The sequence below is a fragment of the Methylorubrum suomiense genome (assembly GCF_022179765.1).
GTDB classification, from domain to species: Bacteria; Pseudomonadota; Alphaproteobacteria; order Rhizobiales; family Beijerinckiaceae; genus Methylobacterium; species Methylobacterium suomiense.
Window position 1 is genome coordinate 1 of record NZ_BPRE01000008.1, and the last position, 113,804, is coordinate 113,804.

Consider the following 113,804-nt stretch of genomic DNA (forward strand, 5'->3'; position numbering starts at 1 on the left):
CGGGTTTGTGGACGGCGCTGCTGGGCGTCGAGCGGGTGGGCCGGACGGACGGCTTCTTCGAGCGCGGCGGGCATTCCCTCCTCGCCGCAAAGCTCGTCGCGCGCATTCGCGCCGAACTCGGGCGGGATCTTCCCCTGCGGGCGGTGTTCGAGGCGCCCGGTCTGGCGGCCCTCGCGGTCCGTATCGAGGCCGCACCCGCCGTGGCGGCCCAAACGAATATGGCCGTACCGCGCGCGCCCCGCGACCGGGCCGTTCCGGCCACCGACATGCAGGCCGGGCTGTGGCACTGGCAGCGGCGCCATCCGGACAGCAGCGCCTGGACCATCTTCGGGGCGCTGCGCCTGTCGGGCCCCCTCGACACCGACGCGTTGCGGGCGAGCTTCGACCACATCGTCGCTCGACACGAGGCCCTGCGCACCACGTTCCGGGCTGGCGCGGCGGGGCTGGAACTCGTGGTGCATCCCTCCGCGCCGATCCGGATCGAGCGCCTCGACCTGACGGATCGCCCCCGCAGCGAGATCGAGACGGCGGCCCTCGGCTTCGCGCAGAACCAAGCGGAACGTCCCTTCGACATGGCGGTGGATCTGCCGATCCGTGTCGGCCTCGTGCGGCTCGGCCGTCAGGACCACGTGCTCACCCTCGCGGTCCATCACGCGGCGGGCGACGGGCGCTCGATGGCGTTGCTTCTCGACGAGCTCGGCGCCGGCTACCGGGCCTTCGCGGGCGGATCCGAGCCCGATCTACCTCAGCCGGCCCGGCAGGCGACCGATTACGCCGCTTGGCGTCGGGCGCAGGATCGGACTCCCGCCGCGGAGGCCCGGCTCGCCGAGACCCTGGAGCGCCTGTCCGGCTCATGGAGGCCCGATCCGGTCCAGACCGACCGACCCCGCAGGCCCGATCTCGGCGCGCGCGGCGCTCGAATTCGCTTCGAGATCCCCGGAGCGGCGGTTTTGCGCCTCGCGGCGAACGCCGGGGCCTTGAACGCCACCCTGCCGATGGCCGCGATGGCCGCCCTCGGTATCGCCCTGCGCCGCCGCAGCGACCGCGATGCCATGAGCCTCGGCATCCTGGTCACCGACCGCGGCCCGTCGGAGCTGGAGACGGTGATGGGCTGCCTCGTCGCCACCGATCTCACTGTGCTCGAGATCGATCCAGCGCAGCCGTTCGCACGGATTCTCACCGCCGTGCGCGACGAGCGGCTGGCCGCTCAGGCCGCCGGGCCGGTTCCCTACGCCCGCCTCCTCGACGCTCTCGCCCGCCGGTATCGCCTGAGCCACGCGGCGGCGCCGTTCCAAGTCCTGTTCAGCTACCTCCGGGTCGAGCCCGAGAGCGCCGACCTGCTGGCAGGCCTGCGGGCGAGGGACTTTCCGGTCGCCGATACCGACGAGAGCTTCGAACTCGAATTCGACTTCAAGGAGCGGGCCGACGGGGGGCTCGCCGTCTCCATAGGCTACCTCACCGACCTGTTCGACTCCGCGACCGTCGAGGCACTGGCGCAGGACCTTTCCGGTGTGCTGGAGGCCGCCGCCCGCGACCCGGATCGCCCCGCCGCACGGCTCTGGCCGCCCCCGGCCCTGCCCGATGAAGCGGCCTGACTGGCCCAAGACCCTCACGGGCGGCGCCGGACGCCCCGGACAGCACAACGGAACGAGCGGGATGCGCATGACCCACAAGGAGAAAGATCTGATCGGCATTGGCTTCGGCCCGGCCAATCTCGCCCTGGCCGTGGCCCTCGCCGAGATGCCCGGCGCGAAACGGCTCGATTGGGGGTTCGTCGAGCGCCAGGACGGGTTCCACTGGCACCGCGACATGCAGATCGAGGGGAGCACCGTCCAGATCTCGTTCCTCAAGGATCTGGCGACCCTGCGCGATCCGACGAGCCCGTTCACCTTCGTGAATTACCTGCATCACAAGGGCCGGCTCGAGAGCTTCATCAACCTGAAGCAGGACGCGCCGACGCGGGAGGAATTCACCGACTATTTCCGTTGGGCCGCCGCCGCCTTCACGGATCGGGTGAGCTACGGCGAGACCGTCGAGGCAGTGGAGCCGGTGGCGCGCAACGGCACCGTGTCGCGCCTGCGGGTTCTGACCCGCGACGCGTCGGGCGCACGCATCGAGCGCCTGACCCGCGACCTGGTGGTGGCCGTGGGCGGGCGGCCGCGCATCCCCGCCCTGTTCGAGGGGCTGGGAGAGGATCGGATCATCCACACCTCGTCCTATCTCTCGCGCCGCGACGACCGGATCGCCGGGCAGGGGCCCGTGCGGGTGGCCGTGATCGGGGGCGGGCAGAGCGCGGCGGAGGTGTTCTACGACGTCACCCAGCGCTTCCCCGAAGCGGCGGCGACGCTGATCCTGCGGGACCACGCCTTGCGCCCGGCCGACGACAGCCCCTTCGTCAACGAGGTGTTCGACGCCGCTTTCGTCGATGCGGTGCATGCCATGGAGGCGGAGGCGCGTCGCGATCTCATCGCCTCCATGCGCAACACCAATTACGCGGTGGTGAACCACGACCTGATCGAGCGCATCTACGCGCTGCTCTATCGCCAGCGGGTCGCGGACACCGAGCGGCATCGGGTGCTGGCCGGGCGCAGCATCGAGGCTGTCCATGAGCGGAACGGGCTCATCCTCGACCTGCGGGACAGCGTGACCGGCGCGGTCGCCAGCGAAGGCTTCGACCTCGCGATTCTGGCGACCGGCTACCGTCATGACAGCCACGAGCGACTCCTGGCGGGCTTGGCGGCAGATCTGGGAGGATTCGAAGTCGATCGGTTCTATCGGCTCAAAACACCGACCTCCTACACGACGCGAATCTATCTCCAGGGCTGCAACGAACGGAGCCACGGGCTGTCCGATACGCTGCTCTCGATTCTCCCCCTCCGCGCGGCCGAGATCGTCGGCGACCTCCTATCCGGCCAAACGGGTCGGGCATTGGCCCCGACGGGCTGATCCGGCATTGCTACTCTGAGGCGAGTTCTTGCAAGCCCCGCAGCGTGAGATGGTTTTCTCGAGGCTGTCACCGCTGGGGCACAGACGATAGCCCTCGATTGATGATTAACACTATTTATGCCGTGATCGACTACAATAGAATGGTTCTTAAAATCGTTCTAGTATTTAATCGATGCGTTGCATAACACTAGTCAAGCGTATAGCAGACTAGGATATTGGACGATGCGTGCTGCCGGGGGGGTATTGATGGGGATGGCGGGTAGATTCCGAATGTCGGCGCTGACGGCCGGATCGGCGGCAATGCTCGGTGCGATCGGCCTCGTGACGCCCCACGATGCCTTCGCCCAGGAAACGACGCGGCTGGACGAAATCTCTGTTCAGGGCGACGGTCTCGTCCGTGGTCCGACGCGCAACGGAGCGCCCAGCCGCGCCGTCGTCTCGGTGTCCGGCGATCCCGAGGCGGGCGGTAAGGGGCCGGTCGAGGGCTTCGTCGCCAAGACCAGCACCGCCGGCACCAAGACCGCCGCGCCGATCATCGAGACGCCCCAATCGATCACGGTGATCGGGCGCGACCGCATCGAGACGCTGCAATCGACCAGCGCGAGCGAAGTGTTCCAGTATACGCCGGGCATCAACGCCGACACGTATGGCAGCAACTCGCGGTCGGATAGCTACATTACCATTCGCGGGTTGCCGGCGAATTTTTTCCAAGACAACCTGCGACTTCCCTTGACCCGGCCTTATAGCGGTTACCGCGTCGATCCCTTTATGACCGAGCGGATCGAAGTGCTGCGCGGCCCCTCATCGGTCCTCTACGGTCAGGGCGGTCCCGGCGGTACGATCAACTACGTCTCGAAACGTCCGACCCCGGTGCCCTTCGCCCTGGTCGACATGCAGGTTGGCAATTTCGAGCAGCCGCGCATCGGCCTTGATTTTGGTGGAGCGCTGAACAACGACGGCACGCTGAGCTACCGAGTGGTCGGCCTCGGCCAGAACAGCCAGCTCAACGGCGGTAATCCCTTTACGGGTCAGCGCATCGCGCTTGCGCCGTCTCTTGCCTGGAAGCCCGATGCGCAGACCTCGTTCATCGTGTTCGGATCGTTCCTTCAAGATGACACGCATATCGACAGTGACTTCTATCCTGCGCGCGGTACCGTGCTGCCGAACCCGAACGGGCGCATCTCACGCAACCGATGGACCGGCAATTTAAACTTCGACAAACAGATCCGCACACAATATGCGATCGGCTACGAATTTGAGCACCGCTTCAACGATCATTTCGCATTCCGTCAAAACCTGCGATACGCGACCGTTGCTACAAGCATCAATACAGTATACGGCGCGGGTATCCCGGCCTTTAACGAGGATGATACTGCAGCGCAAAGAATCGTCGCTCAGCGAAGCATGAATCGGTACGCCATCGGCGGCAATATCGGCGCAAATGCTTTCACGGTCGATAACCAGCTTCAGGCAGATTTCATTCTCGGGCCAACTAAGCACACCGTGTTGATGGGGGTCGATTATCTCAATCAGTACAGCTACGATAAGCAAACTTTCGCCGATGGCGGGTCTTTTGATCTATACAGTGGGATTGGCCAGCCAATCAATGGCCAGCTAAATCTGTATCAAGATCAGCGGCAAACCGTTTCACAGGTTGGCGCTTATTTTCAAGATCAAATTAAATTCTTTGATAAGCTCGTTTTAACGGGTGGCTTCCGATACGATGCTGCTACCAGCAACTTCAAAAATCCGCTTACAGAAGGAGTTGCTGGCGTATCAGACGACACTGCCTTGTCTCCAAGGATCGGCGCCGTCTATCTCTTCGATAACGGATTAGCGCCCTATATCAGCTATTCCGAATCGTTCTCCGTCAATCCCGGCGCGGGCCGACTCGCGCGCCTTGGTGGAGGTGTGGGTGAGGCTACGGGCCCGTTCCGCCCCAGCTTCGGCAAGCAGGAAGAGGTCGGCATCCGCTATCAGCCCCCAGGCTTGCCGATCCTGTTGAGTGCCGCCGCTTTCGATATCACGCAGACCAACGTCATCACGTCATTCGGAATCACTGCCTATGCGCAGGATCTGCGCTCACGTGGCTACGAGATGGAAGCACTCGTCGAGTTCGGTAACGGTTTCCGGATGATCGGCTCGTACACGCTCCAAGATGTGCGCGTCATCGGAAGCCTCGACTCACCGTCGGATGTTGGCTTGCGTCCGACGGCTGTGCCGGATCGCGTCGGCTCGATCTGGGGCGATTACACTTTCCTGACCGGTGATCTGCGCGGTCTGCGCATCGGCGCAGGCCTGCGCTATACCGGCGCTTCTTACGGGGGCATCGATGTAACCGATCCGAACAATCCCCTGATTGTCCGCTCGCCGGAATTCTTCCTCGTCGATGCGGGTGTTTCTTACGCTTACGAGAACTGGCGGTTCTCACTCAACGTCCGCAATCTCGCCGACAGAAAGTATGTCTCGACCTGTAGCGACCCGACGGCCTGCTTCTATGGTCAGGAACGGAAGATCATCGTCGGAGCTCGTTACACGTGGTGAGCCTTCAGGACGAAACGGTCGTACCCTTCGCCCTTGTCCTCCCGGACGGGCGGCGGGTCGTCGCCGAACTCGATGACGAGAGCGCCCGCGTGATCGTGGAGGGGGGTGGCACGCTCACCCTCGCCCGGTCAGAGCCGCACATCCTCAGGGCTGTGGACGGCTTCGAGGTGGCGATGCCGGTGGAGGCGTTGCTGCCCCTGCTGGCCCATCTCTTCGCCCGGCGCCCAAAGATCGAGGTCGCGCAGTTGACCCTGCCGGCCTCCGAGGACTGGGTCCGCGAAGCGATCCGGGGCGGCATCGTCCAGCTCGCGGAGCTGGGGGAGGGCGGCCTGCGGCTCACCGCTCACCGCGGCGCGTTCTGGCAGCATCCGGGGCTGTGGCTGAAGGGCCGTGCCAGCGGCCAGACACCGCTCGCCTACGCGATGAGCGGCGACAAGCGTCACCCCAAGCGTCCGCCGAAGCCGGTCGGCGAGGTCTATCGGCGGCACATGCCCCGCTTCAAGGCGGATTTCTCGATCCGCGCCATCGATATCGAGGGGGATCTCGCGACCTTCAATCACTGGATGAACCTCGACAGCGTGGCCGAGTTCTGGAACGAGCGCGGCGATCTCGACCAGCACCGGGCCTATCTCAAGACCGTCGAGGCCGATCCGCACATGATCAGCTTCGTCGGCTGCTTCGACGACGCGCCGTTCGCCTATTTCGAGATGTACTGGGCGAAGGAAGACCGGGTCTCGCCGTTCTTCGACGTGCAGGATTACGACCGCGGCCTGCATCTTCTCGTCGGCGATTCTCGGCATCAGGGGCCGGGCAAGGTCGAGGCGTGGTTCCGGGCCGTGCTGCACTACATGTTCCTCGACGATCCCCGAACGCAGCGGGTGATCGGCGACCCGCGCATCGATCACGTGCGCTGGATCGAGTACATGCAGAAGCAGGGCTTCGTCCGGCTCAAGGAGTTCGACCTGCCGCACAAGCGCTCGGAGCTGATCTTCATCGAGCGCGAGACCTTCTTCGGCCCGCCCCATTCCGGGCCGGCTTGACCGGGCGGGGGCGCGCTCGCGAGAAGTCCGGCGCGGATTGCGTTGCGACTCCACAAGTCTGTTGCACATCCGCGCTGCGTACGGGTTGCGTGAGGCCCCGTTCCTCCCCTTGATACAGAGGCGTGTCGATCCGTCGGCAGGCCAATGAGATGTTTGGGAGGAGTTTGGATGGGTTTGTCACCCCTGTCGCGTCGCGCGCTCGTCGTCGGCGGATTGATCGCCGCGGCCCTGCCGTTCGGCGCGCGCGCCCAGGCGCCGGCTTATCCGACGCGGCCCATCACGCTCGTCGTCCCCTTCGCGGCCGGCGGCTCGACCGACGTGGTCGGTCGGCTGGTGGCGCAGAAGATGTCGGACATCCTCGGCCAGCAGGTCGTGGTCGAGAACGTCGTCGGCGCGGGCGGCAATGTCGGTGCGGCGCGCGTGGCGAAGGCCGAGCCCGACGGCTACACCATCCTGATGGGCACGGTGGCGACCCATGCGCTCAACCCGCTGATCCTGAAGCGCAAGCCCTACGACCCGGTTACCGATTTCAGTCCCGTGGCCCTGCTCGCGGTCGTGCCCAACGTGCTCGTCGTCAACCCGAACCTGCCGGCCAAGAACGTGCAGGAGTTGATCGCGCTGTTGAAGGCCGATCCGAGCAAGTACAACTATGCGTCCTCCGGCGTCGGCACGCCGCTCCATCTGTCGGGCGAGCTGTTCAAGAGCCTGGCGGGCGTGCAGATGCAGCACATCCCTTATCGCGGCTCCGGTCCGGCCCTGAACGACGTGGTGGCTGGTCAGGTGCCGATCCAGTTCGACAATCTTCCGTCGGCGTCGGAGTTCATCAAGTCCGGGAGCCTGCGGGCGCTCGCCGTGACGACGAAGGAGCGCGCACCCTCCTTCCCCGATGTCCCGACCATCGCGGAATCCGGCCTGCCGGCTTACGAGACCTACACGTGGAACGCGCTGTTCGCGCCGCCCAAGACGCCGAAGCCCATCATCGACGCCCTCAACGCCGCCGCCGTCAAGGCCCTGGCCGATTCGGGGCTGGCCGAGCGGATGAAGGGTTTCAGCGCCAAGCTCACCCCCTCGACCCCCGAGGCCCTGGCCGAACACGTGAAGTCCGAGATCGCCAAGTGGACGCCGGTGGTCAAGGAAGCCGGCATCCAGGCCGACTGATCCGCCTCGCCAGTCGACGGACTGGACCTGTTCGTCGACTGGCGCGGCACGGCAACCATCCGGCCAGGCCCGCGGTGGATGGCGGGCCGCCGCCACGATTTCGAGCACGACGCGCCCCGCGTGCCGTGCCAGAACGACAAAAAGGGCCGCCCCCGACGGCGGCATGATCATCTGGAGGAAACGGGAATGGACGCGCCCCTCGACGGGACGTCGTCGCGCCGCGGCGCGGTGCGGGCACCGCAGAGCCTAGTCGCCGGTCTCGGCCTGATCGGACTCGGAGTGTTCGGCGTCTGGGCGTCGAGCGATCTCGATTACGGCTCGCTCCGCGCCATCGGCCCCGGCCTGATGCCGTTCTGGCTGTCCATCGGCGTCGGGATCTGCGGATTGGCGTTGGCCATTGCCGGCTTCACCCATGATGGTGCGCCGCTGCAATCCTTCAGCGTCCGCGGACCCGTCGTCATCACCCTGGCGGTTCTCGCCTTCGCCATCACGATCCGGCCGTTCGTGCTGGGCGGCATCACGACCCCCGGCCTCGGCCTCATCGTCGCCGGACCGCTCGCCATCGTCATCGCGGGTTATGCCGGCACCGAGGCGCGCTTCCTCGAATTGCTCACCCTGGCGCTGTTCCTGACCGCGGGCTGCATGCTGCTGTTCGGTGATCTGCTGAATCTGCCGATCCCGATCTTTCCCACCGCCGTCGTCCAGGCGATGACCGGTGTGCTGCCGGCCCGCACCCTGCTGCGGATCGCGGCGGGCGTCATGGCGCTGGCCGGGCTCGGCCTTCTCCTCGTGCAGCGCCGCTCGGGCCGGCGCGAACCCGTCGATGTGGCGCGCCACTCCCTGACGACCTGACCCCTCGAAGATCTGACTCGGAGCGGCCCCCTTGCCGGACCTTCTCGCAAATCTCGGCCTCGGCTTCTCGGTCGCCCTCGGCCTTCAGAACATCGCCCTGTGCTTCCTCGGCTGCCTCGTCGGCACCCTGATCGGGGTGCTTCCCGGCGTCGGGCCGATCGCCACCATCGCGATGCTGCTGCCGATCACCTTCGGCCTCGATCCCGTCGGCGCGCTGATCATGCTCGCCGGCATCTATTACGGTGCGCAGTACGGCGGTTCGACCACCGCGATCCTCGTCAACATTCCCGGCGAGGCGACCTCGGTGGTCACGACGCTCGACGGCCACCAGATGGCCCGTCAGGGCCGGGCCGGCATCGCGCTGGGCACCGCGGCGATCGCCTCGTTCTTCGCCGGCACGGTCGCGACCGTTCTGATCGCCGCGCTCGGCGCGCCGCTGACCAAGCTCGCCCTGATCTTCGGCCCGGCCGAATATTTCGCCCTCATGGTGATGGGGCTGGCCTTCGCGGTGGTCCTCGCCCACGGCTCGGTCCTGAAGGCGGTGGCGATGATCCTCGTCGGCGTGCTGTTCGCCGCCGTCGGCACGGATCTGGAAACCGGCCAGGAACGGATGACGTTCGGGTTCTCCTTCCTCACCGACGGCGTCGATTTCTCGGTGCTGGCGATGGGCCTGTTCGGCATCGCCGAGATCCTGCGCAATCTCGACCAGACCGAGACCCGCGACGTGGTGCGCGAGCGCATCGGCCGGCTCCTGCCGGGACTGGCCGACATCAAGCAGGCGGCGCCCGCGACATTGCGCGGCACCGCCATCGGCGCGATCCTCGGCATTCTGCCGGGCAACGGCGCCGTGCTCGGTCCGTTTGCCGCCTACACGATTGAGAAGAAGATCGCGAAGGATCCGCGCCGGTTCGGGCGCGGTGCCATCGAGGGCGTGGCGGGGCCGGAAAGCGCCAACAACGCGGGCGCGCAGACCGCCTTCATCCCGCTGCTGACGCTGGGCATCCCGCCGAACGCCGTGATGGCCCTGATGGTCGGCGCCATGACGATCCACGGCATCGTGCCGGGGCCCGGCGTGATGACCAAGAACCCCAACCTGTTCTGGGGCATGATCGCCTCGATGTGGATCGGCAACCTGATGCTGCTGATCATCAACCTGCCCCTCGTGGGGGTCTGGGTGCGCCTGCTGAAGGTGCCCTACCGGCTGATGTTCCCTGCGATCCTGATGTTCTGCTCGGTGGGCATCTATTCCATCAATTCGCTGCCGACCGACGTGATGCTGATCGGGTTCTTCGGCCTGATGGGATACCTGCTGATCAAGTTCGGCTTCGAGCCGGCGCCTTTGCTTCTCGGCTTCGTGCTGGGCAAGCTCATGGAGGAGTACCTGCGACGCTCGCTCACGCTCTCGCGCGGCGATCCGATGGTGTTCCTGGAGCGCCCGGTCAGCGCGGTGTTGTTCATCATCGCCTTCGCGATCCTCGCTGCGGCTCTGCTGCCATCGTTGCGAAAAGGTCGTGACGAAGTCTTCACCGAGGCCTGACCTCCGGGATTAAACCGGCGACGGATTTCGTTTGCAAAAGCGCGTTCTAGCGCGTGAGTTTCGAAAAAAACATTGGGCCTGCGGCGAGCGCGGCAGGTCCATCAAGATCAAGCAGGGGGGAACACCGTGAAGAAGGCTCTCGCGTTCGGGTTTCTGGCAGCCCTGACGGCCGTGACCGCCCGCGCCGATACCTATCCGCAGCGGCCGATCACCATGGTGGTGCCGTTCGCCGCCGGCGGACCGACCGACATCGTCGCCCGCATCGTCGCCGAGCCGATGTCGAAGGCCCTCGGCCAGCAAGTGGTGATCGAGAACGTCACCGGCGCCGGCGGCACCACGGGCATCACCCGCGCCTCGCAGGCCGCCCCCGACGGCTACACCATCATGATGGGCCACATGGGCACGCACGGCGCCGCCCCGGCCCTGTTCAAGGGATTGAAATACGATCCGGCGACGAGCTTCGACCCGATCGGCATGGCCGCAGGCACGCCCATCGTCATCGTCGCCAAGAAGGCGATGGCCGCGCCCGATCTGAAGAGCTTCGTCGAGGCGGTGAAGACGGGCGGCGCCTCGATCAACCAGGCGCATGCGGGCGTGGGCTCCGTCTCCCACTCGACCGGCGTGCTGTTCGACTCCCTGATCGGCGCGAAGCCGACACTCGTGGTCTATCGCGGCACCGGTCCGGCCCTGAACGACCTGATGGCCGGGCAGGTCGATTTCATGACCGACCAGATCGTCAACGTCGCGACGCAGATCACCGGCGGCACCATCAAGGCCTACGCCGTCGCCACGCCGGAGCGGAACCCGAGCCTGCCCGATGTGCCGACCACCAAGGAGGCGGGTCTGCCGGGCTATGAGGTCAGCGCCTGGAACGCGGTGTTCGCCCCGAAGGGCCTGCCGGAGGACGTGCGCAAGAAGCTCGTCGCCGCCCTCGACGCGGCGCTGAAGGATCCGAACGCGAAGAAGCGGATCCTCGAACTCGGCGGCACGGTGCCGAAGGACGGGGAGGCCGGCCCGGCGGCCCTGCAGAAGCTCGTCGAGAGCGAGGTCGCCCGCTGGACCCCGGTGCTGCGCAACGCGGTCGACGCCAATCCGTAAGCGGTCGGGAGCGGGCTCCGACCGATGGAGCCCGTCTCACCGATGCCGACAGCGGGGTGGGCCGTCGCCGGCCAGCGAGTTCGGCACCACCCGGCCGCCCGACGCCTCGCAGGCGTCGCGAAACGGCTTGTCCGGGCGGTGGAATCCCCAGATCGCGATCATGGGAGCGACCATCAGGAACACGGTCGCGCCCATGAGGAAGGCCGGTAGCCAGCCGGGAACGCGTCGCGGCGGTTCGGGCCGGATCGGCGTCGGCGGGGCCAGGAAGGCCAGGAGGAGCAATCCGTCGAGGGCGCTCATCGGTCGTTCCTCAGCCGCGGAAGGCGGCGTCTTCGACAAGTCTCTATAGTCCGGCGGAGAGGGCGGCGCATCAACCGGAGGCCTCTGCCGCGACTTGCCGCAGAGAACCGGCGGAATGCAAAGGACTGGACGGTCCCGCAGCCCGGTTCGAAACGCGGGGTAGCGGCCCTTCCCGAAAGCGTGATGCGCCCGCCGTCGGGCGCTCGGTTAAACTCGTCCTAACCGGTCGGTGCGATTGTTCCCGCATTCATGGTCGGGTCCGACGCACACGGCCCTTCCGCCGGGTGCGCCTTGAAGGGCGCTGAATCGGTATGGTCGCTCATCCGCCGAACGAGTCCGAACGGCTCGCCGCCCTGCATGCGTTGCGCATTCTTGGAACCGAGGCGGAGCCACATTTCGACGCGGTCTGCCGCACGGCCTCCACCCTGTTCGCGGTCCCGATCGCCACCGTCGCCCTGCTCGACGCGGACGATCTCTGGTTCAAGGCGAAGTGCGGGATCGAGGCGGTGGGGGCACCCCGGACGGTCGCCTTCTGCGCCCATGCCGTCCTGTCCGACGAGATCTTCGTCATCGAGGACACGCTGGCCGATCCGCTCTTCGCCGACAATCCGCTGGTCACGGGTGAGCCGGGCGTTCGCTTCTACGCGGGTGCGCCACTGATCCTGCGGGCCGGTCTTCGGGTCGGCACCCTGTGCCTGATGGACCGGCGCCCGCGTTCCTTCTCGCAGGAGGCGCGCACGCAATTGCGGGATCTGGCGACCGTCGTGGTGGCGCATCTGCGCCTCTACGAGGATCAGGCCGACCAGAACGCCGCGATTCTTGGCCAACTCGCCGAGGGCGTGATCGTCACCGACGCCGCCGGCGGCATTACCTTCGTCAACGAGGCCGCGGCGGCGATCCACGGTATCGCCCGCCTCGATGTCGAGCCCGAGCATTACAGCGACACCTATCATCTCTTCACCGAGGACGGCCGCCCGCATCCGCCCCTCGAACTTCCGCTTGCCCGCGCGGTGGCCGGCGAGGAAGTCGCCGATGCGCGCTGGCGCATTCACCGCCCCGACGGCTCGCGCGTCCTGGCGATCGGCACCGCGCGCGCCCTGCGCAACGGCGACGGGCGCCAAGTCGGCGCCGTGCTGACGCTGCGCGACGACACGGCCCGCGAATCCGCCGAGCGGGCGTTGCGCGAACTCAACGCGACCCTGGCGGAGCGCGTCACCGAGCGCACGGCGGAACTGGAGGCGGCCCGCATTCAGGCCGAGGCGGCGAGCCGGGCGAAATCCGAATTCCTGGCGTCCATGAGCCACGAGATCCGCACGCCACTCAACGGCATGCTCGGCTATACCGATCTCCTCCTCGAAGATCCGTCCCTCGGGCCCGGCGCGCGCCTGTACGCCGAACGCGTTCGTTCGGCCGGCTCTGCCCTGCTGACCATCGTCGACGATATCCTGGACTTCTCGCGGGTCGAGGCGGGACAGATTGAACTGACTCCCGAACCCTTCGCCCTCGCCCCGCTCGCCGATGAGGCCGCCGCGATCGTTCGCGCCAGCGCGGAACAGAAGGGCCTGACCCTTACCGTCACGCTCGGTCCGAACCTGCCGGCTTCGGTCGTCGGCGACCGCGATCGATTGCGGCAGGTACTGCTCAACCTCCTCAACAACGCCGTAAAGTTCACGCGCCGCGGCGGCGTGACCCTCGCATTGACGGTCCCCAGGGAAGGCCGGGTGTGTTTCGCGGTCCAGGATACCGGCATCGGTATTCCCGTCAGCAAGCAGCATCTGCTGTTCGAGCGGTTCAGCCAGATCGACGGCACGATCCGCCGGGAGTTCGGCGGCACCGGGCTCGGTCTCGCCATCTCGCGACAGCTGGTGGAGTTGATGGGCGGCACCATCGGCCTGACGAGCGAGCCGGAGATCGGCTCGACCTTCCGATGTGAGGTCCCGCTTCCCGCCATCGTCATGGCGGCCCCCTCCGTGGTGCCTGCGGCGGAGCCATCCCGCTCCCGCAGCTGCCGCGTGCTTCTGGTCGAGGACGTGTTCCTGAACCAGGAACTGGGACGTGCCGTTCTGACGCTCGGCGGTCACAGCGTCGATGTCGCTGCCAGCGGCGCCGAGGCGATCCGGGCGGTAGCCGAGGGCCAATACGATCTGGTGCTGATGGATATCCAGATGCCCGGCATGGACGGGATGACCGCCACCCGCTGCATCCGCGCGATGGGCGGGCCCGCCGCCGCGGTGCCGATCATCGCCATGACGGCCAACGTGCTGCCGCATCAGATGTCGGACTATCTGGCCGCCGGAATGCAGGGGCATATCGGTAAGCCGTTCAAGCGCGACGCGCTTCTGGCCACCGTCGAGCGTTGGGCGAGTCGCCGCGGCGAGACCGCATCGGCCCGCTGCGCCTGAATTCGCTTCGCAGGGCAGCGTCCAGCCATCGGGCCAACCCGATGCGGCCCATTCTGGATTCAGGTTCGGCCGAGCGCGCGTGCGCCGAGAGCGGCGGCGGCGGCCCGGTTGGTGACGCCGAGGGTGCGCAGAAGAGCGGCGACATGGACCTTCACGGTCCCTTCGCCGAGGGCGAGGATGCGGGCGATCTCCTTGTTCGAGCGCCCATCGACGATCTGTTCGAGCACGTCCCGCTGGCGCCGGGTCAGGGAGGTGAGGGATACATCGCCCGCCTCCTTGCCCCCGCGCGCCGAGTGGGCGGGCACGGGCAGGTCGGCGAGGAACGGCGGCACGTAGATCGCGCCGTTGAGGATGATCTCCAGGGCGCTCACGACCTCCGGCGGCGACAGGGTCTTGGGAACGTAGCCGTGGCTTCCGGCGGCGAGCGCCGTGAGGATGTCGTCGCGGTCGGTCGAGCCGGACAGGATCGCGGCCTTTACCGTGGGAAAGCACTCGCGCACCGCGCTCAAGGAGGCGGCGCCGGCCATGCCCGGCATCCGCAGATCGAACAGAGCGAGACTTGCTTCCGGCGTCTCGGCCAAAGCCGCCAGGGCCTCGTCGAGGGATCCCGTCTCCACCACCCGCGCGAAGCCGAGCCGGCGCACGAGCAGTGTCGTCAGGGCAAGGCGGAAGAACGCATCGTCATCGGCCACGACGGCGACCGGCCCGTCGGTCGGGGAGGGCTGCTTTGTCGGGGTGAAGGGGCTGGACATCCTGTTCGAGACTTCATGCGGTCGGAGCGGCGCGGCTCAACTTCGAAAAGGTTGGCTGCGCCTGTGCGGTCGAAAGCCTCCGCATCCTTCGCCGCGGCTCCTTTACACTATCCCGAACCGATCGTTCCCGTTCCGCCGTGCCGGTCGCGGGAATGTGCTGCGGCGAACCCGACCGAGATCAGACCTTTGCCGTAAAGCGCGCCGAACACCCGCTGTAAAGCTGAACGAGCTCTCGGCCAGCCTGTGCCCCCATCACGAAAGCTGCCGTGGAGAGACCGTCGGCGAGAAGTCCGCTCGGTGCCGTCACCGTCACCCGCGAGAGCGCGGTGGGCGACAGGCCGGTGGCGGGATCGAAGATGTGATGATCGCGCCGGTCCGGCGAGAAGATCGTGGCGTCGTCGCCGGAGGTGGCCGCGAAGCCGGTGAAGGGCGCGATGACGTCGGACATCGCGTCGGCGCCGTGGGCGGCGAGGCCGAGTCGCCAGGGCGAGCCGTCGGCATGGGCGCCGCTGGCGCCGAACTCGCCGGTATCCACGAAGGCATCGGCGATGCCATGAGCCTTAAGCGCCGCCATCACCTGATCGGCGGCAAATCCCTGGATCAGGCCGTTGAGCGTCACGCCCATCCCGGGCCGGTCGAAGTGGATGCCGGTCTCTTCCACCCGGACATGCCGCCAGCCGACCCGCGCCACCGCCTCCGCACGGGCTGACGGTCCCGGACGCTCGCCCTTCGCGGTCGCCTCGGACCAGAGCGTCCAGAGCGGCTGCACCGTCGGGTCAAAGGCGCCACCACTTCGCTCCGCCAAGGTCAGGGCGAAGCGCAGCATATCGAGGAGCAGCGGATCGGGCGTGGCGAGCGTGCCGTCGCGGTTTAGGCGTGAGAGGGCACTCTCGGGTCGGAAGAGGCTGCCCGCCGCCTCCACCGCCCGGATCGCCGAGAAGGCGTCTCGGAAGGCCGGCTCGAAGCGATCGGAACCGTCCGCCACCAATGTGAGCGAGACCGTGGTGCCGAAGGCGAGCCCGGCGCGCGTGGCGGCACGGCGTCCGCGTTCCTCCGCCAGGGCTCGGAACGCCGCCGGTCCGGCGGCGAGGGCGGCCAGGGCGCCGAAGCCGCCGAGCAGCACGCGCCGCCGTTCGGCAACGGGGCGCAGTCGGGGGGAGGGGGGGCTCATTCGGCGGCCACCGGCTGAAGAACGGCGCGCTTGCCCCGCTTGGCGGCCAGCACCTGGGGCACGCATTGCGTGGGATCGTGGATGATCGTCACGCAGTCCATGCACTGGAAGCACTCGGGATAATCGATTCGACCCGAGGGTGCGATGGCGCCGTAGCGGCAGCGCACCTTGCACAGCTGGCACGGCGAGCCGCATTCCGCGCGGCGGGGGATCCAATCGAGGAGGCGCAGGCGCCCGGCCACGGCGAGACTCGCGCCGAGGGGACAGAGATAGCGGCAGAACCCCTTGTAGACGAAGAGGTTGAGGACAATCAGCCCGAGCGCGTAGAGCACGAAGGGGAGCGAGCGCACGAAGTATAGGGTGATCGAGGTCTTGAACGGCTCGATCTCGGAGAGGCTGTCGGCGAGTGGCGAGCCGAGGATGGCGGCGCCGAGGATCGCGGCGAGGCCCACATATTTCACTTGGCGCAACGCGCGGTCGAGGCGCGGCGGCACGGTGATCTGGCGGATGCGCAAGGGACGGGCGAGCCAGGCGGCAAATTCCTGCAACGCGCCGAACGGACAGAGCCAGCCACAGAAGGTGCCCCGGCCCCAGATGACCAGGGTCACGAGCACGAAGGCCCAGATCAGGAGCGAAGGCGGATCGTAGAGCAGGAAGCCGAAATCGCCGGTATGGAAGGCGGCCCGCGCCGCGCCGACAAGGGTGACGATCGAGAGCTGGGCCTGGGCGTACCAGCCGATGAAGCCGAGGGTGAAGGCGAGGAAGCCGAGGCGAAACAGCGAGAAGGCCTGCGGGCGCGCCACCAGGGCTTCCTGGCGAGAGAGAACGGGCACGAGCAGGGCAAGGGCGGCGGCGATGATCCCGAGTTCGACACCGCGGGCGCGCCAGGAATCGATCCAGCTCGGCCCGGCATCCGGCACTTCGCGGGTGAACAAATCGGGCGGCAGGCGATACTCCGTCGCGATTTCGCGGGCGACCTTCTCGGGGAAGATCTGACCGCGCTCGCGGGTGACTTTCACGGAGAGCGACCACGGAGCGGACGGATCGAAACCGGCCGCGTCGCCGATCTTCAGGATGGTCCAGGGACCGGCCGGGAGATCGGGGGCGAGGTCGCGCCGCTCCCAGGCGGCGTCGCGGGCATTCACAGTCAGGCCGCCCTGTTGCAGCGTGAGCCGATCCGGCACCGAGCCAAGTACGAAATCCTCCGGCAACGGGCTCCAGCGGCCCGAGCTCACCACCATCACCGCGTGGCCGCCCGGACCGATCTCGCGCATCAGCCGGGCATAGGCTGCCTCCCCGAGAATCGTGCGGCCGATGGTGGGGACGTTGAGATAGGCGATCGCCAAGTCGGCGAAGGCCTCGTCCGCCGGGCCGGGATCGGGATCGCTTAAACCGGTACCGGCGAAGGCCGCATCGACCTCGGCGGGGGTGACGCGCCAGCGCTTGAGCCAGCCGCGCCGTTCCAACTCGGCGAGCGTCAGGGGTTCGAAATCGGGCTTGGCCTCGACCCGCAGGCCGCTATTGACCGCGCCGAAGCCGAGCTTCTCCCGCGCGACGGCGAGGGAGGCGGTGAGCATCGTCTCGTTGATCACGCGGGTCGAGGCGGTCGCCATTGAGATGCCGTCGACGGTGGTGGCGGGCGCCGCTCCGGCGGCCCGCGCGTTCGGCCGTCCGACCCGGATCGGCTGACGCGCGGACAGCCCGACATATTGCTCGACGAAGGCGAAGAGCGGTTCCGAGCCGAGGCCTTCGAGAAAGACCGGTTCGTGATGGGTGATCACCTTCGCATCGCGAAAGGTGCCATCCGGCGCGAGGGCGATCAGCAGGTTCGGGGCCGTACCGCCGAAACCGGGGATCCGGGCGAAATCGATCGACTCGAAGGCGTAGGCAATAACCTCGTAGGAGCCCGCTTCCTGCTTGAGGATCGGCCAGACTGGGATGCGGTCGTCGCGCTCTCCGACGACGAGGGGGGGCGGAAAGTTCTTCTCCATGCCGGCGCGGCCGAGGGTGCCGGCCTGGGCAGGGAGCAGCCACAGCAACGCCGCGACGATGCCGGCCAGGAACCGCCACAGGGTCGCCCACGCGGCATCCCTGCTTCCGCGAAGGGATAAGGGGTTCACTCGGCCGCTCCCGCAGAGCGGGCATTCGCCACCGGCCGCACCGCGGCGCCCCATGGGTAGCGCCCGACCTTGATGCTGCGGATGGCCTTCAGGCTGCCGGTATCGATCACCGTCACGTCGCCGGAGACGCCGTTCGTGCTCACCAGACGCTCACCGCCGGGCAGCACCGCGACGTGCCAGACCCGGCGGCCGACGAGGATATACGCCTTCACCTTGAAGCTCTCGGTATCGATCACGGCCACCCGGTCCGAAGGGCCGAGGGCGACGAAGGCAGTTCGTCCATCCTCCGACAGCGCGATGCCGACGGGTTGGATGCGGTCGCCGGAGATGCCCTTGATCTCGAAACCGATGGTCTCGATCACCTGGCGGCTCGCCACGTCGATCACCGCAACCGTGCCGCCGATCTCGGACGAGACCCAGAGCCTCTTGCCGTCCCGGGTGAACTCGGCGTGGCGCGGGCGCTGGCCGACCGGCGTGGCGTCGATCGCCTGCAGTGATCCGGTATCGATCCAGTGGACCATGTTGGTGGTCTCGGAGGTCGTGACCGCGAGCTTGCCGTCGGGGCTCACCGCCATGCCTTCGGGCTCGATGCCGACATCGATCTGCGCCAGCACCTTGCGGGCATCGGCATCGACCACCGTCGTCGTCGCGTTGTTCTCGTTGGCGATGAACAGGGTCTTGCCGTCTGGAGCCAGCGAGAACTGCTCCGGATCCTCGCCCGAGGGCAGATCGTGCAAGAGCTTGCCCGTATCCGGATCCAACACCTGCACCGCGTCGGAATCGCTGGCACAGAGGAAGAGGCGCTTGCCGTCCTTCGAGAAGGTCAGCCCGCGCGGCCGCCGTCCCACGGGAAAGGTGCGCGTCACCTCCCAGGTAGCGGAATCGATCACCGAAACGGTGTTGTCGCGCTCGTTCGAGACGTAGACTTCGTGAGCCTGCGCGCCGAGCGGCATCAACAGGGCGGCGCCGACGCAGTATCGAAGAAGACTCATCCATTGCCTCCGAAGGCGCGACAGGCGCTCTCGGGCTCGTCGAGACCGAGAGTGTCGAGTTCGGTGCGCCGGTGCAGGAATCCCTCGACCGGGGCGGCGGCGACCACGGCGCCGGGCCAGAGCACGAAGACCGGCTGGCGCAACTGGCCGTTCCAGGGCCGGAAGCTCAGCGCCCGGCCCTTGAAGCCGCCGACCTCGAACTTCTTGGACAGGAGCAGCTCGCGGATCGCGGTCGCGTCGCTCGATTTGAGCTGCGTCGCGGCCTCGGTCACCGCGTGGACCGCCATCCAGCCGGCCCAGTCGATCGGGCCCATCGGCCGGCCGGCGAGCTTGGTGAAGCGCTCCTGCAATTGCACGGCGGCCCAGGCCTCGACCGGGCGGCCCCAGGCGGTCGGTGTCAGTCCCTGGGTGCCGATGACGGGCCGGGGCGAAGCGGTGTTGTAGACGAGGTTGGCGCCGAACTCGCCGCGCTCGTCGGCCACGGCGACCACGTCATGCTCCGGGCCGCGGGTGATGACGGCGAATTCCTTGAGGGCCGAGTCGCGCAGATCGGCCCCGCGGGCGTCGAAACTCGCCTCGGCGACGATCCGCGCGCCGAACTTCTTGGCGCTCTTGCGCAGAGCGTCGGCGTAGAGGGTGTCGTCGGCACCGGGGCCCGAGACTAGCAGGATGCGGCCCCAGCGCTTGTAGAGGAGCAACTGCGCCAGCGCGTCGGTCAGCATGTCCCGCGACGGAAGCACGTGCAGGAGCCGGGCGCGGCAATCCCGGTCGCGCAGCCGCGTATCCGGCGCGCCGATATTGAGCGTGACCGCGTCCCGCGTCTCGGGCGCGTCGGCGATGGTCAGAAGGTCGTCGGCCGGAGCGTTGACGACGACGAAGCGCAAGGGGCCGCTCTCGCGGGCCAGGGCGGCCAGCGCCGCGGGCAGATCGGCGCCCGGCTCGACCACCGTCGATTTCAGGGCAAAGGCCAATTTGACGAAGCGGCCGGTGGCATTGCCGTCGCGCAGGCCGAGTTCGGCGCCGCTGAGCCCCTCGTCGTCGGGGATCGGCGGTTCGTTGTTGAGGGGAGTCGGTCGCTCGACCCGGCGCTCGATGTAGTGAATCGTCAGCGGCGGCGCGGCGGGAGGGGCGGCAGCGGGCTCCGCCCGCGTCGCGGCGGCGGCGAGGACGATGCCGGCCGCCAGCAGGGCCCGCAGCGCGTGCCGGGCACGCCCGCTCAAAGCCCTTTGGCCGCTCTCGGCGAGATCGGCACGTCTCGGCATCCTGTCCCGAACGGTTCCACCCTGGATTTTGGGGCAAGCATAGGCGCGGCCGAGTCCCCGCCGATATTGGACCAAGGTCGCAGCCCGAGCGTGTGCGACGCGTCGTACCAAAGCACAATGGGGCGGTTCCGGCCCGCTTGCTACCGTGACGGACAATCGAGGAGTGCGGATCATGGTCCCGCTCGTCGGACACGAGCCGTTCCCCGTGGGCCCTGTGCCGCGGGGCGGCCAGGGAGCGAGACGGATATGACGACACGGATTCGGCTGGCGGGCGGGTTCCTGCTCGGCCTCGTGCTCGCGGGCGGCGCCTTCGCCCACGGCGACGTGCAGCCTCAGCCGGTCAACACCGACGGGCTCGACCCCCTCGGCACCGAGTGGAAGGAGGAGAATCCCTATCGCGGCAACGCCAAGGCGGTGGCGATCGGGGATTCCGGCTTCAATCAGAACTGCGCCCGCTGCCACGGCCTGCAGATGATCTCCGGCGGCCTCGCCCCGGACCTTCGCTACCTGCCGACCGGCAAGGAGGGCGACGAATACTTCGTCGAGCGGATGAAGCACGGCGCCGTCGTCAACGGCGTGACCAAGATGCCGGCCTTCGATGGCGTTCTCTCCCAGGAAGCCATGTGGGCGATCCGCACCTACATCGAAGCCAAGCACGAAGAGTAGTCGTGTCGCATCCCTTCACCCGGCGCGGTGCGCTGACGGCACTGGCGGGTCTCGCGGCGCTGGCCGCGCGACCCGCCTTCGCTCGACCCTTCGATGAGGTGAACGCGGACGGCACCCTACGGGTCGCGCTCTACGGTGAGAACGCGCCGTTCTCGGAGATGCGCGACGGCAAGCCCGTCGGCATCGATGTGGATCTCGCGCAGGCCCTTGCGCAGGCCCTGAAGCTCAAGCTCGATCTGCGGCTGGTCGATGCCGGCGAGAATGTCGACGGCGATTTCCGCCTGAACCTCTGGAAGGGCGATCTGGCCGGCTCGCCGCTGGCCGACCTGATGCTGCACGTGCCGAACGACAAGCTGCTCGGCATCCGCAACGAGCAGGTCTTCCTCGTTCGTCCCTATTTCGAGCAGCGCCTCGCCTTCGCCTGGGCGAGGGACAAGATGGAGGGGCTCTCGAGCTTTCCCGATATCGAGGAGAACCAGATCGCGGTGGAAGGTGCCAGCGCCTCCGACCTCCAGATCCTGATGGCCGAGAACGGGCGCTACCGGAACAACCTCAAGCATTTCCGCAATTTTGAGGAGGCGGCCAAGGCCTTCCTGGCCGGCGAGACCGCTATCCTGGCCGGCACGCGGCCCGCGATCGAGGCGGCTCTGTTCGAGGCCAAGGTCGGGCCGGACCGCTTCCCCGTGGTCGAGATCGCGCTCGGCGGTCTCGTGAAGACGAATTGGGAACTCGGCGGGGCCGTACGATCCGATTCCCGCGACCTCGGCTACGCCGTTGGGGAAGTCCTCGGTGCCATGTCGGAGGACGGGCGGCTCAAGGCGATTTGTGCGCGCTACGGCGTGACCTATACGCCTCCGAAAGGCTTCTGAGCCGACAGCGATCACCCTGACGGCGTGATGCGGAACCGGTGCCGCCTGCTCGATGAGGCAGGACTGCGGTGTTTCGACACGCTGTCACGAAGTAAGCCTCGGATCGCGCCCCCGCGTGGTCCGAGGCTTTTTCGTATCCGGTCCCAGTCGTTCGACTGTAGACGGCTGCAGATCTTCTTCGTCAAAATCGATTTGCTGCAATGCAGCATTCTTATCTTGGACTTATGGCCAATAACCAGGCCGCCGCCCGGTGGCTAGCTTGCGATCGAGGGATGCCGCTTCAACGACCGCGACTCGATAAGGTCCGTCGGCAGCCCGCTCAAGATCAGGAGGGATGTTCCGATGAAGGTGCGTGACCGGTTCCTCGCAGCCGTAGGGGCGGCGGCGCTCCTCGCGGGCGCTTCCCAGGCCCTCGCGGCGCCCGAGGCCAAGAGCGAGACCAAGACCGAGAAATCCGCCAGCAGCGGCGGTGTGAGCAACGAGGCGATCCTCAACGACGCCAAGACCACCGACGACGTCGTCACCTACGGCCTCGGCACCCAGGCTCAGCGCTACTCGCCGCTCAAGGCCATCAACAAGGAGACGATCCAGGGCCTCGTCCCGGCCTATTCGTTCTCCTTCGGTGGTGAGAAGCAGCGCGGCCAGGAGAGCCAGGCGCTCATCAAGGACGGCGTGATCTACGTCACCGGCTCGTACTCGCGCATGTACGCCGTCGATTCCCGCACCGGCGAGAAGCTGTGGGAATACAACGCCCGTCTGCCTGAGGGCATTCTGCCCTGCTGCGACGTGGTGAACCGCGGCGCCGCGCTCTACAAGGACAAGGTCTATTTCGGCACGCTCGACGCCAAGCTCGTCGCCCTCGACGCCAAGACCGGCAAGGTGGTGTGGCGTAAGGACATCGACGACTTCAAGGCCGGCTACAGCTACACCGCTGCCCCGCTGATCGTGAACGGCAAGATCATCACCGGCGTGTCGGGCGGCGAGTTCGGTATCGTCGGCCGGGTCGAGGCCCGCGACGCCGAGACCGGCGAGGTCATCTGGAAGCGCCCCGTCATCGAGGGCCATATGGGCGAGCTGAACGGCAAGCCCTCCACGATGACCGGCAAGGTCAACGAGACCTGGCCGGGCGACATGTGGAAGTATGGCGGCGGCGCCACCTGGCTGGGCGGCACCTACGACCCCGAGACCAACCTCCTGTATTTCGGCACCGGCAACCCCGGCCCGTGGAACTCGGCCCTGCGCCCCGGCGACAACAAGTGGTCGGCCTCGCGCATCGCCCTCAACCCCGACAACGGCGAGATCGTCTGGGGCTTCCAGACCACGCCGCATGACGGCTGGGACTTCGACGGCGTGAACGAGTTCGTGCCGTTCGACCTCCAGAAGGACGGCAAGACCGTCAAGGCCGGCGCCACCGCCGACCGCAACGGCTTCTTCTACGTCCTCGACCGCACCAACGGGAAGTTCATCTCGGCCTCGCCGTTCGTCGAAAAGATCAACTGGGCCAAGGGCATCGATAAGGACGGTCGTCCGATCTACGACGACGCGTTCCGCCCCGGCGACCCGTCGAAGTCCGAGGATGGCAAGAAGGGCAAGTCCGTGTTCGCGGTGCCGAGCTTCCTCGGCGGCAAGAACTGGATGCCGATCGGCTACAGCCCCGACACCAAGCTGTTCTACGTCCCGTCCAACGAGTGGGGCATGGACATCTGGAACGAGCCGGTGAACTACAAGAAGGGCGCCGCCTATCTCGGCGCCGGCTTCACCATCAAGCCGGTCTTCGACGACCATATCGGTTCGCTGAAGGCGATCGACCCGGCGACCGGCAAGGTGGTCTGGAACTACAAGAACAAGGCTCCGCTCTGGGGCGGCGTGCTCACCACCGGCGGCAACCTCGTCTTCACCGGCACGCCGGAGGGCTTCCTGAAGGCCTTCGACGCCAAGACCGGCGAAGAGGTCTGGAAGTTCCAGGTCGGCACCGGCGTGGTCTCCTCGCCGATCACCTGGGAGCAGGACGGCGAGCAGTGGATCGGCGTCGCGGCCGGTTGGGGCGGTGCGGTTCCGCTCTGGGGCGGCGAGGTGGCCAAGTCCACCGCGGGCATCAACCAGGGCGGCAGCTTCTGGGCCTTCAAGCTGCCGAAGAAGATGGCGGCGCGCTGATCGCCGGCCGGGCCGGCCCTCTCGGGGGCCGGCTTTCGGTTCGGTTTCGGCCCATCGTCGAAAAGAAAGCCCCGGAGCGGTTGGCCGCTCCGGGGCTTTCTCGTTCAGACCGTCTTGGCGGAAGGACGAGCGTCGATCCCTTGCGACCAGGCGATCGATCCGGCCCTGGAGCGTCGTGCCGGATATCGGATCCGGCACGACGCTCTCGGTTCTTATGCTGCATCGGCCCGAAAGCCGGCCCCACCTTTCGGGTCGAGGCGCTAGGCCCTCGCCTCACCATCGCGGGAACGTTCCCATCCGGCAAAGGCACGCGCACGCGCCTCGTAGGCGATCCGCAGAAGACTGTGAGGCTGGCCCTTGGCCTCCGGGCAACGGTCGAGGGTGGGATCATCGACACGCCGGTCGAGCAGCCGGGCTGCCTCCGTCCGCCATGTCGCATCGGCCGCAGCGAACAGGATCTGCGCACTGGCCGGGCAATTCTGGTACACGGCACCGTATCTCTTCGATGAGCGCCCCTTAAAAAGGGTTAATCTCCCCCAGTATCTGATGCAATGGCCACCATTGAAGCAGGCTCATCACGTCTCTCGTGTGCTGCTTCATTGATGCTCCGCCGTAGCGTAATCGTCCCATGCCGAGAGGCTTTTGGATATAAAATTAAACGCATCTGGCCGTGTTGATGATCCGATCCTCTGCACGATGTAACAACGTTGCAGGCCTATTCATGGCATAATGTCAAAGATCCTTTTCAAAATCGGCATGCGTCAAAAACCAGGTGGTTTAGGAGTGCCGGGAAAATTCTCCCGGTGATAGTGAACAATCAAAAAGCATCTCACGTTGATGGGTTGTTGCTCCGTATCGGCGGAACAGCAACCGATGTGAGACTCCTCCGGCAGCGGTTCTTCGGACTCTCCATCCGGGCTCCGGGCGTTGCCAATGCGTTTTTTCGTGCTGACCTTCAACTGTTTCTCGCAAGACTTTATTTCTACGCTGTAGCGATCCAATCGGGCGGCTTGGAATGATTTTGGCGGGCGTCATTCTGAATTAGGAGCGGATGGCTCAAGCATGCCCCATCCCCAAGTCTTGCGGGACATGGCCCTCTTCGTCGAAGTGGCCAAAAGGCGAAGTTTTAGCCAAGCCGCACTCGTTCTGGGGATGCCGGTCTCCTCGCTGTCGCGGCGCATCACCGTGTTCGAGACGGCCATCGGCTTGCGTCTGCTCGATCGCACGACGCGGCGGCTGACGCTGACCACCTATGGCGAGGCCTATTTCGCCCAGGCCATGCGCCTCGTCGATGAGGCGCAGCAGGCTTACGACGACATCATGGCGGAGGCGAAGGGGCCGAGCGGCCTTCTCCGGATCGCCGTGCCGTCCGACCTCTGGGTGCAGCAACATCTCGCCAGCATCATCTCCGATTTTGCCAACGGCAACGAACATGTCCGCTTGCAGGTCGGGCTGGGATACGGGCCTGTCGACCTGATGGAGGAGCGCTACGACCTGGCCATCGCGGTCGAGACACCCCGCGAGACCTCGTTGATCGTGCGCAAGGTGGTGGAGTTGGAGAACGGCGTCTTCGGAGCCCCCAGCTACCTGGAAGATTGGGGCCGCCCGATGCGGCCGCACGACCTCACCGAGCACAACGTTCTCGTCCCAGGGCCGCCGACGAACTGGGCGTTCACCCGAGGGGATCAGACGGGCTCCGTCACGGTGTCCGGTCAGATCGCCTGCAATTCCCCGAGCTTGATGCGCTCCTTCGCTCTGGCCGGGCATGGGCTGTTCTCGGCAAGCCTCGCATGCGTCGAGTCCGATCTCGCCAACGGGGTCCTCGAGCAGGTCATGACGGATTGGACGCTTCGACCGACGCCGGTCTACATCGTGACGACGTCACGGTTGCTTCCGGCCAAAGTGCGCAGCTTCATCGAGTTCGCGGTCAAGCGTCTCACCGGCTCCTCCGAGGCCGAAGAAATGCCGAGGCGTGAGGCGGCTCGGTAGGCGCGGCTCCCGGCGCGAGCCGGTACGAGGCGTCACGGGTCCGAAGGCACCGCGATCGCGCGTGACCGCCTGTCGCTGAAGGGACCGGGCGGTCATCGTCACGCTGCGCGTCAACGGAAGTTGCGCGCCTGCACCCGCAGCGCCCGCTGGCTGGCCCCACGCACCGGCTCCGGCGGGGTGGGCTGGTGTTCCTGGCCGATCCGATCGAGCAGGCCGGACCGGTCGGCGAGATCGCTGGCGATCAGGTGGACGACCTCACCGACCCGCTGGACCCGGCCACGGCAGGCCATCAACCGGGCGGCGAGCACGATCCGGCGGCAGCGTTCGAACAGGTCCGGCCGCACGATCAGGTTGGCGATGCCGGTCTCGTCTTCCAGCGTCAGGAACATCGTGCCCTTGGCCGAGCCGGGTCGCTGGCGCATCAGCACGAGGCCGGCGACCGTGAGGCGGAACCCGTCTCGGGCGTGATCGAGCCGGTTGCAGGGCCGGTCGCCGAGGGCGGTCAACTCGGTCCGCAGGAAGCTCAGCGGATGCGCTCTCAGGCTGAGGCCCTTGGAGCGGTAATCGGCGACGACCTCGCCGCCCGCGCTCATCGGTGCCAGCATCACCTGAGGCTCCGCGATCACGGGCTCGGCGGTGCCGGTCTCCGCGCGCAGGGCGGCGAAGAGTGGCAATGGAGCCGGGACAAGGGCGCGCACCGCCCAGGCGGCCTCGCGCCGGCCGAGGCCGAGGGAGCGGAACGCGTCCGCCCGCACGAGGCAGGCGAGGGTGGCGGTGGGCAATCCGCTCCGCTCCGCCACTTCGGCGAGGGTGCCGAAGCGCTGTCCGCCGCGTGCCTCGACGAGCCGCGCGCCGTCGCGTTCGGGCAGGCCGCTCACGAGGCGCAGACCCAGCCGCACCGCGCGCCGCTCGGTGCCGGGACCGTCCCGCTCCAGGGTGCAGTCCCAGGCCGAGGCATTCACATCGACCGGCCGGATCGCGACGCCGTGGGCGCGGGCATCGCGGACGATCTGGGCGGGGGCGTAGAAGCCCATCGGCTGCGCGTTGAGCAGCGCCGCACAGAACACGTCCGGGTGATGGCACTTCAGGTAGGACGAGGCGTAGGCCAACAGCGCGAAGGAGGCGGCGTGGCTCTCCGGGAAGCCGTAGGAGCCGAAGCCTTCGAGCTGGCGGAAGGTCCGCTCGGCGTAGTCGCGGGCATAGCCGTTGGCCACCATCCCCTCGATCAGCCGCGCCTGGAAGCGGTGGACGCCCCCCGTCATCTTGAAGGTCGCCATCGAGCGGCGCAGTTCGTCGGCCTCGGCCGCCGAGAACCCCGCTCCGACCATGGCGACCTGCATCGCCTGCTCCTGGAACAGCGGTACGCCGAGCGTCTTGCCGAGAACCGCCTTCAGTTCGGGGGTCGGATAGCTGACGGCCTCGTGGCCCTCGCGTCGGCGCAAATAGGGATGGACCATGTCACCCTGGATCGGGCCGGGACGCACCAGGGCCACCTCGATGACGAGGTCGTAGAATTGTCTCGGCTTCATGCGCGGCAGCATCGCCATCTGCGCGCGGCTCTCGATCTGGAAGACGCCGACCGTGTCGGCCCGCCGGATCATCGCGTAGGTGGCGGGATCGTCCTGCGGGATCGTGGCGAGGTCGAGGGAAATCTCCTTGGCGGTCTTCAGGAGATCGAAGGCGCGGCGCAAGCAGCCGAGCATGCCGAGGCCCAGGACATCGACCTTCATGAACTTAAGGGCGTCGATGTCGTCCTTGTCCCACTCGATGACCTGCCGGTTCTCCATCGCGGCGGGCTCGACCGGCACCAATTCGTCGAGGCGGTCGAGGGTCAGGACGAAGCCGCCGGGATGCTGCGAGAGATGGCGCGGCGTGCCCATCAGCTCGCGGGCGATGTCGAGGGTCAGGCGCAGGCGCCGGTCGCCCGGATCGAGGCCGAGCGCCTGCAATTCCCGTTCTCCCGCTCCCTCGCCGCCCCAGGGCCAGGTCAGGCGGTTGAGGGCGCCAGTCACCTCTTCCGGCAGGCCCAGGACTTTGCCGACCTCGCGCAAAGCCCCGCGGGCGCGGAAACGGCTGACGACCGCCGTGAGCGCGGCGCGGTGGCGGCCATAGGTGGCGAAGATCCACTGGATCACCTCCTCGCGCCGCTCATGCTCGAAATCGACATCGATGTCGGGCGGCTCGCGCCGAGCCTCCGAGACGAAGCGCTCGAACAGCAGATTCTGCTGGACCGGATCGATGGAGGTGATCCCGAGACAGTAGCAGACCGCCGAATTGGCCGCCGAGCCGCGCCCCTGACAGAGGATCTGCCGGGACTGGGCGAAGGCGACGATCGACTCGACGGTGAGGAAGTAGGGGGCGTAGCCGAGCCGATCGATCAGTCCGAGTTCGTGGCGCAACAGCCGCGTCACGGCCGCCGGAACTCCCTCCGGCCAGCGCCGCCCGGCACCGGCCCAGGTCAGGGATTCCAGCCGCTCCTGCGCGGATCGGCCATCCGGCCCGATCTCCGTCGGGTATTCGTAGCTGAGCTCATCCAGGGAGAAGCGACAGGCCTCGGCGATCTCTCCGGCGCGGGCGAGCGCCTCGGGAAAACGGGCGAAGAGGCGCGCCGTCTCCTGGGGCGCCTTGAGGAAGCGGTCGGCGTGCCGTTCCTTGAGGAAGCCCGCCCGCTCGATCGTGACCCCGCGCCGGATACAGGTCGCCACGTCCTGAAGCCGCCGCCGCCCGGCGACATGGTAGAGGATGTCGCCGGTGACGACGACGGGCATGCGCGCCTGCCGGGCCGCCGCGGCCAGGGCGTCGAGCCGCGCCGCGTCGTTGGGGCGGAAGCGGCGGGTGAGGGCGCAGGAGGCGCGCCCGCCGAATAGGTCCTTGAGCCGCGCGAGGTCTTGCGCCAGGCCCGGGCCCGGCGACTCGGCGAGGAGGATCGCAAAGAGCCCTCCTTGAAGTCCCCCTCGCAGCCCTCTTTGCGGTTCCCCCTGCCACTCTTCGAGGTCGCGCCAGGTCAGGACGCAGCGGCCCTTGCCGCCCCGCGTCTTGCCGAGGCTGAGCAACCGGCACAGCCGTCCGTAGGCCGCCCGGTCGGCGGGATAGACGAGGAGCGGGGGCGCATCCTCAAGATCGATCCGGCAGCCGACGACGAGGCGCACGCCCGTCGCCCGCGCCGCTTGATGGGCCCGCACCATGCCGGCGAGGGAGCCGTGATCGGTGATGCCCAGGGCCGGGATCCCCAGCAGGGCGGCGGCGGCGAAGAGTTCCTCCGGGCTCGACGCCCCCCGCAGGAACGAGAAATGGGTCGTGACCTGAAGCTCGGGAATGCTCACGCTTCGCCGAGCCCGTGCAGCCACCAGCGTCCGTTCGCCTCCATCGGCCCGTCGCGAAACAGCCAGAAGCGCTCGCCCGCCTCCGTCTCGACCCGGTAATAGTCGCGCATCCGCTCCGCCTCGCCGTCGGCGATCCACCATTCTCCGAGGATGCGCTCCGGACCGTCGGCTCGGGTGATCTTGTGGCGGGCGCCGCGCCAGACGAAGAACAGGGGCGGCGCGTCGGGTATCTCGGCCATCGCCGCCACGGGCTCCGGCGCGGCGAGCAGGCGGGCGGGCCGGGGCAGGTCGGCGGGCCAGAGAGCGCCGAGCGGTGCGGCCAGGGCCGGTACCCGCCGGACCGCGCGTTCGGGCCAGTCGCTCTCGACCGGGGCCAACCGGTAGATCCGCTCCGCGCCGAGGCGGAGGCGGAGCGTGTCGACGAGGGCCGCGAGGTCCACGGCCTCCGGTTCGCCCCCGAGGACGGCGCCGCTGAGCTGCCGCTCGGCCAGCGCCTCCACCCGCGAGGCCGTCAGCGTCATCTCCTCGATGCCGAAGCCGGGATCGATCTGCGGCAGGCGCTCCGTGAGGAGCCGAGCGAGGTGGGCCGCGTCGCGGCTCGGCCGTGCGGTGCCGATCCGGATCGCCTGATCGAGGCGGTCGATCCGGCGGAACACGAGGTCGAGGCGTCGGGCGCCGAGGCCCATCCGCTCCAGATCGGGCACGATCCGGGTACAGAGATCCCCGACCACCCGCCCCAGCACCTCCGGGCTGCCGACAGGGTCGGGAAAGCGGAGGGCGGCCCGCGGCGCTTCGGGCGCGGCCAGGATCGCGAGGGGCTCCGGCTCGGCCCCGGTCGCCCGGTCGAGCCGCAGCAGCGGCTCCGGGCCGAACCGCCGGCGCAGGGGCGCACGGGGCGCGGCCATGAGCCCGCCGATCCGCAGGATGCCGACCTCGGCGAGCGCCGCCACGATCTCCGGCGGCAGGCGCAGGGCCGCGACGGGCAGATCCAACAGGGCAACGGAGGTTCCGCCGGGCGGCACGATCCCGCCCGGCCCGAACCGGGCGACCGCCCAGGCAGCGCCGGGCGTGTCGGCGAGGGCGAGGCAGGCGGACATCCCCGTCCGCTCCAGACGCGCGGCGAGATCGGCGAGCAGATTCGCCTCGCCCCCCTGCAGATGGGCTGCACCCGCGACGTCGATCAGGATGCCGTCGGGCGGATCGAGGGCGACAAGAGGGGCGTAGCGCAGGCACCAGATCCCCAGCCGCACCAGCCCCGCCGCGTCGGCCTCCGGCTCGGCGGGGACGAGGCGCAGGCCCGGCACCATCGCCATGGCTTGAGCGGCGGCCATGCCGGGCCTCAAGCCATGGCGACGGGCGGTCGCGTCGATCCCGGCCAACACCCGCCGAGGGCCATCCTGCCGCACCGTCGCCAGGGGCTCATCGACCGCCGGCGCGTCGCAGGGCGGGGCGCTCCGGCGCAGCCTGTCGGTCGGCCAGGACGGTAGGCACAGCGAGACGACCCTGCGCATCGCAGGCCTCCACGATCCATGAGCCCGGTGCGCCGCCGCGGCAGCGCTGCAGATCGAGCCGCCAACGCGGGCGGCCCATATGTCGATCTCCCCCGGAGCCGGAGGGAGCAGGGCTCACCCGCCATCGGGTGCGGGCGGCGGAGGGTTCGGGCTCCGCCGACTCGCCCGCGCAGACCCGGTGCAGCACCAGGGCGGTGACGCCCGAGCCTTCCGCGGCGAGCTGCAGGCGGCGGGAGGGGGTGAGGGCCATGCGGGTCAACTCGCCGACGACGCCGGCCAGCCCTCGGTGGCGCAGGCCCTCCTCCATGGCCGGCAGCACCTCCGTATCCCGCCACGTCTCGCAATAGACCACCCGGTCGGGATGGAGCCCGACGCGGGCGAGAGCCGGGGCGAACAGGTCGCGGCTGTGCAGGCACCACAGAACCGGCCCGTCGAGCCGGGCCAGGATGCCGCCCGCGAACAGCACCGCGGAAGCGGCGTAGCGTCCCCGCGGCCCACCCTCGTGGATCTGATGGAGGGCGCCGAGCGCGAGGCCGCCCCCCGGCAAAGCCCGGTCGAGGGTTCCGGCTCCGAACGGCAGCACGGAATCCGTCGTCCGAGCCTCCAAGGCGGGCTCGGTGAGCCGCCGCAGCTCGGCCAGGACGTTCTTCGCGGGAGCCGGCGGGTCGGAGGAGCGGGGAGGGGGCATGGACCGGGGCTGCGGAAGGAGCTGTGTTCAGAACAAACAGTGAACACAGCGCAGCCGTTCTCCGTCAACCGTCCCGCCGCGATGCTCCCTGTTGAAAATGCGGATTTTATTCCGGCCGCAGGCTTGACCTTTGTCGCCAGTCTTCCGACTCGCCCGAAGCCCTGCGCGCGGCGCGGGCAATCGACGCATGCACCCATCAAATACGCATGTGGGCGGAGTGCAGGTGCAACAAATCTGCCTGCTGTTGCCGTTGAATGACAGATCTTCGCGCGCGTCGATCTATCGTAACGTGGTGCCGGAGATCCGGTCGGGGGAGTCTAACTGTGCGGGGACGGTCCCGCGCCTCCGTTCGGGCTCACAACTGTGCCAGGGCCATGAGTGACGCACGACCCACGGGCCCCAAGCCCGTCATTCTCGTCGTCGAGGATGAGCCCGACGAGCGCTTCCTCGCGGCCGAACTCCTAGAGGAGAAGGGCTTCGAGGTGATCGAGGCCGAGACGGCCGAGCGCGCGCTCGAGATCCTGCGCCAGCGTGGCGACAGGATCGACGTGGTGTTCTCCGATGTGCGCACGCCGGGCACGATCGGCGGTTTCGAACTCGCCCGGATCATCGGCGTGACCTGGCCGCGCATCCGCATGCTGCTGACCTCGGGCGACGCGGGCGATCAGCCGAGCGACCTGCGCGTCACCGCGACCTTCATGCCGAAGCCCTGGCGCGCGCCCGAGATCCTGACCTGGCTGGAGGAGGCCGCGGGCCTGCGCGAACGGTCGGGTGAGGCGTAGTCACCTCGGAATCATCCCTGCCGCGTTCGCTCGTCCGCCCTCCCGCTGGCGGGCTGACGCGGTCACACCGAGACGGGCAGGGCCGCCTGGTCGCCCACGCCGAAGACGCGCTTGTAGCGGGCGACCTCCGCGGCCGGTCCCTGCGCCTTGGTCGGATTGTCGGAGAGCTTCACGGTCGGGCGCCCCTCAACTGAGGCGACCTTGCACACCACCGAAATCGGATCGAGCCGCCCCTCCGGCACCAGACCGCGGAAATCGTTGGTGAGCCGCGTGCCCCAGCCGTAACCGATCCGCATCCGGCCGTGGAAATGGGCGTGGATGCGCTCGATCTCGTCGATATCGAGCCCGTCCGAGAAGATCGCGAGCTTCTCGCGCGGGTCGCAGCCCCTGTCGCGCCAGAAGGCCAGGGCTTCCTCGCCCCCTTCGATCGGATCCTTCGAATCGATCCGGATGCCGGTCCAGGCGGTGAGCCAGTCGGGGGCGTGCTTCAGAAAGCCGGACGTCCCGTAGGTGTCGGGCAGGACGACGAGCAGATTGCCCTCATAGTCCTGCTGCCAGTCCGCCAGAACGGCATAGGGCGACTGCGCCAGTGCGTCGTCGTCGTCGCCGGCGAGGGCCGCGTAGACCATGGGCAATTCGTGGGCGTTGGTGCCGACCGCTTCGACCTCCCGCCTTTGGGCGATCAGACAGTTCGAGGTGCCGAGGAAGCGTTGATCGCCCAGGCCCTCGTTCATGGCCTGGACGCACCAATCCTGCCACAGGAAGCCGTGGCGCCGCCGGGTGCCGAAATCGGCGATGGACAGGTCGGGCAGGCGCTTCAACCGCTCGATCTTCTCCCAGACGCGGGTCATGGCGCGGGCATAGAGCACTTGCAGCTCGAACCGGCCGAGATCGCGAAGGACCGCCCGCGAGCGCATCTCATTGAGGATCGCGAGCGCGGGCACCTCCCACATCGTGGTCTCGACCCAGGGGCCGTGGAAGGTCAGGGCCACCTGGCCGTCCCGCAATTCCAGTTCGTATTCGGGCAGCCGGAAATCCTCGAACCACGCCATGAATTCCGAGGAGAGGATCTGGCGCTTGCCGTAGAAGGTGTTGCCGCGCAGCCAGGTGGATTCGCCGCGGCTCAGACGCAGGGTGCGGGCATGGTCGAGCTGCTCGCGCAGGGCGCCGAGATCGATCTCCTCGGCGACGCGCACCCGCACGGACCGGTTCTGGATCGCGAAGCTCGTCCGCACGTCACGGTGACGGCGGAAGATCATCTGCGCCATCATAAGCTTGTAAAAGTCCGTGTCGAGCAGCGAGCGGACGATCGGATCGATGCGGAAATTGTGATTATAGACCCGCGTCGCGAGGTCGAGCATGGATCTTGGCCGTCTTCTGTCTGATTCGATCAGTCAAGCTTGGGTCGGATCGGGGGGGCGATCAACGGCCGAGCCCACATTGCCGGCATTCCGGCGCCGCGCGCTGCCGGGGCCCGAACCGCACGGTCTCTCAAACGCGAACGCCCCCGCCGTAAGGCGGAGGCGTGCGATGCGTCGATCACCCGATCGAAGAGATCAGGCGAGGTTGACCTTCTTAGTCTCGGTCTTCGGGCTCTCGCCGGTAAGCGTCGCCTTCACGTAGCCGTAGAGGTGGACCATGGTCGAGGACGGGCTGTCCCAATACTCGCCCTGTTCCGGATGGATGCGGATCAGGCCGACCTCGGGATCGTCCTTGCCGTTGGGGAACCACGTCTTGAGGCTCTCCTTCCACTTCTCGTCGATCAGCGCCTGGTCGCGGATCACCTCGGCCTTGCCGGCGATCGAGACGTAGGTCTGGCTCGACGGATCCGAGTAGGCGAGGTTGACCTGATTGTCCCGGCCGATCTCGGCCGTCTTGGGCGAGTGCAGCTTGGTGAAGAACCAGATGTCGCCGTTCTCGTCGATGTCGTTGTTCCACATCGGGCGGCTGTTCAACGTCCCGTCCTGATCGGCTGTGGTCAGCATCGCGACCTTGACGTCCTTGGTCAGCTCGAAGAGCTTCTTCGCGCCCTCGTGGTCGCGATGGTTGCCCTGGTGCATGGGTGGCCTTCTCCAACTCAGACAATAGGATGCGCTTCGAGACGGCGCGGGCGTCGCGCGGTCCCGGCGATTGCCTCGACAACGAGCGAGGCCGGTGTTGGTTCAGGCTTTGCGGGAGATGCCGAGGAGGCTTGCGCCACGCTCACGCATCGCGCCCGCCTCGGCGGCGAGGGCGACTTCCCCTGCGATCGGGTCCGAGCCCGGGCGGCGGACCGGCGGGCAGGGTGTCTCGTTTGGCGCTGAGGAAACACCCAATCGGGGGGATGAGGGCAGGGCGCCGGTCGTCTTCGGGCTGGTGTTTCAGAATTGCGCGGTTAGATGGACGGACGGTTACGACAAACCGCCGCCCGATGGAGCATCGAATCTTGGCCATCACCCGCGACGACGTGCTCAGTGCGCTCTCGACCGTCGCGGTCGATGACGGCGCCACCACCCTTCCCGGTTCCGGCCGCCTCTCTCAGGTGGTGATCGATGGCGGCAACCGGGTGATGTTCTCGATCTCGATCGATCCGAGCGAGGCCGAACGGTTCGAGCCGGTCCGCCGCGAGGCGGAGGGGCGGGTCCTCGCCATTCCCGGCGTATCGAGCGTGCTGGCGAGCCTCACCTCCGAGCGCGGCCCCAACACCCCCGGCCCCGGCGCACCCCGTTCGCCCGGCCCCGCCCCGGTGCCGCCGCGTCAGGGCAATTCCCTGCCGGGCGTGCGCCACATCGTGGCGGTGGCTTCGGGCAAGGGCGGGGTCGGCAAGTCCACCACCGCCTGCAACCTCGCGCTCGCCCTGCGGGCCCAGGGGCTCAAGGTCGGTCTGCTCGATGCCGACATCTACGGCCCCTCCGTGCCGAAGCTTCTGGGCCTGTCGGGCAAGCCGCGGGTAATCGAGGGGCGGGTGCTCGAACCGATGCAGGCCTTCGGTCTCAAGGCGATGTCGATCGGCTTCCTGATCGAGCCGGAATCGGCGATGATCTGGCGCGGGCCGATGGTGCAATCGGCCATCACCCAGATGTTGCGGGATGTGGCTTGGGGCGATCTCGACATCCTGGTGGTCGACATGCCGCCGGGCACCGGCGACGCACAGCTCACCATGGCCCAGGCAACGCCCCTGTCCGGCGCCGTGATCGTCTCGACGCCGCAGGATCTCGCCCTGATCGACGCGCGGCGCGGCGTGACGATGTTCCGCAAGGTGTCGGTACCGATCCTCGGCGTGATCGAGAACATGGCGACCTTCATCTGCCCGCATTGCGGCACGGCCTCCGCGATCTTCGGTCATGGCGGTGCCCGTCAGGAAGCGGAGCGCCTGGAGGTGCCGTTCCTCGGCGAGATCCCGCTCACCATGGCGATCCGCGAGACCTCCGATGCCGGACGTCCCGTCGTCGCGACCGATCCGGACGGGCCGCAGGCGAAGATCTACCGCGCCATCGCGGACAAGCTCTGGGCCGGCCTCAACGGCGCGCCCGCCGGCCGCGCGGCGCCCAAGATCGTCATCGAGTGATCGAAGCGTGACCTACGTCCTCGGGCTGATCCTCGCGGGCGGCCTGTCGCGGCGCATGGGCGGGGGCGACAAGCCGTTGAGAGTGCTGGCCGGCCGCACCCTGCTGGAGCGCGTGGCCGAGCGGTTGGGGCCGCAATGCCCCGGGGGCCTCGCCCTCAGCGCCAACGGTGATCCGGAACGGTTCCGCCACGCCTATGCCGGCCCGGTCCTGCCCGACACCGTTCCGGACAATCCCGGGCCCCTCGCCGGCATCCTCGCCGGACTCGATGCCGCGGCGGCGATGGGGCGGACCCATGTCGTCAGCGTACCCGGCGACGCGCCGTTCCTGCCGCTCGACTTCGTGGCGCGCCTGATCCGTGCCGGCGAACGGCCGATCGCCCTCGCGGCTTCGGGAGAGCGGCGGCACTTCACCAGCGCACTCTGGCCGGTGCGCTTGCGCAACGATCTGCGGGCTTGGTTGGTGTCGGGCGAGCGGCGCGTCGGCGGCTTCATCGACCGCCACGGGGCGGATGTGGTCTCCTGGCCGGTCGAGCCGGTCGACCCGTTCCTGAACCTCAATGCGCCGGACGATCTGGCGGCGGCGGAGCGGTTTCTGGGCACGCAGTCGTGACCGACCGGTCAAACCGGGGACGGAGGCCGGTCCGCTGTTGTGCGGAAGGCTCGCACTTCATATTTAAGTAACTGAAACGACGGCCTTTAGACCGGTCGATCGCTCCTATCCCACACCCTCATCCTGAGGTGCTGCGCAGCAGCCTCGAAGGAGGGCTCCAGGGAGCACTGAGAGTTCTGGAGCCCTCTTTCGAGGCTGAGCTGACGCTCAGCGCCTCAGGATGAGGGCGCGGGTGGGATGCGCGGACACCGGGTACGACGGGCCAGGGCATTGCCCCCGCCCGCTGGCCACTGAACGAGAACTGAGAGAGCGACGTTGGCAGACGACAACGATCCGACCGGCGCGGGCGCGCCGCCCCCGGCCACCGACATCAAGCCCGTCTCCATCACCGACGAGATGCGCCGATCCTATCTCGATTACGCCATGAGCGTGATCGTGAGCCGGGCCTTGCCGGACGCGCGCGACGGCCTGAAGCCGGTGCATCGGCGCATCCTCTACTCGGCCTTCGAATCCGGGCACCTGCCGGAGCGCAAATACGTCAAGTCGGCCCGCATCGTCGGCGACGTGATCGGTCTCTACCATCCGCACGGCGACCAATCGATCTACGATGCGCTGGTGCGCATGGCGCAGGATTTCTCCATGCGCCTCATGCTCATCGACGGGCAGGGCAATTTCGGCTCGGTCGACGGCGATCCGGCCGCGGCCATGCGGTACACCGAGTCGCGTCTCGCCAAGCCCGCGATTTCGCTCCTCTCCGACATCGACAAGAACACCGTCGATTTCGGTCCCAACTACGACGATTCCCGCGAAGAACCGTCGGTCCTCCCCGCGCGATTCCCGAACCTTCTGGTCAACGGCGCGGGCGGCATCGCCGTCGGCATGGCGACCAACATCCCGCCGCACAACCTCGGTGAGCTGATCGATGCCTGCATCGCGCTCATGGACGATCCGGCCCTCACCATCGAGGGCCTGAACGAGATCGTCCCCGGCCCGGATTTCCCGACCGGCGGCCTGATCCTGGGGCGCTCCGGCACGCGGCAGGCCTACACCACCGGACGCGGCTCGATCATCATGCGGGCCCGCTCGCATGTGGAAGAGCTGCGCAAGGAGCGCGAGGCGCTGATCTTCACCGAGATCCCGTATCAGGTGAACAAGGCCACGCTCATCGAGAAGATCGCCGAGCTGGTGAAGGAGAAGCGCCTGGAGGGCATCTCCGACCTGCGCGACGAATCCGACCGCGACGGCATGCGCATCGTGGTGGAGCTCAAACGCGACGCCATCGCCGACGTCGTTCTGAACCAGCTCTACCGCTACACCCCGCTCCAGACTTCGTTCGGCGCCAACATGGTGGCGCTGAACGGCGGGCGCCCCGAATTGATGAACCTGAAGGACCTGCTCCAGGCCTTCAACGACTTCCGCGAGGAGGTCGTCTCCCGGCGGACCAAGTTCCTGCTGAACAAGGCCCGCGAGCGGGCCCACGTCTTGTGCGGCCTCGCCATCGCAGTCGCCAATATCGACGAGGTGATCCGGCTGATCCGCACCTCGCCCGACCCGAACACCGCGCGCGAGGCCCTGATGGCCCGCGACTGGCCGGCCCACGACATCGCCCCGTTGATCGCCCTGGTCGACGATCCGCGCCACCGCGTGGCCGAGGACGGGACCTACCGCCTCTCCGAGACGCAGGCCCGCGCCATTCTCGACCTGCGCCTGCAGCGCCTCACCGCGCTCGGCCGTGACGAGATCGGCGACGAACTGAAGAAACTCGCCGACGAGATCGCCGACTATCTCGACATCCTGCGCTCCCGCGCCCGCATCCAGGCGATCGTGAAGGGCGAGCTGGCGGAAGTCCGCGAGCTGTTCGCGACGCCGCGCAAGACCGAGATCGTCGATTCCGACTCGAGCGTCGAGGACGAGGATCTGATCGCCCGCGAGGACATGGTCGTGACCGTGTCCCATGCCGGCTACGTCAAGCGCGTGCCGCTCTCGACCTACCGCTCGCAGAAGCGCGGCGGCAAAGGGCGCAGCGGCATGGCGACCCGCGACGAGGATTTCGTCACCCGCCTGTTCGTCGCGAACACGCACACCCCGGTGCTGTTCTTCTCCGACCAGGGTCAGGCCTACAAGGAGAAGGTCTGGCGCCTGCCCATCGCCGCGCCGAACGCCCGCGGAAAGGCCCTCGTCAACATCCTGCACCTGCAGAACCAGGGCGAGCGCATTTCCACCATCATGCCGCTGCCCGAGGACGAGGCGTCCTGGGAGACCCTCGACGTGATGTTCGCCACCGCCAGCGGCAATGTCCGCCGCAACAAGCTGTCGGACTTCACGACCGTGAACCGCAACGGCAAGATCGCCATGAAGCTCGATCCGGGCGATCACATCGTCCATGTCGAGATCTGCCGGCCCGAGCAGAACGTCCTGCTCACCACCGCGCTCGGTCAGTGCATCCGCTTCCCGGTCGAGGACGTCCGCGTCTTCAAGGGCCGCGATTCGACCGGCGTGCGCGGCATCAACTTGGCCAAGGACGACACCGTCATCTCGATGGCGATCCTCAACGCCTTCGAGGCGAGCCCGGAGGAGCGGGCTGGCTACCTGAAGATGCGCCGCGCCGTCATCGGCGATGCGGGCGAGGCCGAGGAGGCAAGCGAGGCCGAGGAGACGACGGCCGAGGCCGCGATCTCGCAGGAGCGCTACACCGAGATGAGCGCCCACGAGCAATTCGTCCTGACCCTCTCCGAACGCGGCTTCGGCAAGCGCTCGTCCTCCTACGAGTACCGAACCTCGGGCCGGGGCGGAAAGGGGATCACCGCGATGCGGGTCAATGCCCGCAACGGCAACCTCGTCGCCTCCTTCCCCGTCGAGGCCTCCGACCAGATCATGCTGGTGACCAATGCCGGCCAGCTCATCCGCGTGCCGGTGGACGACATCCGCATCGTCGGCCGTGCCTCGCAGGGCGTGACGGTGTTCAACACCGACAAGGCCGAGCGCGTGGTGTCGGTCGAGCATATCGAAGGTGAAGAGGAGGGCGGCGAGGAGGGGGCGTAAGCCGCATCCTCCTCGGCGCACCTCACGCGTCGTCATCCCGGGGCCGCGGAGCGGAACCCGGGAGCCACCCGTGATGCGCGGTGGCGGCGACGGGGCGCCCAGTCGTAGGTTCCGGGTTCGCCTCCGGCGCCCTGGATTGACGGAGCGCGAGGAGGCATCGGGTTCCGTTCGCGGGCAAAATGCTCTAGGCCCCTTCCCGTGACGACCCGCACCGCGCTCTATGCCGGCTCCTTCGATCCGGTCACCAACGGCCACCTCGACGTGGTGCGCCAAGCCTGTCGGCTGGTGCCGCGCCTCGTGCTCGCCATCGGCGTGCATCCCGGCAAGGCGCCGCTGTTCACGGCCGAGGAGCGCGCCGGTTTGCTGCGCGAGAGCTGCGGGCCTCTGGCGGCCGCCGAGGGCGCCGAACTCGAGGTCGTTACCTTCGACGATCTCGCCGTCTCGGCGGCGCGTCGCCACGGTGCGAGCCTGTTCATCCGTGGGCTGCGCGACGGCACCGATCTCGACTACGAGATGCAGCTCGCCGGCATGAACGGTGCCATGGCCCCCGAGGTCCAGACCGTCTTCTTGCCCGCCTCCACCGGCGTGCGGCCGATCACCGCCACTCTGGTCCGCCAGATTGCCGCTATGGGTGGCGACGTAACCCCCTTCGTGCCGCCGGCCGTCGCCGCGCGGCTCTCCGCCCGCTTCGCCAAAGCCTGATTCCGACCACGGAGCTTGAGCCCAGCATGAACCGCCGCCACGCCGTCCTTGGTCTCGCCTTGAGCGCGACCCTCGCCTTCGCCGCCCCCGCGCGGGCGGGCGAGAACACCGTCAACCTCGAGACGAAGGATGGGAAGGTCACGATAGAGCTGCGCCCGGAAATCGCGCCCAAGCACGTGAAGCAGCTCAAGACGCTGATCTCTCAAGGCTTCTACGACGGCCTGAAATTCCACCGCGTCATCGACGGCTTCATGGTGCAGACCGGCGACCCGAAGGGCAACGGCACCGGCGGCTCGAGCCTGCCCAACATTCCGGCCGAGTTCTCCTCCGCCCCGTTCAAGCGCGGCACCGTCGGCATGGCCCGTTCGGGCGATCCGAACTCGGCCAACTCGCAGTTCTTCATCTGCCTGGGCGATGCCGAGTTCCTCAACAACAACTACACCGTGGTCGGCGTCGTCACCTCCGGCATGGACGTGATCGACAAGATCAAGAAGGGCTCCAAGTCGAACAACGGCTCGGTGCAGGACCCGGACAAGATCGTGAAGATGACGCTCGCCAAATGATCCAGACCGGAGGCGAGCGATAGCGGCCCGAGCCCAGAGACGCCGTGCCGCCCCGGCTGTCGCGGCGCTTCTCCTGCTCGTGCCGGGCAGGGCCGATGCGTTCGGGACGCTTGAACCTTGGCGCACCCTCCCGCAAACCTTGCGGGGGACGCTGCGGGTGCCGCTGCTGGCGGGCGAGACCGGGCCGAGGCCGGTCGATACCCTCAAGGATCTGTTTCCGGCGCTCGCCGCCTGCTGGGAAGCGCCGGAGGGCTTGGCCAAGTTCGAGCGCACCGAGATCACGGCGCGCCTCGCGCTCCGCCGGGACGGCTCGGTGATCGGCACGCCGCGGATCACCTTCTCGCAGATTCCGGGCGATACGAGAGCCCGGGACATCCTGGTGCGGGCGACGCTCGACGCGATCGCCCGATGCACGCCGGTCCGGCTCACGCCCGCTCTGGGCGGAGCCATCGCGGGGCGCCCTCTGGCGCTGCGCTTCATTTACGACGGACCCAGAGGACAGGGAATCTAACCAATGGCAGACACCAACGAGACCATCGTCCTGGAGACGACCAAGGGCCGCGTCGTGATCGGGCTGCGCCCCGACCTCGCCCCGAACCATGTCGAGCGGATCAAGACGCTCGCCGCCCAGGGCTTCTACGACGGCGTGCCGTTCCACCGGGTCATCGACGGCTTCATGGCCCAGACCGGCGACCCGACCGGCACCGGCTCGGGCGGTTCGGAGCTGCCGGACCTCAACGCCGAGTTCAACGCCGAGCCGCATGTGCGCGGCACCTGCTCGATGGCGCGCACCAACTTCCCGCATTCGGCGAACTCGCAGTTCTTCATCTGCTTCTCGGACGCCCGCTTCCTCGACCGCCAGTACACCGTGTGGGGCAAGGTGATCGAGGGCATGGACGTGGTCGACACGATCAAGCGCGGCGAGCCCGTTCGCGATCCCGACCGGATCGTGAAGGCCACCGTCGCGGCGGCCTGATTTCCCCTACGGCGATAGCGGCGCCGGGCCCTTGCCCGGCGCCGTTTTCTTTCGTTCGGCGGCCTGTGTCGCCTGCCGCGCCAAACCCTCTCGTCGCCAATCGCGGACGTGATAATTCTTACAGTCTCGTGCATCTCCGATCCGTGGATCTCCCGACTGTGATCACCCCCGTCCAGATCCGCGCCGGCCGCGGTCTCCGCGAATGGACGCAAGGAGGGCTCGCAATCCGGGCCAGACTCTCGGTGGTGACGCTGAACATGATCGAAAGCGATCGGATCGCCCCGCGGAAGCGGACTCCGGCCTCGATCCGCTCGGTGTCGGATGGGAAGCGCCCTCGCGACATCGGTAACGAGAGCGAGGGTTTCGGGGTCGTGATGCGGCCGAAGATCCGTCCCGCGAATCCGACACGCGCTGAGGATCGGCGCGACGGGGCTCGCGACACAGGATCGACGTCGAGATCCATGCGGGTGGCCGAATGAACGGCCGCATCGACCTCAACGCCGACCTCGGCGAGGGTTTCGGGCCCTGGCGCATGGGCGACGATGCGGGCCTCCTCGACATCGTCACCTCGGCCAACGTCGCTTGCGGCTTCCACGCGGGCGATCCCGACATCATGGTCGAGACCGCGGCGGCGGCGCGGGCGCGCGGTGTCGCCATCGGGGCCCATCCGGGCTTCTGGGATCTGCGCGGCTTCGGCCGTCTGCGCATCCAGGACAGCCCGCGCCGCATCGAGCGCGACATCGCCTATCAGATCGGTGCCTTCCAGGCCTGCGCGGCTCTCGCTGGGGCCCGCGTCACCCACGTGAAGGCGCATGGGGCGCTCGCCAACCTCTCGAATGAGGAGGACGCGGTCGCCGAGGCCCTCGCCCGCGCCGTCCGGGGCGTTGATCGCGACCTCATCCTCGTCGTGATGCCGGGCTTGCCCGCCGAGCGGGCCGGCGAGCGCGCCGGCCTGCGGCTCGCCCGCGAGATCTACGCCGACCGGGGCTACGCGGCCGACGGTACCCTGTTGCCCCGCGCGATGCCGGGGGCGGTGATCCACGATGCCGAGGCGGCCGCCGCCCGCGTCGCCCGCATGGTCGGGGAGGGGGCGGTGTTCGCGGCCGATGGCCGGGCGTTTTCGGTGGCAATCGACACCGTCTGCGTCCACGGCGACAATCCGGCGGCGATGGTCATGGCGCGGGCCGTGCGCACCGCGCTCGAGGCGGCCGGCCTCTCTCTGAAACCCTTCGCCGTGACGTGACGCTTCGCGACCTCACCGGTTGGCGGCGAGGCACGTTCGGTGCATCCGGCACGACACCCGCGGAAGCGTCCACCGACCGTGTTCGCGAGACCCATGGACTTTTGCGGCCGAGGCGGTCGTTGTCCATCGAGGCTACACGGGACTGAAGACCGTCGCGGCAAGCCATGGTCTTGGGATCGAAACCGTCTTGATCACGGTTTCTTGAGCGGCGACGTCCCACGGGAGGTCGCCGAGCGTAGCAGCGTCGGGACATCCGGGCCGAAATGAAGAAGCTTACCTCCGGCGACGGCTTCGTCGTTCCGCCGCGTCCCACGCGGGTCGCCGCCGCGGAGACGCCGCAAGCGTCCCTCGCCGCCTCCATGGTCGTCGTCGCGATCATCGTCGCCGGTCTCTATCTCGGCCGCGAGGTGCTGATCCCCATCGCGATCGCGATGCTCCTGTCCTTCGTGCTCGGGCCGCTGGTGAACCTGTTGCGCCGGCTGCGCCTCGGTCGCGTCGTCGCCGTGCTCGCGGCGGTTCTGTTCGCCACCGGCATCATCGGGGCGCTCTCCACCGTGATCGGCGTTCAGGTCGCCGAACTCGTACAGGACGTGCCGCGCTACCAGACCACCATCGAGCGCAAGATCCAGGGTCTGCGCGAGGGCTCGCTCGGCCGGACGATGGATTACATCGCCAACATGAACCGGGCGATCCACCAGGGTGGCTCGGACGAGGGCAAGGACGAGGCCGACCGGGCCAAGGCCGCCCAGGAGTCGCGCGAGCGGCAGGCCCGTGAACAGGCCCGCAAGGATCCGGCGGCCCGCACCGGACAGCCCGAGGCGGAACCGGCCAAGCCCATGCTGGTGCAGGTCGAGGAACGGCGGCCGAGCCCGTTGGAGATCGCCTCCACCGTCCTCTCGCCGGTGGTGCAGCCGCTTGCCACCGCCGGCATCGTCGTGGTGGTGCTGCTCTTCATCCTGATGCAGCGCGAGGATCTGCGCGACCGCCTGATCCGCCTCGCCGGATCGAGCGACCTGCATCGCACCACGGTGGCGATGGACGATGCGGCGCGGCGCCTGTCGCGCTACTTCCTCGGCCAGCTCGCCCTCAACACCGCCTTCGGCGTCGTCATCGGTCTCGGGCTCTGGATCATCGGGGTGCCGAACCCGGTCCTGTGGGCGATCTTCTCGGCGATGATGCGGTTCGTGCCGTATATCGGTGCCGTCCTCTCGGCGATCCTGCCGCTGGCGCTGGCCGCCGCGGTCGATCCCGGCTGGAGCATGGTGCTGGCGACCTTCATCCTGTTCGCGGTGATCGAGCCCCTCGTCGGCCACGTGATCGAGCCCCTGGTCTACGGGCACTCGACCGGGCTCTCGCCCTTCTCGGTGCTGATCTCGGCGTTGTTCTGGGCATGGTTGTGGGGGCCGGTCGGCCTGCTGCTCTCGACGCCGCTCACCGTCTGCCTCGTCGTGCTCGGCCGCCATGTCGACCGGCTCGAATTCCTCGACGTGCTGTTCAGCAACCGTCCGGCGCTGACGCCGGTCGAGAACTTCTACCAGCGCATGCTCGCCGACGATCCCGAAGAGGCGCAGGAGCATGCGGAGATGATCCTGCAGGAATGCTCGCTGTCGGCCTATTACGACGACGTGGTGCTCCGCGGCCTGGAACTCGCCGCCCGCGACGCCGCCCGCGGTGTGCTCACCCCCGACCAGAAGGCCGATATCCGTGCCTCGATCACCGCTCTGGTCGAGGATCTCGAGGATCGGGAAGACGGGTTGCCCGAGCCCGCATCCAAATCCGCCAAGCTGATTTCGGCGACGGAGACGGACAGCGCCTGCTCGTCCGAGCCGATCCCCGACCCGTCCCCGGACGATCTGCCCGAGGCGTGGCGGCGCGAAGGGGCCGTGCTCCTCGTCTCGGGCCGCGGCTTCCTCGACGGTGCGGCGACCGCCATCGCCGACCAGCTCCTGCGCAAGCGCGGCTTCGGCACCCGGCAAGTGCCCTTCGCCGAGGTCGCTCGCGTGCGGTTGGGCGCATGGGATCCCGGCGAGCCCCAGGCCGTCTGCGTGATCTCGTTGGCCCTTTCGGGTGAGCCAACGCATCTGAGCCGCCTCGTCAGCCGGCTGCGGCGCAAGCTCGACACCGTGCCGGTGGTGGCGGGGCTGTGGCGCCTGGACGAGCCGGTTCTGTCGGACGAGAGCCTTCGGGCCAAGCTCGGCGCCGACGATCACGTCACCTCCCTGCGCGACCTCATCGAGACGGTCCTGACCATGGCGCGCAACGCCGGCGATACGCGGGAGCCGGAGCGTCGCGAGGCCGCCACGCCGCCGCGTCAGGCGATGCCGGAGCCGGCGTGACAGGGCGCGGGATCGGAACGCTTCACGTTTGACGCCGATCCCGGCCTTTGCCCCTGCCACCGGGTTGACGGGGCCGCCTCCCGGCGGCTTCGTGGATCGGGCAACAGGAGGCCGTCCCTTCGATGAGCGTCGTCGATCTCGCCCGGTTCATGGAAGACCTCGCCACCCAGTCCGGAGCGGCGATCCTGCCGTTCTTCCGGGCGCATTTCGGACTGGACGACAAGTCCCACGGCACCGGCCACGCCTTCGATCCCGTCACCGAGGCTGATCGGGCCGCGGAAGCGGTGATGCGGCGGATGATCAAGGATCAGCTGCCGAGCCATGGGATCCTGGGAGAGGAGTTCGGAGCGGAGCGCACGGATGCGGAATGCGTCTGGGTGCTCGACCCCATCGACGGCACCCGCGCCTTCATCGCCGGGCTCCCGACCTGGGGCACCCTGATCGGCCTCACTCATCACGGCGCGGCGGTGCGCGGCCTGATGCACCAGCCCTATCTCGGCGAGCGTTTCCTCGGCGACGGCAAGACCGCGAGCGTGCGGAGCCCCCGCGGCGAGCGTCCCCTCCACACGCGCCGCTGCGACGCGCTGTCGGCGGCGATCCTGGCCACGACGGATCCTCGCCTGTTCGCCGAGGGGGAGGAATCCGAGCGCTACCGGTCGATCGAGGGCAGCGTGCGCATGTCGCGCTACGGTGCCGATTGCTACGCCTATTGCATGCTGGCGGCGGGCCAGATCGACCTCGTGGTCGAGGCCGGATTGAAGCCCTACGACATCGTCGCCTTGATCCCCATCGTCGAGGGGGCGGGCGGCGTCGTCACCGCCTGGGACGGCGGCCCGGCCACCTCTGGGGGACGGATCGTGGCGGCGGGCAGCCCACGCCTGCACGAGGCCGCCTTGAAGCACCTGAACCCGAGCGCCTGACCCTTTCGCGACGGGCTCGCCCGATCAGCACCGTGGCCGCGGCGCGTCGTTCCTCAAGCCATCGCGCGGGTCGGCTCAGCAGCCGTTTCCGCCGGCGCGGCCTGTCCGGGAATGAAGGCGTCGAAGGCGGCCCAGAAATCGGCGCGCAGGGCGTCGCATTCCGTCAGGATCTCGTGTCGCGCACCGGGCAGGACGATGAGGTGTCCGGTCTTGAGGCGGGCCGCGAAGCGCTCGACGGCCGGCGTGCTGCACACGGGGTCGGCGCCGGCGGCGATGATGAGGCAGGGTAAGCGGATGCGTCGCACCGTGGCGGGCCGATTGAGGGTGCGCATCGCCCGGAAGGCCGAGGCGAGCCATGCGATGGTCGGTCCGCCGACCGCCCCCGCGCCGACGACGCGGGCCGCCTGGGCATTGCGCTCGTAGCGGGACGGATCGGTCGAGAGGCGGTTTCCGGCAAACGGCATGGTCGCGATCGAGGTCGGTTTGCCGAACGGGGTGTAGCAGCATCCGAGCCCGAGCCGGTGCAGGGTGCGCGCCAGGACCGACGCGGCCGCCGGCCAGCGGACCATCCGGATCTTCAGCATCGGCGCGACGGTCACGAGGCGGCGGAACGGCAGCCAGCCTTCCGCCGCTCCCGTGAGCGCCACCGTGCCGCCCATGGAATGGGCAAGCCCGAAATGCGGCTCGGGCATGGAGGGAACCAGGATCTGCTCAGTGACCGCCGCGAGATCGAGGCGGTAATCGTCGAAGCGGCGGACATGGCCCTTGTGGGCGTCGCGCACCTGACGCCCGGAATCGCCCTGGCCACGCCAATCGAAGGCCACGACGCAGAAGCCGCGGGCGCGCAGCTCGGCGATGGTCTCGTAATACTTCTCGATGAACTCGGCCCGTCCCTGGAGCAGGCAGACCGTGCCCTTCACGGTGCGGCTGGTGGGGCGCCAGGTCGCCGCCCGCAGGGGGATGCCGTCGGCGGTTTCGACCGGGACGAGCCGCGCGCCGGGCGGAACCGGATTGTCGGGCGTGGGTCGCAGCGTCAGCACGGCCGGCTCATCCCCGCTCTGTCTTCGTGACGTTTGGGACGCAAAATGGCCGGGTCGACGCTCTTGCACGACCCCGCGCACCCCCCAATATCATGGATGCGCCGGCCGATACGGCGGCGCGAAGGTCCGGCCCTCGGGCGGACCAGACCATACACAGCATGTTGCTTCTTTCGGAGGATATGTGATGCGTCAGTTCGATCTGGCTCCCCTGTACCGTTCCACCGTCGGTTTCGACCGTTTGTTCGCGGCTCTCGACGGTTTCGTCAGCGCCGAGCAGGCCCCCACCTACCCGCCCTACAATATCGAGCGCACGGCCGAGAACGTCTATCGCGTGACGGTCGCGGTGGCCGGCTTCACCGAGGCCGACCTCTCGATCGAGGTGAAGGAGAACGCCCTCACCATCAAGGGCGAGCGTCAGCCGAGCGAGAGCAAGGCGGAAGTCCTTCATCAGGGCATCGCCGCCCGCGCCTTCGAGCGCCGCTTCCAACTCGCCGACCACGTGCAGGTCACGGGTGCTTCGCTGGAGAACGGCCTCCTCCATGTCGATCTCGTCCGCGAGGTCCCGGAGGCGAAGAAGCCGCGCCGCATCGAGATCGCCAGCCGCGCCTCGGGCCAGCCGGTGATCGAGGGCAAGGTCCAGCAGGCCGCGTAAACGGCCGCAACGGTCATCCATTCAGGGGAGCGCCCCGGCCGAAAGGCCGGGGCGTTTTCGTTTGTGCGATGCAGGCGGCGTTGCCCAAACCCGCCGCTGATCCTGAGGCGCCCGGCCACGCGATCCCTGAAACCCTTCTTCGAGGACGCTCGGGGGGCTTCTCAGGATGAGGGCGCGGGTCGGACGGTGACCCGACGCAAATCAAAAATCCCCGAAACGGTCGTTGCGGCTCGGCTCGTAGCAGGTGAAGCCGACGAAGCAGGCCGGGGTGTCGCGAGCCGGCACGAAGGCGCGGCGGCCGATCTCGGTCGGCTCGCAGAAATTGCGGTCGCGCACGAAGCGGTCATAGGTCTGGCCGCCGGTGCCCAAGACCGCCGCGCCCTGGCGCAGGACGACGTTGCGGGCCTGGGCGCAGCTCATATCGACCGTGGAGAGGCGCTGAGCCGTCGCAGGGGAAAGACCGGCGGCGAGCAGGGTGACGGCGAGGGCGAGGCGCATCGGGGTAGATCCGAACGAGGGCGGTTCGCCCTCTCAACGGATCGCCGTCACGGATGTATCCCGTCGAGATGGGGCAGCAGAACGACGCTCTCCTGCTCGTTCGGATCGGTCCGGGCGATGAGCGCCGTGCAGGGCTCGGTCGGACTTGGATTGTAGGGCAGGTGCGGCATGCCCGCCGGGATGTAGAGATAATCACCGGGCCGTATCTCGGCGTGATGCTCCAGCCGCTCCCCCCACCACATTCCGGAGGTGCCGGAGAGCGCGTAGAGCGCCGTCTCGTGCCCCTCGTGCTTGTGGGGCTTGGCCCGAGCGCCGGGTGGGATCGTCACCATCTGGAGATGAAGGCCCTGGGCCCCGGCAGATTCCGCCGAGATGCCGGGGGCGTAGAGCAAGGCCTGTTTGCCGGTGAAGGCCTCGCCCGGCCGCACCACCCGGCAGACGGGCGCGGCCACGGTCTCACAGATCTCCGAACGCGAACTGGCCCTGCGGTGCCGGCTTGCGCGGCGCCGCCTTGGCGCCGGACTTCGCCGCGATCTTGCCGGCGGACTTGCCCGTGGCCCGCGTCGGGCGGGGCTTGGGGTCGGCGCGCATCCGTGCCTTGGCCCGGTCGCGGGCCACCGCCTCGGGCGCGTGGGGATCGTCGTCGAGCCATTTGCCGCGCTTGAGCACCTCGTTGACGCGGCCCTGGTTCACGCCGACCTTGAAGGCGATTTCCTGCTGGGTCATGCCGGTGGCGGCGTGCAGCTCTTGGATCTGGCGGGCGAGTTCCGGCGTCATCTTCTGACCCGTGAGGCGGCGGGCCGGGCGGATGGTGCGGTTCTGCCGGTCGCGCTCGCGCAGGCGCTCCAGCAGGGCGAGCGCCATGTTCATGCCGTGCTCGCGCAGGGCCTCCTCGAACTCCTTCAGCGTCGCCATGTCCGGCTCCTCGCCCGATGGGATTCGGGCTCGTCGGACAAACGCCGCGCTCGTGCCCAAAGTTGCCCGAGAGGTGACGCGCGCCCGAGGCGTGTGGCAAGGGGTAAAAGGCGAACGCCGGGATCTGTCCACCGCCGAAGGCCGCCCTTTCGCGCTTAGGCCCGCGAACGTGTCTGGGCTGTGGCAACCGTCGCGATCCGTCCGCGCTTGGCACGCGCCGACGGGCTCGGCTAAACCGCTTGCGCCAGTGGATCGCGCGAGAGCCTTTTCGACATGATCAGCCCCATTCTCCCGGTCTCCCGCAGCGAGGCGAATCCGGGGGCGTCCGGCCTCGTCGAGGCGCTGGAGAGCGGCTCGGTGCTGGTCTTCCGCGATCTCGATTTTCCCCTCGACGCCTTCGAGCGCCGCTTCGTCGAGCGGCCCTTCGCCGACGGCAAGGCCAAGAACGTCTCGATCCGGGGTGAGAGCGCCGCGCTGAAGGGGGGCGCCGGAAGCGACGAGGAGCAGGCCCGGCTTCGTGCCTTGCTGGTGCGCTACCGTCACTTCGCCCAGAATCTGATCGACACCTATCTCCCGGCCTATACCGGCAAGGTGACGCTCGCCGGCACCTCGTACCGGCCGTTCGATGTCGATAAGCGCAAGCTCAGCTGGCGGCGTGACGACACCCGCATGCATGTCGATGCCTTCCCCTCGAACCCAATTGGCGAGCGGCGCATCCTGCGCATCTTCCGCAACATCAACGCCGAGGGTCAGCCGCGCCACTGGCGGGTCGGCGAGGCGTTCGGCGATATGGCGGAGAAGTTCCTGCCCAAGCTTCCGGGCTATTCCGGTCTGTCGGCCAGCCTGCTCGCGGCGCTCAAGATCACGAAGGCCAAGCGGTCGGAATACGACCACCTGATGCTGCACCTGCACGACGCCCTGAAGCGCGACCTCGATTACCAGGCACGCGCGCCGCAGGCCGACGTGCATTTCCATCCCGGCGAGACCTGGGTGACCTTTTCGGATCTGGTGATGCACGGCGCCATGGGCGGCCGCTACATGCTGGAGCAGACCGGCTACCTCGCGGTCGCCGACCAAGCCGACCCGGAGAAAGCGCCGCAGCGGATCCTGGCAAAGAAGCTCGGCCGGCCGCTCAAGCACTGAGCGCTTCGTGTCCCCCATCCCACCAACTCAAGATGAGCGGATGGGTGGAGAAGCCCTCAGGCCCTCTCCGCTGGCGTCGCCGTCCCCGTGAAATCCCGCCAGAGCAGGATCAGCGCGGCCATCACCGCCGGGCCGACGAACAGGCCGACGAGGCCGAAGGTCTCGACGCCCCCGAGGATGCCCAGAAGCACCCAGAGGAACGGCAGGCGGGTCGTGCCGCCGATCAGGGCCGGCCGCACGAAGTGGTCGGCCACGAAGGTCACGACGAAGCCGGAGACCACCACGATGGCCGCGGGCGCCACAGCGCCCTTGGCCACCAACAGCACCGCCGCGAGACCGAAGGCGAGGGGGGCGCCGAACGGGATCATCGCGGCGACCGCCGTGAGTGCTCCGAACAGCACCGGATGCGGCACCCCCGCGAAGTAATAGACGATCCCGAGCAATACGCCTTCGCCGAGGCCGACCAGCACGAGTCCGTCGACGGTGCCGTGCACCGAGGCCGCCATCTGCTGGGCGACACGCTCCCCGTGCGGGCCGAACAGGCGCCGGCTGGCGGTGAGCGCCTGCGTTACCAGCGTTCGGCCGTCGCGGAACAGGAAGAACAGGGCGAGCAGGCAGAAGCCGACGAGGACGACGCGATGGACGACGCCCTTACCGAGGGTGCGACCGAGATCGCGATTGGAGGCGGTGTTGAGCCGCTCGCTCAATTCGTGGGCCCAGCCGGCATGGGCGAGATGCGCGTTCCACCAATCGGTCACCGCCTGCGCGCCGTAGGGCAGATGGGCGATGAAATCCGGCGCCGGGATGCCGTTTCGCTCCGCCTCGCGGGCGTAGGCCAGGAGGTCGTGCGCCTCGCGCAGGGCCTCGATCGCGAGGATCACCACCGGCAGCAGCAGGGCCAGGGCCACGAGGCCGGTGAAGAGCCCCGGCCACAGCAGATTGTGCCGCCCCGGCGGCGAGAACCGGAGCGCCTTCTCGTAGAGAGGCCACAGGGCGACGGCGAGCACGACGGCCCAAATCAGCGCCCGCAGGAAGTCTTCGAGGATGTAGAGTCCGAGCCCCAGGAGGCCGACGGCCAAGGCAGCCCGGAAGAAGGCCTGAACCCGATCGCCCTCGCGATCGGTCGCGGTGAAGGGCCGCGGCCCGGTTTCGGTCTTGGGGGGCATCCGCCGCCTCGCTCCGTTCGTCGCCGCGACGGCGGCGCGGGGCAAGTATGGCGGTCGGGCGCGCGGACCAGTCCCGGTGCGGTGGCGCGTTCAGGCGGCGCGGTCGCGGCCCTGCGCCTTGGCCTGATAGAGCTTCGCATCGGCCCGCTCGATCGCCCGCGCGAGATCCGGGTCGCCGGGCTCCCGCGTGGCGATGCCGAGGCTGACGGTGCAGGGGGGCAGATCCGGCCGGCTTTGGACGGCGCGGCGCAGGGCGTGGCGGATCTCGTCGGCGAGCCATGACGCCTCGGCGAGGCTCCGGCCCGGCAGAACCGCGACGAATTCATCGCCGCCGAGACGGACGATCTCGGCATCGGTTATGGGCAGCACGGCGCGGGCGGTCTCGACCAGCGCGATCAGGACCCGATCGCCCGCGCCGTGTCCATGCTGATCGTTGATCGCTTTGAAGTGATCGATATCGAGCACGATCACCGCCGTTTCGGGCCCCAGCAGGCGAGGGGGCAAGGCCGCGAGACCGGCCCGATTCCAGACCCCCGTCAGCGGATCGCGCAGGGCCGCTTCGCGCAGCTGCATCTGCGCCCGCTCGCCCGGCATGGCGATGAGACCGAGATTGAGCACCGCGAGCAGCAGCTGGTCGGCCAGCATCGGGATCAGCGCGGCCATGTTCACGCCCGCGGCCCCGAAGGCCTCCGCCGCGATCGCCGCGAGGAAGGCCGGAACGTAGCCGAGGAGAGCGGCTCCGGCGATGCGCCGTCCCGGCCCCCTGACTTTCGCCGAGCCGAAAATGAGAAGGCCCCCCGTGAGCGCCATCGTCGCCATGCTGCCGAGCGTGCCGCCGATCCGCGCGGCGGCGCTGTCCGCACCGACGAGATGAGCGGGAAGACCATATCCGAGTCCGGCCGCCGCGACCGGCAGGAGGAGCCAGGCGGGAAAGGGCGGCCGCCCGTCGAAACGGCGCACTCCCGTCAGCACACAGAGCGTGCTGGCCGACAGCAGCGCGTAGAGAATGCCGTCCTGAAACGGCGTATGGGCCGAGATCGTGAAGCTGAAGATGACCAAGGTGTAGAGGAGCGATCCCCCGGCCCAGTGCAGATAGTGGCGCTCGTCCCGCCGACCGAGCCATAGGCCGGCGAAAACGCCGAAAAAGGCGAGGCTCGCCAGCATGCTGCACCAGCGTAGGGTCTGGATGTCCGGTAGATCGGGCATGAACCTGGATGCGGAGACTTTCGACGACAGCCGACAGCACGGCTGATCCCTACCTTATGGGCGAAATGTTAAGAGCCCGGGCGACGGGGCATCGCCGAGTCTTGCGGTTTCGGTGATCACATGGAGAAACCGAGCGCCGGACTGCACAAAGCAATTCTTTGGGGCACGGCGTCGCCAGAGCGATTTGCCAGCATGGAGGGGCCACGACGCTCTGAGATCGCGTGTGGGCCGTCGGCACGGTTCGATGGCCTTGAGCCCTCCGATGAATGCCCGCCGATCCACCTTCACCCTTCACTGAGACCGGCAAAAAGGAACAGAGTACGAACAAGTCCTTGACCACATCGGCGCGTAGGGCCATTGTTCATGGAACGTTCCAGACCCGATTCGCCCCGGACTCGCGGTGGCGCCCAGGCAGGAGGTTCCCATGCTCGAGATCGGCTTCGACGACGACGCGCTCGACCGGGTGGCGGACGCGGTGCGTCCGGTGGCGACGCGACCGAGTGTCGATCCGGACTGGCGCTTGCGGGAAGACGGGTTGGAGCATCGGGGCACCGGTTATCTCATCGCCCGCGAGGAGATGGACTACCGCCGGAGTGATGGGCTGTGGACCTGGCCGATGCAGCTGGCCGAGAAGGCGTGGTGCGCCCCCACGGGCTTCCGGCGCTCGTTCCTCGCGGCGCTCGACCATTACGGCATCGCTCCCGATGCGGAACTGGCTCGTTCCTTCGCCGTCGGTTTCGGCCTGCACGATCCCGGCCAGCGCAAGAACGACGGCTTCGTGGCACTCGGCGAGCTGGTTCGGGCGCGCAACCCGGAGCGTAAGCGCGCGGCGGCGGGCGAGCCCCGTCGGACCGGGCGTGAACGCCCCCGCACCGAGCCGCGCATCCTGGCCCACGCGAACTGATCCGAGAATCGATCCGCGTGGTCGTTCAGAGCGACGGTTCGGTCTCGAGTCCCCAATGATGCCGCGCGATGTTCGAACCATTGCGCAGGATCGCGAGGGCGATCCGCTTGTCGCCCCCCTCGAAGGTCTTCGGATCGGCCCTGCAAAGTATGCAGAACACCGCCTGCTGCAGGATGGCCATGAAGGCGTCGGTCGTCGGAGGCGGAATGTCGATCCCCGCTTGCCGGATGCGCACTTGCGCCGTCGCGGTGGCCTCGTCCAGAGCGGCGAACACCCTTCGCATCATTGCGTCCTCGACCTCGGCGCGTATCTGTCCGTATCGGCGCTGAGCTGCGGTCGGTATCGGGCACGCGCGGGTCATGATTGGCAACGCCTCCGCGGATCACCGTTCTCTCGGACGGTCGCGCCGCGTTGCGGCGGGCCGTGACTCGACGACCGAACGGGTGATGTCGCGTCGAGGTTGCCCGGTCTCCGTCGCTTCGTGTAAGGGGTCGCGATCTTTTCAAGAGCGTCATCGGGAACCGGCGGCGACACGTCAGCCGCAGGTCGGGTCAAGCCATCGGGGGCGGGCCGCGCGAAGAACCGGCGACGCCGGATACGAGAACGAGAAAGCGGCCAGCCTCCATGTCGAACGAGACCGCCACCTTCGACCGCGTCGCGGACATCATCGCCGAGACGGCGGATATCCCGCGCGACAAGATCACCCCCGAGAGCCATGCCATCGATGATCTCGGCATCGATTCGCTGGCCTTCCTCGACATCGCCTTCGCGGTCGACAAGGCGTTCGGCATCAAGCTGCCGCTCGAGCGTTGGACCCAGGAGGTCAACGAGGGCAAGGTCCCGGCCGAGCAGTACTTCGTCCTGAAGAACCTCTGCGCCCGCATCGACGGTCTGGTCGCCGAGAAGGCCGCCAAGGCCTGAGAACGGACATCCCGCGATGCGGCTCGAATATTTCGAGATGATCGATTCCGTGGTGCGGCTCGACCGTGCTGCGGGACGCATCGAGGCGCGGGCGCTCGTGCCCGATGCGAGTCCGGTCTTCGAGGGGCACTTCCCTGGCCACCCGCTGGTTCCCGGCGTGCTCCTCACCGAGACGATGGCGCAGGCATCCGGCTACCTCGTGCTTGCCCATCTCGATTTCGCGCAGATGCCGTTCCTGATGGCCGTCGACAAGGCGCGGTTCCGCTCCTTCGTCGGCCCCGGAGCCGCCCTCGACATCGAGGCGAGCCTGGAACATGACGGGTCCGGCTATGCCGTGACGAAGGCCGCCATCCGCCACGAGGGCAAGGCGCTCTGCGACGCGGAACTGCGCTTCCGCACGATGCCGTTTCCCGCCGGGCTCGACGCGCCGATGCGCGAGCGCGCCCGCCGGATCGGCCTCCTCGACGGACCTGCGGGCGGATTTGCGCATGAGTCGTGACGTCGTCGTGACGGGGATCGGCCTCGTCTCCTGCGCCGGTGAGGGGATCGAGGCGCATCTCGCGGCCTTCGCCTCGCAGGAGGCGCCGCGCACGGACGCCGACAGCTTCGCCCCCTATCCGGTTCATCCGGTCGCCCCGCTCACCCTCGACGCCCAAATCCCGAAGAAATCGGATCAACGGCAGATGGAGCCGTGGCAGCGGCTCGGCGTCTACGCCGCGGGGCTCGCCCTCGACTCGGCGGGGGTGAAGAACGATCCCGCCTTCAAGGCCGCTCTGCAACTCGTCGTCGCGGCGGGCGGCGGCGAGCGCGACTACGCCGTCGACGGGGCGATCCTGTCCGGTCTGCGCAATGCCGCCGATCCCGGCGCCTTCCTCAACGAGCGGCTGCTGAACGACCTGCGGCCGACCCTCTTCCTGGCGCAGCTCTCGAACCTGCTCGCAGGCAATATCAGCATCGTCCACGGTGTGACCGGGGCCTCGCGCACCTTCATGGGCGAGGAATCCTGCGGGGTGGATGCCCTGCGGATCGCTCATGCCCGCGTCGCCTCGGGGCAGATCGACACCATCATGGTCGGCTCGTCCTACAATGCCGAGCGGCCCGACGTGATGGTCGTCCACGAGATGGGTGGCTTTCTCGACAAGCCCGTCTATCGCCCGGTCTTCGAGCGCGGCGAGGAGAATGGCGGCTTCGTGCTCGGAAGCGCGGCGGCCTTCCTCGTGCTGGAAACGGCTGAGCACGCGAGCGCCCGCGGCGCGCGTGCCTTGGCCCGGCTGATGCCGGTCGCCAACGACCGGATGGCGCGTAAACCGGGCAGCGTCTCGGCGAGCTTGGCCCGGTTGATCGGTGAAGCCGGTATCGGGCAGCCGGACGTGGTGTTGTCCGGAGCCACCGGACTGGCCGATCTCGCGGCGGAGGAGCTTGCGGGCATCCGGGCGGCGCTGCCCGGCGCCGGCATCCGCGCCACCGGCGACATCATCGGCCACCCGATGGAGGTCACGGCGCCGTTCGGGGCCGCACTCGGGGCCGCCCTTTGTGCGGCGGGCTCGGCCAGGGAAGTTGCCGTCACCTCGGTCGGCCATCGCCGGGGCGAGGGCGTGATCCGCGTGCTGGCCGCCTGATTCGTCCCGAACGGGGCGCCCCGCCCGCCACCGTGTCCGCCTCGGCTTCGGCGGTGCCGCCGTCGCGCGTCGCGCTGCTCGTGGGGGATGCGGATCCGGCAAAAAGGTGATTGAAGGCTCGGATGCCAGACACGCGCTCCTCGTCCACCCACGACACCCAAGGCCGACCGCTCGTCGCCGTGACCGGCCTCGGGATCGTGACTTCCCTCGGGCAGGGCGTCGCCGAGAATTGGAACGCGCTCACCGCCGGGCGCTCCGGCATCCGCGCCATCCGGCGCTTTCCCACCGAAGGCCTGCGCACCCGCATCGCCGGCACGGTCGATTTTCTCGATACCGATCCGCTGGTCGCCCCGCTCCTGTCGGAGCGCTTCGCCACGGTGGCGGCGGACGAGGCGGTGGCGCAGGCGGGCATCGGCAGCGCCTTCCCCGGGGCGCTGTTCGTGGCGGTGCCCCCGGTCGAGATGGAATGGCCGCAGCGTGAGGCCCTCGCCGAAGCGGCGGGCTCGAATGACGGCGAGATCACCTATTCGGATCTCCAGCGATCGGCGGCGAGCCGCCGGTTCGACGCTTGGCACGACCTGTTCATCTTCGGCACCGTGGCGGATCGGTTGGCCGACCGCTTCGGCACGCGGGGCTCGCCGATCTCGCTCTCCACCGCTTGCTCGTCGGGCGCCACCGCGATCCAGCTCGGCGTGGAGGCGATCCGCCGGGGCGAGATGGAGGCAGCCCTCTGCATCGGCACCGACGGATCGGTGAATCCGGAATCGCTGATCCGCTTCTCCCTGCTCTCGGCGCTGTCGACGCAGAACGATCCGCCCGATGGAGCCTCCAAGCCGTTCTCGAAGAACCGCGACGGTTTCGTCATGGGCGAGGGCGCCGCCGCCATCGTGCTGGAGAGCGCGGCGTCCGCTCGTGCGCGCGGCGCGGCCATCCTCGGCTACGTGCTGGGCTGCGGCGAGAAGGGCGACGGCTTCCACCGCACCCGTTCCAGTCCCGACGGCGCGCCGGTGATCGCAGCGATGCGCGCGGCGCTCGCCGACGCCGGTCTCACCCCGGAAGCGATCGATCACGTCAACGCGCACGGCACCTCGACGCCGGAGAACGACAAGATGGAGGCGCTCGGCTGCTCGGCGGTGTTCGGCGACCGGGTCGGGCAGCTGCCGATCTCCTCGAACAAGTCCATGATCGGCCACACCCTCACGGCCGCCGGAGCGATCGAGGCGGTGATCTCGCTGCTGACGATCCGCAACGGTCGGATCCCGCCCACCATCAATTACGCGATCCCCGATCCGGCCCTGCTGCTCGACGTGGTCGATCGCACCCGCGACATGCGGGTCTCGCGGGTGCTGTCCAATTCATTCGGCTTCGGCGGGCAGAACACCTGCCTCGTTCTGGGGGACGAACCGTGAGCGCACAGGCCGCGAAGCCCGTCCTCGTCGTCGGTGGCGCCTCCGGGCTCGGCGCGGCCATCGTGCGCGCCCTCGCCGTGGCCGGCCATGACGTCACCTTCACCTACCGCTCGTCGCCGGCGAAGGCCGAGGCGTTGGCGGCAGAGTTGGCACAGGCCCATCCCGAGCGGACCTTCGCCGCCCGCCCCCTCGACCTGTCCGACCGGGCGGCCATCGAGCGCTTCTGCGAGGAGGCGGAGGGCGAGAGCTTCTACGGCTACGTCCACAATGCCGGGCAATCGGCGGACGCGCTGGCGGCCATGCTCGACCGGGATCGGGCCGAAGACGCGATGCAGGTCAATTTCTGGTCGCTGACCCGGATTGCGAAGGCGCTGGTGCGCGGCATGATCCGCGCGCGGACGGGCCGCATCGTCGCCATCGGTTCGGTCGCCGCGCTCCAGGCCAATGCGGGCAACGCCGCCTATGCCGCCACCAAGGGCGCGCTGATCGCCTATTGCCGCACGCTCGCCATCGAATCGGCCAAGCGCGGCGTGACGGTCAACGTGATCGCGCCGGGCTTCATCGATACGGAGATGCTGGCCGCCTATGCGAGCCATCGCGCCGGGATCGAGCGTCAGATCCCGCTCGGGCGCTTCGCCGCACCCGCCGAGGTCGCCGCGCTTGCGGCCTTCCTGATGGGGGAGGGGGGCACCTACATCACCGGGGCGGTGCTGCCCGTCGATGGCGGACTGACCGCGATGATGGGCATCCATCGCACCTGAGCATCCTTTCGATCGCCATCCCGACCCCGATGTTGCTCGCTCCGCGGCCGATCCTGACTGCCCTCATCCTCCTTGCCGCGATGGGACCGGCCGGGGCCGCCGAGCCGTTCCGCGTCGAGGGATTGCCGCGGGATGATGGGCTGACGATCCGCGAGACGCCGGATGCGAGCGCGCCGGCCCTCGGCCAGATCCCGGTCGGGCGCCGGGTGCTCGGCTTCGGCTGCACCACCGACACGCCGAGCGGATTGACGTGGTGCCGGGTCAAGTTCGGCCGAACCGTCGGCTGGGCTCGCCGACGCTATCTCACGCCGGATTGAGCGGCTGCTCCCCGAGCTGCCGGGCGAGGCTGCCGACGATCCGACGCAGTTCCACCGGCTTCTCCAAGCGCGGCACGTCAGCGAATTCCGGCGGGATCGCCTCCGCTTCGTAGCCCGTGACGAAGACGAACGGGATGCCACGCTCGGTCAGTGCCCGGGCCAGACCGAACGCGGCTTGGCGGCCGAGATTGATGTTCATCACGGCGCCGGTCGGCCGGTTTCGGTCGAGACTTCGCAACGCCGTCGCCTCGTCGGAATACGGGCCGAGCACCGTGGCGCCGACGCGATTGAGGGCGCGGGCGGTGTCGTTGGCGAGATAGAACTCGTTCTCGACCACGAGGATGCGGTGACCGTCGAGGGCGGCCTGTCCGGTCATGTCGAGGCTGCCCCCGTTCACGCTCGTGGGCGGTGGCGCGTGCGTCTCGAGGATGCTGGCCCCGTTCGTGAGCGGGAACTCGAGCTGGCAGCAGGCCCCCTCCGGCGTCAGTTCGATCCGCCCGTTGCCGCAGAGCTCGTAGGGGATCAGTCCCTCGATCAGTTCGGTGCCGAAGCCGCGTCGCTGCCCCTGGCCCTGGGCCGGCTCGATCGACGCGCGACCGCCGGTCTCGGTCCACAACAGGCTCAGCCAAGGAATGTCCTTGCGCTCGATGCGCTGCCAGCGCACCGTGACGCGACCGCCACTGCTCGAGAGCGCCCCGTATTTCAGCGCGTTGGTGGTCAGCTCGTGAATCGCCAGGGTCAGCACCTCGGCGGCCTTGGGCGCCAGCTCGATCTCCAGCCCGGCGAGATCGTACTGATCGTCGTGCTCCGCCCGTGCCGCGAGTTCGTCGCGCAGGATCGTGGAGATCGCGATGCCGGCCTGCGGTGCGCGGGTCAGGCGGCTCTGAACACGGGCGAGCGTCACGAGGCGCCCGCTGACGAGAGCGGCATAATCGGAGACGCTCTCGGCCCGCTCCGCCGACCGCACCACGATCGAGCGGATCAGCGCCATGATGTTGCGGACCCGGTGCTGCAACTCCGCCAGCAGCACCCGTTGGTGGTGCTCGGCCTGATGGATGTCGGTGACGTCGGTGGTGATGCCGCCGATGCGCCGTACCCGGCCATCCTCGTCAACGATGGGGAAGGTGTGCGTGCGGAGCCAGCGGAAGGCACCGTCCGACGGGCGCAGGATGCGAAATTCGTAGACCGCCGTCTCGCCATTGCGCACGCGTTCAAGGCGGGCGAAGGCCGCCGGGCGATCCTCGGGCACGAGATGGGTGGCCCAAACCCGGGCATCGCCGAGGGACGCGTCCGGGTCGATCCCCCAAACCCTTTGCACGGCGGGGCTCGCGAATTCGCCCTCGAAGGTCTCGGCGTTGAGGATCCACAGAAAGTCGAAGGAGGCCTGCGCGAATTGCCGGAAGCGCTGCTCACTTTCCCGTAGGCCCGTTTCGGCGCGCTTGCTCAGGAGCGCGTGCCCGATGGCGGGCGCGAGGGCTTCGGCCGCCTCCCGGTCCTCAGGCCGATATCCTCCCGAGCGGCCGGCGAGGGCGACGACGCCGATCACCGCACCGTCCTGCTTGATCGGAAGGAGGAGGACGGATCCGGGCGATTGATAGGGGTTGCTCGGCGCCAAGTTGTGACAGGATGCCGGCTCATAGAGGCTTCGGACGGCGCCTTCGAGCGCGGCCGCAGAATGACGCTTGCCGCTGTCTTCGCAGCTTCTGAAGATCGCGAGCGTGTCGAGCCGACCGGTCCGGGGGTTGGTCGCGCCCATGAAGCCGACGGGGCTGGCAACCAACTCGGCGGCGACCTTCAGCGCGATATCCGCCAGTTCCGATTCGGAGGCCGCGCCGAGGGTCACGTCGAAGATGTGGTTGATCGCATTGAGAAGTGCGTTGTTGCGCCTGAGCCGTTCCTCGGCCCGGTGTCGCTCGGCGATATCGACCGACAGACTCACGAAGCGGTCCATACCGAGCGGCTGACCGGCACGGCTGGCGCCCCGATACTGGCCGTCCGTACGGCGCAATCGTACCTCTTGCAGGAAGAGACGATGCCGATCGTTCTCTTGCGCCAGGGTTTCGGCCCGAGCCCGTTGGATCGCGGTCCAGATCCGCTCTCCCGTCTCGCTGACGAGGGCGACATCCGCCTCGCTCCAGGCAAAGGCCTCGCCGCGCACGACGCAGAGGGCGCCGACCAACTCGCCCCGGCTCATGAGCGGGACGGCGATCCAGGCGACGACGCCGTCCGCCGCAAGCGTCGTGCGCTCCGGCTCCGGGACCAGATCGGTGGTCCGCATATCGGCGACGACGATCGGCTGTCCCTTCCGGTAGAGCGGGACGAACCAATGCAGCACCGCGAGCGAGTAGGAACCGACGAAGGAGCGCACGCCGCCGCGCGTGTAATCCTGCTCGATGACGGCGACGCCCTCCGCCGGATGCAGGACGACATGATAGGCATGGTCCGTTCGCAGCTGTTCGCCGAGCTGCCGGCAGGCTTCGCGCTGGATCGCGACCGGATCGGACAGGGCGCGCAAGCCGTCGGAGAGACGTAGCAGGTAGGCCTGTTGAATCTCGCGCTCCTGCAGGGCGCGCTTCGCCAGAACGGCCTCCGTGGTCTCGAAGGAGGCCAAATAGAAGCCGATCGGAGTGCCGCCCCCATCGTAGAGAGGCGTCCAGCTCGATGTCAGCCACGCGAAGGGCCGGTCGGCCCGGTGCGGAAGCTCCCTGTACTGGTCGCTGCCGAGGCGAACCTTCCCGGCCAGCACCGCGGCGGTGATCTCGCTCGTCTCGCGGTCTGCCCAGATCTCGCGGAACGGGCGGCCGAGCAGCGCCGCCGCGTCGCCGCCGATGAGGTCGGCGAAGGCATCGTTGAAGAGGGTGCTCTGGTCGGCGCCCCAGCCTATCGCGGCGGGTCCGGGTGCACCGAGCATGAGATCGACGATGGACCTGAGGTTTAGCGGCCAGTGCTCGATCGGTCCAAACGTCGTGGCGGTCCAGTCAAGCGCTCGGATGCGCCGGGCCATCGGGCTCGGGACGCTCGGCCACTCTGCCATGATCCTTTCATTGCCTCCGGGGAGCATGCCTGTCGAAGACAGCGATTGCTCAGAACTATCGTTGAGGTTGTTTTGTAGACTCTAGATTAGATCAGTAATTGAGCTGACCCACCGTAGGTAACATCTGTTGTTCATGTTCACATTTTGACTGGCGACTCAAGTCAAGCTTTCCATCGGGCGCTCCTCTCGTTCGAAGGCTGCAAATGCGACGGCCGGATTGAGCCGGGGCCGATTTCGACCGATAAGCCGTCCGGCCTCGGCCCACCGATCGCGGGCGCCGAGAACCCGGCCCAGAATCCGACGGCAGATGAGACTTTCCTGATGCGAGCCCTTCAGCTGTTCGGCGACCGCGACCTGCGCGTCACCGAGGTCGAGCCGCCGACCGCGCCGGGTCCCGGCGAAGTGCAGATCCGCATCCGCGCGGTCGGGCTCAACTTCATCGACGTCTGGGGGTTTCGCGGCATGGCCTTCGCCAAGCGCAAGCTGCCGCTGACGGTGGGGGCCGAGGCGGCGGGCGAGATCTCAGCCCTCGGCGAGGGCGTCGAAGGCTTCGCCGTCGGTGATCCGGTCGTCCCCTACGGTGCCATGACCTGCGGGCAGTGCCGGGCCTGCCGCGAGGGGCGCGACAACCTCTGCGAGGACGTTTCCGGCGTCATGGGCTTCCATCTCGACGGGTTCAGCCGGGAGCTGGTCAACATGCCGGCCCGCCTCGTCGTGAAAGTGCCTCCGAATGTCGATGCCGTGCAGGCGGCCTGCGCCGGCATCGCCTTCGGCACGGTCCAACACATGCTGTTCGACAATGCGAAGCTGGAGCCCGGCGAGTCGATCCTGGTTCATGCCGGCGGGTCGGGCATCGGCACCGCGGCGATCAAGATGGCCAAGGCCATCGGCTGCACGGTCTACACGACCGTCGGCGACGACCGGAAGGGCGAGAAGGCCCGCGAACTGGGCGCCGACCACGTGATCAACTATCGCGAGGAGCGCTTCGAGGGCGAGGTACGGCGACTGACCAAGCGCAAGGGCGTGGACGTGGTGTTCGAGCATGTCGGCGCCGAGACGTGGAACGGCTCGCTGCTCTGCCTAAAGCGCGGGGGGCGGCTCGTCACCTGCGGATCGACCTCCGGCGTCTCGACGCAGATGAACCTGATGCAGTTGTTCCAGCAGCAATATCGCATCACCGGCTCTTTCGGCTGCCGCATCGCCAATATGCGCGAGAGCCTCGACAAGATGGCGGGGGGGCTCACGCCGGTGGTCGATACGGTGTTGCCGCTCGCCGATTTCGCCAAGGGTCTCGAGCGCCTCGAATCCCGCCAGGTCTTCGGCAAGATCATCGTGACGATCTGAGCGAGCCTGTCTCAGGCGAAGAGGCGTTCGCCGTTGCCGGAGATCTCACGGACGCAGGCTGCCACGTGACCTGCCAGGGCCTTCGCGGCCGGCCCGGCCCCGTCGCGCACGCGCATCAGCACGTCGTAGCCGCCGAGCGGGGGCAGGGTCGTCACGCGGCGGAAGGGCCGGCGCGCGACGTTCGCCGGCAGCGGGGCGACCGCCAGATCGGCCTCGACCGCCGCGATCTGTCCCTGGCAATGCTCGCTCGAATAGGCGACGCGGTAGGGGATGCCTGCCTGGTCGAGGGCATTCAGGGCCGCAGCCCGCCACGCGCAGCCGCTGTGGCAGAGCGCCAGCGGCAGCGGGCGTCGAGTCTCGGCCAACCCGCCATCGAGGCCGATCCAGACGAGGTCCTCCGCCTGGACGACGCTGGCGTCGCGGTTCGCGCCGGCGTTGCCGGTATAGAGGACGAGGTCCAGGGCACCGTCCGTGCAGGCGTCGGCCAAGGCGCGGCTCGCGTCGAGCCGGACATCGACCTGAACATGCGGATGCCTCACGGAAAACCGGCGCAGCATCGCCGGTAGGGCGAACAGACCTGAATCGTTGGGCGCCCCGAAGCGGACGCGCCCCTCCATCGGCGGTGCGTCGAAGAAGGCCACTACCTCGTCGTTCACCGCCAGCAGGCGTCGGCCGAGGCCCAGCAGCACTTCGCCATCCGCTGTCGGCACGATCGTCCGGGGGCGCCGCAGGAACAGGGCGCGACCCAAGCGCTCCTCCAGCCGCTTGACCTGCAGGCTGACGGCCGAGGGCGTACGCCCGATCCGGTCGGCGGCGCGCGAGAAATTGCCCGTCTCGCAGATCGTCACGAAGGTGCGCACGAGATCGAGATCGAGATTGGCGGGGTTGAGGGGGCCCATGTCGCGATCATCCTCCGCGTTCGTGTGAGCATCCCTCATCGATTGCGTAAATTCAATTCGTTCGACTCAACGTGAAGATCCAGCGATCCTCCGCTCCTGAGAAGGAGACGGCGATGGCTCACAGGTTCGAGGCGATGATGCGCTCCATCGGAGCCCTGGTTCGGTCACGGATGTGGGGATCGGCGACCAGAACGGGCGCGCGATACCCCCAGGCCCGTCTGTCGGACCTCGACGACCGGCTTCTCGATGATCTCGGGTTGACGCGCTCCGGCGAGCCCTTGCCGAGAGAGCCGTCGCGAAGCCGGGCGCCTCAGCGGCGCGGGGTCGGGCGCCAATCCGGCGGGGCCATCTCGAAGCCGGCGAAGTCGAAGCCGGGGGAGACGGTGCAGCTGACGAGCGTCCAGGCGCCGAGGCTGGTCGCCGTCTGCCAGTGACCGGCCGGGACCACGATCTGCGGGCGCTGTCCGCGCAGCAGGTCCGGGCCGAGATGGTGGGCCGATGCGTCGTGGCCGTTCGGGCTCAGGGTGATCACCAGGGGCGCACCCGCGTGCCAGAGCCAGATTTCGGCGGCGTCGACCCGATGCCAAGCCGAGGTCTCGCCGACGCCGAGCAGGTAATAGATGGCGGTGCCGACCGAGCGTCCGTCGACCTCGCGGGGATCGCGGAACGTCTCACGGTAGTAGCCGCCCTCGGGATGGGGGCTCAGCCCGAGGGTGTCGATCACCTGGGTGGCGGTGAGGCTGTCGCTCATGACGTCTCCTGGCGGGCGATACGGATCGGTCGGCCCGGTCCTTCACCGGTGGGCTGCCGGACGCGATCGGCGTCGGTGAGGCGGATGACCGGCCTCAGGGGATCGCACCCTGCGGCATGGGAACCGCCGGCCGCGGGGCAGAGCCTGCGGGTCGCGGCTCGGCCCGTTGCGCCGGCCTGTCGCGCTCTCGGGTGGTGCCTTTGGCGGCCTCCTTGCCGGCTTCCGCCCCGAGCCCGGCGGCATCGGCCGGGGGGGCGGTCCGGCGCGGCTTCGGCGCGGCCAGGGTTCGCGCCGCGGGGGCGGTGCCGCAGGCGCGGAAGCGGAACTCCGCGAGGATATCCCCGGAATCCGCCAAGACCGGCACGGTGTCGGGCAGGGCGTTGAGGGATGCGTCCCACCGGATCGTGCCCCCGATCGTCCCCTCCAACACGGCAGGTCCGGCGCCGCGGCGTAGGGACAGGACATCCGGACCGTAGAGCGTCGCGACCTTGCCCCCGATCACGACCTGAAGCACCCGGGTCACGTCGGGCGTGAGCGGGCGTAAGGGGTTGTCGATGGTGATCGAGCCGGTGCGCGTCACCCACAATTCGATGCTGGCGGGATCGGCGGTCGCCTGACCGGGTTTCGCCGCCGCCTTGGGGAGACCTTCGAACCGCACCGCCTCGCCGGGCTCGCAAACGATGGACGGCGCGGCGGCCAAGGTCGGCACGGGCGCGGCGGGCGTGGCCGGGACCGATGCCACGTCGGGCGGGTCGGCCGGAGCGTCCCGATGCCGCCCGGTCTCGGGAGCGGGCGCCTGGGGGGGCGTCTCGGTGGATTTGGCGGCTTTAGCATCCGCCGGTTTCTCGGCCGGCTTGGCCGGTCGTTTGGGACGCGGCTTCGGCTTGGGCTTGCGCGGCGCCTCCGGTACGGCCTCGGCGGGCGCCTCAGAGGGTGGCGCGACATCCTGGGCCGAGGCCGGGACAACCAAGACCGCTCCGAGCATCGCGCAGAGGAGCGTGAGCAGAGTGAAAAACGGCCTCATCCGATCTGCCTCCGCCTCCCGGCGGCGTCCGGTTCGGGGGGATCGCTCCGATCCGCGATCAAGGTGCGACGGTCATCGAGAATCGTCTCGTCGAGAGCCTGGACATCGAGGATGACCGCCTCGCGATCGATCGGGCTCGCGCGTGGGGGGGTCAGCTTGCGCACCGTCCCCGCCTCGTCGTCCGCCCAAGCCTCCTCCTGCGGCAGCCGCAGCGGCGCGCGGCGCTCCGCTCGGAAGAGACCCACCATCAGGACACACACGATCAGCGTGACCGCGACCGCGGCGAGGATCACGAAGTTTTCCATACAGGGCCGACCCTAGACCGGATCAAGCGCCCATGCACGCCCTCCGGCACCGTGACAGACTCATCCCCGGCAAGAGGTTCGAAAACACGGAACGGTCCTTGCGTCGCCGGAGGAAACGGTGAGAACCGGCTGCGCGGAGCCGAAAGGGTCGCCGGCCGCTCACATCAGGGATGCTCGATGCCGCTCGAAGACCACCGCTCGGACAATGTCGCGCCCGTCGCCCGCTCGCAGGGGGGCGCGGACACGCCGCCCGCCCTCCCAGGCAACGACCTCGAGCGCGACCTCCTCGACCTCGTGGCCCGCAGCCGTGAGCAGGCGAGCGAGGATCCGTTCCGCAATCCGGTTCTGGCGGTGACGCTGGCGATCACCCGCCGCCTCGATCGAGAGGAGATCGGCGAGAGCGATCTCGACGCGCTGCTCGCCACCCTCCGACGCCGGGCGCTGACGGAGCGGACCGCCCGCCTGCGCGACTATGTCGGCCTCGACGGTGACGAGGCCGCCTCGCTCGCCGACCTCGCCGGGCGCCTCGTCGCGGCGATCCCGCGCGGCGCCTCGGATTTCGAGGCGTTCCGGGAGCGGGTCGGTCGCACCGGCTTCGCCGTCGTGTTCACCGCGCATCCGACCTTCGGCATGCCCCGTGCGGTGGCCGAGATGATCGCCCGCGCCGCCTCGCTTCCCGAGGAAGCCGGCCGCACCCCGATTCTCGGCGAGGCCGCCGCCCGCTCCAGCCGACCCGACCCCGGGATCAGCCTCGATGACGAGTTCGAGCAGGCCTGCGTTGCCGCCAATAACGGCCGCGCGGCGATCGACGCCTTCAACGGCGCCCTGATCGATGCCGCCCGCGAGCGCTGGCCGGATCGCTGGACCGAGCTGGTGCCCAAACCCCTCGCCATCGCCAGCTGGGTCGGCTGCGACACCGACGGTCGGACCGATATCGGTTGGTGGGACACGCTGCGCTACCGCCTGATCTCGAAGCGGATGCAGTTCGACCGCATCCTGCGCGACTTGCCCGACATGCCCGCCACCCGCGTGGTGCGCGAGCTGGTCCAGGGCGCCCGCGCCGCGGTCGAGCGCCAACTCGCGGGCGCGCCGCTCCTGGGCACCAAGCCCTCCCTCGAGACCGTGCACCGCTTCGCGCTGGCCCTCATCATCGAGCGCGAGCGCGCCCAGACCGATGCCGGGCCCCTGCTCGCGGGGCTTGCCGCCGCCATCGGGTCCGCGACCACCGACGCGGATCGGCGCGCCATCGCCGTGCTGCGGTCGGGCGTTGCCGCCCACGGCCTCTCGAACGCCCTGCCGCATTTCCGGCTCAACGCCAGCCAGATCCACAACGCCGTGCGGCGCGTGATCGATCTCGAAGGCGAGCCCACCGATGCCGCCCAGCGCCGCTCACACCTCGCGGCGATCAACACCCTGCTCAACGACGTGCGCCCGGTCCCGGTCGATTTCGGGGCGCTCGCCGCCGAACGGGCTTCGGCCGCGCGGCTGATGATGACGATCACGCAGATCCTCAAGCATGTCGACGGCACCCACCCGGTCCGCTTCCTCATCGCCGAGACCGAGACCGGCTACACCCTCCTCGCCGCCCTCTGGCTCGCACGCCATTACGGCATCTCGGACAAGGTCGAGATCACACCGCTGTTCGAGACGGCGAGCGCCCTGGAACAAGGCATCCGCGTCCTCGACGACGCCCTGCGCAATCCGCACTGGCGCGCCCATCTCAAGCGGCTCGGGCGCCTCTCGGTGCAATTCGGCTACTCGGATTCCGGTCGTTACGTCGGTCAGCTCGCCGCGACGTTCTGGATCGAGCGGCTCCGGCTGCGCATCACCGAACTGATGACCCAGAACGGGCTCACCGAGATCGAGCTCGTCATCTTCGACACCCACGGCGAGTCGATCGGGCGCGGCGCGCATCCGACCTCACTGCGCGACCGCCTCGCCTATCTCGCGCCGGAGGATTCCCGGCGGCGCGACGCCGAGGCCGGCATCAAGGTGAGGCTCGAATCGAGCTTCCAGGGGTCCGACGGCTACCTGATGTTCGGCTCGCCCCAGCTCGCGAATGCCTCCGTCGCCCGCATCGCCGAGCACCTCTTCTCCGACACGCTGGCGGAGGACGATGCCTTTTCGGACTACGCGCTGAGCGACGGCAAGGCGGCCAATCCGGCGGCGGATCCGATCTACGAGGAAAGCGACTTCGCCGCCGAATTCTTCCGCACCGTGCGCCAGGACATGGAGGCTCTGGTCGACGATCGCGGCTATGCGGCTTTGCTCGGCACCTTCGGACCGAGCCTCATCGACCGCACCGGCTCACGTCCCGTCGCCCGCCAGTCGGATTCGGGCGGTCCCGCCGCCATCACCCATCCGCGCCAGATGCGGGCGATCCCCAACAACGCGATCCTGCAGCAGCTCGGTTTCCTCGCGAACTCGCTGCACGGCGTCGGCCGGGCGGCACACCGGGCGCCGGAGACGTTCCGGCACATGCGCACCGGCTCGGTGCGCTTCTCCCGCGCCTTCGGCATGGCGCAGCACGCGGCGAGCGTCGGCGATCTCGACGTGCTGCGCGCCTATATCGATACCCTCGACCCGGCGGTCTGGCTGGAGCGGGCACGGCGCACCCGCCGCGACGGGCGCCGTGAGGAACTGATGACGGTGGCTGCCGCCCTGGAACGCCTGAGCCTCGCGCCGGACCTGCGGCGGCTGTTCGGGCGCCTGACCCGCGACTGGCTCCACCTGCAGGCGGCGGCGCCCGACCTCGCCACGATGTCGGCCCGGTTGACCCTGCTTCACGCGATCCGACTCGCGCTGATCCACCGGATCTGGTTCCTGGCCGCCCATATCCCGGCCTTCCGGCCCCAGGCGGGCCTGACCCGCGAGATGCTGCTGGAGCGCTTCCTCCGCCTCGATATCGATGGATGCCTGAAGCTCCTCGACGAGATCTTCCCCGTCATCCCCGACCCGACGCTCGGCCTGAATTTCGGTGAGCCCCCGGGCCCGCGCGATGTCGGCACCTACGAGACCGAGCACGGCACCCTGTTCGGGCCGATCCGCCGGATGTTCGAGCGGGTGCGGGAGATCTCCGGCATCATCCAGCACGATGTCGGCGCATTCGGGTAGAGCACGATGCGGAAAAGGAAAATTCGTTTTTCCGAGATCATGTGCGACCACAAGGGGATCCAGCGCCCTGTCTCGGCGGAGCAACTCGTCCGACCCATCCCCTCATCCTGAGGTGCGGAGCGGCGCGAAGGCTCGAAGGACGGTCCCAGACGTCTCGGCGATCCATGGAGCCCTCCTTCGAGGCCGCTTCGCGGCGCTTCAGGGGGAAGGATGGAAGTCGGTCTCCACGTCCGACCCCCGCTCCCTTCCCTAATGCCGCATGATGCTCTCGATGCTGGCATCCGGCTCGACCTTGCCGGCAAAGCGCGACAGGCGCGATAGGCTCGGCTCGGCCAAGCCACCGGCATTGGCGTAGGTCGCGAGGGCGAAGCTGACGAGGAACTCGGCTTCCTCATGGGTCATCGCCCGTCCGCTCAACGTGCTGGCCGCGCCCCTCACGGCGAGGACCGCTTGGCGGAAGGCGGGGTCGTTCTTCAATTCGTCCAGGCGACTCATCGGGCGTCCTCGGGGCCGTATCTCGGGGTCCATGTCTCGTATCGGTCGGCATCCGCGCGCGCGGTGCGGGCGGGCGACGACATGAGCGAATGCTCCATGAACTCCTGCCGAACGCAATCGGTGCAACCGCGGCCCCCGGGCATCGTAACACTCGGTCTCACCTGTCGGCCCCTCGCCGAGCCGCCGGTGAGCGGTAGATGGTCCGGGCGAGACGCGGGAGATCGGATCATGGACACGAGTGAGGATACGCAGGCGCAGCGTGACCCGGCCTATGTCGAGGGTCGCGCCGCGGCCGAGCGTGGGGAAGGTGCCGATCGCAATCCCCATTCGGCCGGCTCATCGGAGTACCGCCACTGGGCGGATGGCCACGCCTCGGTGACCGCCCCCGATGCCGTCGCCGACGATCTCGCCGATTTCGCCTGAGGGCCCGGCCATGCGCGTGCTGGAGACCCCGGATGGGCGCTACATCGTCGTTCACGGGCGGCTTTGGCGCCGCCACCGGCCCGATCTGGAGCCGACGCGCCGCGACCGGCTGATCCGTGACCTCATGGACGCGCGCCGGGCCGTCCGCGCGGCCAAGCGGTCCGGTGAAGCCGAGGCGCTGCGAGAGGCACGCTCGGCGGTCGATGCCGCCAAGCACGGGCTGGGAGAGCGTGGTCCGGTCTGGTGGACGGACGGCACGCCGGATCTCAATCGGCGGATGATCGCCAACACACCCTATGCGGATTGGTATTCCGACCTGCCGGACGCCGCCAAGGCCGATCCCGACCGGAGGAAGGCGTCGGCTTAGCGATCTCCAGCTGAGCATTCGAGGCGGGGCGCGGTCATCCATGGGACATGGATGATGAGGTCCGATGGAATTCCGACCGTCTTCCGGGGCAAACGTCGCAACCTCAAGGCCGTCTATTCGGCGGCATCCATGTGCGCGAACGCACAGACCACCCTGCCGGAAGCTCCTGATCCCGTCTCACAGCGTAATCCGTGGCCGGCGGCTTGCCCCATGCGATTGTCAGACCGGCCAGTTCCGACTAATTCCAGATTGTGCATGCAGGTGGGGCCGTTGACCGGCCCCGATCCGGGCGCGTCCCGGCCTGCCCTGACATTCAAGAGCCGGGCGGACGCCACCTGAGGTTCCGCCAAACCGGCCGCCACGGCACCGGACCGCCCCGCCTGATCGGCGCCCGGCACCGGTCCCGCCACGGCATTCCATGGGGACGGACAGTCACGATCGGCCCTCCGGCGGAGAATGATTCGCTTGGGTGGCTCCATCCTGAAACGGCAGATGGCAGCGATGATAAAACTGACGGTCAACGGAGCCGAACGCAGCTTCGACGGCGATCCCGAGATGCCGTTGCTGTGGTACCTGCGCGACGAGCTCGGCCTCACCGGCACGAAGTTCGGTTGCGGCATCGCCCAGTGCGGCGCCTGCACGGTCCATATCGGCGGCACCGCTGCACGGGCCTGCATCACCCCGGTCTCCGGCGCGGAAGGCCAGGAGATTGTCACGATCGAGGGCCTCTCGCCCGACGGCAACCACCCGGTCCAGACCGCGTGGCGCGACCTCAACGTCGCCCAGTGCGGCTACTGCCAGACCGGTCAGATCATGCAGGCGGCGGCGCTCCTGAAGGACACGCCGAAACCCACCGATCAGCAGATCGACGAGACCATGAGCGGCAACATCTGTCGCTGCGGTACCTATCCGCGCATCCGTGCCGCGATCCATCAGGCCGCCGGCAACGCGCCCGCCAACAAGGGAGAGCGCCTGTGATTCATGAAGCCAAGATGATGGCCGAGCACGCTGCGTCGAAGGATGCCGCCGGCCCCGTGACGATCGACAATTTCAGCCGCCGCGGCATCCTCGGTGGCATGGGCGCCCTCGTGCTCGCCCTCTCGCTCTCCGACAAGGCGAAGGCGGACGAAGGCCAGACCGAAGAGCAGAAAGCCAAGAAATTCGGCGCCGACGGAATGCCGAACGGCTGGCGCGACGATCCCAAGATCTTCGTTGCCATCGCCAAGGACGGCACCGTCACGGTGACCAACCACCGTTCCGAGATGGGCACCGGTGTGCGCACCTCGATCGCCTTCACGGTGGCCGACGAGCTCGAGGCCGATTGGTCGAAGGTGAAAGTCGTTCAGGCCTGGGGCGACGAGAAGCGCTTCGGCAACCAGGATACGGACGGCTCCCGCTCGCTCCGCCACTTCTTCCAGCATTTCCGCCATGTCGGTGCCGCCGCCAAGCTGATGCTGATCCAGGCCGCCGCCAAGCAATGGGGCGTGCCGGAGAACGAGGTGACGGCCGAGAACCACGTGCTCACCCACGCCAAGTCGGGCCGCAAGCTGGGCTACGGCGATGTCGCGGAGGCCGCTGCCGCCCTGCCGGTGCCGGCCCGCGAGAGCGTCTCGCTCAAGAAGCCGGAGGCCTTCCGCTACATCGGCAAGGGCAAGGTCGGCATCATCGACAATTTCGACATCACGACGGGCAAGGCTCAGTACGCCCTCGACGTGAAGCTCGACGGGATGCTGTACGCCGTCGTGGCGCGCCCGGCCGTCTATGGCGGCAAGGTCGTCTCGTTCGACGACAGCGCGGCCAAGAAGGTCCCGGGCGTCGTGAAGATCGTCAAGATCGACGGCGGTGAGATCCCGTCGGAGTTCATGCCGCTGGGCGGCATCGCGGTCATCGCCAAGAACACCTGGGCGGCGATGAAGGGTCGTGAGGCCCTGAAGATTACCTGGGACGACGGCCCGAACGCCGGCTACGACACCGACGCGTTCCGCAAGGAATTGGAGGCGGCCGCCCGCAAGCCCGGCAAGGTCGTCCGCGTCTCCGGCGATGTCGACGCGGCGATGAAGACGGCCAAGACCAAGATCGAGGCCGAGTACTTCGTGCCGCACTTGGTTCAGGCACCGATGGAGAACCCGGCCGCGGTCGCCCGCGTCAAGGACGGCGCCTGCGAGGCCTGGGCCTGCACGCAGGGTCCGCAGGCCGCCCATGACCGGCTGATGAAGCGCCTCAACCTGCCCGCCGACAAGGTGCGGGTGAACGTGACGCTGCTCGGCGGCGGTTTCGGCCGCAAGTCGAAGCCCGACTACGTGGTCGAGGCTGCCCTGTGTTCGCAGGCGGTCGACGGCGCGCCGGTCAAGCTCGTCTGGACCCGCGAGGACGACATCCAGCACAGTTACTTCCACACCATCTCGGTGGAGCGGCTGGAAGCGGGCCTCGACGACAAGGGCATGCCGGTGGCGTGGCTTCACCGCTCGGTGGCGCCGACGATCGGTTCGATCTTCGCGCCTGATCCGAAGCACGAGCTGCCGTTCGAGCTCGGCATGGGCCTCGTCAACAACCCGTTCGACCTGAAGAACGTGCGTCTGGAAAACCCGGAAGCCGCTGCCCATACCCGGATCGGCTGGTTCCGCTCGGTCTCGAACATCCCGCACGCCTTCGCGATCCAGTCCTTCGTGGCCGAACTCGCCCACGCGGCGGGCCGCGATCCCAAGGATTACCTGCTCGACCTGATCGGGCCGGCCCGGAAGATCGATCCGACCGAGATCGGCGACGTGTGGAACTACGGCGAGGATCCGAAGCGCTATCCTGTCGATACCGGCCGTCTGCGCGGCGTGATCGAGGCGGTGGCCAAGGGCGCCGGCTGGGGCCGGAAGCTGGAGAAGGGCCGGGGTCTCGGCATCGCCGGACACTACAGCTTCGTCACCTACACCGCGGTCGCTGCCGAGGTTGAGGTCGATGCCAAGGGTCAGGTGAAGGTGCACGCCGTCGACATCGCCGTCGATTGCGGTCCGCAGGTGAACCCGGAGCGCATCCGTTCGCAGATGGAAGGCGCCGTGGTGATGGGAATGGGCCTCGCGCTCACCTCCAAGATCACCTTCAAGAACGGCCGCACCGAGCAGTCGAACTACGACACCTACGAGATCACCCGCATCGACGCGGCCCCGAAGATCGTCCGGGTGCATCTCGTTCCGACCGGAAGCTACGACGGTCCGCTCGGCGGCGTCGGCGAGCCGGGCGTGCCCCCGGTCGCCCCGGCGATCGCGAACGCGGTCTTCGCGGCCACCGGCCGCCGCGTGCGCGAGCTGCCGATCCGCGACCAGCTCAGCAGCTGACGAAAACGGGTGCCCCCGTTCCCCAAGGGACGGGGGCACCCGCGTGCTTCTCCCCACTCTTTGAGGAGGGGCGTGCGGACAGCGTGCAACCCGCTGCGGCTCCGAAGACTTTCCGGAGAAACGCCCAGCCGATGATCTCCGCACAGGATTTTTCTTCATGATGCAGACCCCGCGTCTGTCGCTCGCCCTTCCGTTGCTCGCCCTGCTCGCCGGGCCCGCACTCGCATCGCCGTGCTCCGACAAGATCGCCGCCCTCGACGGTCGCGTGAAGGACCAAGCTGCAGAGGCGATTTCGGCCTCGACCGGTAGCAAGACGATCGCCGCCCATCGCGAGGGGGAAGGCCAGACCGGCACCGGTGGCCAGACCGACAAGCGCGAGGCGCCGCCCGAGAAATCGGCCGAGGCCGGCAAGGGCGGTGATCAGGCCCAGCAGGCCAAGGTCGCGGTCGAGGAAGCTCGCACGGCCGACGGCAAGGGCGACGCCAAGGGCTGCGAAGAGGCCGTCCAGCGGGCCGAAAAGCTCCTCGACGCCAAGCCCTGAGATTGAAACGACGTCACCTCGGGCGCGATCCTATCGAGTCACGCGCCCGAGGTCCTATTGCGGACATGCTTGCCTGCCAGGGCGCTCGCCCGAAGGGCCCCGTGTTCCGCCGACCTTGAGCCGACATCGATGACCGTGACTGCGCCGGGTGCGCTCGAACTCCGTCTGCGCCAGCAGGTCATTCTATCCGATTTCGGCGTGGAGGCGCTGCAGGCCAGCGCCCTTCTGCCACTGCTGCAGCGGGCGACGGAGCTGTGCGCCCAAGGGATGGGCGCCCAGTTCTGCAAGGCGCTCGAATACCAACCGGCGCAGGATCTCCTGCTGGTCTGCGCCGGAGTGGGCTGGGAGCCGGATTGCATCGGCAGGGCGGTTGTCGGGGCCGACCTTGCCTCGCCCGCGGGCTACGCCCTCAAGACCGGCCATCCGGTGATCTCGAACCATCTGGAAAACGAGACCCGGTTTCGGACCCCGACCCTGATGGCCGATCACGGCATCCGCCGCGCGGTGAACGTGCTGATCACCAACCGCGACGGGCATTACGGCGTGCTGGAGGTGGACGATACCCGCGAGGGTGTCTTCGGCGAAGCCGACATCGCCTTTATGCAGGGTTTCGCCAATCTGCTCGGCAGCGCCATCGAACGGCTGCGCTCCGAGGCGAAGCTCAAGGTCGCGCTGGAGCGTCAGGATCTGCTGACGCGCGAGATGAGCCACCGGGTCAAGAACAGCCTCACGGTGGTGGCCGGGCTGCTCGCCCTTCAGGTGCGGGGCACCGACAACGAGGATGTGAAGAGCGCCCTCTCCGATGCCCGCGCCCGGGTCGAGGCGGTGGCGCAGGTCCATGACCAGCTCTGGCGCCAGCCGGACATCACGCAGATCGATCTGGCCGGCTTCCTCGGGGCTCTCTGCGACAAGCTCACCGAAAGTGCCGGGGCGAATGCGCTGCGCTGCGATGCCGCTGCCCTGACAATACCGGCCGACCTCGCGATTCCCCTCGGCCTGTTCGTCAACGAACTCGTCACCAACGCGATCAAGTACGCCTATCCCCAGGGCCAGGGTCAGATCCGCGTCGAGGCATTCTCGCGGGGCGATGGCGGCCTGACGGTGGCAGTCGCCGATGACGGGGTCGGATTGCCGGAGGGGTTCGATCCCGCCAAAGCCCGCTCCAGCCTCGGCATGCGGGTCATCAACAATCTGTCTCGCCAGCTCGATGGCGAACTCGTCCTGGTGCCGGGACGGGGCGCCCGCTTCGAAGTGCGGATGGCGCCCCGCCCCTGAGGTTTAACGCGATCTCAGTTGCCGCCGCCGGAGCTGCTGCCGCCGCCGCCGCTGCCCTGCGGGACGGCCCGCGACGGCTGGTTGGCATTACCGCCCGCAGCCGAATCGGTCTGCACCGTGTCCGCACCGGTCGCACCGCGGGGAATCGTGACATTGCGATCGCCGCCGGTATTGTTCTGACCGCTGGTCACCGGCGCGCCGGGCGCTGTCTGCGGCGCCGTCGTCTGAGCCAGGGCGGGGGAGAGGCCGGCCGCCGCGAAGGCGAGCGCGCTGGCGAGAATCGTGTGACGCATCCTGTGACCCTTTCGTCGAACGGAACGAGCGTCCGGCGGCTCGGTGCCGGCCGTTTTGGTTCGCGGGACAACACCGTTGGGCGCCTGTTGTATCCCTCGGGTGGTCAATCTTGGCCGCTCGACGCCGCCGCGTCTTGCCCATACCTTCGGTGGTCAGCACCATCCCCTGGGGCCGTCAGATGCGATCGGAGGAAGCGGCGGAACGCTTCGGATCCGATTGACACCGCCCTGGGGCCGGCGCATCTGCGAAATGCAACAATGTTACGGTGAGGCCTGTATGGATATTTCCGAGCGGGGAACGAAGCGGATCTGCCCGACCACCGGCAAGAAGTTCTACGATCTGAACCGCGATCCCATCATCTCGCCCTATACCGGCGAGGTCGTGCCGATCTCGGCCATGACGCCCCTGGCGCGGGGGGCGGCACCGGCGCTCGCTCGTAAGACCGATCCCGACGAGGACGAGGCGGAAGCCGAGGGCCCCGAACTGGTGTCGCTCGACGAGGTCGAGAGCGAAGAGGGCGGTGCGGATGACAGCAGCGATAGCACCGGCGATGACGACCTCACCGTCGAGGACGATTCCGACACGGCCGACGACGACGTCACCCTCATCGAGGATGAGGACGATGACGACACCAGCGATCTCGTCGATGTCGAGGACGACGACGAGGACTAACGCCTGACCGGCCTCGCCATCAGCAGCGCCGTCCGTACGGCGCTGCGCCGCGAGGGGAGATGTGCGTCGCGCAGGTCGGCGGCTTCCCGCTGCGTCGCGTATCGGGCGACCGACGCGGCGAGATCCAGACAATAACGGTCGCCGATCCGGTACTTTCCGGTTGCCGGATCGGCGAGGTAGGCATCGACGGCGTCGTTCAGACCCTCGATGGGGATGTGCTCCTCGGTCACGAGATCCCAGAGCGTCGGATCGCTCGAAAGCGTTTCTTCGATGGGCGGCAGCGAGCCTGGAGACCCGTTTCCCGCATCGATCGGGTCGCATCGGTCCGCGAGCGACAGGCCAGCGACCTGTTCCCCGATCCGGTCCGTATTGGCGGTCACGGCGCTCATCGTGCCGCACGCACGGCGACGCGATGAACGCCACCTCCGTCGGATCGCGGCGTCACGGGCATCGATGCGGACCGGCGGCATGGTCGAGAGAAGCCGGGAACCGGAGCAAACATAAGGGGGATGGCCGCAGGGCAATCATTCGAACAATACACCGATATCGAAACGCTATAACGTCACATTGTCAATCGCCCAGGCGGCTTTCGCTTGGGCGCCAGATCGCCCTCCGCCCTCGTGCGCTCTCTTACAGCGCGACGGTAATGCCCATTCGACAGGCCGCATCGACCACCGTAACCAGGGGTATCGGTGGGGAGGAGCGGCGACGTGAGACGAGACGCGACGAGTTCGGCACGGGCCCGCATCGGTGCGGCGCTGCTTCTTCTACTTTCCGGAAGCGTCGTCGCGGCAGGCGAGGGGGATTGGCCCGCCTTTGGACGGGATCCGTCCAACGGGCATCATTCACCCCTGACAACGATCGACCGGTCGAACGTCGCCCGCCTGCGCCCGACCTGGATCTTCCAGAGCGGCGTGACCGGTTATTTCCAGGCCGAGCCCGTGATCGTCGAGGGCGTGATGTACGTCTCGACCACCGGCAACCACGTCGCGGCCCTGGACGCCAAGACCGGCCGGGTGCTGTGGACCTACACGCACAAGGCGCGCACCGAGAAGATCTTCGGCCCGCCCTCCAATCGCGGTGTGGCTGTCTCCGAAGGCCTCGTTTTCGAGGCGACCATGGATGGCCGGGTGATCGCCCTCGACGCCAAGACCGGCCGCCTCGTCTGGGATCAAGAGGCGGTGCGCCCGGAGGAGGGAGAGACCGAGACTGCCTCGGCGCTGGCGGCCACTCTCGGCGACAAACCGGTCCAGGGATCGAGCCGGCTCGGCTTCAAGATGCCGCCGCTGGTGGCGGAGGGCCTTGTCATCGTCGGCGTGACCGGCGCGGGCTATGGTCTTCATGTAGAAGACGAGAAGGGCGGGCTCGACGGCGGCTCGGTGGTCGGCATCGAGGGCGGCTATGGCCGTCGCGGATGGCTGGCCGCCTACGACGCGAAGACCGGCGCTGAGCGCTGGCGCTGGTACGTCACCAAGGAGGATGGTTGGGAGGGCGTCTTCGCCGAGACGACGCCCGACGGTATCCCGCTCAACCGCGACATCGCCGCCGAGAAGGCCGCCGCCGAGAAGAACCGCGACGCCTGGAAGGTGGGCGGCGGTTCGCTCTGGATGACGCCGGCCTACGATCCGGCGCTCGGTTTGATCTTCCTCGGAACCGGCAACCCGGCGCCGCAGAATTTCGGCCTGACCCGGCCGGGCGACAACCTCTACACCATGAGCCTCGTCGCCCTCGACGTGCGCACGGGCCAGCTGCGCTGGCATTTCCAGCAGGTTCCGCACGAGCAGTGGGGCTACGATGTCGCCAGCCCGCCCTTCCTCGTCGAGGCGACGACGCCGGACGGCCAGGTCAAGGCGGTGGCCCAGGCAAGCAAGACGGGCTTCATCTACCTGCACGAGCGCACCACCGGCCGCCTTCTGGCGCGCTCCGAACCGCTGATCACGCACAAGAACCTGTTCGCGCCGCCGAGCCCGGAGGGAACGGTGGTGAGCCCCGGGCCGCTCGGCGCCATCTCCTGGCATCCGGTCGCCTACGATGCGGTGTCGAACCGTGCCTTCGCTCAGGTCCGGCACGGGGCGGCAACCTATACGATCAAGACCGTACCGGCCTCCGGCAACCGCCCGGAACTGCGCTATACCGAGACGAGTGAAGCGAAGGGCGAGCCGACCTTCTCGACCCTGACGGCGATCGATCTGGCGAGCGGCAAGGCGGTTTGGTCGAAGAAGGCCGGGAGCCGGCTCTCCGGAGGGACGCTCTCGACCGCCGGCGGTCTCGTCTTCTCCGGAGAGGAGGACGGGCATCTCGACGCGCACGATGCCGGCACGGGCGAGATCCTGTGGCGCTTCCAGTGCGGCGCCGGCATCGGCGGGCCGCCGGTCACCTACGCCGTCGACGGCCGCCAATACGTCGCGGTGGCCGCGGGTGGCGCCTCCTTCACCAAGGCCTCGGGCTTCGGCACGGGCGATGCGCTGGTGGTCTTCGCTCTGCCGGATTGACGGGGGGCGGTCCGCTCACCCGTGGAGGGCCGCCTCTTCCTCTTCCTCGCTCGGCATCTCCTCGACGCACTCGCCGCGCCGGTAGCGGGCTTGTATCTCCGCCGCGCGGCGTGCGGATTGCGCGTGTTTGGGCGAGATCGTCCCACCCGGACCCTGCGCGCCGCCGCGCTTGATCGCGAGCCAATCCGGATCGGCCCAGCGATCCAGCAACGTCTGGAATGCGGCGAGCCGCTCGGGCTCGAACGGGATGCGAGCGCCCATCATGTCCTTGTAGGGGTGCGGCGGATGGATCGCCGCGCAGGGGACGAGCCCCGGCGGGATCGGCGTCGTCGCCGCGTGGGTGCGGCCGCCCTTGAGGAGTTTTGGCAGGACGTGGGTGTGCGGCCCCTCGGGACTGGTGCCGCCGGGACCGGGGATCGGCGAGAACACCTCGATCCGGCCCAAGCGCGCCAGGAACACCCGGTGCGGGCTCAGCCTGACGAGCTGCGGTCCGATCGGGTTCGAAAGGTCGAACAAGGGTTGCCCCAGTCCCGCCCGCAGGCAAGCGATGGCCTCCGGATCGCGGGTGCGGACACAGGCATCGACGGCCGTCAGACCTAAGCCCAGATCGAACAGCACCGCATCCCGGTCCTCGGGGCGGGCGGCCGCTTCGTCCGATCCGAGTTCCGTGACGACCGTGCGCCGGCCCATGGCACAGCGATCTTCGGGCAGGCACAGGGCGACGGCATGGTTCCAGCCCGAGGCGAAGGCAGTCTCGTAGGCCAGGGGCCGCAGCTCCGGCAGGACTTCGAGGGCGATGGCACCACGGGCCGTGGCCAGGCCCAGGCGACCGTCGGAGAGAGGGCTCACCGGTTCTTCCGGATCGCGCATGAATTCGGCGATGGCGCCGAAGCTGCCGAGGCTCCAGGCAGTGCCGGGATCGGCCAGAGCGTCGCGCAGAAGCGCGGCAACGTCCGCCGGATGGGATTCGGCCTGCGAGGCTGCCACCGTCATTCTCCTCCCGCCACGCGGCCCGCGCCAGCCCTCGCCGTACCGGTGGCGTGCCCCGGCGCAGTGTGACCGAATAGGCAGCGATCTGCCCGGAACGTGGGCAGATATGCTGCGTTGCCTGCACGATCCGAAGTATCGGCTTTGCTCATCATCTTACAGGAAGTGAGAACGAATGCGCGACCACAGCCAATCGATCGGCCGCCTTTCTTCATCTTCGCCGAAGCGGAATGGCCGTCCCGCCGCGTCGGCTCACCGTTTGTCGGGCCTCAACAAAGCGTCGGCGGCGAGCGGGAAGACGCCCGGCCCGGCGCCGGAAACCGGCCGCGTCGTGGCGCCGACGAGCGATTTCGAGGGATTCGGCTCCTTCAGCTAAGCAGAACCGAGTTGTGGCGGCCGCTCATTCCTGGCCAGGACTGGGGAGCGGCCGCAATCCGGTGACGAAGTTCCAGCGCCACCCCACCAGCACGACGAAGCCGGAAAAGAGGGTGGCGGAAGCCATGACGGCGAGGGCTGCGTGATCCATGTCCGGCCGCTTAACGGTGCCGGACTGGCCCCGCCACCGTGCGATCCGCCGCAGCGACCACGTGAAACCCGCCTGTTGCCCTTCGGCAGCAGGCGGGTTCGCGTTTGAGCGCCTTCCCGCGCGCGGTCTCAGAAAGGGTCGTTGGGCTCAGCCCTGACCGCCGAAGCCCAATCCACGGATGATGTCGCCGATCGGGTCGACGCGCTTCGTCTCGGTCGGCGCCTGAGCCGGCACCGATGGCGGCGAGGCAGCGTTCGTCGCCGATTCCCGTGATTCGAGGGTGGCATGGCGGCTGCGAACCGGCCGCTGGGCCGCCTTACGCCTCTGTGCCGACGCCGATTTCCGTGCGGCGCCCGGCACATCCCGCTCCAGCTTCTGGGCCGCGACCGGTGCAAGGGCTTGGGACATCGATTGAGCCGGGGGCACCGATACCTCGGCGGGCTTCGCGCCCACTGTCTCGGGACGGGTCTGCGCAACCTCCGTCGCTGGTACGCTCTGCTGGCGCATCGGCGGGTTCACCCAGGCCGTCTGCTCGGCCTGCGTATCGAGACTGGCCACCGCCCGCTCCGGACGCGGCGTCGACGCGGCGAAGGGACCCGCGTGCATGATCTGGGCGGCCAGAACCAGCGCGGATATTGCAGCGGCGGTCACGCCGAGGGTGGACTTGTAGTGTTCCATGCTTGCAGAACGTATCGCCAAGCTTATCGTTCCGCTTCGCCCGGCCTTCCATTGCATGGTTTCGTCGCGGATGGGCAAGGCGAGATCGGGTGCGATCGCTTCGCATGGCGCCCGGAGCCATCGGCGTGAACCGGAATTGCTGCGTACAAAACGACTTCGGCTTCGCCGCGATCAGGTCGCGTGAAGCCGAAGGATGGTCATTGAGATGACAGAGCGAATGCTGTCCGGTGCTTTCCCGATCCTGGGATAGCAGGCGTTGGGGAGTAAATTCCGGACAGGCTGCAATCCTCGGCGAAGCGGGTCTCCGCCTCGTCGGGACGCCCCTAGAACGGGATGTCGTCGTCGAGGTCGTAGTTCGGCTTGCCGCCGCCCCCGCCACCGCCGGAAGGCCGACGGTCGCCGCCGCCCGAGGATCGACCCGAGCCGTACTCGTCGCGCCCGCCACGATCACCGCCGCGGCTGATCTGGCCGCCACCCTGATCATCCTCACCCGCGAAGTCGCCGCCACCCCCGCCGCCGCGACCGTCGAGAATCGTCATCTCGCCGCGGAAGCGCTGCAGCACGACTTCGGTGGTGTATTTCTCCGCGCCGGACTGATCGGTCCACTTGCGGGTCTGAAGCTGACCCTCGATGTAGACCTTCGATCCTTTGCGCAGATACTGTTCCGCCACGCGGGCGAGATTGTCGTTGTAGATCACGACCGAGTGCCACTCGGTCTTTTCTTTGCGCTCGCCCGACGCCTTGTCCTTCCAGGACTCCGACGTCGCGATGCGCAGATTGACCACGGGGTCGCCCGAGGACAGGCGCCGCGTCTCGGGATCGCGCCCGAGATTGCCGACGAGGATCACCTTGTTGACGCTGCCCGCCATCTCACTCTCTCCATTCGATCCGATCTCACAGGGCCTCTCTCGCCCGCGATGGCCTGGACCTTGGCGATCCTGCCTCTCCGGAGCAAGCCGTCCGCACCGCTTGTGCCCACTTCACACCGCCGGGCCGCAGCGCATCACGATGTTCTATCTTTGTTCTGATCGCTGAGCAAGGCATTGAGCGACGTGACAGCCTCTTGTCACACCGACGCCTGGCATCGCGTCCCCCACGGAAGTGCGCGGTTCGAGCCCTGCGCCCTCCTATGGGGATCGGTGATCACGGCTCACGACACCTTCACCACCAGCTTGCCGAAATTGGCGCCCCGCAGCATCCCGATGAAGGCGGCCGGAGCCTTCTCCAGCCCCTCGACCATATCCTCGCGAGCCGTGACCCGACCGGCTTTCAGCCAACCGCCGACATCGCGCAGGAAGCCGTCATGCAACTCCGCGAAATCCCAGACGATGAAGCCGCGAAGCGTCAGGCGCTTGGTGAGCACCGCGCGCATGAGGGTCGGGGATCGGTCCGGCCCCGGCGGCAGCTCGCTCATGTTATAGCCGGAGACGAGGCCGCAGACCGGGATGCGAGCGAAGTCGTTGAGGAGCGGAAGCACCGCGTCGAACACTGCCCCGCCGACATTCTCGAAATACACGTCGATTCCGCGCGGGCAGGCACGGGCGAGCGCCTCGGGGAAGTCGGGTGCGCGGTGATCGACCGCCGCATCGAAGCCGAGCGTCTCGGTGAGATACGCGCATTTCTCCGGTCCGCCCGCGATGCCGACGCTTCGCGCACCCTTGATCCGGGCGATCTGACCGACCAGCGAACCGACCGGGCCGGCGGCGGCGGCGACCGCGACGGTCTCGCCCGCCTGCGGGCGCCCGATCTCCAGAAGACCGGCATAGGCGGTCATCCCCGGCATGCCCAGCACTCCGAGGAAGGCGCTCGGTGCGCCGTCGGCCGGATCGAGTTTTTGCAGGCCGCGCCCGTCCGATACGAGATAGTCCTGCCAGCCGGCAGGGCTCAGCACGAGATCGCCGACCGCGAAGGCCGGATGGTGGGACGCCTCCACCGCGCTCACGGCTTGGCCGACCATCACCTCGCCGATCTCCACCGGCTTGGCATAGGATTTCGCCGCGCTCATGCGCCCGCGCATGTAGGGGTCGAGGGAGAGAAAGCGGGTGCGCAGCAGGACTTCGCCATCCCGCAGCGCGTTGACGCGGTTCTCCTCCAGGCGGAAATGCTCCGGCTTCGGTTCGCCGTGCGGCCGTGAAGCCAGGACGATCCGGCGGTTGACGACGGTCATGAGCGTCTCCGGGTGGGGAAGGGGAACCGGGCAGATGGGTCGCACGTCGTTTCCGGCAATGTGGCCGGGAGAGATGCGGTGGTGTGGAAGCGCGCGGGCCTCGCGATGATGGCAATGATCCTGGGGACCGGAGCATCGGCTATCGAGAGCCATCCGCTGTCACGCTATGCCGGGACCTCGCGGGTGCTGGTTTTGGCGGCGCCCGATGCCCGCAATGATCGACTGTCGGCCCAACGTCAGGCCCTGGCTTCGGCCCGAACAGGAGCGTCGGAACGTGATCTCGTGGTCGTCGAGGCGGTCGGCGACGGGCCGGAAGCGGCAGCGATCCGACGGGCGCTCGGGCTCCCGGCGGATGCGTTCCGCGCCGTGTTGGTGGGCAAGGATGGCGGGGCGAAGCTCACGTCGGCGGAGCCGATACCACCCCAGACGCTGTTCTCGACCATCGACGCCATGCCGATGCGGCGTAACGAGATGCGGCGGTGACACGCTCGCTCGGATCGCGGGACCTGTGCCAGTAAGCAAAGGGGCCGCCCGCGGCGGCCCCTCCCGGTCAATCATTCGTTTCGACGGTCAGTAACAGCGCTCGACCAGCACCCGGCGCGGTCCGTAAGGCGTCCAGCGCACCCGCTCCACGGTGTAGCAGCCGCCGCCGTAATAATAGGGGTCGTAGCCGACGGTGGAGTAGCCGTAGGGACCGCCGTAATAGCCGCCATATCCACCGTAATAGCCGGCGCCCAGAGCTGCACCGGTCGCGAGGCCGAGACCGAGACCGAGCCCCACTCCGCCATAACCGCCACGGCGCCAGCCATATCCGCCGCCCCGCCAGCCATAGCCACCGTAACGCGGGCCGAAGCCGGCCGCCCGATATCCGCCGAAGCCACCGCCGAAGCGGCCGAACCCGCCGCCGAAGCGCCCTCCGCCGAACCCGCCGCCCCGGAAGCCGCCGAAGCCGCCACCGTGAAAACCACCGCCATGGAAACCGCCGAAGCCGCGGGCATCGGCGGTCGCCGGGATCATCGCCAGCGCGCCGGCCATCGCGGCCGATGCCAGAACAATCCGTTTCATCGAACCATCTCCAACAGAGAGAAAGCTCCCCCGTGCGCTCAGAACGTCCGGGATCGAAAGAGGGTTCATGCGACCTCTGGTCCCAAACCGGTGAGGGCGGGATGAAGTCGACGCGTTCCTCGTGCGCCTCCAGCCCGACGGTGCGGCTTGAATGCTGCCATGCTTTCGGGCGAGAGGGGCGTCCGTGGTCGATTCGCTGGCAAATCCTCGTTTACCGGACCTCGGGAGCGAGGTCTCGCCAGTGATATCCGGCGGCTCCGTCTCGCCGGGACGAAAAGAGGCCGCTCCACCGACAGGGACCGTGCTGGAACCGTGACCGTGACGCTTCGCCTTCCGCTTCTCGCCCTGTGCCTTCTGCTGTCCGGTCCGAGCACGGACCGCGCCTTTGCGGAGCCGGCGCCCGCCGCGACGGGGAAGGGGCCCTGCCGGGCCGTGGAGGCCGAGGGGCAGCCCTACACCATCTGCACCGTCGATCTGCGGCGCGAGCGGGTACGGCTCTTCTGGCTCGGGCCGGACGGGCTGCCCTATTCCTCCCTCGGCAATCTCGCCGATCGGCAGGGTGCCCGCCTCAGCTTCGCGATGAATGCCGGCATGTACGACAAGGGACAGGCGCCGGTCGGGCTCTACGTCGAGGAGAGTCGCGAGCTGAAGGGCGTCTCGACTGCCAACGGGCCGGGCAATTTCCATCTCAAGCCGAACGGCATCTTCTACGTGAAGGGTGACCGGGCCGGCGTGATGGACACCGCGCGCTACCTGAAAGCCAAGCCGGCACCCGATTTCGCCACGCAATCGGGGCCGATGCTGGTGATCGAGGGCAAGATCCACCCCAAGATCTCTACGGACGGCCCGAGCCAGAAGATCCGCAACGGGGTCGGCGTGCGCGACGATGGGCGTGTCGCCGTCTTCGCGATCTCCGAACAGCCCGTGACCTTCGGGGCCTTCGCGCGGCTGTTCAAGGACGAGCTCGGTTGCCGCAACGCCCTGTTCCTCGACGGCAGCGTCTCGAGCCTCTACGCCCCCGGCCTGGGACGCTCGGATCTGAGCCGACCGCTCGGTCCGCTGGTGGGCGCGGTGGCGAAGTAAGCCAGCCCCGCCACCGCGTGTCAGTTTCGGTCACCACCATCGGTCGCATGCGGCGGTCCGATGGCGACGACCGGAACGGCGATCCCTGCCGGAGGCGGCAGGGGCTTATTTCGTGATCTTGACCGAGACGGGATCGCTCGACGGGAACGTCTCTTCCAGAGCCTCGTCGAGGCGCTCGCTCGCCTTGTCCTGACGATTCTCCGGGTTCGACTTGTCGCCCTTGCCGTCCTGGCGGAAGCCGGCGGCCTCGGTGTCGTCCTTCCGGGTCGTGTCGTTCGGATTGGTCTGGTCGGTCATTTCGCGTCTCGCTCGTGTTCTCAGAGCCGCCCCTCGGGCGGCGGGGATGCTGACCAACGCGACGGACGCGCCCGGTGTTTCGTCTACCGGGCGGATTGCCGGTGACCCGTTTACCGAACGGCAGGTGATCGTCCCGCACCATCCGGCCCGGTGGCCGGCAGCGGAGCGCGCCCATGCACGTCGTGATCCTGGCCGAATTCGCCGCAGCCAGCGGCGGCGCCGAGAAGGTGGCCGTCGAATCCGCCCGTGGCCTCGCCGAAGCCGGTGCCCGCGTCACCTATATCCAGGCGGTGGACGGACCGGTCGATCCGCTCCTCGACCATCCCCGCTTGCGCCGCGTCGCTCTCGCCCTGCCCGACGTGTGGTCGCTGCCCGCATGGCGCGGGGCAGTGACGGGGATCTGGAACGCCGAGGCGGCGCGGCGGCTCGCGGCGGCGCTCGATGCGCTGCCGGAACCCGTCGATTGTCTGCATCTCCACCAGTGGAGCCGCGCCTTCTCGCCCGCCGTGCTGCCGGTGCTGCTCGCCCGGCCCGCACCGCTGGTGCTGACCCTGCATGATTACTTCCTGGCCTGCCCGAACGGCGTCTATTACCGCTTCGACCGGGACGAGCCCTGCACCGTCTCGCCGATGTCGATGTCGTGCCTCGCCGCGCCCTGCGATCCCAAGAGCCGCCTGCACAAGGCGGTGCGGGTCGGGCGCGCCGCCTCGCTGCGGATCGCCCGGGGCCGCGAGAGCCTCGACGTCATCCACGTCTGCGATGGAAGCCTTGCCCGAATGACGGGATGGCTCGGAACCGAGCGGCTTCGCCATCACCGCATCGACAACCCCGTGCGGGTCGTCCACGGCGCCCCGGCCGAGCCGGCGCGGGGCGATGCGGTCGCCTATATCGGGCGATTGACCGTGGAGAAGGGGGCCGATCTCGTGGCCGAGGCGGCCCGCCGCGCGGGATTGCCCGCCCTGTTCGTCGGGGCCGGACCGTTGGCGGAGCCTCTGCGGGTGCAGGGGGCGGAGGTGATCGGCTGGCGCACGCCCGCCGAAGTCGGGGCCATCCTGCGGGCGCGGGCACGGGCCGTCTGTGCCCCCTCGCGCTGGTATGAGACCGGACCGCTCACGATCTACGAGGCCTTGGCGCAGGGAATTCCGGCGATTGCTTCGACCCGCTCCGGGGCCGCCGAGAAGGTGCGCCATGGCGAGACCGGTCTCGTGATCGAACCGGAGGTCGAGGCACTGGACCAGGCCTTCCGGTTGCTGCGGGACGATGCGGTGGTCGAACGGCTCGGCCGCGCGGCCCATGCAGCCTATTGGAAGGCGCCGCCGACCCTCGAAGCACACGCGGATGCTCTGCTTGGCCTGTACCATCGTTTGGCGGATGAATACTTTATGCGGCACTGCACCCAAAGCGAGTCGGCCGAAAGAGATCGGACCGTCGCTGCACTGCGATGAAGGTGGTTTTTGTAGCGTGAATATGGTTTGCGGGGATCCGTATTGACGTTATAGTGCTGAGTTGCCCGTGGTTGACACGCAGCGGCACCCGCCGCAGCGATTATCATCTGATATTGCATTTGACTGCATAGCTTGCCGGTAACAAGGAGCGTTGCTGGTTCGGATACTCGCTTGACTTTCATGTTGCGGTGCAACATATGGGGCGTGGGCCGGTCATCCGAACGGAGACGCCCCGCCGAAAGGGCGGCGCGCCGACCTCCCGGTCCTGAAAATCAGGAGAGCGTCATGAGCACCCCGAATTTCGAGATCCCCACCGAGTTCCGCGATTTCGCCGACAAGAGCGTCGACCAGGCTCGCAATGCCTTCGGTACCTTCCTCAACGGCGCCGTGAAGACGTCCGAGCAGCTTCGCACCTCGGCCAACACGGTCCAGTCGACCCTGCACGCCGCCATGCTGAAGGGCCTCGACCACGCCAAGACCAACGCCGACACCACCTTCGACTACGCTCAGCGCGTCGTGCGCGCGAAGGACGTCCGCGAGGCTTTCGAGCTCCAGTCGGAGTTCGTGAAGACGCAGTTCGCCGCGCTCCAGGCCCAGTTCAAGGAGTACGGTGCTCTCGCTCAGAGCGCCGCCCGCTAAGGCATCCGTCCCCTGGTCCTGCCGGGGACACGAGGCATGCGCCATAGGGTCCGGTCCCGGTCCCGAATGTGTCATGCTCCGTCGCTACGCTCTCCCATGGCACCCCGGACCCGTTCCGGGGTTGCCGGTGGGAGCGATGTCTGACCGAGGAGTGAAGTCCATGTCGTCGAGCCGCCGCAGAGGACGTTCGTCGGGATCGCCCGCCACGGGCCGCCCGACCGCTCCTGGGGACAGTGTTTCTGAGCCCATAGTGGCCGAGGCGTCCCAGAATGCCGCGCCCGTCGTCGGGATGAGCGACGACACCGAGACCGCGGCGATTCCCGAGATACCGGCCGAGATTTCACCCGAGACGGTGCAGGCTTCCGTCACGGAAAGCGTGGCCGAGACTGCCGAGCAGACGTTGGAAATGGTCGAAACGGTCCAGGACGAGACGGCTGCGACCGTCGCCGAAACCACTCAACGGGCGACCGAGCACACGGCCGATACAATCGAGCAAGTGACGGAAACCGTCGAGGCTGGGCGGGAGCAGGCGACGGCGACCGTCGAGCAAGTGGCCGAGACCGCCATGGCCCTGGTCGCCGCACCGGCCGCCGCCGGCGAGACGAAGAGCGGCCCATCGGTCACCGGGATGGCAAGCACGCGCTTCGTCTTCGTTCCGACCTTCGAGCCGTTGAACGAGATCAACGCGACGCTGTTGGCCTTCGCCCGCGGTGAGGGTGAAGCGGCCGTGGCGCATCTTCAGGCCCTGACCAAGGCCAAGTCGCCGGCGGAGGCGATCCGCCTCCAGGTGAGCGAATTTCAACGCGCGGCGGACGCCTCCCTGACCTGCTTCAGCCATATCCTGCGCAGCGCCAACCGTTTTGGTCATCCGGCTCGCTGGAACTGATTTTTTCTCGAGACAGAGACGACGCAACAAAAACCCCGCACCGGCCGGTGCGGGGTTTTTGATTTTGAAAACCGTTTGGAGAAGCTTTGTAAGATCGACCCTACGCCCTTTCCAATCCCCACCCTCATCCTGAGGTGCCCGCGCAGCGGGCCTCGAAGGAAGTCTCCAGCGAAGCGTGTGCTCCCTGGACCCTCCTTCGAGGCTTCGCTTCGCTCCGCACCTCAGGATGAGGGGGATGGGTCGGATAAAACGAGGCTCTGCCCGCGCGAGTGTGCGCCGTCAGCCGCCGAACAGGCGCTTGATCCCCGCAAGGAATCCACCGCTGCGGGCAGCTGGCTCCGGGGTCGCCGCGGCCGTGGTCTCAACCTGGCTGGGTGCCGTCTTAGCCGAAGCAGCCTTCGTCTGGACGAGGCCGAGGGCGGCCGTGTCCGTGGTGGCGCGATCGATCAGGATCAGGCTACCGGTATCGCGATTCACGGCATAGGGATCGACCGCGATCTGGCGGTCGAGCTGCAGCGTCACGTCGCCGATATCGTTGACGGCGAGCGCGTCCGCCGGACCGGCCTGCCCGGTTTCCGGGTCGATCCGGCGATGAACCGTCGCGACCTGGGCATTGACGACCTGCGTGCCGACCTTGGCCCAGAGTTCGGCGCCCGCCGTCAATTCGCTCTCGGCGGCCCAGAACAGGCGGACGTCGAGGCGGTCGGTCAGCGTCAGCGGCGCATCCGAAGTGGCGATCACCGCACCGCGGGACGCGTCGATCTCATCGGCAAGGACCAGCGTGACGGACTGTCCCTCGCTCGCCCGCTCCAGATCGCCGTCTGCGGTGAAGATGCGAGCGACCGTCGAGGTCTTGCCCGACGGCGCTACGGTGACACGGTCGCCGGGGGCCACCGAGCCCGAGGCGATCAGCCCCGAGAAACCGCGGAAATCGGAGTTCGGCCGATTGACCCACTGGACCGGCAGGCGGAAGGCGGCAGCACGCTCCTCCGACTTCACCGGCACCTCTTCGAGATAGCGCAGCAGTGGAACGCCCTCGTACCACGGCGCAGCGGCACCCGGCAGCACGACGTTGTCGCCGTTCTTCGCGGAGAGCGGGATCGCCCGCACCTCGGAGAAGTTCAGCGGCGCCGCGAAGGTCTGGAAGCCCGCGACGATCTCGTCGAAGCGGTTCTGCGACCAGCCGATCAAGTCCATCTTGTTGATGGCCAAGACCACCCGGTGGATGCCGAGGAGCGAGACGAGAAGCGCGTGGCGCCGCGTCTGCCGCGTCAGGCCCTGGCGGGCATCGACCAGGATCACGGCCACGTCCGCCGTCGAGGCGCCGGTCGCCATGTTGCGGGTGTATTGCTCGTGGCCGGGGGTGTCGGCGACGATGAAGGAGCGCGCTTCCGTCGAGAAGAAGCGATAGGCGACATCGATGGTGATGCCCTGCTCGCGCTCGGCCTGAAGGCCGTCGACGAGAAGCGCCAGATCGACCTCGCCGCCCTGCGTGCCATGCTTGCGCGAGTCGCGCTGAAGCGCCGTCACCTGATCGTCAAAGATCTGCTTCGTGTCGTGGAGCAGGCGGCCGATCAGGGTCGACTTGCCGTCGTCCACCGAGCCGCAGGTGATGAAGCGCAGCACTTCCTTGGACTGGTGCGCGCGCAGGAAGGCGTCGTAGCCGAACGCCTCGGGTGACTGATGGATGGTCATCAGAAGTAGCCCTCCTGCTTCTTGCGCTCCATGGCGCCGGCGCCGTCCTTGTCGATGACGCGGCCCTGCCGCTCCGAGGTGCGGGCGGCCAGCGTCTCGCCGATGATCTCCGGCAAGGTCGCGGCCGGACTCTCCACCGCGCCGGTCAGCGGGTAGCAGCCGAGGGTGCGGAACCTCACTTGGCGGAGTTGGGGCGACTCGCCCGGCTCCAGCGGGAAGCGATCGTCATCGACCATGATGAGCTGGCCATCGCGCTCGACCACCGGGCGCTCGGCCGAGAAGTAGAGCGGGACAATCGGAATTTTTTCCTGCTCGATGTAGAGCCAGATATCGAGCTCGGTCCAGTTCGAGAGCGGGAAGACGCGGAAGGACTCGCCGCGCCGCTTCTTGAAATTGTACAGGTGCCACGGCTCGGCCCGCTGGCGCTTCGGGTCCCAGCGATGCTGCGCGTTGCGCAAGCTGACGATGCGCTCCTTGGCCCGGCTCGCCTCCTCGTCACGGCGGGCGCCGCCGAAGGCCGCGTCGAACTTGTGCTTGTCGAGGGCCTGACGCAGGGCCTGCGTCTTCATCACGTCGGTATGCACCTCGGAGCCGTGGCTGACCGGGCCGATGCCCTTGGCGAGCCCCTCCTGGTTCGTGTGGACGATCAGATCGAGGCCGAGTTCCTTCGCACGCTGATCGCGGAAAGCGATCATCTCGCGGAACTTCCACGTCGTGTCGATGTGCATCAGCGGGAACGGCAGGCGGCCCGGCGCGAACGCCTTGAGAGCAAGGTGCAGGAGCACCGAAGAATCCTTGCCGATGGAGTAGAGCATCACCGGGTTCTCGGTCTCGGCGACCGTCTCGCGGAAGATGTGGATGCTCTCGGCCTCGAGACGCTGAAGATGCGTCAGGCGGGTGCGCGCGGGCGCGGCGATTGCGGCGCTCATCAGACCAGTTCCCTTCTATATTCGCGTGAGGTCGCGGCGCTCGCCGGCTCCTCGAAAGCGGCGGCTTCCTGTCCCGGAGCCACGTCGCTCAAAGGTTCTTCGCTTCCTTGGGCGTGCAGATGCAGGCCGCACTCCTTCTTGGATTCCTGCTCCCACCACCAGCGGCCGGCACGCTCGTCCTCTCCGATCTTCACCGCGCGGGTGCAGGGAGCGCAGCCGATCGAGGGGAAGCCTCGGTCGTGCAGGGCGTTGTAGGGAATGAAGTTGTCACGGACGAACGCATCGACCTGAGCCCGTGACCAATCCGCGAGCGGGTTCACCTTGATCAAGCCGCGGCCCTCATCGGCCTCCGCCAGCGGCGTGTCGGATCGGTTGGCCGATTGCCCGGCGCGAAGTCCGGTGAACCAAGCGGCGGCGCCATCGAGCGCTCGGCCGAGGGGTTCGACCTTGCGGAAGCCGCAGCAGGCCTGCCGGGCGGCCACCGAGTGGCGGAACCCGTTGATGCCCTCGGCTGCCACGAACGCCTCCTCGGCGACCCGCTCGGGCGCGTAGGCGCGGATACGGATCCCGTACGCGGCCTCCGTCTCGACCCACACATCGTAGGTCTCGGGAAACAGCCGACCGGTATCGAGGGTGACGATCTCGGTGCGACCCTTGTTGAGGGCCAGCGCATGGGTGAGCGCCTGATCTTCGATGCCGAGGCTGGTGGTGAAGACGAGCCGGCCCGGGATGCGATCCTCGATGAGGCGAATACGCCCCCGGAGGTCCAGCCCCGCCATGGCTTCGGCGAGGTCCCCGGCCGCCCGCACGAGGGCAGCGGTCATGTGCGTAAAATCGGATTGCCTGCTTGTCGGAGTTCTGAGATGTTCGCTATAACGAACGCTGTCAAGGCGTCGCACCCGCTGCACACGCAAATCCGTGTTGCGGCGCGGGCGATCCGGCAACGGTTGCCGCGGCGGATCGTTGCCTCCCCATAAAAGATTCTTCTCGTCGGACCGGTCGGACGGCGCGAAGTCGACCCGCCCTCCGGCTCCCTCACCACCTTCAGAGAGGCCACCCTTGGACTCGATCGACCTGAAGATCCTCGCGCTCCTGCAAAAGGACGCCACCCTCTCCATCGCCGCCATCGGCGAGCAGGTCGGTCTGTCTCAGACGCCCTGCTGGAAACGCATCCAGCGGCTCGAATCCGACGGGGTGATCGACCGGCGCGTGGCGGTGCTCGACCCGGTGAAGCTCGGGCTCGGCCTCACCGTGTTCGTCTCCATCGAGACGGCCGACCATTCCAAGGACTGGCTGGAGCGCTTCGCCGACCGGATCGCGGCAATGCCCGAAGTGCTGGAATTTTACCGGATGGCGGGCGATGTCGATTACATGCTGCGGGTCGTCGTCGCCGACATGGCCGCCTACGACACCTTCTACAAGAATCTCATCGCCACGCTCCCTCTCAAGAACGTGACCTCGCGGTTCGCGATGGAGAAAGTGAAGTCCACAACCGCCCTGCCGCTGCCCGCACCCCCGCCGCGGGGCCGAGTCGAGCCGCGTCTTGCCGTGGTTGGAGAATAATCTTCCTTTTCGCAGCGCAACGACAAACAATCTCTTCTCCGCACGGGGCGTTCTTTTAAACGGACATTCCTCCGTTGACAGCGGCGCGTTCCCGGACGACATGGCACCTAAGATGTCCAAGACAGCATTACTCCCCCGCACCGCCCCCTTCGGCGATCAGGAGCGGGCTCATCTCGATGCGGCGCTCGGGACTGCGACGCCGATCCAGCGGGCATGGCTCACGGGCTTTCTCGCGGGTCTGGACGCGGCTGCGGGTCAGCCCGCCGCCGCGACCGCTGCGGCGCCCGCCGCGCCGCCCAAGGCGGCCGAGCCGCTCACCATCCTGTTCGCGTCCGAATCCGGCAACTCGGAGAAGCTTGCCAGCGACGTGAGCAAGCTCGCGCGCAAGCAAGGCTTCAAGCCGAAGGTGGTCGATTTCGCCGAGCTCGATCTCGCCACGCTGCCGAAGGTCGGCAAGCTCGTCGCCATCGCGGCGACCTGGGGCGAAGGCGAGCCGCCGGCCCGCGCGGTCCGGGCCTATGGCGAGTTGATGGGGGACGGCGCACCGCGCCTCGACGGCGTCGAGTTCGGCGTGTTGGCGCTCGGTGACACGAGCTACGCGGAGTTCTGCGCCATCGGCAAGGCATTGGACGCACGCTTCGAGGCGCTCGGTGCCAAGCGGGCCTATGACCGTGCCGATCTCGATCTCGATTTCGAGAAGCCCGCCGCCGATTGGATCAAGGGCGCGCTGAAGGCGCTCGCCCCGGCCGAAGCTCCGGCGGGCAATGTCGTCGCCGTCGATTTCCGGGCCGCGGGCGGCGAGGACGAAGAAGCGGAACTCAGCCGCGAGCCGGTGGTGGTCGAGGTGATCGACCACGTGAACCTCAATTCCTCGCGCTCCGACAAGGAGACGATCCACCTCGCCCTGGAATTCGAGGATGGGGCGCCGGCCTACGAGCCGGGCGACTCGCTCGAGATCTTCCCCGAGAACGATCCGCAACTGGTCGAGGAGATCCTGAAGGCCACCGGGCTTTCCGGCGACGAGGCCCTGCGCAAGGCGCTGCTCGCCGAGCGCGACATCACCACGCTGTCGCCCACCACGGTCGAGCGGTTCGCCAAGGCCACCGGGCATGCCGACGCCCAGGCCTTCGTGGACAGCGGCGAGGTGAAGGCCTGGATCGAGGGCCGCCACCTGATCGACCTGCTGGAGCGGTTTCCCGCGACGCTGACCGCGGATCATCTCACCACGGTCACCCGGCCGCTGCCGCCGCGGGCCTATTCCATCGCGTCCTCCCGCAAGGAAGTGGGCGATGAGGTGCATCTCACCATCGCCGCCGTGCGCTACGAGACCCACGGTCGCGCCCGCTCCGGCGTCGCCTCCGTGCACGTGGCCGACCGGATCAAGAACGGCGCCAAGCTGCGGGTTCGGGTGAAGCCCAACAAGCATTTCCGCCTGCCTTCGGACCCGGCCACCGACATCATCATGGTCGGCCCCGGCACCGGAGTGGCACCGTTCCGCGCCTTCGTGCAGGAGCGCCGCGCCACGGAAGCGCCGGGCCGCTCCTGGTTGTTCTTCGGCGACCGCCACTTCACCCACGACTTCCTGTACCAGCTCGAATGGCAGGACGCGCTGGAGGACGGCTCGCTGACCCAGATCGACGTGGCCTTCTCCCGTGATCAGCCGGAGAAGATCTACGTGCAGGACCGGATCGACGCACATGCCGCGGAAGTGGTGGCGTGGCTCGACGGCGGCGCCCATTTCTACGTCTGCGGCGATGCCAAGAACATGGCCAAGGACGTCCACGCCGCGGTGGTGCGGGCCTTCCAGACGGTGAAGGGGCTCTCCGCCTCCGACGCCGAGGCGCATGTCGCGTCGCTGGAACGGGCCAAGCGCTACCAGCAGGACGTCTACTGATACATCACGAAACCCTCCTCCAAAGGGGGAGGGGCCCTGGATCGGACGGGATAGGGGTGGCGCGACGACGCTGCGAATGGCGCGGCCGGGAATGGTGAGACTATTCCGGAACCGGCGCCTCCTTCTCCCGACCCCCGCTGGAGCGGGGGCCGTCCTCTCCCGCAGAGGGAGAGGAACACTCCGCGTCTGACGACTTCGAATCGGATCACCGCCATGGACGACCACAAGCCGATCGATACACCTGACGGCCCGGCGCTGGAGACGCCCGGTGCGGGCGCGCGCCGCTTCGAGGCGCCGCCCTCGGATCTCCCGATCACCGAGGCCGAGGCGGCCCGTCTGGCCGGGCTCGCCCATAACGAGCATCTGAAGATTGCCAGCGGCTACCTGCGCGGCGGGCTCGCCGATGGGCTGCTCAAGCACGCGACCGGCGCGATCTCCGAGGACGACGGCCAACTCGTCAAGTTCCACGGCATGTACATGCAGGACGACCGGGATATCCGGGCGGAGCGCACCAAGAAGAAGCTGGAGAAGGCGTTCAGCTTCATGATCCGTCTGCGGATCGCCGGCGGCGTCGTGACGCCGAAGCAGTGGCTGGCGCTCGACCAGATCGCAACGACCTACGCCAATGGGACCCTGCGGGCGACGACGCGGCAGACCTTCCAGTATCACGGCGTCATCAAGTCGAACCTCAAGCGGACGATGGCGGCGATCGACGCGGTGCTGCTCGACACCATCGCGGCCTGCGGCGACGTCAACCGCAACGTCATGGCCGCCACCAATCCGGCCCAGGCCGGCGCGCACAAGGTCGCCTACCAGCTCGCCAAGGACATCTCCGACTCGCTCCTGCCGAAGACCAATGCGTGGCGCGAGATCTGGCTCGACGGCGAGCGCGTCGTCGGCGGCGAGGAGGAGTTCGAGCCGGTCTACGGCAAGACCTACCTGCCGCGGAAGTTCAAGACCGTCGTGGCGGTGCCGCCCTCCAACGAGGTCGACATCTTCGCTCACGATCTCGGCTTCATCGCGATCCTCGACAAGAAGAACAAGGTGACCGGCTGGAACGTCACCGTGGGCGGCGGCATGGGCATGACCCATGGCGAGAGCGACACCTTCCCCCGCACCGCCGACGTGATGGGCTTCTGCGCGCCGCAAGACGCCCTCAAGGTCGCCGAGGCGGTGATGACCGTTCAGCGCGACTGGGGCAACCGCAAGAACCGCAAGAACGCGCGGCTCAAGTACACGATCGAGCGCTTCGGCCTGGACGCGTTCCGTGCGGAGGTCGAGAACCGCATCGGCAAGAAGCTTGGGAGCCCGAAACCCTTCGTGTTCGACGGCAACGGCGACCGCTACGGCTGGGTCGAGGGGGACGATGGTCGCCATCACCTCACACTCTACGTGCCGTCCGGCCGCATCAAGGACGTCGAGGGCGGGCCGCAATTCCTGACGGGCCTGCGCCGCATCGCCGAGATTCACGAGGGCGATTTCCGCCTGACCGGCAATCAGAACGTCATCATCGCCAATGTGCCGGCCGGCAAACGCGCCGAGATCGAGGCGCTGGTCGATCAATACGCCATGACCAAGGGCGCTGGAGCGCTCCGGCGCAATTCCATGGCGTGCGTGGCGCTGCCGACCTGCGGCCTCGCCCTTGCCGAGAGCGAGCGCTACCTGCCCGATCTCCTCACGGAGTTGGAGGAGAGCCTTGCCAGCCACGGTCTGCAGGACGAGGAGATCACGATCCGCTCAACCGGTTGTCCGAACGGCTGCGCCCGGCCGTTCATCGCCGAGATCGGCCTCGTCGGTCGCGGACCCGAGCGCTACCACCTCTATCTCGGCGCCGCCTTCGACGGCTCCCGCCTGAGCAAGCTCTACCGGGAGGACGTGACGGCGGCTGAGATTCGGGGTGTGCTCGATCCGCTGTTCGCGGCCTATGCCAAGGACCGCCAGCTTGGCGAACATTTCGGCGACTTCGTCATCCGCGCCGGTTTCGTGTCCAAGACCACGAACGGGCCGGATTTCCACGAGCGCACGGGACCGCTGAAGGCCGCCTGACCGGCCTCGGCGCGAGACTGCCGGGCGCCTCAGCCCGGCAGCACGGCCACGTTGTCGATGAGGCGGGTCCCGCCGAGATAGGCCGCGGCGATCACCCGGGCCTCCCGCTCGACCTGCGCGACCGGGGCGAGCGTGTCCGCATCGCGCACTTCCAGATACTGCACCGGTCCGAAGCCTGCCGCCTCCAGCGACGCCACGCCCTCGGCCATCAGGGGGGCGGCCTTTGCGCCGGTCGCGAGCCGCTCGGCGATCCCGGACAGCACCGCATGGAGGCGCGGCGCGATCGCCCGCTCGGCGGGGGCGAGATAGCGGTTGCGAGAGGAGAGGGCGAGCCCGTCTGCCTCGCGCAGGGTCGGCACCCCCTCGATAGTGACCGGCATGTCGAGGTCGCGCACGACCGAGCGGATCACCTGCAACTGCTGAAAATCCTTCTCGCCGAACAGGGCCACGTCCGGTCCGACTTGGTTGAGAAGCTTCGTCACCACCGTCGCGACACCCGAGAAATGCCCCGGACGAAAGGTGCCGCACAGGCCTTCCGCCGCCGGTCCGGGCTCGATCCGCGTGGAAAATCCCGCCGGATACATGGTCTCGACGGAGGGCAGCCACGCCGCATCGGCGCCCGCGCCCGCCAGCAGGGCGAGGTCCGCCTCGGTGTCGCGAGGGTAGCGTGAGAAATCCTCATTCGGTCCGAACTGGGTCGGGTTGACGAAGATGCTGACCACGACCCGCTGACCCATCGCCCGGGCATGGGCCACGAGGGCGAGATGTCCCGCATGGAGCGCTCCCATGGTCGGCACCAGCACGATCCGCTCCCCGGCCCGCCGCCAGGTCGCGACCTGGGCACGCAGGGCATCGACGCTTTGGAAACGGAGAGGCAGGTCGGACATCGGATTCTCGCGGGTAGAACGCAGGGCCGGAGAGGTAATCGGCCCGAGAGGGTGATGCCAGCCGCGATGGTCCAATTCATCGATTGGGCTGCCCTCATGATTCGAGCGGCTGCCGGAAGTCCCGACCAACGGTTGTCCGCGCGATCGACTGCGTGGAGCCTTGCCAAATGTTCCCGAACTTTCCTTCCTTTTTATCCGTAAGTGCTTGTTCGAGCATCGGAAAAATGTTGCTTCAGAGGCACGCCGGGAAACGAAGCTTGAGCGTCGCCTCATAAATGGCCCGACAGGGGCTGTGGCGCGATTGTGGCGGCCACGCTTCTCGGGTGACAGTCGCATCAAGGGTCATCGGGGGCCCATGAACGCCAGATAACAAGGGCTCGGGGAATGACATTGCGAGTGCTGCGCGGCAGCTTGATCGCATCGGTTGCGCTGCTGCCGGGGCAGGTGATGGGCCAGCAGGCTGTCACGCTGGACGAAATCAGTGTCGTGTCGAATACGCCGGTCGCCTCGCCGCGCCGGGTCGTTACCGCGCCGACCGCCTCGGGCAACCGTGAGTTGACGGTGCTCGACGGAATCGAGCGCAACAAGGTGCCCCGCAACACCGACGTGTTGACCTCGGCGGACGTGAACCGCGTCGGCTTCCCGAGCGTGCTTCGTTCGCTGGACGAGCGCATCGGCTCGATCAGCATCAACAACGCGCAGGGCAACCCCTTCCAGCCGACCATCACCTATCGCGGCTTCGAAGCCTCGCCCCTCGGCGGCTCGCCGCAGGGTGTGGCCGTCTACGTCAACGGCGCGCGCTTCAACACCTCGTTCGGCGACACCGTGCAGTGGGACCTGATCCCGGATATCGCCGTTGACCGCATCGAGTTGGAGGGGTCCAACCCGGCCTTCGGTCTCAACGCGCTGGGCGGCTCGCTTGCCGTCAGTCTCAAGAACGGCTTCACCTACCAGGGCAGCGAGATCAACGTCCTCGGCGGATCCTTCGGCCGCGGCGCGGTGGCGTTCCAGCACGGCCAGCGCGTGGACAATATCGGCCTCTACGTTGCCGGCAACGTGCTCGGCGAGCGGGGCTGGCGCAAGCATTCGCCCTCGCGGCTCAACCAGATCTACGCCGATCTCGGCGTCCTGGCGGAGAAGGGTGAGTTCCACTTCAACGTCATCGGCGCGAGCAACAGCCTCACCGGCAACGGCACGGCCCCGGTCGAACTGCTCCAGGCCAAGTACAACGACGTCTTCACCTATCCCGACCAGACGAAGAACGACTTCCTGCGCTTCCAGCTGTCGGGCACCTACGACATCACCCCGACCATCACCGTGCAGGGCAACGCCTATTACGGCCTGTTCCGCCAGCGCACCGCCAACGGCGACGCCGCCGACGTGGAGAACTGCGAGGCCGACGAGCGCTTCCTGTGCTCGGAAGGGGCCGACGATCAGCAGTTCTTCCTGCGCGACCGCACCGGCAACCGCGTTCTGTCCAGCAACGTCCGCACCGCGGATTTCGGCGCCGTCAACCCGATCTTCGCCGATCGCTTCGACGAGGGCGGCCCCTTCGCCTTCCTCAACCAAACCCGGACGCGGACGAACAATTTCGGCGCGACCGTCCAGACCACCGTGCGTGAAACCCTGTTCGGCCTGCCGAACCGCTTCGTGCTCGGCGGCTCCTATGACGGCGGACGGACCCGCTTCAGCGCCGACAACTCGATCGGCGGCCTGACCCTCGATCGCGGCTTCTCGCCCCCCGGTACGGTCGTCTCCAGCGACGACGGCATCATCACCCCGGTCTCGGTGCGTTCCTCGAACGATTATGGCGGCATCTACTTCTCGAACGTCACCGACCTGACCGACCGGCTGACCCTGACCCTGCAGGGCCGGTTCAACATGGCCCATATCGTCCTGAAGGATCAGATCGGCACCGCCCTCAACGGCGATCACTACTACCAGCGCTTCAACCCCGGCGTTGGCGCGGCCTACAAGATCATTCCGGACTATCTCAGCGCCTATGGTGGATACTCGGAGGCCAACCGCGCTCCGACCCCGGCGGAGCTTTCCTGCGCCGACCCGCTGGCGCCGTGCTCGCTCACCAACTTCTTCGTGGGTGATCCGCCGCTCAAGCAGGTCAAGGCCCGCACGGTCGAGGCCGGTGTCCGTGGCCGCATCCCGGAACCCGACAGCGTGTTCGGCGGCATCCTCTCCTACAAGGCGGGCTTCTTCTCGACCCGCAACGCCGACGACATCCTGTTCGTGCCGGCCCTCGACACGATCGGCCGCGCCTATTTCCGCAATGTCGGTTCGACCAAGCGGCAGGGCGTCGAGGCGAGCCTGTACTACAACGCGCCGAACTGGTCGGCCTTCATCGACTATGCCTATGTCGATGCGACCTTCCAGACTCCGGTCGAGCTCGCCGCGCCGGGCAACCCGGCCAACAGCGCGGGCGGCGACGAGAGCGGCACGGTTCTGGTTCGTCCGGGCAACCGCCTGCCCGGCGTCGCGCCGCATCAGGTCAAGGTCGGCGTCCAGTATCAGGTCACCCCGGAATGGCGGATCGGCGCGCTCGCCCGCTTCGCCACAGGCAAGTTCCTGGTCGGCGATCCGAGCAACCAGAACAAGACCACGGGCGATTACGCGGTGTTCGGGTTCAACACGAGCTATCGCGTGAGCGAGAACATCGAGATCTACGGCTACGTCGAGAACGCGTTCAACCGCCGCTACGCCACCTTCGGCACCTTCTCGCCGGTGGACGAAGTGCCGATCATCGCGGTCCCGAACGCCTCGAACAACCGCAGCCTCGCGCCCGGCGCGCCGGTGGCAGCTTTCGGCGGCCTTCGCATCCTGTTCGCCCCGCCGCCCCCGGCCCCGGTGGTGGAGCCTCTGGTCCGCAAGGGCTGAGGCCGGCAGGCTTCCTGGGACCGCTGCGGCGGTTCCAGGCCATCGGAGACGTTCACAACAAGCGCGGCGCCGGGTCATCCGGCGCCGCGCTTGTTTGCTTTCAACGCAGTGTCGTCCACGTTGCTGGCTGTTCCCAAGTAAATGCAACCGATGCGATCCGCGCACGTTTTCGTGCGAAACCTGCCTCGATCGATTGCCAAATTATCCCGGGCAGGTTACGCAAGCATGCCGGCCAGAACGGCGGGCGCGCGGACTGCGTGCCCTGCCGGAGCCAGCCCCTTTGCCGAACCGTCCGCCCATGTGGCGGACATCCGAACAGGAGACGCATCCCACATGGCATTTCGCCTTTCCCACGCCGCCTTCCTCGCGCTCGCCCTCAGCGCCGCGCCGGCCCTCGCCGCCCCCTCCATGACCAAAGTCGACGTCGCCGCCTTCGATCCGGACAAGGACGGCACCATCGATCTCAAGGAAGCCCAGGCCGCCGCATCGGCCGCCTTCGACAAGCTCGATCCGGATAAGGACGGCACCCTCGATGCCAAGGAGCTCAAGGGCCGCATGACCGAGGCGGACCTGAAGCAGTTCGATCCGGACAGCGACGGCACCATCGATAAGAAGGAATGGCTGGCGGCCGTCGCCGCTCAGTTCAAGGCTGCCGATCCGGACAATGATGGCACCATCGACGCCCGTGAACTGTCGGGCCCGGCCGGTTCGGCGCTCGTCGCGCTGATGCGCTGATACGTCCTGTTGCGATAAAGGGCGCGGGCCGAAGGGTCCGCGCCTTTTTTTTATCCGTGCCGGCTCGTCTCTGGGGGCGGGCTCGTCCGTGTCGCGGGCGGGCGTAGCGTCGCAGGGATGAAACTTCGGCACGGCTTGGCGGCTTTCTGGGCACCCGGCTGGCAGCGGACGCTCCGGCCATGAGATCCCGGAGACAGTCCCACCATGCGCATTGCCCTCGGCCTTCCCGCCGCACTCGCCGTCCTTGTCGCGGCTGGCCCCGCCTTCGCCGTCAGCTGCAAGGACGACATCTCCACGGTCGAGCGGCGGCTGAACAGCGCCGGGGCCGAGATGGTCACCGGCAAGGAGCCGCCGGGTGGCCCCACCAGCTCGAACTCGCCCAAGGCTCTCGACAAGCCCCCGGAGGGCAAGCCGTCCGATCCGTCGACGCAGCCGAGCAAGGCCGGCGTCGAGGAGGCGCGCAAGCTCCTGGCGACGGCCAAGGAACAGGACAAGGCCGGCAAGGAGACCGAGTGTCAGAACACCATGACCAAGGTGAAGGAAGCGGCGGGCGCGCTGCCGTAATCCGCGCTGCCCCACGCTGACACGAAGAAGGCCCGGAACCGCAAGGTTCCGGGCCTTCTTCGTGGCGGCACCACCGCCTCAATACGCGCCGTCGGTCTTGAACAGGAGGGCCATCGGCGTTGTGACGAGGATCTTCAGATCGAACAGGATCGACCAGTTCTCGATGTAGTGGAGATCGTGCTCGACGCGGCGCTGGATCTTCTCGCTGGTGTCGGTCTCACCGCGCCAGCCGTTGATCTGCGCCCAGCCGGTGATGCCGGGCTTGACCTTGTGGCGCGCGAAGTAGCCGTCCACCACCTGATCGTAGAGCGTGTTGGCAGCCTTCGCCTGCAGGGCATGCGGCCGCGGGCCGACGAGGGAAAGGTCGCCGCGGATCACGTTGAAGAGCTGAGGCAATTCGTCGAGCGACGTCTTGCGGATGAAGCGCCCGACTGGGGTGACCCGTGCATCGGTCTTGGTGACGAGACGAGAGGCACCCGCGTCGCACTGGTCGACATACATCGAGCGGAACTTGAACACCTCGATCAGCTCGTTGTTGAAGCCGTAGCGCTTCTGCCGGAACAGCACCGGGCCGGATGAGCTGAGCTTCACCGCGAGCGCCACACCAAGCATCACCGGGGCCAGGGCCAGCAGCAGGCCGAAGCCCACGAAGCGGTCGAACAGGTTCTTGGTGATGACGTCCCAATCGGCCAGCGGCTTGTCGAACACGTCGAGCACGGGAACGTCGCCGAGATAGGAATAGGCGCGTGGGCGCAGACGCAGCTTGGTGGCATGGGCCGAGAGGCGGATGTCGACGGGCAGCACCGAGAGCTTGGCCAGCATCTGAAGGATGCGCGCCTCGGCCGAAATCGGCAGGGTGAACAGCACGAGGTCGACCCGGTTGCGGCGGGCGAAGGCGACGAGGTCGCTGACATTCCCGAGTTTCGGGTATCCAGCCACATCATTGCTGGCGCGCTCGTCGCCGCGATCATCGAACACGCCGACGATGCGGATGCCGCTGTCGGCGCCGGCCGCATGGAGTGCGCCGATCAATTCCTCGGCGACTTTGCCGCCACCGACGATGGCGGTGCGACGGTCGAACCGCCCCCGCGCCACCTGGATCCGCACGAAGGTCGCGAGGGCCGTCCGTGAACCCATCAGCGCGGCGAAGCCGGTCGCGAAGTAGCTGAGCAGCCAGATGCGCGAATAATGATCGGATACCTTGGCGAGCATCATCGCCGCGGTCACCATCAGGAAGGCGATGGACCAGCCGGTGACGAGTTTGAGGGCGGTTTTCGGCAGGGTGCGGAAGGCACTGATCCGGTAGCAGCCCGAGGCCTGGAACAGGCCGATCGCCGCGAACGCCACCGCCAGGATCGCTGCCGGATAGCGCGGGGCGAGCGGCACCTTGCCGTGGAGGAGGGCCGCGTGCAGGGCGAAGCCGATCAGCACCAGTCCGCCGAATTCGGCGAGGCGCACGCTGCCGGTCAGCACCACCGCCGACAAAAAGGGGCTTGAGGGCGCCGCATTCATCGCGGCCGGCGCCTCTTCCGTCTGGCCTCCGCGGGACGGACCACGCGCCGCGTCGTGCAGCGGCAGGGGCTGCGGCACCGGGGTCGCGGCGCCGGGTTGCCCGGCCGCCTTCAGCAGGTCGCGGACGTCGATCGCACTCATGGCGAGCTTCCACTTGTGACTTGAAACGGGCCTGCGGCCCTGGGCTGATGTCTCGAACGGGAGCCGGAACTGGCTCCCCGAATGTCGTCAGGCGCGAGCGGTGCCCGTGATGGCCACGGCCCGATCGGAAGGGCGATTCTGCAGGGCGGCGGCGTAGCCGGACAGCACATCGGCGCCCATGCGGTTCATGGAGAAGCGCGCGCGGATCGAATCACTCAGCGCCTTGGCACGGCCGTCCCGCACATCCTCAGGCTCGTCCAGAATCCGGGCGATGGCCGTGCTGAGGGCGTACACGTCCCGCGGCGGCACGAGGTTTCCGGAGAACGCACCGAAGATCTCGGGGATGCCGCCGACATTCGTGGCCACCATTGGCTGACAGGCGGCAGCCGCTTCCAGCACCACGTAGGGAAGGGATTCTGCGAGGGAGGGGATGACCATGACCCGCCCGCGACCCAGCACGGGCCGGATCGGCTGCGGCGGCTCGAAGGCGATGGCGTCGCGGATGCCGAGTTCATCGGCCAGAGCCGTCAGGCTCTCGGTGTCGGGGCCGGACCCGACCATCAGAAGGCTGAGGGGGCGGCCTTCCTTGCGCAAGCGCGAGAGCGCTCGAAACAGGAACGGCAGGCCTTTCGCCTCGCGCAGCTCGCCCACATAAATGAGGTCGAAGGCCGCCGCGACGGTGCCGACGGGCTCGAATTCCGATTCGGCAATGCCGTTATGGACGATGCGCCCGAGGCGCACGGTCCCGCCCGCATAGGTCCGATGCCGCGTGGCGACGAACTCGCTCTCGAACAGAAACACGTCGGTCGCTCGGGCGAGCAACCGCTCGATACTCATGTAAACGCGATGCAGGGCGCTGCCCGGCCGGTAATTGTAGCTGCCGCCATGGGGCGTATAGGCTCGGATCGGGCTGGCACCCGGCACGGGACAGAGGCGCGCGAACACGCCACCCTTGGCACCATGGCCGTGGAGAATCGTGGCGCCGGTCGTCCGTACGCGTTCGCGCACGCCGAGCAGGACGGACAGGTCGGACGGATGCGGGTTCCGCTGCATCGGAAGGCGGACGCAGCCGAGCGCGAGATGGGGCGCGAGCTCTGCGAGAGCCCGAGCGGCACGCTCGCCGCCGGTATTGGCGTCGCAAACGATGCCGACCTGATGACCCGACGCCGCCTGAATCCGAACGAGGTCGAGCACATGCCGGAACAGGCCGCCCACGGGTGCCCGAAAGACGTGGAGGATGCGCAGACATTCACCCTTGTGGGGTGAACTGGGCAACGCGATGACCGGTGATTCGGACACCGGACGAGACGGCGTGATGCCGGCGGCGAGTGAGGCGACCACGGTGGTGAATCTCCGCGGGGCGAACCCGATACGGGTGCCGATATCCACGAAGATTGGGCGCGAGCAGTCAGCGGCGGGTTAAAGGAATCCGGGCAAAGCTCTTTATCAGCCGTGGAGGGCGGCTGGCCGGGCGCTTTTCGGCAATTGGGTTAGGCTTCGGTGAACAATGCCGGCTCCTGCCCAGGCCGATCATGACTTTCTTCGAACGTCACAATTCAGTGATCGGACGCGCGGGTATCAAGAACTCGTCAATCTCGCTCGCTTCGACCCCGAACGTCATGACGGTTCTTACTCAGGCTATGACGATGCGTGAGCGCCTTTGAGGATCCGGGTGTTCAAGGGTGTTGTCGAACACGCTCTCAGAAGAAGCGCTCTTTGATCACGATGGTATCACCCGGTCGAACCGGATAGGACATCGGGACGATTCCGTTGATGAGCCCGCCCGGACCATCCCGCGTCAGCACCGCATAGTCGCGAGCGGCACGGGGCCCGAAGCCCGCCGCGATCGCCACCGCGGATTCCACGGTCATGCCGTTGACGTAGGGATACTGGCCCGAGGTCGTGACTTCGCCGAGAATGTAGAACGGCCGATAGGCATCGACCTCGACCGTGACGTGCGGCTCGCGCACGTAGCCCGAGGCAAGCTTCCCCTCGATCAGGCGTGCGGCCTGGGCCGTGCTGTGCCCACCGACCTGGACGGTGCCGATCAGCGGCATGGCGATCCGCCCGGCACCATCGACAGCATAGATGTTGGACAGGTTGTCCTGGCCGAACACGATGACCCTCAGCTTATCGCCCGCCGCCAGGATGTAGCGGCTGCTGATCGATCCGGTCCCGGTGGCATCGAGATCGGCCGTTCGAAACTCTGGACGCAGGCAGCCGCCGAGCGTCAGCACGGTCGGAAGAGCGAGAAGAAATGCGCGCCGATGCATCGTCATCGCCGTTATGGTGAATCCCTCTCTTGCGCTTAAGCCGTCATAGTTAATGAACCCTGACGGGCCGGATGATGTCGGCGCGTCATTAACCTGCGCGCAACCTTAACAGGTTCTATTGTTGGCCGACGGGTCGATTGCCTCGGTCCCGGTCCTGCTCTGTGTGAAGACTGCACATGCCGCGCCTCAGGCCGTCGACCGATCCCGCCACCACGACAGCGGCGCCATACGCCGCCGGGGAGGGGCTGTCGGTGTCGCAGATGTTCTCCGTTCTCGGCCGATCCTGGGCCTGGATCGCCGTTCCGACGCTCGTCGTCGCCCTCGGATCCGGTATCTTCGTCCAGACCGTCACGCCGCGCTACACCGGCGAGGCCAAGGTGCTTCTGGAGAGCCGTGACCCCGCCTTCGCCCGCACGGCGGCGGAGCGCGGCGAGCAGGTGCAGCCGATCGACGAGCAGGCGGTAGCGAGCCAAGTGCAGGTGGCGATGTCGCGCGATCTCGCCCGGCAGGCGATCCGCGGACTCAAGCTCGTCGGCAATCCCGAATTCGATCCGCAGGCCGCAGGGATCTCCCCGATCCAGAGAGTCCTGATGGTGCTCGGGATCGCCCCCTCGCCGATGGAGCGGTCGCCCGAGGATCGGGTGCTCGACAACTTCCTCGAGCGCCTGCTGGTCTATCCGGTCGGGAAGTCGCGCATTCTCGCCATCGAGTTCAAATCGCGCGACCCCGAACTCGCCGCTCGCGGCGCCAATACGGTCGCCGATCTCTACCTCGCCTCGCTCGCTGCCGCCTCCGTCGACACGGCGCGCTACGCCTCGACCTGGCTCGGCAACAACATTGAGACCCTACGGGCGCGGGTGGCCGAGGCCGAGGCCAAGGTCGAATCCTTCCGCGCCCGCAACGGCCTGATCGGGACCGGCTCGTCGGCGAGCCAGCCACTCTCGTCGCAGCAGCTCTCCGAACTGTCGAGCCAGCTCACTCAGGCGCGCACCATCAAGGCCGACCTGACCGCCCGCGCCAAGCTCCTCAAGGACATGATCAAGGACGGTCGTGCCTTCGAGATCCCCGATGTCGCCAACAACGAGCTGATCCGGCGCACCGTCGAGAGCCGCATCACCCTGCGCGCGCAGTTGGCCCTCGAGTCGCGAACCCTGCTGCCGGCTCATCCTCGGATCAAGGAATTGACCGCGCAGCTTCAGGACCTCGAAGGCCAGATCAAGGCGGCCGCCGACCGCGTCGTGCGCACGCTGGAGAACGATGCCAAGATCGCGGGCGCGCGGGTCGAGAGCCTGCAGGCCGCGGTCGACGGACAGCAGGACGTGGTCGCCAAGGGCAATACCAGCGAAGTCCAGTTGCGGGCGCTCGAACGCGAGGCGAAGTCGCAGCGCGAGCAGCTCGAATCCTATCTCTCCCGCTATCGCGAGGCCGCCGCGCGCGATGCCGAGAGCGCGACCCCGGCCGATGCCCGCGTCGTGTCCCGCGCTGTCGAACCGGAGTTGCCCTCCTTCCCCAAGAAGGTGCCGATCGTCGCCTTCGCGACGCTGCTCGCCTTCCTCTTGTCCTCGGCCGCCGTCATCGGCCGGCACCTGCTCAAGAACCCGCCCGCCCCGCGCTTCGACCGGTACGGAGCCGAGGAGACCGATGGCAGCCTGCCGCCGGACCATTTCCCCGAGCCGCCCGGCCCCCGCCGCCGCGCGCCCGAAGCCGCGTCGATGCCGGCTTCCGCCGCGGAGCGGTTCGCCCCGGCACTCGCCTTCGCCAATTCCCTGCGGGCGACCGCGACGGTCCAGCAACCGTTCTTCGGTGGCGCCCAGGCGACGGGTCCGATCGGTCCCTATTCGGCGCCGCGCCCGGCCGGCTCGATCGATCTCGACCGGTTGATCGCCCGACTCGGAGTGGGCAAAGCCGGGGAAGGCGCCTGCATTCTCGTGGTCGAGACGGCGAGTGATCGGGAGCCGTCGGGCTTGGCCGCCGATCTCGCCCGGACCCTCAGCCCGCGCGCCCGGACCCTGCTCGTCGATATCAACGGGACGGCGGGAGGGCTGGTTGGCGCTGGCCTGAGCGACCTGGTCGCCGGCGAGGCTGCCTTCCCCGACGTGATCCAACCCGTGCGCGGCTCGCGGCTGCATCGGGTCCAGCGCGGCTTGACCGAGCGCGAGGTGCTGCTGGAGGAGCCGCAGGCTCTCGCGATCGCTCTCAACGCCATGGCGCAGAGCTACGACTGGGTGCTGTGCCGCCTGGATGCCTCGGGCTCCGAAGCGAACGATTTCCTCTCCGCCTGCGGCCCCTGCGCCGATGCGATCGTCATCGCCTCCAACGAGGCCGCGGACGATCCCAAGCTCGTGACCCTCTACCAGCTCGCCTGCGAGACCGGCGCCCCCCAGGTGCTGGTGGCCCAGGATCGCGAAGCCGCGCTGCGGCGGGAGATGCCGGGCGCGACCCTTCAGGAAACCCCGCTTCGGCTCTCCGCCTGAGACGGCACGCGGCGCCGCCGCAGGCGCCGCACTCTGTTCGCCACGGCGAAGAGGCGCGGCGAGTGTTTGATCCGGTGCTTCAGGCGCACCAATGCACCGGCCGCTGCGGCGAAGAGATGACCGCCGGCACTGACCGGCATGAGGGACTCGACGAGTTCGATCGTCTCGTCGCAGGTCTTGGCCTTGTAGCTCGCTTCGCCGACACCGAGATCGAGGGCTCTCCGTCCGCGGGCGGATTGGTCCCCGATCAGGCGGTGGAGCAGGATCTCGCCGGGGCTGAAGCGCCCGAGTTCGGGGTCGGTATCGAACGAGGTCCACATCCCGCAGAAGCGGTTGCCGTCGACGGCCCCGCCGAAGGTCGCCAGCACGTGGCCGTTCTCGGTCTCGAGGCTGTGCACTTCGATGGCCGGGCCGCGTCCTTCCGAGCCCGGCATCGTGGCGGAGGCGATGAAGCGGCGGACCGCTGGATCGGCATAGGGATCGGCGATGCCGAGCGCGGCGAAGCGCGACGCCTTCTGCGCGTAGAAGGCCGATTGGATCGCGGCCGCCTCTGCGGAGGTCGCGGCGATCCGGTGACGCACCGGACCCAGCGCCTCGACGAGTTTGCGCTCCTTCGCTCTCACCTTCTTGCGGGCATCCCCGCTGAAGACGCGCCGAAGGGTCGCTTCCGCGTCGGGCCCAAGCAGGAGGCCATAGGCGTCGCTCGGCGCCGGAAGCCCGCGATCGCTGAGGGGGTTCGGCACGCCGTCCCAGAACCGGGGCTGATTGGCGAAGCGGAAGGCATCGATACCGGCCTTCCGCCCGGCCTGTACCAGCGCTTCGGCCAGCTGCTCCGGCCGCAAGGCGGCGGCCTCGCGGGAGGCGAAGAGCGGCATATGAAAATTGGCGTGTCGGTCGCCGACCACGCGGGCAATCCGCAACGGACCGACACGCTCGACCGTGAGCGGAATCAGCAGGCGCGGTCGCGCCGCCTCGTCCTTCAGGATCAGAACAAGAAGGTCAGAGCCAGCCTCGACCTCGGCTGTCGCGTAGGCCGCGACCCAGTCGAAACGCTGATAGGGTGTCATCAGCGCCGCCGAATCGGATTCGAGCGCCCGCCACGTCGTCTCGACGCTCGCGAGATCATGGGCCATCTCGGCGACGAGGCTTCCCCGCGGCGCGACCCCATCGAGAGCGATCCGACCCAGATTCCCGGCGAGTGCCGTCATGGCGGTATGATCCCGGATGCACCCGTTCGGCCGTGCGCCGATCCGATGTCCGGTCAAGCGTCGTCGGATTCCCTCAAAAGGCCGTTGACGGCGTGCGGCGAACTCCCGCGATGGGTAACGAATGCTTGTCGGCCCGGAGTCTAGGTTGCGCCCCTGACCTCCGCATTTGCCGGCCATGACGATGTCACGCCACCGCCTGTTCCGCGCCGGGTTCGCCACGATCGCCGCCCTGGGTGCCGACCGCTGGCTCGCACCGCTCGCCCGCGGGCGCGGCATCATTCTCACGTTTCACCATGTCCGGCCCGAACCGCCCGGACCCTTCGCGCCGAACGCGCTCCTCGCGATCACCCCGGCCTTCCTCGACCGGACACTGACCCAACTCGCGCGGCGCGGCTTCGAGGTCGTCGGCCTCGATGAAGTCCCCGGACGCCTCGCCGATCCCGCGCCGCGCCGCCCCTTCGCCGTGCTGACCTTCGACGACGGCTATCGCGACAATGTCCTCCATGCGCAGCCGGTGCTGAGGCGGCACGGCGCGCCGTGGACCCTGTTCGTCACGAGCGACTTCGCCGAGGGGCGGGGCCGGCTGTGGTGGATCGAACTGGAGCGCGCCGTCGCTCGCCTCGAGCGCATCACGCTGGCGACCGGGCTCGACTGTCCGGCCCGGAATGCGGCCGAGAAGAGCGCCGCCTTCGAGGCCGCCTATCGGGCGCTCCGGGCGGAACCGGAGGAGGTTCTCCGCGCCGAGATCGCGGTTTTATGCCACCGAGCGAGCTTCGCGCCCGGCGCGGTGGCCGGCGAACTCTGTCTGACTTGGGACGAGATCCGGGCGCTCGCCCGCGATCCCGCCGTCACGCTGGGCGCGCACACGCTGACGCATCCGATGCTCGCCAAGCACGACGCCGTGACCGCATCCCGGGAAATGGCCGAGAGCCGCGCTCGGATCGAGGGAGAGACCGGCCGTCCCGTCCGCCACCTGTCCTATCCCGTGGGCGATCCGACATCTGCCGCCTTGCGCGATTTCGCGCTCGCCCGCGACCTCGGTTTCGTGACGGCGGTGACGACGCGGCCGGGACATCTCTTCGCCGGTCACGGGGAGCATCTCCACGCCCTCCCGCGGGTCTCGGTGAACGGGCTGCATCAGACGGATGCGGCGCTGGCAAGTCTGCTGTCGGGCGTGCCGTTCCTGGCCTGGAACCGGGGCAGACGGCTCAACGTGGCGTGACGCAAGGACGGCCCGCCCTCGCCCTGTTCGGGACATGGATCAACCCGGGTGCGGGCGTCGGGACGGAAGGCCGCTCGATCGCCGGTCAGGCCGGCAGCACCACCACCTTCGTCTTCACAGGCGTGCGCGCATACAGGTGGATCATGTCCTGGCTCAGCAGACCGACGCAGCCGCTGGTAATGCCGGAGCCAATCGATTCGGGGTCGCTGCTCGCGTAGATCGTGTAGAGCGTATAGGCGCCGTTCTGGTAGAGATGTAGTGTTCGGGCGCCCAGCGGATTGTCCAGGCCGCCCGGCATGCCGCGGGCATATTTCGCCGCTTCGGGCTGGCGCTTGATCATTTCCTTGGGCGGGGTCCAGGTCGCCCATTCGGACTTGCGGCCGACATAGGCGTCGCCGCTCCACAGGAACCCGTCGCGGCCGACATTGGCGCCGTAGCGGGTGGCGGTGCCGTCACCCTCGATGCGGTAGACGTAGTACTGGCTCGGATCGACGACGATGGTGCCCGCTGCCTCCTTGGACGCGTAGGCGACCGTCCGACGATAGTATTTCGGATTGACCTTCCTGTAGTCGACCGCTGGGATCGGAAACTTCTCATCCGGCATCGGACCGTAGATCGTCGCCGCCTCGGCCATCAACGCGCCGTCTGACGTCACGCAGCCGCCCAATCCCAGCGCGCCGAGACCGGCGGCGGAGCCGGCCAGGAAAGAGCGGCGGCTGAGAAACGGCCTTTGCGGCTCGAACGCAGCGATCCCGCCGATGGCACCGCGCGCGGCGTTCCCATGATCGATCGTCATGATCCCGGACTTCCCATGACCTGCGGCCCGACGCGACACCGAAACAGCCAAGCTTTTATTGTCAAGGGCTTCACCGAGGAGAAGCGCGGTTTTTGGCCGGAATGGCCTATCGCCGCCGCCGCCTGTGGCGCGAACGCGGCGCTTCCGCGCTGTCCGCCACCCCGGTGCCGTCATCGGCGGTCGCGATCGCGAAGGCGGCGCTGACCCGGCCGGAGCGGCGGCTGTAGCGGCTGCGACGGCCGCGCCGGCCCTCCTGCATCTCGGGCTCCTCGACCGCCGGAATGCCGGGGATCGTCGCCGTGGCGGCGACCGGAGCGGGTGCGCTCGCGGCGCCCCCGTCGCCACCCCCGACATTGCGGGCGGGCGGGCCGAACATCGCCAGGCATTGATTGTAGGCCAAATCGTTCTTCAGGCGCTCGCATTCCGCCATGGAGCGAGGCGCGCCCTGCGCCGCGACCGGGCCGACAGAGGCCAGCAGGGAGCCGGCGGACAGGAGGCCGGACAAGAGGAGCGCGGATTGGAACGGGTGGCGCATGAGGCGACAGGCGACCCTGGGTGAGGCGGCGGAAAAGCTTAGGCGTGGCAGACGTCGGGCTTTCTCGCTGCGGAGTGCGGCGAAAAAAGGAGCGTCCTGCGGTCCCGTCGCGCGCTTCGCTGCATTTCCGGCGATGAGGGGTCGGACCAAGGCTGCGAGCGGCGCCGTCCCGGCCGGAACGCGGCGCTGTCGCTCCCATCGGGCGGGATCTGCTGCGGTCGTCGCGACCGCGCCAGTGTCTCAGTTCACGGCTTGCCCGGATGCGCCTTCGGAGTCAGCCGTCACCGATCGGGGCGTTCCATCCAGCGGATCAGCGGCATGAGCGGAAAGATCCAGGCGATGCCGAGGATGCAGTAGGCGATCGTCTGGATCGCCGGATGCGACTCCGAGATTCGGCTGTCGGCCAGCGCCATGGCGAGCGGCGCGTAGACGATCACGAAGGCTAGAATGCCGAAGGTGCCGAGGAAGGTGCGCGTGCGCCGGCGCATGGGATCGGATTACCGTCTCGTTGGGAACGCGTCCGGTCGTACCGGCCCTAGTCTCGGGCCGCAACGGCGGGGCGCTGCGTCACGGCCGCCTTCGGTCGATCCGGGTGACCGATCCGGCTGCGTCAAACCCGGCGCTGCTCATCCGCCGCGTTGCGCCCCGCCCATCGCTTCCCGTAAGGCACGGGACGCCCGGCCGTTCCGGCACGTAACCGCCCGATTGATCATGCGATTGTCCAGAGCCTCGACCGATCTCGATGCCGTGCCGGCAACGGCGCGCCCCGGCCAGCGTGCCGTGCGGGCCTGGCTCTATCTGCTGGCGGCCCTGGTGGTCGCCATGGTGGCCATCGGCGGCGCGACCCGGATGACCGGTTCGGGCCTGTCGATCACCGAGTGGCGGCCCGTGACCGGCGTGATCCCGCCCCTGAGCAACGCGGACTGGGCGGTGGAATTCGGCAAGTATCAGGACACGCCGCAATTCCGCATCCTCAACCAGGGCATTCCGCTGTCCGACTTCAAGACGCTCTACTGGTGGGAATGGGGCCACCGCCTGCTCGGGCGCGTCGTCGGTTTGGTGTTCTTCCTGCCGTTCCTGTTCTTCTGGGCCCGCGGCTTTCTCTCGCGGCGCCTGCTTCTCGGCCTGCTCGGACTGGGATTGCTCGGGGGGCTTCAGGGGGCGATCGGCTGGATCATGGTCGCCTCGGGCCTTCAGCCGGGCATGACCGCGGTGGCGCCGCTCAAGCTCGCGCTGCATCTCACGACGGCCAGCCTGATCCTGACCGGCCTCGTCTGGCTCGCCGCCGGCACGCGGTCCGGTGGGCTCAGCCCGGCGCCCGGCCCCGTGCGTGCGCTGGCCTGCCTGATGCCCGCCCTCGTTCTGATGCAGATCTGGCTCGGCGGGCTCGTGGCGGGGTCGAAGGCGGGGCTGATCCACAACACGTGGCCGGACATGGATGGCGTGTTGGTCCCCTCGGCGCAGACGCTGTTCTCGCAGGTGCCCTGGATCGAGAACTTCGTCGACAACCTGACCTTGGTACAGTTCAATCACCGCCTCTTCGCCTACCTTGTCGTGCTGGTGGCGGTGATTCACGCGGTGGATGCCGTTCGCCGTTCGGCGGGCGCCGCTGCAGGACGCGCCGTCGGCGTCGCCGCTCTGGCGACGGCGCAGATGGGCCTCGGGA

At 68.1% G+C, this 113,804-nt stretch carries 102 protein-coding genes (1 of these 102 running past the window's edge); 57 read left to right on the top strand and 45 right to left on the bottom strand.

Translation table 11 applies throughout. The annotated features are described in order from the left end of the window. The 8 genes from MFF26_RS13830 to MFF26_RS13865 all read left to right on the top strand — a co-directional run. Positions 1 to 1,595 (top strand): condensation domain-containing protein (locus MFF26_RS13830; protein WP_238308112.1); only part of this gene is annotated, 1,595 nt, incomplete at its 5' end. A gap of 67 nt (positions 1,596 to 1,662) precedes the next feature. Beyond that, positions 1,663 to 2,946 (top strand): lysine N(6)-hydroxylase/L-ornithine N(5)-oxygenase family protein, encoded by a 1,284-nt coding sequence (locus MFF26_RS13835; protein WP_171015562.1) that lies wholly within the window; start codon positions 1,663 to 1,665, stop codon positions 2,944 to 2,946. Positions 2,947 to 3,168: 222 nt separating this feature from the next. Next, positions 3,169 to 5,490, top strand: coding sequence for a TonB-dependent siderophore receptor (locus MFF26_RS13840; RefSeq protein WP_137831128.1), 2,322 nt, complete (start codon positions 3,169 to 3,171; stop codon positions 5,488 to 5,490). Further along, the gene (locus tag MFF26_RS13845; protein WP_238308113.1) at positions 5,484 to 6,530 is read left to right on the top strand and encodes a GNAT family N-acetyltransferase; all 1,047 of its coding nucleotides are present in this window, start codon (positions 5,484 to 5,486) and stop codon (positions 6,528 to 6,530) included. Before MFF26_RS13840 ends, MFF26_RS13845 begins: the two co-directional genes overlap by 7 nt. Before the next feature lie 168 nt (positions 6,531 to 6,698). After that, positions 6,699 to 7,688: a Bug family tripartite tricarboxylate transporter substrate binding protein gene (locus MFF26_RS13850; RefSeq protein WP_137831130.1), complete on the top strand. Its 990-nt coding sequence runs from the start codon at positions 6,699 to 6,701 to the stop codon at positions 7,686 to 7,688. Between the two features lie 186 nt (positions 7,689 to 7,874). Continuing rightward, positions 7,875 to 8,540 carry a tripartite tricarboxylate transporter TctB family protein gene (locus MFF26_RS13855; protein WP_137831131.1) on the top strand — a complete coding sequence of 222 codons (666 nt, stop codon included), beginning with the start codon at positions 7,875 to 7,877 and terminating at the stop codon, positions 8,538 to 8,540. A 31-nt stretch (positions 8,541 to 8,571) separates the two neighbouring features. Continuing rightward, positions 8,572 to 10,077, top strand: coding sequence for a tripartite tricarboxylate transporter permease (locus MFF26_RS13860; protein ID WP_137831132.1), 1,506 nt, complete (start codon positions 8,572 to 8,574; stop codon positions 10,075 to 10,077). Positions 10,078 to 10,203: 126 nt separating this feature from the next. After that, the gene (locus MFF26_RS13865; RefSeq protein ID WP_137831133.1) at positions 10,204 to 11,175 is read left to right on the top strand and encodes a tripartite tricarboxylate transporter substrate-binding protein; all 972 of its coding nucleotides are present in this window, start codon (positions 10,204 to 10,206) and stop codon (positions 11,173 to 11,175) included. Between the two features lie 36 nt (positions 11,176 to 11,211). Here the strand turns inward: MFF26_RS13865 and MFF26_RS13870 are convergent, their stop codons facing one another. After that, the gene (locus MFF26_RS13870) at positions 11,212 to 11,475 is read right to left on the bottom strand and encodes a hypothetical protein (RefSeq protein WP_137831134.1); all 264 of its coding nucleotides are present in this window, start codon (positions 11,473 to 11,475) and stop codon (positions 11,212 to 11,214) included. Positions 11,476 to 11,786: 311 nt separating this feature from the next. Between MFF26_RS13870 and MFF26_RS13875 the strand changes: the two genes are divergently transcribed. Beyond that, positions 11,787 to 13,877, top strand: a complete 2,091-nt coding sequence (locus MFF26_RS13875; RefSeq protein ID WP_137831135.1) for an ATP-binding protein — start codon at positions 11,787 to 11,789, stop codon at positions 13,875 to 13,877. Positions 13,878 to 13,936: 59 nt separating this feature from the next. Here the strand turns inward: MFF26_RS13875 and MFF26_RS13880 are convergent, their stop codons facing one another. From MFF26_RS13880 to pedA1, 5 genes are all read right to left on the bottom strand, one after another. Continuing rightward, positions 13,937 to 14,629 (bottom strand): LuxR C-terminal-related transcriptional regulator, encoded by a 693-nt coding sequence (locus tag MFF26_RS13880; protein ID WP_137831136.1) that lies wholly within the window; start codon positions 14,627 to 14,629, stop codon positions 13,937 to 13,939. A gap of 178 nt (positions 14,630 to 14,807) precedes the next feature. Next, entirely contained in the window at positions 14,808 to 15,800 is a 993-nt protein-coding gene (locus MFF26_RS13885; RefSeq protein ID WP_137831137.1) for an FAD:protein FMN transferase, read from the bottom strand. Continuing rightward, positions 15,797 to 17,872, bottom strand: a complete 2,076-nt coding sequence (locus MFF26_RS13890; protein ID WP_238308145.1) for a 4Fe-4S binding protein — start codon at positions 17,870 to 17,872, stop codon at positions 15,797 to 15,799. The genes MFF26_RS13885 and MFF26_RS13890 overlap by 4 nt, the downstream gene beginning before the upstream one ends. 44 nt (positions 17,873 to 17,916) lie before the next feature. Then, positions 17,917 to 18,912: a YVTN family beta-propeller repeat protein gene (locus tag MFF26_RS13895; protein ID WP_171015563.1), complete on the bottom strand. Its 996-nt coding sequence runs from the start codon at positions 18,910 to 18,912 to the stop codon at positions 17,917 to 17,919. After that, complete coding sequence (gene pedA1, locus MFF26_RS13900; protein WP_137831139.1) at positions 18,909 to 20,174, bottom strand: lanthanide ABC transporter ABC transporter substrate-binding protein PedA1; 1,266 nt, start codon at positions 20,172 to 20,174, stop codon at positions 18,909 to 18,911. The genes MFF26_RS13895 and pedA1 overlap by 4 nt, the downstream gene beginning before the upstream one ends. 246 nt (positions 20,175 to 20,420) lie before the next feature. Between pedA1 and pedF the strand changes: the two genes are divergently transcribed. The 3 genes from pedF to MFF26_RS13915 all read left to right on the top strand — a co-directional run bounded on the left by pedF (position 20,421) and on the right by MFF26_RS13915 (position 23,863). Continuing rightward, a complete protein-coding gene (gene pedF, locus MFF26_RS13905; RefSeq protein WP_137831140.1) occupies positions 20,421 to 20,840 on the top strand; it encodes a cytochrome c-550 PedF in 420 nt (139 codons plus the stop codon). A 2-nt stretch (positions 20,841 to 20,842) separates the two neighbouring features. After that, entirely contained in the window at positions 20,843 to 21,709 is an 867-nt protein-coding gene (locus MFF26_RS13910; RefSeq protein WP_137831141.1) for a substrate-binding periplasmic protein, read from the top strand. A gap of 342 nt (positions 21,710 to 22,051) precedes the next feature. After that, positions 22,052 to 23,863, top strand: a complete 1,812-nt coding sequence (locus MFF26_RS13915; RefSeq protein ID WP_137831142.1) for a PQQ-dependent methanol/ethanol family dehydrogenase — start codon at positions 22,052 to 22,054, stop codon at positions 23,861 to 23,863. A 260-nt stretch (positions 23,864 to 24,123) separates the two neighbouring features. On the opposite strand, the gene MFF26_RS13920 is transcribed toward MFF26_RS13915, so the two are convergent. Beyond that, positions 24,124 to 24,351, bottom strand: coding sequence for a hypothetical protein (locus MFF26_RS13920; protein WP_137831143.1), 228 nt, complete (start codon positions 24,349 to 24,351; stop codon positions 24,124 to 24,126). 574 nt (positions 24,352 to 24,925) lie between these two features. Here MFF26_RS13920 and MFF26_RS13925 point away from each other — a divergent pair. Next, positions 24,926 to 25,852, top strand: a complete 927-nt coding sequence (locus MFF26_RS13925) for a LysR family transcriptional regulator (protein WP_137831145.1) — start codon at positions 24,926 to 24,928, stop codon at positions 25,850 to 25,852. Positions 25,853 to 25,962: 110 nt separating this feature from the next. Here MFF26_RS13925 and MFF26_RS13930 read toward each other — a convergent pair whose 3' ends face one another. From MFF26_RS13930 to MFF26_RS13940, 3 genes are read right to left on the bottom strand one after another with little or no spacing between them, the layout of a single operon-like run. Further along, positions 25,963 to 29,175 carry an error-prone DNA polymerase gene (locus MFF26_RS13930; RefSeq protein ID WP_238308114.1) on the bottom strand — a complete coding sequence of 1,071 codons (3,213 nt, stop codon included), beginning with the start codon at positions 29,173 to 29,175 and terminating at the stop codon, positions 25,963 to 25,965. Further along, positions 29,172 to 30,686, bottom strand: a complete 1,515-nt coding sequence (locus MFF26_RS13935) for a DUF6504 family protein (RefSeq protein ID WP_238308115.1) — start codon at positions 30,684 to 30,686, stop codon at positions 29,172 to 29,174. The genes MFF26_RS13930 and MFF26_RS13935 overlap by 4 nt, the downstream gene beginning before the upstream one ends. Further along, the gene (locus MFF26_RS13940; protein WP_137831147.1) at positions 30,595 to 31,374 is read right to left on the bottom strand and encodes an ImuA family protein; all 780 of its coding nucleotides are present in this window, start codon (positions 31,372 to 31,374) and stop codon (positions 30,595 to 30,597) included. Before MFF26_RS13940 ends, MFF26_RS13935 begins: the two co-directional genes overlap by 92 nt. 374 nt (positions 31,375 to 31,748) lie before the next feature. Here MFF26_RS13940 and MFF26_RS13945 point away from each other — a divergent pair, with 374 nt between their 5' ends. After that, positions 31,749 to 32,156, top strand: a complete 408-nt coding sequence (locus MFF26_RS13945; protein ID WP_137831148.1) for a response regulator — start codon at positions 31,749 to 31,751, stop codon at positions 32,154 to 32,156. A gap of 62 nt (positions 32,157 to 32,218) precedes the next feature. On the opposite strand, the gene pncB is transcribed toward MFF26_RS13945, so the two are convergent. Together pncB and MFF26_RS13955 are read right to left on the bottom strand one after the other, a co-directional pair. Beyond that, positions 32,219 to 33,517: a nicotinate phosphoribosyltransferase gene (pncB, locus tag MFF26_RS13950; protein WP_137831149.1), complete on the bottom strand. Its 1,299-nt coding sequence runs from the start codon at positions 33,515 to 33,517 to the stop codon at positions 32,219 to 32,221. 195 nt (positions 33,518 to 33,712) lie between these two features. Continuing rightward, positions 33,713 to 34,216, bottom strand: a complete 504-nt coding sequence (locus tag MFF26_RS13955) for a pyridoxamine 5'-phosphate oxidase family protein (RefSeq protein ID WP_137831150.1) — start codon at positions 34,214 to 34,216, stop codon at positions 33,713 to 33,715. A 365-nt stretch (positions 34,217 to 34,581) separates the two neighbouring features. Here MFF26_RS13955 and MFF26_RS13960 point away from each other — a divergent pair, with 365 nt between their 5' ends. The 10 genes from MFF26_RS13960 to hisN all read left to right on the top strand — a co-directional run bounded on the left by MFF26_RS13960 (position 34,582) and on the right by hisN (position 46,095). After that, the gene (locus tag MFF26_RS13960) at positions 34,582 to 35,703 is read left to right on the top strand and encodes an Mrp/NBP35 family ATP-binding protein (RefSeq protein ID WP_238308116.1); all 1,122 of its coding nucleotides are present in this window, start codon (positions 34,582 to 34,584) and stop codon (positions 35,701 to 35,703) included. Between the two features lie 7 nt (positions 35,704 to 35,710). Continuing rightward, entirely contained in the window at positions 35,711 to 36,313 is a 603-nt protein-coding gene (gene mobA, locus MFF26_RS13965) for a molybdenum cofactor guanylyltransferase MobA (RefSeq protein ID WP_137829662.1), read from the top strand. 315 nt (positions 36,314 to 36,628) lie between these two features. Next, positions 36,629 to 39,355: a DNA gyrase subunit A gene (gene gyrA, locus MFF26_RS13970; RefSeq protein WP_137829661.1), complete on the top strand. Its 2,727-nt coding sequence runs from the start codon at positions 36,629 to 36,631 to the stop codon at positions 39,353 to 39,355. Positions 39,356 to 39,553: 198 nt separating this feature from the next. After that, positions 39,554 to 40,057 carry a pantetheine-phosphate adenylyltransferase gene (gene coaD, locus MFF26_RS13975; RefSeq protein WP_137829660.1) on the top strand — a complete coding sequence of 168 codons (504 nt, stop codon included), beginning with the start codon at positions 39,554 to 39,556 and terminating at the stop codon, positions 40,055 to 40,057. Between the two features lie 26 nt (positions 40,058 to 40,083). Then, positions 40,084 to 40,620, top strand: coding sequence for a peptidylprolyl isomerase (locus MFF26_RS13980; protein WP_137829659.1), 537 nt, complete (start codon positions 40,084 to 40,086; stop codon positions 40,618 to 40,620). A gap of 73 nt (positions 40,621 to 40,693) precedes the next feature. Then, positions 40,694 to 41,131: a UCP034077 family protein gene (locus MFF26_RS13985; RefSeq protein WP_505744337.1), complete on the top strand. Its 438-nt coding sequence runs from the start codon at positions 40,694 to 40,696 to the stop codon at positions 41,129 to 41,131. 3 nt (positions 41,132 to 41,134) lie between these two features. Next, positions 41,135 to 41,596, top strand: coding sequence for a peptidylprolyl isomerase (locus MFF26_RS13990; RefSeq protein ID WP_137829657.1), 462 nt, complete (start codon positions 41,135 to 41,137; stop codon positions 41,594 to 41,596). Positions 41,597 to 42,071: 475 nt separating this feature from the next. Continuing rightward, positions 42,072 to 42,839, top strand: coding sequence for a LamB/YcsF family protein (locus MFF26_RS13995; protein WP_137829656.1), 768 nt, complete (start codon positions 42,072 to 42,074; stop codon positions 42,837 to 42,839). 263 nt (positions 42,840 to 43,102) lie between these two features. Then, positions 43,103 to 45,175, top strand: coding sequence for an AI-2E family transporter (locus tag MFF26_RS14000; RefSeq protein ID WP_137829655.1), 2,073 nt, complete (start codon positions 43,103 to 43,105; stop codon positions 45,173 to 45,175). 122 nt (positions 45,176 to 45,297) lie between these two features. Next, complete coding sequence (gene hisN, locus MFF26_RS14005; protein ID WP_137829654.1) at positions 45,298 to 46,095, top strand: histidinol-phosphatase; 798 nt, start codon at positions 45,298 to 45,300, stop codon at positions 46,093 to 46,095. Positions 46,096 to 46,148: 53 nt separating this feature from the next. On the opposite strand, the gene MFF26_RS14010 is transcribed toward hisN, so the two are convergent. Beyond that, positions 46,149 to 47,135: an alpha/beta fold hydrolase gene (locus tag MFF26_RS14010; RefSeq protein ID WP_137829653.1), complete on the bottom strand. Its 987-nt coding sequence runs from the start codon at positions 47,133 to 47,135 to the stop codon at positions 46,149 to 46,151. Positions 47,136 to 47,319: 184 nt separating this feature from the next. Between MFF26_RS14010 and MFF26_RS14015 the strand changes: the two genes are divergently transcribed. After that, a complete protein-coding gene (locus MFF26_RS14015) occupies positions 47,320 to 47,787 on the top strand; it encodes an Hsp20 family protein (RefSeq protein ID WP_137829652.1) in 468 nt (155 codons plus the stop codon). A gap of 201 nt (positions 47,788 to 47,988) precedes the next feature. On the opposite strand, the gene MFF26_RS14020 is transcribed toward MFF26_RS14015, so the two are convergent. From MFF26_RS14020 to MFF26_RS14030, 3 genes are read right to left on the bottom strand one after another with little or no spacing between them, the layout of a single operon-like run. Then, complete coding sequence (locus MFF26_RS14020) at positions 47,989 to 48,285, bottom strand: hypothetical protein (RefSeq protein WP_137829651.1); 297 nt, start codon at positions 48,283 to 48,285, stop codon at positions 47,989 to 47,991. 47 nt (positions 48,286 to 48,332) lie between these two features. Beyond that, complete coding sequence (locus MFF26_RS14025) at positions 48,333 to 48,737, bottom strand: cupin domain-containing protein (RefSeq protein ID WP_238308117.1); 405 nt, start codon at positions 48,735 to 48,737, stop codon at positions 48,333 to 48,335. Positions 48,738 to 48,741: 4 nt separating this feature from the next. Beyond that, positions 48,742 to 49,200, bottom strand: coding sequence for an RNA polymerase subunit sigma-70 (locus tag MFF26_RS14030; protein ID WP_137829649.1), 459 nt, complete (start codon positions 49,198 to 49,200; stop codon positions 48,742 to 48,744). A gap of 273 nt (positions 49,201 to 49,473) precedes the next feature. On the opposite strand from MFF26_RS14030, the gene kdoO reads away from it, so the two are divergent. After that, entirely contained in the window at positions 49,474 to 50,343 is an 870-nt protein-coding gene (kdoO, locus tag MFF26_RS14035) for a Kdo hydroxylase KdoO (protein WP_137829648.1), read from the top strand. A gap of 56 nt (positions 50,344 to 50,399) precedes the next feature. On the opposite strand, the gene MFF26_RS14040 is transcribed toward kdoO, so the two are convergent. Both MFF26_RS14040 and MFF26_RS14045 read right to left on the bottom strand, forming a co-directional pair. Next, positions 50,400 to 51,509, bottom strand: coding sequence for an AI-2E family transporter (locus MFF26_RS14040; protein ID WP_137829647.1), 1,110 nt, complete (start codon positions 51,507 to 51,509; stop codon positions 50,400 to 50,402). A 90-nt stretch (positions 51,510 to 51,599) separates the two neighbouring features. Then, complete coding sequence (locus MFF26_RS14045) at positions 51,600 to 52,715, bottom strand: GGDEF domain-containing protein (protein ID WP_137829646.1); 1,116 nt, start codon at positions 52,713 to 52,715, stop codon at positions 51,600 to 51,602. A gap of 424 nt (positions 52,716 to 53,139) precedes the next feature. Here MFF26_RS14045 and MFF26_RS14050 point away from each other — a divergent pair, with 424 nt between their 5' ends. Further along, positions 53,140 to 53,619: a hypothetical protein gene (locus MFF26_RS14050; RefSeq protein ID WP_137829645.1), complete on the top strand. Its 480-nt coding sequence runs from the start codon at positions 53,140 to 53,142 to the stop codon at positions 53,617 to 53,619. 25 nt (positions 53,620 to 53,644) lie between these two features. Here MFF26_RS14050 and MFF26_RS14055 read toward each other — a convergent pair whose 3' ends face one another. Further along, a complete protein-coding gene (locus MFF26_RS14055) occupies positions 53,645 to 53,902 on the bottom strand; it encodes a hypothetical protein (RefSeq protein WP_137829644.1) in 258 nt (85 codons plus the stop codon). 341 nt (positions 53,903 to 54,243) lie between these two features. Between MFF26_RS14055 and MFF26_RS14060 the strand changes: the two genes are divergently transcribed. The 6 genes from MFF26_RS14060 (at position 54,244) to MFF26_RS14085 (ending at position 58,646) form a co-directional block, all read left to right on the top strand. Beyond that, entirely contained in the window at positions 54,244 to 54,540 is a 297-nt protein-coding gene (locus MFF26_RS14060; protein ID WP_110351127.1) for an acyl carrier protein, read from the top strand. Positions 54,541 to 54,556: 16 nt separating this feature from the next. After that, entirely contained in the window at positions 54,557 to 55,039 is a 483-nt protein-coding gene (locus MFF26_RS14065) for a 3-hydroxyacyl-ACP dehydratase FabZ family protein (RefSeq protein ID WP_137829643.1), read from the top strand. Next, a complete protein-coding gene (locus MFF26_RS14070) occupies positions 55,029 to 56,159 on the top strand; it encodes a beta-ketoacyl-ACP synthase (RefSeq protein WP_137829642.1) in 1,131 nt (376 codons plus the stop codon). Before MFF26_RS14065 ends, MFF26_RS14070 begins: the two co-directional genes overlap by 11 nt. A 122-nt stretch (positions 56,160 to 56,281) precedes the next feature. Continuing rightward, positions 56,282 to 57,568 (top strand): beta-ketoacyl-ACP synthase, encoded by a 1,287-nt coding sequence (locus MFF26_RS14075; protein WP_238308118.1) that lies wholly within the window; start codon positions 56,282 to 56,284, stop codon positions 57,566 to 57,568. Next, the gene (locus MFF26_RS14080; protein ID WP_137829640.1) at positions 57,565 to 58,329 is read left to right on the top strand and encodes an SDR family NAD(P)-dependent oxidoreductase; all 765 of its coding nucleotides are present in this window, start codon (positions 57,565 to 57,567) and stop codon (positions 58,327 to 58,329) included. The genes MFF26_RS14075 and MFF26_RS14080 overlap by 4 nt, the downstream gene beginning before the upstream one ends. 29 nt (positions 58,330 to 58,358) lie before the next feature. Next, the gene (locus tag MFF26_RS14085; RefSeq protein ID WP_137829639.1) at positions 58,359 to 58,646 is read left to right on the top strand and encodes an SH3 domain-containing protein; all 288 of its coding nucleotides are present in this window, start codon (positions 58,359 to 58,361) and stop codon (positions 58,644 to 58,646) included. Here MFF26_RS14085 and MFF26_RS14090 read toward each other — a convergent pair. Next, a complete protein-coding gene (locus tag MFF26_RS14090) occupies positions 58,633 to 61,680 on the bottom strand; it encodes a GAF domain-containing protein (protein WP_238308119.1) in 3,048 nt (1,015 codons plus the stop codon). The two genes, MFF26_RS14085 and MFF26_RS14090, sit on opposite strands and share 14 nt — an antisense overlap. 321 nt (positions 61,681 to 62,001) lie before the next feature. Between MFF26_RS14090 and MFF26_RS14095 the strand changes: the two genes are divergently transcribed. Further along, positions 62,002 to 63,024, top strand: coding sequence for a zinc-binding dehydrogenase (locus MFF26_RS14095; RefSeq protein WP_137829638.1), 1,023 nt, complete (start codon positions 62,002 to 62,004; stop codon positions 63,022 to 63,024). An 11-nt stretch (positions 63,025 to 63,035) separates the two neighbouring features. Here MFF26_RS14095 and MFF26_RS14100 read toward each other — a convergent pair whose 3' ends face one another. The 4 genes from MFF26_RS14100 to MFF26_RS14115 all read right to left on the bottom strand — a co-directional run bounded on the left by MFF26_RS14100 (position 63,036) and on the right by MFF26_RS14115 (position 65,991). Beyond that, the gene (locus tag MFF26_RS14100; protein WP_238308120.1) at positions 63,036 to 63,923 is read right to left on the bottom strand and encodes a LysR substrate-binding domain-containing protein; all 888 of its coding nucleotides are present in this window, start codon (positions 63,921 to 63,923) and stop codon (positions 63,036 to 63,038) included. A 310-nt stretch (positions 63,924 to 64,233) separates the two neighbouring features. Then, entirely contained in the window at positions 64,234 to 64,674 is a 441-nt protein-coding gene (locus MFF26_RS14105) for a cupin domain-containing protein (RefSeq protein WP_137829636.1), read from the bottom strand. Between the two features lie 94 nt (positions 64,675 to 64,768). Further along, the gene (locus MFF26_RS14110; protein WP_210236203.1) at positions 64,769 to 65,698 is read right to left on the bottom strand and encodes a hypothetical protein; all 930 of its coding nucleotides are present in this window, start codon (positions 65,696 to 65,698) and stop codon (positions 64,769 to 64,771) included. Further along, a complete protein-coding gene (locus MFF26_RS14115; protein WP_137829635.1) occupies positions 65,695 to 65,991 on the bottom strand; it encodes a hypothetical protein in 297 nt (98 codons plus the stop codon). The genes MFF26_RS14110 and MFF26_RS14115 overlap by 4 nt, the downstream gene beginning before the upstream one ends. A gap of 189 nt (positions 65,992 to 66,180) precedes the next feature. On the opposite strand from MFF26_RS14115, the gene MFF26_RS14120 reads away from it, so the two are divergent. Beyond that, positions 66,181 to 69,117: a phosphoenolpyruvate carboxylase gene (locus tag MFF26_RS14120; RefSeq protein ID WP_137829634.1), complete on the top strand. Its 2,937-nt coding sequence runs from the start codon at positions 66,181 to 66,183 to the stop codon at positions 69,115 to 69,117. Between the two features lie 249 nt (positions 69,118 to 69,366). Here the strand turns inward: MFF26_RS14120 and MFF26_RS14125 are convergent, their stop codons facing one another. After that, complete coding sequence (locus MFF26_RS14125) at positions 69,367 to 69,612, bottom strand: hypothetical protein (RefSeq protein ID WP_137829633.1); 246 nt, start codon at positions 69,610 to 69,612, stop codon at positions 69,367 to 69,369. A 228-nt stretch (positions 69,613 to 69,840) separates the two neighbouring features. Between MFF26_RS14125 and MFF26_RS14130 the strand changes: the two genes are divergently transcribed. From MFF26_RS14130 to MFF26_RS14155, 6 genes are all read left to right on the top strand, one after another. After that, positions 69,841 to 70,035, top strand: coding sequence for a hypothetical protein (locus MFF26_RS14130; RefSeq protein ID WP_137829632.1), 195 nt, complete (start codon positions 69,841 to 69,843; stop codon positions 70,033 to 70,035). 10 nt (positions 70,036 to 70,045) lie between these two features. Further along, a complete protein-coding gene (locus MFF26_RS14135) occupies positions 70,046 to 70,402 on the top strand; it encodes a hypothetical protein (protein WP_137829631.1) in 357 nt (118 codons plus the stop codon). 501 nt (positions 70,403 to 70,903) lie between these two features. Next, positions 70,904 to 71,380 (top strand): (2Fe-2S)-binding protein, encoded by a 477-nt coding sequence (locus MFF26_RS14140; protein WP_091947650.1) that lies wholly within the window; start codon positions 70,904 to 70,906, stop codon positions 71,378 to 71,380. Next, on the top strand, positions 71,377 to 73,728 hold the full coding sequence (locus tag MFF26_RS14145; protein ID WP_137829630.1) for a xanthine dehydrogenase family protein molybdopterin-binding subunit: 2,352 nt from the start codon (positions 71,377 to 71,379) through the stop codon (positions 73,726 to 73,728). Before MFF26_RS14140 ends, MFF26_RS14145 begins: the two co-directional genes overlap by 4 nt. Positions 73,729 to 73,885: 157 nt before the next feature. After that, complete coding sequence (locus MFF26_RS14150; RefSeq protein ID WP_137829629.1) at positions 73,886 to 74,269, top strand: hypothetical protein; 384 nt, start codon at positions 73,886 to 73,888, stop codon at positions 74,267 to 74,269. A 129-nt stretch (positions 74,270 to 74,398) separates the two neighbouring features. Then, positions 74,399 to 75,544, top strand: coding sequence for a sensor histidine kinase (locus MFF26_RS14155; RefSeq protein ID WP_137829628.1), 1,146 nt, complete (start codon positions 74,399 to 74,401; stop codon positions 75,542 to 75,544). A gap of 14 nt (positions 75,545 to 75,558) precedes the next feature. On the opposite strand, the gene MFF26_RS14160 is transcribed toward MFF26_RS14155, so the two are convergent. After that, entirely contained in the window at positions 75,559 to 75,837 is a 279-nt protein-coding gene (locus MFF26_RS14160) for a hypothetical protein (RefSeq protein ID WP_137829627.1), read from the bottom strand. Positions 75,838 to 76,114: 277 nt separating this feature from the next. On the opposite strand from MFF26_RS14160, the gene MFF26_RS14165 reads away from it, so the two are divergent. Then, positions 76,115 to 76,510, top strand: coding sequence for a TIGR02300 family protein (locus tag MFF26_RS14165; protein ID WP_137829626.1), 396 nt, complete (start codon positions 76,115 to 76,117; stop codon positions 76,508 to 76,510). On the opposite strand, the gene MFF26_RS14170 is transcribed toward MFF26_RS14165, so the two are convergent. Beyond that, positions 76,507 to 76,899 (bottom strand): hypothetical protein, encoded by a 393-nt coding sequence (locus tag MFF26_RS14170; RefSeq protein WP_238308121.1) that lies wholly within the window; start codon positions 76,897 to 76,899, stop codon positions 76,507 to 76,509. The genes MFF26_RS14165 and MFF26_RS14170 overlap by 4 nt on opposite strands. 321 nt (positions 76,900 to 77,220) lie before the next feature. Here MFF26_RS14170 and MFF26_RS14175 point away from each other — a divergent pair, with 321 nt between their 5' ends. Next, positions 77,221 to 79,002, top strand: coding sequence for a pyrroloquinoline quinone-dependent dehydrogenase (locus tag MFF26_RS14175; protein ID WP_238308122.1), 1,782 nt, complete (start codon positions 77,221 to 77,223; stop codon positions 79,000 to 79,002). A 15-nt stretch (positions 79,003 to 79,017) separates the two neighbouring features. On the opposite strand, the gene MFF26_RS14180 is transcribed toward MFF26_RS14175, so the two are convergent. The 5 genes from MFF26_RS14180 to curA form a co-directional block, all read right to left on the bottom strand. Beyond that, a complete protein-coding gene (locus tag MFF26_RS14180; protein WP_238308123.1) occupies positions 79,018 to 79,989 on the bottom strand; it encodes a DUF6925 family protein in 972 nt (323 codons plus the stop codon). A 400-nt stretch (positions 79,990 to 80,389) separates the two neighbouring features. Then, positions 80,390 to 80,515, bottom strand: coding sequence for a hypothetical protein (locus MFF26_RS26485; protein WP_283207404.1), 126 nt, complete (start codon positions 80,513 to 80,515; stop codon positions 80,390 to 80,392). Between the two features lie 147 nt (positions 80,516 to 80,662). Further along, a complete protein-coding gene (locus MFF26_RS14185; protein ID WP_238308124.1) occupies positions 80,663 to 81,271 on the bottom strand; it encodes a hypothetical protein in 609 nt (202 codons plus the stop codon). Between the two features lie 245 nt (positions 81,272 to 81,516). Further along, the gene (gene ssb, locus MFF26_RS14190; protein ID WP_137829621.1) at positions 81,517 to 82,062 is read right to left on the bottom strand and encodes a single-stranded DNA-binding protein; all 546 of its coding nucleotides are present in this window, start codon (positions 82,060 to 82,062) and stop codon (positions 81,517 to 81,519) included. A 281-nt stretch (positions 82,063 to 82,343) separates the two neighbouring features. Next, positions 82,344 to 83,360: an NADPH-dependent curcumin/dihydrocurcumin reductase gene (gene curA / locus MFF26_RS14195; protein ID WP_137829620.1), complete on the bottom strand. Its 1,017-nt coding sequence runs from the start codon at positions 83,358 to 83,360 to the stop codon at positions 82,344 to 82,346. A 78-nt stretch (positions 83,361 to 83,438) separates the two neighbouring features. On the opposite strand from curA, the gene MFF26_RS14200 reads away from it, so the two are divergent. Continuing rightward, the gene (locus MFF26_RS14200) at positions 83,439 to 83,843 is read left to right on the top strand and encodes a DUF4174 domain-containing protein (RefSeq protein WP_373324477.1); all 405 of its coding nucleotides are present in this window, start codon (positions 83,439 to 83,441) and stop codon (positions 83,841 to 83,843) included. A gap of 87 nt (positions 83,844 to 83,930) precedes the next feature. On the opposite strand, the gene MFF26_RS14205 is transcribed toward MFF26_RS14200, so the two are convergent. Then, positions 83,931 to 84,425, bottom strand: coding sequence for a hypothetical protein (locus MFF26_RS14205; protein WP_137829619.1), 495 nt, complete (start codon positions 84,423 to 84,425; stop codon positions 83,931 to 83,933). 345 nt (positions 84,426 to 84,770) lie between these two features. On the opposite strand from MFF26_RS14205, the gene MFF26_RS14210 reads away from it, so the two are divergent. Further along, positions 84,771 to 85,508, top strand: a complete 738-nt coding sequence (locus MFF26_RS14210) for a phosphodiester glycosidase family protein (protein ID WP_137829667.1) — start codon at positions 84,771 to 84,773, stop codon at positions 85,506 to 85,508. A 105-nt stretch (positions 85,509 to 85,613) separates the two neighbouring features. Here MFF26_RS14210 and MFF26_RS14215 read toward each other — a convergent pair whose 3' ends face one another. After that, entirely contained in the window at positions 85,614 to 85,805 is a 192-nt protein-coding gene (locus MFF26_RS14215) for a hypothetical protein (RefSeq protein WP_137829618.1), read from the bottom strand. A 173-nt stretch (positions 85,806 to 85,978) separates the two neighbouring features. On the opposite strand from MFF26_RS14215, the gene MFF26_RS14220 reads away from it, so the two are divergent. The 3 genes from MFF26_RS14220 (at position 85,979) to MFF26_RS14230 (ending at position 88,775) form a co-directional block, all read left to right on the top strand. Further along, positions 85,979 to 87,250 (top strand): glycosyltransferase, encoded by a 1,272-nt coding sequence (locus tag MFF26_RS14220; protein ID WP_137829617.1) that lies wholly within the window; start codon positions 85,979 to 85,981, stop codon positions 87,248 to 87,250. A 285-nt stretch (positions 87,251 to 87,535) separates the two neighbouring features. Continuing rightward, positions 87,536 to 87,889: a phasin gene (locus MFF26_RS14225; protein WP_137829616.1), complete on the top strand. Its 354-nt coding sequence runs from the start codon at positions 87,536 to 87,538 to the stop codon at positions 87,887 to 87,889. Positions 87,890 to 88,178: 289 nt separating this feature from the next. Next, entirely contained in the window at positions 88,179 to 88,775 is a 597-nt protein-coding gene (locus tag MFF26_RS14230; RefSeq protein WP_137829666.1) for a phasin family protein, read from the top strand. 279 nt (positions 88,776 to 89,054) lie between these two features. On the opposite strand, the gene cysN is transcribed toward MFF26_RS14230, so the two are convergent. The 3 genes from cysN to MFF26_RS14245 are packed head-to-tail and all read right to left on the bottom strand — an operon-like array spanning position 89,055 to position 92,223. Then, the gene (cysN, locus tag MFF26_RS14235; RefSeq protein WP_137829615.1) at positions 89,055 to 90,470 is read right to left on the bottom strand and encodes a sulfate adenylyltransferase subunit CysN; all 1,416 of its coding nucleotides are present in this window, start codon (positions 90,468 to 90,470) and stop codon (positions 89,055 to 89,057) included. Further along, on the bottom strand, positions 90,470 to 91,399 hold the full coding sequence (cysD, locus tag MFF26_RS14240; protein WP_137829614.1) for a sulfate adenylyltransferase subunit CysD: 930 nt from the start codon (positions 91,397 to 91,399) through the stop codon (positions 90,470 to 90,472). Before cysD ends, cysN begins: the two co-directional genes overlap by 1 nt. Then, the gene (locus tag MFF26_RS14245; RefSeq protein ID WP_238308125.1) at positions 91,399 to 92,223 is read right to left on the bottom strand and encodes a phosphoadenylyl-sulfate reductase; all 825 of its coding nucleotides are present in this window, start codon (positions 92,221 to 92,223) and stop codon (positions 91,399 to 91,401) included. The genes cysD and MFF26_RS14245 overlap by 1 nt, the downstream gene beginning before the upstream one ends. 235 nt (positions 92,224 to 92,458) lie before the next feature. Here MFF26_RS14245 and MFF26_RS14250 point away from each other — a divergent pair, with 235 nt between their 5' ends. The 3 genes from MFF26_RS14250 to MFF26_RS14260 all read left to right on the top strand — a co-directional run bounded on the left by MFF26_RS14250 (position 92,459) and on the right by MFF26_RS14260 (position 96,902). Further along, entirely contained in the window at positions 92,459 to 92,962 is a 504-nt protein-coding gene (locus MFF26_RS14250; protein WP_137829612.1) for an Lrp/AsnC family transcriptional regulator, read from the top strand. Positions 92,963 to 93,074: 112 nt separating this feature from the next. Continuing rightward, positions 93,075 to 94,856, top strand: coding sequence for a diflavin oxidoreductase (locus MFF26_RS14255; protein WP_137829611.1), 1,782 nt, complete (start codon positions 93,075 to 93,077; stop codon positions 94,854 to 94,856). Between the two features lie 213 nt (positions 94,857 to 95,069). Next, a complete protein-coding gene (locus MFF26_RS14260) occupies positions 95,070 to 96,902 on the top strand; it encodes an NADPH-dependent assimilatory sulfite reductase hemoprotein subunit (RefSeq protein ID WP_137829610.1) in 1,833 nt (610 codons plus the stop codon). Positions 96,903 to 96,931: 29 nt separating this feature from the next. On the opposite strand, the gene panC is transcribed toward MFF26_RS14260, so the two are convergent. Beyond that, entirely contained in the window at positions 96,932 to 97,789 is an 858-nt protein-coding gene (panC, locus tag MFF26_RS14265; RefSeq protein WP_137829609.1) for a pantoate--beta-alanine ligase, read from the bottom strand. A 390-nt stretch (positions 97,790 to 98,179) separates the two neighbouring features. On the opposite strand from panC, the gene MFF26_RS14270 reads away from it, so the two are divergent. The 3 genes from MFF26_RS14270 (at position 98,180) to MFF26_RS14280 (ending at position 101,977) form a co-directional block, all read left to right on the top strand. Beyond that, entirely contained in the window at positions 98,180 to 100,678 is a 2,499-nt protein-coding gene (locus tag MFF26_RS14270; RefSeq protein WP_137829665.1) for a TonB-dependent receptor, read from the top strand. A 333-nt stretch (positions 100,679 to 101,011) separates the two neighbouring features. After that, positions 101,012 to 101,413 (top strand): lanmodulin LanM, encoded by a 402-nt coding sequence (gene lanM, locus MFF26_RS14275; RefSeq protein WP_137829608.1) that lies wholly within the window; start codon positions 101,012 to 101,014, stop codon positions 101,411 to 101,413. A gap of 204 nt (positions 101,414 to 101,617) precedes the next feature. Then, positions 101,618 to 101,977 (top strand): hypothetical protein, encoded by a 360-nt coding sequence (locus tag MFF26_RS14280; RefSeq protein WP_137829607.1) that lies wholly within the window; start codon positions 101,618 to 101,620, stop codon positions 101,975 to 101,977. A 78-nt stretch (positions 101,978 to 102,055) separates the two neighbouring features. Here MFF26_RS14280 and MFF26_RS14285 read toward each other — a convergent pair whose 3' ends face one another. From MFF26_RS14285 to MFF26_RS14295, 3 genes are all read right to left on the bottom strand, one after another. Then, entirely contained in the window at positions 102,056 to 103,630 is a 1,575-nt protein-coding gene (locus MFF26_RS14285; RefSeq protein ID WP_137829606.1) for an undecaprenyl-phosphate glucose phosphotransferase, read from the bottom strand. An 87-nt stretch (positions 103,631 to 103,717) separates the two neighbouring features. Then, positions 103,718 to 104,929: a glycosyltransferase family 4 protein gene (locus MFF26_RS14290; protein WP_373324480.1), complete on the bottom strand. Its 1,212-nt coding sequence runs from the start codon at positions 104,927 to 104,929 to the stop codon at positions 103,718 to 103,720. A 401-nt stretch (positions 104,930 to 105,330) separates the two neighbouring features. Continuing rightward, positions 105,331 to 105,909 (bottom strand): polysaccharide biosynthesis/export family protein, encoded by a 579-nt coding sequence (locus tag MFF26_RS14295; RefSeq protein ID WP_137829604.1) that lies wholly within the window; start codon positions 105,907 to 105,909, stop codon positions 105,331 to 105,333. Positions 105,910 to 106,079: 170 nt separating this feature from the next. On the opposite strand from MFF26_RS14295, the gene MFF26_RS14300 reads away from it, so the two are divergent. Continuing rightward, positions 106,080 to 108,377 (top strand): GumC family protein, encoded by a 2,298-nt coding sequence (locus MFF26_RS14300; RefSeq protein WP_137829603.1) that lies wholly within the window; start codon positions 106,080 to 106,082, stop codon positions 108,375 to 108,377. Here the strand turns inward: MFF26_RS14300 and MFF26_RS14305 are convergent. Further along, positions 108,347 to 109,585, bottom strand: a complete 1,239-nt coding sequence (locus MFF26_RS14305; RefSeq protein ID WP_137829602.1) for a GNAT family N-acetyltransferase — start codon at positions 109,583 to 109,585, stop codon at positions 108,347 to 108,349. The two genes, MFF26_RS14300 and MFF26_RS14305, sit on opposite strands and share 31 nt — an antisense overlap. A gap of 175 nt (positions 109,586 to 109,760) precedes the next feature. Between MFF26_RS14305 and MFF26_RS14310 the strand changes: the two genes are divergently transcribed. Then, positions 109,761 to 110,807 carry a polysaccharide deacetylase family protein gene (locus MFF26_RS14310; protein ID WP_137829601.1) on the top strand — a complete coding sequence of 349 codons (1,047 nt, stop codon included), beginning with the start codon at positions 109,761 to 109,763 and terminating at the stop codon, positions 110,805 to 110,807. 85 nt (positions 110,808 to 110,892) lie between these two features. Here MFF26_RS14310 and MFF26_RS14315 read toward each other — a convergent pair whose 3' ends face one another. The 3 genes from MFF26_RS14315 to MFF26_RS14325 all read right to left on the bottom strand — a co-directional run bounded on the left by MFF26_RS14315 (position 110,893) and on the right by MFF26_RS14325 (position 112,626). Further along, positions 110,893 to 111,603, bottom strand: a complete 711-nt coding sequence (locus tag MFF26_RS14315; RefSeq protein ID WP_238308127.1) for a L,D-transpeptidase — start codon at positions 111,601 to 111,603, stop codon at positions 110,893 to 110,895. Between the two features lie 106 nt (positions 111,604 to 111,709). Next, positions 111,710 to 112,138: a hypothetical protein gene (locus tag MFF26_RS14320; RefSeq protein WP_137829600.1), complete on the bottom strand. Its 429-nt coding sequence runs from the start codon at positions 112,136 to 112,138 to the stop codon at positions 111,710 to 111,712. 281 nt (positions 112,139 to 112,419) lie between these two features. Continuing rightward, a complete protein-coding gene (locus tag MFF26_RS14325) occupies positions 112,420 to 112,626 on the bottom strand; it encodes a DUF2842 domain-containing protein (RefSeq protein WP_137829599.1) in 207 nt (68 codons plus the stop codon). A gap of 223 nt (positions 112,627 to 112,849) precedes the next feature. On the opposite strand from MFF26_RS14325, the gene MFF26_RS14330 reads away from it, so the two are divergent. Beyond that, positions 112,850 to 113,804: the 5' portion of a COX15/CtaA family protein gene (locus MFF26_RS14330; RefSeq protein ID WP_137829598.1), read on the top strand. 176 nt of this gene lie beyond the right edge of the window; only the first 955 of its 1,131 coding nucleotides appear in the window; its start codon is at positions 112,850 to 112,852; the stop codon falls past the right edge of the window.

What these genes read in the sequence shown, in the direction of transcription:
- MFF26_RS14045 (WP_137829646.1), bottom strand. Translation starts at nt 52,715, where the DNA reads ATGCCCGATCTACCGGACATCCAGACCCTACGCTGGTGCAGCATGCTG.
- MFF26_RS14040 (WP_137829647.1), bottom strand. Translation starts at nt 51,509, where the DNA reads ATGCCCCCCAAGACCGAAACCGGGCCGCGGCCCTTCACCGCGACCGAT.
- MFF26_RS13895 (WP_171015563.1), bottom strand. Translation starts at nt 18,912, where the DNA reads ATGAGTCTTCTTCGATACTGCGTCGGCGCCGCCCTGTTGATGCCGCTC.
- MFF26_RS14100 (WP_238308120.1), bottom strand. Translation starts at nt 63,923, where the DNA reads ATGGGCCCCCTCAACCCCGCCAATCTCGATCTCGATCTCGTGCGCACC.
- MFF26_RS14170 (WP_238308121.1), bottom strand. Translation starts at nt 76,899, where the DNA reads ATGAGCGCCGTGACCGCCAATACGGACCGGATCGGGGAACAGGTCGCT.
- MFF26_RS14085 (WP_137829639.1), top strand. Translation starts at nt 58,359, where the DNA reads ATGTTGCTCGCTCCGCGGCCGATCCTGACTGCCCTCATCCTCCTTGCC.
- curA (WP_137829620.1), bottom strand. Translation starts at nt 83,360, where the DNA reads ATGACCGTCGTCAACCGCCGGATCGTCCTGGCTTCACGGCCGCACGGC.
- MFF26_RS14050 (WP_137829645.1), top strand. Translation starts at nt 53,140, where the DNA reads ATGCTCGAGATCGGCTTCGACGACGACGCGCTCGACCGGGTGGCGGAC.
- MFF26_RS14215 (WP_137829618.1), bottom strand. Translation starts at nt 85,805, where the DNA reads ATGACCGACCAGACCAATCCGAACGACACGACCCGGAAGGACGACACC.
- MFF26_RS14205 (WP_137829619.1), bottom strand. Translation starts at nt 84,425, where the DNA reads ATGAAACGGATTGTTCTGGCATCGGCCGCGATGGCCGGCGCGCTGGCG.
- kdoO (WP_137829648.1), top strand. Translation starts at nt 49,474, where the DNA reads ATGATCAGCCCCATTCTCCCGGTCTCCCGCAGCGAGGCGAATCCGGGG.
- MFF26_RS14230 (WP_137829666.1), top strand. Translation starts at nt 88,179, where the DNA reads ATGAGCGACGACACCGAGACCGCGGCGATTCCCGAGATACCGGCCGAG.
- MFF26_RS13925 (WP_137831145.1), top strand. Translation starts at nt 24,926, where the DNA reads ATGCCCCATCCCCAAGTCTTGCGGGACATGGCCCTCTTCGTCGAAGTG.
- MFF26_RS13990 (WP_137829657.1), top strand. Translation starts at nt 41,135, where the DNA reads ATGGCAGACACCAACGAGACCATCGTCCTGGAGACGACCAAGGGCCGC.
- MFF26_RS14020 (WP_137829651.1), bottom strand. Translation starts at nt 48,285, where the DNA reads ATGCGCCTCGCCCTCGCCGTCACCCTGCTCGCCGCCGGTCTTTCCCCT.
- pedF (WP_137831140.1), top strand. Translation starts at nt 20,421, where the DNA reads ATGACGACACGGATTCGGCTGGCGGGCGGGTTCCTGCTCGGCCTCGTG.
- MFF26_RS14110 (WP_210236203.1), bottom strand. Translation starts at nt 65,698, where the DNA reads ATGAGGCCGTTTTTCACTCTGCTCACGCTCCTCTGCGCGATGCTCGGA.
- MFF26_RS13955 (WP_137831150.1), bottom strand. Translation starts at nt 34,216, where the DNA reads ATGCACCAGGGCAACCATCGCGACCACGAGGGCGCGAAGAAGCTCTTC.
- MFF26_RS14165 (WP_137829626.1), top strand. Translation starts at nt 76,115, where the DNA reads ATGGATATTTCCGAGCGGGGAACGAAGCGGATCTGCCCGACCACCGGC.
- pncB (WP_137831149.1), bottom strand. Translation starts at nt 33,517, where the DNA reads ATGCTCGACCTCGCGACGCGGGTCTATAATCACAATTTCCGCATCGAT.
- cysD (WP_137829614.1), bottom strand. Translation starts at nt 91,399, where the DNA reads ATGAGCGCCGCAATCGCCGCGCCCGCGCGCACCCGCCTGACGCATCTT.
- MFF26_RS13870 (WP_137831134.1), bottom strand. Translation starts at nt 11,475, where the DNA reads ATGAGCGCCCTCGACGGATTGCTCCTCCTGGCCTTCCTGGCCCCGCCG.
- hisN (WP_137829654.1), top strand. Translation starts at nt 45,298, where the DNA reads ATGAGCGTCGTCGATCTCGCCCGGTTCATGGAAGACCTCGCCACCCAG.
- MFF26_RS13835 (WP_171015562.1), top strand. Translation starts at nt 1,663, where the DNA reads ATGACCCACAAGGAGAAAGATCTGATCGGCATTGGCTTCGGCCCGGCC.
- cysN (WP_137829615.1), bottom strand. Translation starts at nt 90,470, where the DNA reads ATGACCATCCATCAGTCACCCGAGGCGTTCGGCTACGACGCCTTCCTG.
- MFF26_RS14320 (WP_137829600.1), bottom strand. Translation starts at nt 112,138, where the DNA reads ATGCGCCACCCGTTCCAATCCGCGCTCCTCTTGTCCGGCCTCCTGTCC.
- MFF26_RS14245 (WP_238308125.1), bottom strand. Translation starts at nt 92,223, where the DNA reads ATGACCGCTGCCCTCGTGCGGGCGGCCGGGGACCTCGCCGAAGCCATG.
- MFF26_RS13885 (WP_137831137.1), bottom strand. Translation starts at nt 15,800, where the DNA reads ATGAGCCCCCCCTCCCCCCGACTGCGCCCCGTTGCCGAACGGCGGCGC.
- MFF26_RS13880 (WP_137831136.1), bottom strand. Translation starts at nt 14,629, where the DNA reads ATGTCCAGCCCCTTCACCCCGACAAAGCAGCCCTCCCCGACCGACGGG.
- MFF26_RS13875 (WP_137831135.1), top strand. Translation starts at nt 11,787, where the DNA reads ATGGTCGCTCATCCGCCGAACGAGTCCGAACGGCTCGCCGCCCTGCAT.
- MFF26_RS26485 (WP_283207404.1), bottom strand. Translation starts at nt 80,515, where the DNA reads ATGGATCACGCAGCCCTCGCCGTCATGGCTTCCGCCACCCTCTTTTCC.
- MFF26_RS14015 (WP_137829652.1), top strand. Translation starts at nt 47,320, where the DNA reads ATGCGTCAGTTCGATCTGGCTCCCCTGTACCGTTCCACCGTCGGTTTC.
- MFF26_RS14135 (WP_137829631.1), top strand. Translation starts at nt 70,046, where the DNA reads ATGCGCGTGCTGGAGACCCCGGATGGGCGCTACATCGTCGTTCACGGG.
- MFF26_RS13995 (WP_137829656.1), top strand. Translation starts at nt 42,072, where the DNA reads ATGAACGGCCGCATCGACCTCAACGCCGACCTCGGCGAGGGTTTCGGG.
- MFF26_RS13945 (WP_137831148.1), top strand. Translation starts at nt 31,749, where the DNA reads ATGAGTGACGCACGACCCACGGGCCCCAAGCCCGTCATTCTCGTCGTC.
- MFF26_RS14065 (WP_137829643.1), top strand. Translation starts at nt 54,557, where the DNA reads ATGCGGCTCGAATATTTCGAGATGATCGATTCCGTGGTGCGGCTCGAC.
- MFF26_RS14220 (WP_137829617.1), top strand. Translation starts at nt 85,979, where the DNA reads ATGCACGTCGTGATCCTGGCCGAATTCGCCGCAGCCAGCGGCGGCGCC.
- MFF26_RS14075 (WP_238308118.1), top strand. Translation starts at nt 56,282, where the DNA reads ATGCCAGACACGCGCTCCTCGTCCACCCACGACACCCAAGGCCGACCG.
- MFF26_RS14255 (WP_137829611.1), top strand. Translation starts at nt 93,075, where the DNA reads ATGTCCAAGACAGCATTACTCCCCCGCACCGCCCCCTTCGGCGATCAG.
- MFF26_RS14030 (WP_137829649.1), bottom strand. Translation starts at nt 49,200, where the DNA reads ATGGCGACGCTGAAGGAGTTCGAGGAGGCCCTGCGCGAGCACGGCATG.
- MFF26_RS14055 (WP_137829644.1), bottom strand. Translation starts at nt 53,902, where the DNA reads ATGCGAAGGGTGTTCGCCGCTCTGGACGAGGCCACCGCGACGGCGCAA.
- MFF26_RS14140 (WP_091947650.1), top strand. Translation starts at nt 70,904, where the DNA reads ATGATAAAACTGACGGTCAACGGAGCCGAACGCAGCTTCGACGGCGAT.
- MFF26_RS14305 (WP_137829602.1), bottom strand. Translation starts at nt 109,585, where the DNA reads ATGACGGCACTCGCCGGGAATCTGGGTCGGATCGCTCTCGATGGGGTC.
- MFF26_RS13840 (WP_137831128.1), top strand. Translation starts at nt 3,169, where the DNA reads ATGCGTGCTGCCGGGGGGGTATTGATGGGGATGGCGGGTAGATTCCGA.
- MFF26_RS14000 (WP_137829655.1), top strand. Translation starts at nt 43,103, where the DNA reads ATGAAGAAGCTTACCTCCGGCGACGGCTTCGTCGTTCCGCCGCGTCCC.
- ssb (WP_137829621.1), bottom strand. Translation starts at nt 82,062, where the DNA reads ATGGCGGGCAGCGTCAACAAGGTGATCCTCGTCGGCAATCTCGGGCGC.
- MFF26_RS14150 (WP_137829629.1), top strand. Translation starts at nt 73,886, where the DNA reads ATGATGCAGACCCCGCGTCTGTCGCTCGCCCTTCCGTTGCTCGCCCTG.
- MFF26_RS14315 (WP_238308127.1), bottom strand. Translation starts at nt 111,603, where the DNA reads ATGACGATCGATCATGGGAACGCCGCGCGCGGTGCCATCGGCGGGATC.
- MFF26_RS14300 (WP_137829603.1), top strand. Translation starts at nt 106,080, where the DNA reads ATGCCGCGCCTCAGGCCGTCGACCGATCCCGCCACCACGACAGCGGCG.
- lanM (WP_137829608.1), top strand. Translation starts at nt 101,012, where the DNA reads ATGGCATTTCGCCTTTCCCACGCCGCCTTCCTCGCGCTCGCCCTCAGC.
- MFF26_RS14070 (WP_137829642.1), top strand. Translation starts at nt 55,029, where the DNA reads ATGAGTCGTGACGTCGTCGTGACGGGGATCGGCCTCGTCTCCTGCGCC.
- MFF26_RS13855 (WP_137831131.1), top strand. Translation starts at nt 7,875, where the DNA reads ATGGACGCGCCCCTCGACGGGACGTCGTCGCGCCGCGGCGCGGTGCGG.
- pedA1 (WP_137831139.1), bottom strand. Translation starts at nt 20,174, where the DNA reads ATGCCGAGACGTGCCGATCTCGCCGAGAGCGGCCAAAGGGCTTTGAGC.
- MFF26_RS14105 (WP_137829636.1), bottom strand. Translation starts at nt 64,674, where the DNA reads ATGAGCGACAGCCTCACCGCCACCCAGGTGATCGACACCCTCGGGCTG.
- MFF26_RS14090 (WP_238308119.1), bottom strand. Translation starts at nt 61,680, where the DNA reads ATGGCAGAGTGGCCGAGCGTCCCGAGCCCGATGGCCCGGCGCATCCGA.
- MFF26_RS14125 (WP_137829633.1), bottom strand. Translation starts at nt 69,612, where the DNA reads ATGAGTCGCCTGGACGAATTGAAGAACGACCCCGCCTTCCGCCAAGCG.
- MFF26_RS13935 (WP_238308115.1), bottom strand. Translation starts at nt 30,686, where the DNA reads ATGCGCAGGGTCGTCTCGCTGTGCCTACCGTCCTGGCCGACCGACAGG.
- MFF26_RS13915 (WP_137831142.1), top strand. Translation starts at nt 22,052, where the DNA reads ATGAAGGTGCGTGACCGGTTCCTCGCAGCCGTAGGGGCGGCGGCGCTC.
- MFF26_RS14120 (WP_137829634.1), top strand. Translation starts at nt 66,181, where the DNA reads ATGCCGCTCGAAGACCACCGCTCGGACAATGTCGCGCCCGTCGCCCGC.
- MFF26_RS13850 (WP_137831130.1), top strand. Translation starts at nt 6,699, where the DNA reads ATGGGTTTGTCACCCCTGTCGCGTCGCGCGCTCGTCGTCGGCGGATTG.
- MFF26_RS14060 (WP_110351127.1), top strand. Translation starts at nt 54,244, where the DNA reads ATGTCGAACGAGACCGCCACCTTCGACCGCGTCGCGGACATCATCGCC.
- MFF26_RS14310 (WP_137829601.1), top strand. Translation starts at nt 109,761, where the DNA reads ATGACGATGTCACGCCACCGCCTGTTCCGCGCCGGGTTCGCCACGATC.
- MFF26_RS14225 (WP_137829616.1), top strand. Translation starts at nt 87,536, where the DNA reads ATGAGCACCCCGAATTTCGAGATCCCCACCGAGTTCCGCGATTTCGCC.
- MFF26_RS14280 (WP_137829607.1), top strand. Translation starts at nt 101,618, where the DNA reads ATGCGCATTGCCCTCGGCCTTCCCGCCGCACTCGCCGTCCTTGTCGCG.
- MFF26_RS14325 (WP_137829599.1), bottom strand. Translation starts at nt 112,626, where the DNA reads ATGCGCCGGCGCACGCGCACCTTCCTCGGCACCTTCGGCATTCTAGCC.
- MFF26_RS14155 (WP_137829628.1), top strand. Translation starts at nt 74,399, where the DNA reads ATGACCGTGACTGCGCCGGGTGCGCTCGAACTCCGTCTGCGCCAGCAG.
- MFF26_RS14095 (WP_137829638.1), top strand. Translation starts at nt 62,002, where the DNA reads ATGCGAGCCCTTCAGCTGTTCGGCGACCGCGACCTGCGCGTCACCGAG.
- MFF26_RS14295 (WP_137829604.1), bottom strand. Translation starts at nt 105,909, where the DNA reads ATGACGATGCATCGGCGCGCATTTCTTCTCGCTCTTCCGACCGTGCTG.
- MFF26_RS13940 (WP_137831147.1), bottom strand. Translation starts at nt 31,374, where the DNA reads ATGCCCCCTCCCCGCTCCTCCGACCCGCCGGCTCCCGCGAAGAACGTC.
- MFF26_RS14160 (WP_137829627.1), bottom strand. Translation starts at nt 75,837, where the DNA reads ATGCGTCACACGATTCTCGCCAGCGCGCTCGCCTTCGCGGCGGCCGGC.
- MFF26_RS14285 (WP_137829606.1), bottom strand. Translation starts at nt 103,630, where the DNA reads ATGAGTGCGATCGACGTCCGCGACCTGCTGAAGGCGGCCGGGCAACCC.
- panC (WP_137829609.1), bottom strand. Translation starts at nt 97,789, where the DNA reads ATGTCCGACCTGCCTCTCCGTTTCCAAAGCGTCGATGCCCTGCGTGCC.
- MFF26_RS13980 (WP_137829659.1), top strand. Translation starts at nt 40,084, where the DNA reads ATGAACCGCCGCCACGCCGTCCTTGGTCTCGCCTTGAGCGCGACCCTC.
- MFF26_RS14260 (WP_137829610.1), top strand. Translation starts at nt 95,070, where the DNA reads ATGGACGACCACAAGCCGATCGATACACCTGACGGCCCGGCGCTGGAG.
- MFF26_RS14130 (WP_137829632.1), top strand. Translation starts at nt 69,841, where the DNA reads ATGGACACGAGTGAGGATACGCAGGCGCAGCGTGACCCGGCCTATGTC.